This is a genomic window from Variovorax sp. CCNWLW186 (assembly GCF_037203865.1).
GTDB lineage: Bacteria > Pseudomonadota > Gammaproteobacteria > Burkholderiales > Burkholderiaceae_C > Variovorax.
In genome coordinates this window covers 57672-168215 of sequence record NZ_JBBCBO010000003.1, presented here as the reverse complement: position 1 = coordinate 168215, position 110544 = coordinate 57672, and the positions used below count along the sequence as shown (strand labels likewise).

The 110544-nt window shown below is 66.0% G+C and carries 109 protein-coding genes and 1 pseudogene (2 of these 110 running past the window's edge); 55 read left to right on the top strand and 55 right to left on the bottom strand.

Annotated features, from left to right (window positions below; all coding sequences use genetic code 11):
• A protein-coding gene (locus tag V9K97_RS05025) for a DUF72 domain-containing protein (protein ID WP_337316703.1) crosses the window boundary here: on the bottom strand, positions 1-192 show its 5' end (the start). Its footprint begins 606 nt before the window's first position; the window shows 192 of its 798 coding nt (coding positions 1-192); its start codon is at positions 190-192; its stop codon lies beyond the left edge, outside the window.
• 92 nt (positions 193-284) lie between these two features.
• On the opposite strand from V9K97_RS05025, the gene V9K97_RS05020 reads away from it, so the two are divergent.
• Positions 285-1796 carry a M20 family metallopeptidase gene (locus tag V9K97_RS05020; protein ID WP_337309634.1) on the top strand — a complete coding sequence of 504 codons (1512 nt, stop codon included), beginning with the start codon at positions 285-287 and terminating at the stop codon, positions 1794-1796.
• On the top strand, positions 1793-2641 hold the full coding sequence (locus tag V9K97_RS05015; RefSeq protein ID WP_337316701.1) for an alpha/beta hydrolase: 849 nt from the start codon (positions 1793-1795) through the stop codon (positions 2639-2641). Before V9K97_RS05020 ends, V9K97_RS05015 begins: the two co-directional genes overlap by 4 nt.
• A gap of 7 nt (positions 2642-2648) precedes the next feature.
• Here V9K97_RS05015 and V9K97_RS05010 read toward each other — a convergent pair whose 3' ends face one another.
• The 5 genes from V9K97_RS05010 to V9K97_RS04990 form a co-directional block, all read right to left on the bottom strand.
• Positions 2649-3824, bottom strand: a complete 1176-nt coding sequence (locus V9K97_RS05010) for an MFS transporter (RefSeq protein WP_337316699.1) — start codon at positions 3822-3824, stop codon at positions 2649-2651.
• A gap of 134 nt (positions 3825-3958) precedes the next feature.
• Positions 3959-4420 carry a YidB family protein gene (locus tag V9K97_RS05005; protein WP_337316697.1) on the bottom strand — a complete coding sequence of 154 codons (462 nt, stop codon included), beginning with the start codon at positions 4418-4420 and terminating at the stop codon, positions 3959-3961.
• Positions 4421-4521: 101 nt separating this feature from the next.
• Positions 4522-5886 (bottom strand): M20/M25/M40 family metallo-hydrolase, encoded by a 1365-nt coding sequence (locus V9K97_RS05000; RefSeq protein WP_337316695.1) that lies wholly within the window; start codon positions 5884-5886, stop codon positions 4522-4524.
• Between the two features lie 79 nt (positions 5887-5965).
• Positions 5966-6700, bottom strand: coding sequence for a 16S rRNA (uracil(1498)-N(3))-methyltransferase (locus V9K97_RS04995; protein WP_337316693.1), 735 nt, complete (start codon positions 6698-6700; stop codon positions 5966-5968).
• Complete coding sequence (locus V9K97_RS04990) at positions 6701-7795, bottom strand: aminoglycoside phosphotransferase family protein (protein ID WP_337316691.1); 1095 nt, start codon at positions 7793-7795, stop codon at positions 6701-6703. It lies immediately after the preceding gene.
• 234 nt (positions 7796-8029) lie between these two features.
• Here V9K97_RS04990 and V9K97_RS04985 point away from each other — a divergent pair, with 234 nt between their 5' ends.
• The 3 genes from V9K97_RS04985 to rsmA are packed head-to-tail and all read left to right on the top strand — an operon-like array spanning position 8030 to position 12806.
• The gene (locus V9K97_RS04985) at positions 8030-10612 is read left to right on the top strand and encodes an LPS-assembly protein LptD (RefSeq protein ID WP_337316689.1); all 2583 of its coding nucleotides are present in this window, start codon (positions 8030-8032) and stop codon (positions 10610-10612) included.
• A gap of 17 nt (positions 10613-10629) precedes the next feature.
• The gene (locus V9K97_RS04980) at positions 10630-12036 is read left to right on the top strand and encodes a peptidylprolyl isomerase (protein ID WP_337316687.1); all 1407 of its coding nucleotides are present in this window, start codon (positions 10630-10632) and stop codon (positions 12034-12036) included.
• Positions 12036-12806: a 16S rRNA (adenine(1518)-N(6)/adenine(1519)-N(6))-dimethyltransferase RsmA gene (gene rsmA, locus V9K97_RS04975; RefSeq protein WP_258503088.1), complete on the top strand. Its 771-nt coding sequence runs from the start codon at positions 12036-12038 to the stop codon at positions 12804-12806. Before V9K97_RS04980 ends, rsmA begins: the two co-directional genes overlap by 1 nt.
• A gap of 47 nt (positions 12807-12853) precedes the next feature.
• Here the strand turns inward: rsmA and V9K97_RS04970 are convergent, their stop codons facing one another.
• The 4 genes from V9K97_RS04970 to V9K97_RS04955 form a co-directional block, all read right to left on the bottom strand.
• The gene (locus V9K97_RS04970; protein WP_200934360.1) at positions 12854-13096 is read right to left on the bottom strand and encodes a hypothetical protein; all 243 of its coding nucleotides are present in this window, start codon (positions 13094-13096) and stop codon (positions 12854-12856) included.
• Entirely contained in the window at positions 13075-13500 is a 426-nt protein-coding gene (locus V9K97_RS04965) for a barstar family protein (RefSeq protein WP_086012221.1), read from the bottom strand. The genes V9K97_RS04970 and V9K97_RS04965 overlap by 22 nt, the downstream gene beginning before the upstream one ends.
• 50 nt (positions 13501-13550) lie before the next feature.
• Positions 13551-13964: a ribonuclease domain-containing protein gene (locus V9K97_RS04960; RefSeq protein WP_337297294.1), complete on the bottom strand. Its 414-nt coding sequence runs from the start codon at positions 13962-13964 to the stop codon at positions 13551-13553.
• A 183-nt stretch (positions 13965-14147) separates the two neighbouring features.
• On the bottom strand, positions 14148-16490 hold the full coding sequence (locus V9K97_RS04955; protein WP_337316683.1) for an NADP-dependent malic enzyme: 2343 nt from the start codon (positions 16488-16490) through the stop codon (positions 14148-14150).
• Positions 16491-16657: 167 nt separating this feature from the next.
• Here V9K97_RS04955 and V9K97_RS04950 point away from each other — a divergent pair, with 167 nt between their 5' ends.
• The 7 genes from V9K97_RS04950 to V9K97_RS04920 all read left to right on the top strand — a co-directional run bounded on the left by V9K97_RS04950 (position 16658) and on the right by V9K97_RS04920 (position 25174).
• On the top strand, positions 16658-17707 hold the full coding sequence (locus V9K97_RS04950; RefSeq protein WP_337316681.1) for an SPFH domain-containing protein: 1050 nt from the start codon (positions 16658-16660) through the stop codon (positions 17705-17707).
• A 9-nt stretch (positions 17708-17716) separates the two neighbouring features.
• The gene (locus tag V9K97_RS04945) at positions 17717-19216 is read left to right on the top strand and encodes a DUF4178 domain-containing protein (RefSeq protein WP_258503084.1); all 1500 of its coding nucleotides are present in this window, start codon (positions 17717-17719) and stop codon (positions 19214-19216) included.
• Between the two features lie 57 nt (positions 19217-19273).
• Positions 19274-19492, top strand: coding sequence for a DUF350 domain-containing protein (locus V9K97_RS04940; protein WP_015868006.1), 219 nt, complete (start codon positions 19274-19276; stop codon positions 19490-19492).
• A gap of 15 nt (positions 19493-19507) precedes the next feature.
• Positions 19508-21058 carry a polyamine aminopropyltransferase gene (locus V9K97_RS04935; protein ID WP_337316679.1) on the top strand — a complete coding sequence of 517 codons (1551 nt, stop codon included), beginning with the start codon at positions 19508-19510 and terminating at the stop codon, positions 21056-21058.
• A 7-nt stretch (positions 21059-21065) separates the two neighbouring features.
• Positions 21066-22676 carry an FAD-dependent oxidoreductase gene (locus V9K97_RS04930; protein WP_337316677.1) on the top strand — a complete coding sequence of 537 codons (1611 nt, stop codon included), beginning with the start codon at positions 21066-21068 and terminating at the stop codon, positions 22674-22676.
• A gap of 137 nt (positions 22677-22813) precedes the next feature.
• Positions 22814-24166, top strand: coding sequence for an esterase-like activity of phytase family protein (locus V9K97_RS04925; protein ID WP_337316675.1), 1353 nt, complete (start codon positions 22814-22816; stop codon positions 24164-24166).
• A gap of 33 nt (positions 24167-24199) precedes the next feature.
• Positions 24200-25174 carry a LysR family transcriptional regulator gene (locus tag V9K97_RS04920; protein ID WP_337316673.1) on the top strand — a complete coding sequence of 325 codons (975 nt, stop codon included), beginning with the start codon at positions 24200-24202 and terminating at the stop codon, positions 25172-25174.
• On the opposite strand, the gene V9K97_RS04915 is transcribed toward V9K97_RS04920, so the two are convergent.
• Genes V9K97_RS04915 through speD form a run of 3 tightly spaced genes read right to left on the bottom strand, consistent with a single transcriptional unit; the run spans position 25116 to position 27633 of the window.
• Positions 25116-26510 (bottom strand): aminopeptidase P N-terminal domain-containing protein, encoded by a 1395-nt coding sequence (locus V9K97_RS04915; protein WP_337316671.1) that lies wholly within the window; start codon positions 26508-26510, stop codon positions 25116-25118. The two genes, V9K97_RS04920 and V9K97_RS04915, sit on opposite strands and share 59 nt — an antisense overlap.
• A complete protein-coding gene (locus V9K97_RS04910; protein ID WP_337316669.1) occupies positions 26507-27217 on the bottom strand; it encodes a nucleotidyltransferase family protein in 711 nt (236 codons plus the stop codon). The genes V9K97_RS04915 and V9K97_RS04910 overlap by 4 nt, the downstream gene beginning before the upstream one ends.
• Before the next feature lie 26 nt (positions 27218-27243).
• Positions 27244-27633: an adenosylmethionine decarboxylase gene (gene speD / locus V9K97_RS04905; protein WP_337316667.1), complete on the bottom strand. Its 390-nt coding sequence runs from the start codon at positions 27631-27633 to the stop codon at positions 27244-27246.
• A 135-nt stretch (positions 27634-27768) separates the two neighbouring features.
• Here speD and V9K97_RS04900 point away from each other — a divergent pair, with 135 nt between their 5' ends.
• From V9K97_RS04900 to V9K97_RS04890, 3 genes are all read left to right on the top strand, one after another.
• The gene (locus V9K97_RS04900; protein ID WP_337316665.1) at positions 27769-29877 is read left to right on the top strand and encodes a transketolase family protein; all 2109 of its coding nucleotides are present in this window, start codon (positions 27769-27771) and stop codon (positions 29875-29877) included.
• Positions 29878-29942: 65 nt separating this feature from the next.
• Complete coding sequence (gene gap / locus V9K97_RS04895) at positions 29943-30944, top strand: type I glyceraldehyde-3-phosphate dehydrogenase (RefSeq protein WP_126749283.1); 1002 nt, start codon at positions 29943-29945, stop codon at positions 30942-30944.
• 81 nt (positions 30945-31025) lie between these two features.
• On the top strand, positions 31026-32171 hold the full coding sequence (locus V9K97_RS04890; protein WP_337316663.1) for a DUF4419 domain-containing protein: 1146 nt from the start codon (positions 31026-31028) through the stop codon (positions 32169-32171).
• A 10-nt stretch (positions 32172-32181) separates the two neighbouring features.
• Here V9K97_RS04890 and V9K97_RS04885 read toward each other — a convergent pair whose 3' ends face one another.
• From V9K97_RS04885 to V9K97_RS04875, 3 genes are all read right to left on the bottom strand, one after another.
• Positions 32182-32778, bottom strand: a complete 597-nt coding sequence (locus V9K97_RS04885; protein ID WP_337316661.1) for a hypothetical protein — start codon at positions 32776-32778, stop codon at positions 32182-32184.
• 19 nt (positions 32779-32797) lie between these two features.
• Positions 32798-33394 (bottom strand): hypothetical protein, encoded by a 597-nt coding sequence (locus V9K97_RS04880; RefSeq protein ID WP_337316659.1) that lies wholly within the window; start codon positions 33392-33394, stop codon positions 32798-32800.
• An 85-nt stretch (positions 33395-33479) separates the two neighbouring features.
• Positions 33480-33788: a putative quinol monooxygenase gene (locus tag V9K97_RS04875; RefSeq protein ID WP_337316657.1), complete on the bottom strand. Its 309-nt coding sequence runs from the start codon at positions 33786-33788 to the stop codon at positions 33480-33482.
• A 115-nt stretch (positions 33789-33903) separates the two neighbouring features.
• On the opposite strand from V9K97_RS04875, the gene V9K97_RS04870 reads away from it, so the two are divergent.
• Entirely contained in the window at positions 33904-35232 is a 1329-nt protein-coding gene (locus V9K97_RS04870; RefSeq protein WP_337316655.1) for an Nramp family divalent metal transporter, read from the top strand.
• A gap of 13 nt (positions 35233-35245) precedes the next feature.
• Here V9K97_RS04870 and V9K97_RS04865 read toward each other — a convergent pair whose 3' ends face one another.
• Together V9K97_RS04865 and V9K97_RS04860 are read right to left on the bottom strand one after the other, a co-directional pair.
• Positions 35246-35584, bottom strand: a complete 339-nt coding sequence (locus tag V9K97_RS04865; RefSeq protein WP_337316653.1) for a protealysin inhibitor emfourin — start codon at positions 35582-35584, stop codon at positions 35246-35248.
• On the bottom strand, positions 35581-36654 hold the full coding sequence (locus tag V9K97_RS04860) for a M4 family metallopeptidase (RefSeq protein WP_337316651.1): 1074 nt from the start codon (positions 36652-36654) through the stop codon (positions 35581-35583). Before V9K97_RS04860 ends, V9K97_RS04865 begins: the two co-directional genes overlap by 4 nt.
• Before the next feature lie 148 nt (positions 36655-36802).
• Here V9K97_RS04860 and V9K97_RS04855 point away from each other — a divergent pair, with 148 nt between their 5' ends.
• Positions 36803-37093, top strand: a complete 291-nt coding sequence (locus V9K97_RS04855; protein ID WP_157616473.1) for a YciI family protein — start codon at positions 36803-36805, stop codon at positions 37091-37093.
• Positions 37094-37123: 30 nt separating this feature from the next.
• Here the strand turns inward: V9K97_RS04855 and V9K97_RS04850 are convergent, their stop codons facing one another.
• On the bottom strand, positions 37124-38338 hold the full coding sequence (locus V9K97_RS04850) for a pirin family protein (protein WP_337316649.1): 1215 nt from the start codon (positions 38336-38338) through the stop codon (positions 37124-37126).
• Between the two features lie 25 nt (positions 38339-38363).
• Positions 38364-38780, bottom strand: coding sequence for a VOC family protein (locus V9K97_RS04845; RefSeq protein WP_157616471.1), 417 nt, complete (start codon positions 38778-38780; stop codon positions 38364-38366).
• A 176-nt stretch (positions 38781-38956) separates the two neighbouring features.
• Between V9K97_RS04845 and V9K97_RS04840 the strand changes: the two genes are divergently transcribed.
• Positions 38957-40558: a CYTH and CHAD domain-containing protein gene (locus V9K97_RS04840; protein ID WP_337316647.1), complete on the top strand. Its 1602-nt coding sequence runs from the start codon at positions 38957-38959 to the stop codon at positions 40556-40558.
• Positions 40559-40594: 36 nt separating this feature from the next.
• On the opposite strand, the gene V9K97_RS04835 is transcribed toward V9K97_RS04840, so the two are convergent.
• Together V9K97_RS04835 and V9K97_RS04830 are read right to left on the bottom strand one after the other, a co-directional pair.
• Positions 40595-41071 carry an FKBP-type peptidyl-prolyl cis-trans isomerase gene (locus V9K97_RS04835; protein WP_337297281.1) on the bottom strand — a complete coding sequence of 159 codons (477 nt, stop codon included), beginning with the start codon at positions 41069-41071 and terminating at the stop codon, positions 40595-40597.
• 37 nt (positions 41072-41108) lie between these two features.
• A complete protein-coding gene (locus V9K97_RS04830; RefSeq protein WP_337316645.1) occupies positions 41109-42041 on the bottom strand; it encodes a LysR family transcriptional regulator in 933 nt (310 codons plus the stop codon).
• Positions 42042-42123: 82 nt separating this feature from the next.
• Here V9K97_RS04830 and V9K97_RS04825 point away from each other — a divergent pair, with 82 nt between their 5' ends.
• The 12 genes from V9K97_RS04825 to V9K97_RS04770 all read left to right on the top strand — a co-directional run bounded on the left by V9K97_RS04825 (position 42124) and on the right by V9K97_RS04770 (position 53615).
• Entirely contained in the window at positions 42124-42714 is a 591-nt protein-coding gene (locus V9K97_RS04825; protein WP_337316643.1) for an NADPH-dependent FMN reductase, read from the top strand.
• The gene (locus tag V9K97_RS04820; RefSeq protein WP_337316641.1) at positions 42711-43577 is read left to right on the top strand and encodes a pirin family protein; all 867 of its coding nucleotides are present in this window, start codon (positions 42711-42713) and stop codon (positions 43575-43577) included. The genes V9K97_RS04825 and V9K97_RS04820 overlap by 4 nt, the downstream gene beginning before the upstream one ends.
• Before the next feature lie 113 nt (positions 43578-43690).
• Positions 43691-44896, top strand: a complete 1206-nt coding sequence (locus V9K97_RS04815) for a M20 aminoacylase family protein (RefSeq protein WP_337316639.1) — start codon at positions 43691-43693, stop codon at positions 44894-44896.
• Positions 44897-44933: 37 nt separating this feature from the next.
• Positions 44934-45908, top strand: coding sequence for a tripartite tricarboxylate transporter substrate-binding protein (locus V9K97_RS04810; protein WP_443302621.1), 975 nt, complete (start codon positions 44934-44936; stop codon positions 45906-45908).
• A gap of 203 nt (positions 45909-46111) precedes the next feature.
• A complete protein-coding gene (locus V9K97_RS04805; RefSeq protein WP_258503048.1) occupies positions 46112-47026 on the top strand; it encodes a dihydrodipicolinate synthase family protein in 915 nt (304 codons plus the stop codon).
• A gap of 40 nt (positions 47027-47066) precedes the next feature.
• Positions 47067-48209, top strand: coding sequence for a branched-chain amino acid ABC transporter substrate-binding protein (locus tag V9K97_RS04800; RefSeq protein ID WP_337316636.1), 1143 nt, complete (start codon positions 47067-47069; stop codon positions 48207-48209).
• Positions 48210-48222: 13 nt separating this feature from the next.
• The gene (locus tag V9K97_RS04795) at positions 48223-49158 is read left to right on the top strand and encodes a 4-hydroxyproline epimerase (protein ID WP_337316634.1); all 936 of its coding nucleotides are present in this window, start codon (positions 48223-48225) and stop codon (positions 49156-49158) included.
• Positions 49159-49271: 113 nt separating this feature from the next.
• Positions 49272-50375, top strand: coding sequence for an NAD(P)/FAD-dependent oxidoreductase (locus V9K97_RS04790; RefSeq protein ID WP_337316632.1), 1104 nt, complete (start codon positions 49272-49274; stop codon positions 50373-50375).
• The gene (locus V9K97_RS04785; RefSeq protein WP_337316630.1) at positions 50372-50620 is read left to right on the top strand and encodes a (2Fe-2S)-binding protein; all 249 of its coding nucleotides are present in this window, start codon (positions 50372-50374) and stop codon (positions 50618-50620) included. The genes V9K97_RS04790 and V9K97_RS04785 overlap by 4 nt, the downstream gene beginning before the upstream one ends.
• On the top strand, positions 50617-51912 hold the full coding sequence (locus tag V9K97_RS04780) for an FAD/NAD(P)-binding oxidoreductase (protein WP_337316627.1): 1296 nt from the start codon (positions 50617-50619) through the stop codon (positions 51910-51912). Before V9K97_RS04785 ends, V9K97_RS04780 begins: the two co-directional genes overlap by 4 nt.
• Positions 51913-51941: 29 nt before the next feature.
• The gene (locus V9K97_RS04775; RefSeq protein ID WP_337316625.1) at positions 51942-52610 is read left to right on the top strand and encodes a GntR family transcriptional regulator; all 669 of its coding nucleotides are present in this window, start codon (positions 51942-51944) and stop codon (positions 52608-52610) included.
• A gap of 72 nt (positions 52611-52682) precedes the next feature.
• Positions 52683-53615: a fatty acid desaturase family protein gene (locus tag V9K97_RS04770; protein WP_337316623.1), complete on the top strand. Its 933-nt coding sequence runs from the start codon at positions 52683-52685 to the stop codon at positions 53613-53615.
• On the opposite strand, the gene V9K97_RS04765 is transcribed toward V9K97_RS04770, so the two are convergent.
• The 7 genes from V9K97_RS04765 to V9K97_RS04735 all read right to left on the bottom strand — a co-directional run bounded on the left by V9K97_RS04765 (position 53612) and on the right by V9K97_RS04735 (position 58758).
• On the bottom strand, positions 53612-54496 hold the full coding sequence (locus tag V9K97_RS04765; protein WP_337316621.1) for an EamA family transporter: 885 nt from the start codon (positions 54494-54496) through the stop codon (positions 53612-53614). The two genes, V9K97_RS04770 and V9K97_RS04765, sit on opposite strands and share 4 nt — an antisense overlap.
• Positions 54497-54514: 18 nt before the next feature.
• Positions 54515-54835 (bottom strand): hypothetical protein, encoded by a 321-nt coding sequence (locus tag V9K97_RS04760; RefSeq protein ID WP_337316619.1) that lies wholly within the window; start codon positions 54833-54835, stop codon positions 54515-54517.
• A gap of 88 nt (positions 54836-54923) precedes the next feature.
• Entirely contained in the window at positions 54924-55094 is a 171-nt protein-coding gene (locus V9K97_RS04755) for a hypothetical protein (protein ID WP_165442121.1), read from the bottom strand.
• 100 nt (positions 55095-55194) lie between these two features.
• Positions 55195-56637 carry an ATP-dependent RNA helicase DbpA gene (gene dbpA / locus V9K97_RS04750; RefSeq protein ID WP_337316617.1) on the bottom strand — a complete coding sequence of 481 codons (1443 nt, stop codon included), beginning with the start codon at positions 56635-56637 and terminating at the stop codon, positions 55195-55197.
• 82 nt (positions 56638-56719) lie between these two features.
• On the bottom strand, positions 56720-56992 hold the full coding sequence (infA, locus tag V9K97_RS04745) for a translation initiation factor IF-1 (RefSeq protein ID WP_015867950.1): 273 nt from the start codon (positions 56990-56992) through the stop codon (positions 56720-56722).
• A gap of 58 nt (positions 56993-57050) precedes the next feature.
• Positions 57051-57317 carry a hypothetical protein gene (locus V9K97_RS04740; RefSeq protein WP_126749632.1) on the bottom strand — a complete coding sequence of 89 codons (267 nt, stop codon included), beginning with the start codon at positions 57315-57317 and terminating at the stop codon, positions 57051-57053.
• A gap of 385 nt (positions 57318-57702) precedes the next feature.
• Positions 57703-58758 carry a sugar phosphate isomerase/epimerase family protein gene (locus V9K97_RS04735; protein ID WP_337316616.1) on the bottom strand — a complete coding sequence of 352 codons (1056 nt, stop codon included), beginning with the start codon at positions 58756-58758 and terminating at the stop codon, positions 57703-57705.
• Between the two features lie 128 nt (positions 58759-58886).
• On the opposite strand from V9K97_RS04735, the gene V9K97_RS04730 reads away from it, so the two are divergent.
• Entirely contained in the window at positions 58887-59777 is an 891-nt protein-coding gene (locus V9K97_RS04730) for a gamma-glutamyl-gamma-aminobutyrate hydrolase family protein (protein WP_258503029.1), read from the top strand.
• Between the two features lie 35 nt (positions 59778-59812).
• Here the strand turns inward: V9K97_RS04730 and V9K97_RS04725 are convergent, their stop codons facing one another.
• From V9K97_RS04725 to V9K97_RS04715, 3 genes are all read right to left on the bottom strand, one after another.
• On the bottom strand, positions 59813-59995 hold the full coding sequence (locus V9K97_RS04725) for a hypothetical protein (protein ID WP_126749621.1): 183 nt from the start codon (positions 59993-59995) through the stop codon (positions 59813-59815).
• 112 nt (positions 59996-60107) lie between these two features.
• Positions 60108-60986, bottom strand: a complete 879-nt coding sequence (locus V9K97_RS04720; protein WP_337316614.1) for an N-formylglutamate amidohydrolase — start codon at positions 60984-60986, stop codon at positions 60108-60110.
• A gap of 13 nt (positions 60987-60999) precedes the next feature.
• Positions 61000-61965 carry a tripartite tricarboxylate transporter substrate binding protein BugE gene (locus tag V9K97_RS04715; RefSeq protein ID WP_337316612.1) on the bottom strand — a complete coding sequence of 322 codons (966 nt, stop codon included), beginning with the start codon at positions 61963-61965 and terminating at the stop codon, positions 61000-61002.
• Positions 61966-62078: 113 nt separating this feature from the next.
• Here V9K97_RS04715 and V9K97_RS04710 point away from each other — a divergent pair, with 113 nt between their 5' ends.
• Positions 62079-63002 carry a LysR substrate-binding domain-containing protein gene (locus V9K97_RS04710; protein WP_337316610.1) on the top strand — a complete coding sequence of 308 codons (924 nt, stop codon included), beginning with the start codon at positions 62079-62081 and terminating at the stop codon, positions 63000-63002.
• A 12-nt stretch (positions 63003-63014) separates the two neighbouring features.
• Here the strand turns inward: V9K97_RS04710 and V9K97_RS04705 are convergent, their stop codons facing one another.
• Both V9K97_RS04705 and V9K97_RS04700 read right to left on the bottom strand, forming a co-directional pair.
• Positions 63015-64010, bottom strand: coding sequence for a Bug family tripartite tricarboxylate transporter substrate binding protein (locus tag V9K97_RS04705; RefSeq protein WP_337316608.1), 996 nt, complete (start codon positions 64008-64010; stop codon positions 63015-63017).
• A complete protein-coding gene (locus tag V9K97_RS04700) occupies positions 64007-66949 on the bottom strand; it encodes a DNA topoisomerase III (protein WP_258503022.1) in 2943 nt (980 codons plus the stop codon). The genes V9K97_RS04705 and V9K97_RS04700 overlap by 4 nt, the downstream gene beginning before the upstream one ends.
• Positions 66950-67132: 183 nt before the next feature.
• On the opposite strand from V9K97_RS04700, the gene V9K97_RS04695 reads away from it, so the two are divergent.
• From V9K97_RS04695 to V9K97_RS04685, 3 genes are read left to right on the top strand one after another with little or no spacing between them, the layout of a single operon-like run.
• A complete protein-coding gene (locus tag V9K97_RS04695) occupies positions 67133-67762 on the top strand; it encodes an SET domain-containing protein (protein ID WP_337316606.1) in 630 nt (209 codons plus the stop codon).
• A 2-nt stretch (positions 67763-67764) separates the two neighbouring features.
• Positions 67765-68589: a biotin--[acetyl-CoA-carboxylase] ligase gene (locus tag V9K97_RS04690; protein ID WP_337316604.1), complete on the top strand. Its 825-nt coding sequence runs from the start codon at positions 67765-67767 to the stop codon at positions 68587-68589.
• Between the two features lie 8 nt (positions 68590-68597).
• Entirely contained in the window at positions 68598-68807 is a 210-nt protein-coding gene (locus V9K97_RS04685; protein ID WP_126749614.1) for a sporulation protein, read from the top strand.
• A 12-nt stretch (positions 68808-68819) separates the two neighbouring features.
• On the opposite strand, the gene V9K97_RS04680 is transcribed toward V9K97_RS04685, so the two are convergent.
• The 3 genes from V9K97_RS04680 to V9K97_RS04670 form a co-directional block, all read right to left on the bottom strand.
• Entirely contained in the window at positions 68820-70265 is a 1446-nt protein-coding gene (locus V9K97_RS04680; protein WP_337309767.1) for a sensor histidine kinase, read from the bottom strand.
• A gap of 38 nt (positions 70266-70303) precedes the next feature.
• Positions 70304-70978 carry a response regulator gene (locus tag V9K97_RS04675; RefSeq protein WP_157616436.1) on the bottom strand — a complete coding sequence of 225 codons (675 nt, stop codon included), beginning with the start codon at positions 70976-70978 and terminating at the stop codon, positions 70304-70306.
• Between the two features lie 67 nt (positions 70979-71045).
• Positions 71046-71531, bottom strand: coding sequence for a MarR family winged helix-turn-helix transcriptional regulator (locus tag V9K97_RS04670; RefSeq protein WP_258503016.1), 486 nt, complete (start codon positions 71529-71531; stop codon positions 71046-71048).
• A 146-nt stretch (positions 71532-71677) separates the two neighbouring features.
• Between V9K97_RS04670 and recA the strand changes: the two genes are divergently transcribed.
• The 3 genes from recA (at position 71678) to V9K97_RS04655 (ending at position 74149) form a co-directional block, all read left to right on the top strand.
• Entirely contained in the window at positions 71678-72787 is a 1110-nt protein-coding gene (recA, locus tag V9K97_RS04665) for a recombinase RecA (RefSeq protein WP_337316601.1), read from the top strand.
• Between the two features lie 48 nt (positions 72788-72835).
• Positions 72836-73294 (top strand): recombination regulator RecX, encoded by a 459-nt coding sequence (gene recX / locus V9K97_RS04660; protein WP_337316599.1) that lies wholly within the window; start codon positions 72836-72838, stop codon positions 73292-73294.
• Between the two features lie 123 nt (positions 73295-73417).
• Entirely contained in the window at positions 73418-74149 is a 732-nt protein-coding gene (locus tag V9K97_RS04655) for a hypothetical protein (RefSeq protein ID WP_337316597.1), read from the top strand.
• A 25-nt stretch (positions 74150-74174) separates the two neighbouring features.
• On the opposite strand, the gene argC is transcribed toward V9K97_RS04655, so the two are convergent.
• Positions 74175-75098, bottom strand: coding sequence for an N-acetyl-gamma-glutamyl-phosphate reductase (gene argC, locus V9K97_RS04650; RefSeq protein WP_337316595.1), 924 nt, complete (start codon positions 75096-75098; stop codon positions 74175-74177).
• Between the two features lie 206 nt (positions 75099-75304).
• Between argC and sucC the strand changes: the two genes are divergently transcribed.
• The 9 genes and pseudogenes from sucC to V9K97_RS04605 form a co-directional block, all read left to right on the top strand.
• Positions 75305-76471 (top strand): ADP-forming succinate--CoA ligase subunit beta, encoded by a 1167-nt coding sequence (gene sucC / locus V9K97_RS04645; protein WP_258503010.1) that lies wholly within the window; start codon positions 75305-75307, stop codon positions 76469-76471.
• Positions 76472-76481: 10 nt separating this feature from the next.
• The gene (gene sucD, locus V9K97_RS04640; protein WP_007828710.1) at positions 76482-77375 is read left to right on the top strand and encodes a succinate--CoA ligase subunit alpha; all 894 of its coding nucleotides are present in this window, start codon (positions 76482-76484) and stop codon (positions 77373-77375) included.
• A gap of 98 nt (positions 77376-77473) precedes the next feature.
• The gene (locus tag V9K97_RS04635; RefSeq protein WP_337309778.1) at positions 77474-78160 is read left to right on the top strand and encodes a TerC family protein; all 687 of its coding nucleotides are present in this window, start codon (positions 77474-77476) and stop codon (positions 78158-78160) included.
• Between the two features lie 26 nt (positions 78161-78186).
• Complete coding sequence (locus V9K97_RS04630) at positions 78187-78993, top strand: Stp1/IreP family PP2C-type Ser/Thr phosphatase (RefSeq protein WP_337316593.1); 807 nt, start codon at positions 78187-78189, stop codon at positions 78991-78993.
• A gap of 70 nt (positions 78994-79063) precedes the next feature.
• A complete protein-coding gene (locus V9K97_RS04625) occupies positions 79064-79714 on the top strand; it encodes an FHA domain-containing protein (RefSeq protein WP_337316592.1) in 651 nt (216 codons plus the stop codon).
• Between the two features lie 27 nt (positions 79715-79741).
• The gene (locus tag V9K97_RS04620) at positions 79742-82003 is read left to right on the top strand and encodes a CHASE2 domain-containing protein (protein WP_337316590.1); all 2262 of its coding nucleotides are present in this window, start codon (positions 79742-79744) and stop codon (positions 82001-82003) included.
• A gap of 29 nt (positions 82004-82032) precedes the next feature.
• Positions 82033-82836: a 3',5'-cyclic-nucleotide phosphodiesterase gene (locus V9K97_RS04615; protein ID WP_337316588.1), complete on the top strand. Its 804-nt coding sequence runs from the start codon at positions 82033-82035 to the stop codon at positions 82834-82836.
• A gap of 204 nt (positions 82837-83040) precedes the next feature.
• Positions 83041-83556 carry a pilin gene (locus V9K97_RS04610; protein ID WP_337316586.1) on the top strand — a complete coding sequence of 172 codons (516 nt, stop codon included), beginning with the start codon at positions 83041-83043 and terminating at the stop codon, positions 83554-83556.
• Between the two features lie 107 nt (positions 83557-83663).
• Positions 83664-83823, top strand: a pseudogene (locus V9K97_RS04605) (IS3 family transposase); the annotation flags it as partial.
• A 693-nt stretch (positions 83824-84516) separates the two neighbouring features.
• Here V9K97_RS04605 and V9K97_RS04600 read toward each other — a convergent pair.
• Genes V9K97_RS04600 through V9K97_RS04575 form a run of 6 tightly spaced genes read right to left on the bottom strand, consistent with a single transcriptional unit; the run spans position 84517 to position 92101 of the window.
• Entirely contained in the window at positions 84517-88710 is a 4194-nt protein-coding gene (locus V9K97_RS04600) for a PilC/PilY family type IV pilus protein (protein ID WP_337316584.1), read from the bottom strand.
• Between the two features lie 14 nt (positions 88711-88724).
• Positions 88725-89351, bottom strand: coding sequence for a pilus assembly PilX family protein (locus V9K97_RS04595; RefSeq protein ID WP_337316583.1), 627 nt, complete (start codon positions 89349-89351; stop codon positions 88725-88727).
• 14 nt (positions 89352-89365) lie between these two features.
• Positions 89366-90607, bottom strand: a complete 1242-nt coding sequence (locus tag V9K97_RS04590) for a PilW family protein (RefSeq protein ID WP_337316581.1) — start codon at positions 90605-90607, stop codon at positions 89366-89368.
• On the bottom strand, positions 90604-91029 hold the full coding sequence (pilV, locus tag V9K97_RS04585; protein ID WP_337316579.1) for a type IV pilus modification protein PilV: 426 nt from the start codon (positions 91027-91029) through the stop codon (positions 90604-90606). Before pilV ends, V9K97_RS04590 begins: the two co-directional genes overlap by 4 nt.
• Positions 91029-91682 (bottom strand): GspH/FimT family pseudopilin, encoded by a 654-nt coding sequence (locus V9K97_RS04580; protein ID WP_337316577.1) that lies wholly within the window; start codon positions 91680-91682, stop codon positions 91029-91031. Before V9K97_RS04580 ends, pilV begins: the two co-directional genes overlap by 1 nt.
• Complete coding sequence (locus tag V9K97_RS04575; RefSeq protein ID WP_337316575.1) at positions 91634-92101, bottom strand: type IV pilin protein; 468 nt, start codon at positions 92099-92101, stop codon at positions 91634-91636. The genes V9K97_RS04580 and V9K97_RS04575 overlap by 49 nt, the downstream gene beginning before the upstream one ends.
• Positions 92102-92258: 157 nt before the next feature.
• On the opposite strand from V9K97_RS04575, the gene V9K97_RS04570 reads away from it, so the two are divergent.
• Entirely contained in the window at positions 92259-93971 is a 1713-nt protein-coding gene (locus V9K97_RS04570) for a PglL family O-oligosaccharyltransferase (RefSeq protein ID WP_443302709.1), read from the top strand.
• 18 nt (positions 93972-93989) lie between these two features.
• Here the strand turns inward: V9K97_RS04570 and moaC are convergent, their stop codons facing one another.
• A complete protein-coding gene (gene moaC / locus V9K97_RS04565) occupies positions 93990-94472 on the bottom strand; it encodes a cyclic pyranopterin monophosphate synthase MoaC (protein ID WP_337316571.1) in 483 nt (160 codons plus the stop codon).
• Between the two features lie 53 nt (positions 94473-94525).
• Here moaC and V9K97_RS04560 point away from each other — a divergent pair, with 53 nt between their 5' ends.
• Entirely contained in the window at positions 94526-96091 is a 1566-nt protein-coding gene (locus V9K97_RS04560) for a M48 family metalloprotease (protein ID WP_337316569.1), read from the top strand.
• A gap of 33 nt (positions 96092-96124) precedes the next feature.
• Here V9K97_RS04560 and V9K97_RS04555 read toward each other — a convergent pair whose 3' ends face one another.
• The 3 genes from V9K97_RS04555 to V9K97_RS04545 form a co-directional block, all read right to left on the bottom strand.
• Positions 96125-96478: a phage holin family protein gene (locus tag V9K97_RS04555; protein WP_126749591.1), complete on the bottom strand. Its 354-nt coding sequence runs from the start codon at positions 96476-96478 to the stop codon at positions 96125-96127.
• 97 nt (positions 96479-96575) lie between these two features.
• Positions 96576-97040, bottom strand: a complete 465-nt coding sequence (locus V9K97_RS04550; RefSeq protein ID WP_126749590.1) for a hypothetical protein — start codon at positions 97038-97040, stop codon at positions 96576-96578.
• Between the two features lie 81 nt (positions 97041-97121).
• A complete protein-coding gene (locus V9K97_RS04545) occupies positions 97122-97865 on the bottom strand; it encodes a TerC family protein (RefSeq protein ID WP_258502989.1) in 744 nt (247 codons plus the stop codon).
• A 486-nt stretch (positions 97866-98351) separates the two neighbouring features.
• On the opposite strand from V9K97_RS04545, the gene V9K97_RS04540 reads away from it, so the two are divergent.
• Together V9K97_RS04540 and V9K97_RS04535 are read left to right on the top strand one after the other, a co-directional pair.
• Positions 98352-98819: a DUF3717 domain-containing protein gene (locus tag V9K97_RS04540; RefSeq protein WP_157616416.1), complete on the top strand. Its 468-nt coding sequence runs from the start codon at positions 98352-98354 to the stop codon at positions 98817-98819.
• 13 nt (positions 98820-98832) lie between these two features.
• Positions 98833-99138, top strand: coding sequence for a putative signal transducing protein (locus tag V9K97_RS04535; protein WP_337316567.1), 306 nt, complete (start codon positions 98833-98835; stop codon positions 99136-99138).
• 14 nt (positions 99139-99152) lie between these two features.
• On the opposite strand, the gene V9K97_RS04530 is transcribed toward V9K97_RS04535, so the two are convergent.
• From V9K97_RS04530 to purB, 4 genes are all read right to left on the bottom strand, one after another.
• Positions 99153-99713: a YaeQ family protein gene (locus tag V9K97_RS04530; RefSeq protein ID WP_337316565.1), complete on the bottom strand. Its 561-nt coding sequence runs from the start codon at positions 99711-99713 to the stop codon at positions 99153-99155.
• A 34-nt stretch (positions 99714-99747) separates the two neighbouring features.
• A complete protein-coding gene (locus V9K97_RS04525) occupies positions 99748-101886 on the bottom strand; it encodes a TonB-dependent receptor family protein (protein WP_337316965.1) in 2139 nt (712 codons plus the stop codon).
• Between the two features lie 80 nt (positions 101887-101966).
• A complete protein-coding gene (locus V9K97_RS04520) occupies positions 101967-103115 on the bottom strand; it encodes a PepSY-associated TM helix domain-containing protein (RefSeq protein WP_337316563.1) in 1149 nt (382 codons plus the stop codon).
• Positions 103116-103258: 143 nt separating this feature from the next.
• Positions 103259-104638, bottom strand: a complete 1380-nt coding sequence (gene purB / locus V9K97_RS04515) for an adenylosuccinate lyase (RefSeq protein WP_258502983.1) — start codon at positions 104636-104638, stop codon at positions 103259-103261.
• 119 nt (positions 104639-104757) lie between these two features.
• Here purB and V9K97_RS04510 point away from each other — a divergent pair, with 119 nt between their 5' ends.
• Positions 104758-105369: a glutathione S-transferase N-terminal domain-containing protein gene (locus V9K97_RS04510; RefSeq protein WP_126749582.1), complete on the top strand. Its 612-nt coding sequence runs from the start codon at positions 104758-104760 to the stop codon at positions 105367-105369.
• A 326-nt stretch (positions 105370-105695) separates the two neighbouring features.
• Here the strand turns inward: V9K97_RS04510 and V9K97_RS04505 are convergent, their stop codons facing one another.
• Entirely contained in the window at positions 105696-106325 is a 630-nt protein-coding gene (locus tag V9K97_RS04505; protein ID WP_443302599.1) for a glutathione peroxidase, read from the bottom strand.
• A 128-nt stretch (positions 106326-106453) separates the two neighbouring features.
• Between V9K97_RS04505 and V9K97_RS04500 the strand changes: the two genes are divergently transcribed.
• The 3 genes from V9K97_RS04500 (at position 106454) to V9K97_RS04490 (ending at position 108811) form a co-directional block, all read left to right on the top strand.
• Positions 106454-107311 (top strand): ferritin-like domain-containing protein, encoded by an 858-nt coding sequence (locus tag V9K97_RS04500; protein ID WP_258502981.1) that lies wholly within the window; start codon positions 106454-106456, stop codon positions 107309-107311.
• 67 nt (positions 107312-107378) lie between these two features.
• Positions 107379-108260 carry an RNA polymerase sigma-70 factor gene (locus V9K97_RS04495; protein ID WP_337316560.1) on the top strand — a complete coding sequence of 294 codons (882 nt, stop codon included), beginning with the start codon at positions 107379-107381 and terminating at the stop codon, positions 108258-108260.
• 89 nt (positions 108261-108349) lie between these two features.
• Positions 108350-108811, top strand: a complete 462-nt coding sequence (locus V9K97_RS04490) for a carboxymuconolactone decarboxylase family protein (RefSeq protein WP_337316558.1) — start codon at positions 108350-108352, stop codon at positions 108809-108811.
• Positions 108812-108822: 11 nt separating this feature from the next.
• Here the strand turns inward: V9K97_RS04490 and V9K97_RS04485 are convergent, their stop codons facing one another.
• Positions 108823-109974: a septal ring lytic transglycosylase RlpA family protein gene (locus V9K97_RS04485; protein ID WP_337316556.1), complete on the bottom strand. Its 1152-nt coding sequence runs from the start codon at positions 109972-109974 to the stop codon at positions 108823-108825.
• Positions 109967-110544 carry the 3' end of a bifunctional [glutamate--ammonia ligase]-adenylyl-L-tyrosine phosphorylase/[glutamate--ammonia-ligase] adenylyltransferase gene (gene glnE, locus V9K97_RS04480; protein WP_337316554.1) on the bottom strand. It continues 2221 nt past the right edge of the window, so the window shows 578 of its 2799 coding nt (coding positions 2222-2799); its start codon lies beyond the right edge, outside the window — the gene reads right to left on this strand; the stop codon is at positions 109967-109969. The genes V9K97_RS04485 and glnE overlap by 8 nt, the downstream gene beginning before the upstream one ends.

Genomic DNA, 110544 nt, shown 5'->3' with positions numbered 1-110544 from the left:
AGTTTCGGGCTTGAAGGTGCTGTAGTAGGTGCCGTTGATCTCGATGGCGCTGACCTTGCGGCTCGCATAGCGCAGCTCCTTTGCGTGCGCGAGCCCCTTGGGGTAGAAGTTGTCCCGCCAGGGCTCGTAGGTCCAGCCGCCGATGCCCACCTTGATATTCGCCTGCGTCCGAGTCGATGTTGCCTTGCTCACATTGCGCTCCGGGTTGAGATCGCCGCACTCTACGCGGGGTCGCGGCGAGGCGCAAAATGCGATTTTTCGTCACCCCCGCGGAGAACCCACCGATGAACGCCCCCCTGCACCGCGAAATGCCCGCCGGAACGCTCGACGCCGAGCGCGCCCTCTCCGATGTCACCGCCCAATGGGACGGCGATATCGTCAGGCAACTCACCGACTACATCGCCATTCCCGCCAAGTCGCCCGGCTTCGACAAGGACTGGTCGGCCAACGGCTACCTGGAAACGGTGCTGCGCAACGCGGCCGCCTGGGTCGAGGCGCAGAAGGTCGAAGGCCTGAAGCTGGAAATCGTGCGGCTCGAAGGCCGCACGCCGGTGCTGTTCTTCGAAGTGCCGGCCACCGGTACCGACATGAGCGAAACCGTGCTGATGTACGGCCACCTCGACAAGCAGCCCGAATTCACCGGCTGGCGCAACGACCTCGGGCCCTGGACGCCCAAGTACGAGAACGGCCTGCTCTACGGCCGCGGCGGCGCCGACGACGGCTATGCGGTCTACGCCAGCGTCGCCGCGCTGCAGGCATTGAAGAACCAAGGCGCGGCCCATCCGCGCATCGTGGGCATCATCGAGACCTGCGAGGAAAGCGGCTCCTACGACCTGCTGCCGTACGTCGATGCGCTGCGCCCGCGCCTGGGCAATGTGGAACTGGTGATCTGCCTCGATTCCGGCGCCGGCAACTACGACCAGCTGTGGCTCACCACGTCGCTGCGCGGCATGGCCAGCGGCACGCTCAAGGTCGAGGTGCTGACCGAGGGCATTCACTCCGGCGATGCGTCGGGCCTGGTGCCTTCGAGCTTTCGCATCATGCGGCAGGTGCTCGACCGGCTCGAAGACAGCGCCACCGGCCGCCTGCTGCCCGCGAGCTTTCATTGCGAAGTGCCGGCCGATCGCCTGGCGCAGGCCAAGGCCACCGCCGCCATCCTTGGCGAAGAGGTCTACAAGCGCTTTCCTTGGGCGCACTACGACTGCGGCGGCTCGACCATGTTCGCGTTGCCGACCACCACCGACCCGGTCGAGGCGCTGCTCAACCGCACCTGGAAGCCCACGCTGTCGGTCACCGGCGCCGAAGGCTTTCCGGCGCTGAAGGATGCGGGCAACGTGCTGCGCCCCTACACCGCGTTCAAGCTCTCGCTGCGCCTGCCGCCGCTGGTCGACGCGGCCGAGGCGGTGCAGAAGCTGAAAGCGCTGCTCGAGGACAACGCGCCCTACCAGGCGCGTGTCACCTTCGAAAGCGGCGGCGGCGCCACCGGCTGGAACGCGCCGACGATCACGCCGTGGTTCGAAGACGCGCTCAACAAGGCTTCGCAGGCGCACTTCGGCGCGTCTTGCGGCTACATCGGCCAGGGCGGCACCATTCCGCTGATGAACATGCTGAGCGCGGGTTTTCCCAAGGCGCAGATGATGGTCTGCGGTGTGCTCGGTCCGAAGAGCAACGCGCACGGACCCAACGAGTTCCTGCATGTGCCGTATGCCAAGAAGCTGACGGCCGCCGTGGCTGAAGTGATTGCGGCCTTGCCGGCTGCGCACCGCACCGCCGCCGCGGAGCCGGCCGCCGCTTGACCGGACCTGCGCCGCAGCACGTTTCACTGACCGCGCCTGACGGCGAGACGCTGGCGCTGCGCCGTCTTCCCGCGGCCGGCGCGCCGCGTGCGGTGGTGGTCCTGGCGCACGGGCTCGGCGAGCATGCGGGGCGCTATATGCAGCTTGCCGCGCGCCTGCGTGAATGGAATTTCGCGGTGTGGGCGTACGACCATCACGGCCACGGCGAATCGTCGGGCGCGCGCGGCGGTCTGCCAAGCGAGCTGCGGCTGGTCGAAGATCTTGCGCTGGTCATCGACGACGCTCGCCGCGAGAACGCCGGCCTACCATTGGTGCTGCTGGGCCACAGCCTGGGCGGGCTGGTCGCGGCCAGCCTGGTGTCGCGCAGCGTGCGGCCGGTCGATGGGCTGGTGCTGTCGTCCCCGGGGTTCGATCCCGGCCTGAGCGCTCTACAAAAGGCGCTGCTCGCAGTGTTGCCGCGCATTGCGCCGAACCTGCGCGTTGGCAATGGGCTCGACGACAACTTTCTTTCGCACGACCCGGCCATCGTGCGGGCCTACCGTGCCGATCCGCTCACGCACGACCGCATCGGCAGCCGGCTGGCGCGTTTTCTCGCGCACGAAGGGGCGGCCATCCAGCAGGCCGCGCCGCATTGGCCCGTGCCCACGCTGTTGATGTATGCGGGCGACGATCATCTCGTGAGGCCGGCCGCCAGCCGTGCCTTTGCCGCGGCGGCCGCGCCCGGTGGCATGGTCGAGGCGCATTGCTTCGAGGCCCTGTACCACGAGATATTCAACGAGTTGGATGCCGGGCCCGTGTTCGCCGCGCTGCGGCGGTGGCTCGATACGCGCTTTCCGCCCAACTGAGCGGTGTTCAGGCGTTTGCGGCCGCCTCGCGCCGGCGAGACTTTGCGAGCCACAGCAGCCCCGCGCCCGTGAGCACCACCGGCACCAGCGAACCGTAGTTCAACAGTTGCCAGCCCTGCGTCGTGACCAGCACGCCCGAGGCGAACGAGGTCAGTGCCACCGTCGCGAACACGCAGAAGTTGAGTGCGCCCTGCGCCCGGTCTCGTTCTTCCGCGGTGTAGGCCGTGAGCGAAAGGGTCGTGCTGCCGGTGAACAGGAAGTTCCAGCCAACGCCCAGCAGACACAGCGCCACCAGAAAATGCTGAAGCTCCACACCCGACAGCGCGATGGCAATGCAGCCGAAATTGAGCGCAACTCCCACGCCCATCACCGGCAGCGCACCGAAGCGGCGGATCAGGTGGCCGGTGAAGAAGCCGGGCGCGAACATGCCGATCACGTGCCATTCGAGCACCAGTGCGGCATCGGAGAAAGGCAGGCTGCAGATCTGCATCGCAATGGGTGTGGCCGCCATCAGCAGGTTCATCACGCCAAAGCCCAACGCACCCGCCGCGGCCGCCACGATGAACACCGGCTGGCGGATGAGCTGCGACAACGTCCTTCCACCCATGGCCTGCTGGCGTGTGAGGGGGGGCGGAAATTCAATGAAGCGCATGACCGCCATCGACAGCAACGCCACCGCCGCCAGCGCAATGTAGGCCCCCGCGAAGGGCACGGCGAACACTTCGCGCGTGGCCGTGGCGAGGTTGGGCCCCGCCACGGCGCCGATCAGTCCGCCGGCCATCACGAGCGACACGGCCTTCTCGCGCCACGCCGGTGCCGCGAGCTCGGCGGCTGCAAAGCGGTAGAGGCCGGCGTTGGCGTTGTAGTAGCCGGCCACCACCGTGGCAAAGCACAGCAGCCAGAAGTTCTTCGAAATCACCGCGAATGCGCACAGCAGGGCCGACCCGAGCCCGACGGCCAGGCCGATCTGGAACGACCCGCGCCGGCCGAAGCGTTGCTGCGTGCGCGCCACCAGTCCGGTGGTCAGCGCACCACCCACCACGTAGCCCATGATCGGCAGCGTGGCCATCCAGCCGCGGGGCGCAATGCTCAGGCCCACCAAGCCGTTGATGGCAATGAACGTGACGTTGTTGGTCAGGAACAAGCCCTGGCAGATGGCAAGCAGCCAGAGGTTGCGGTTCATCGGAAGAAGGTGGAAGCAGGTTGCGGCATGAAGGCTTGAGGTTCTACGTGATTCGCCGCGGATGCGCCAGTCGAAATGCGGCAGCCAAAAAAAAGCGCCCTCGCGGGCGCCGGAACTTCTATGAGCAAATTGGCTTACAGCTGCTTGTTCTGCAGCAGGCTGCCGAGCGAACCCAGGAGATCGTTCGGCGTGTCCAGGCCTTGCTCCGGCACCTTGCCTTGCGGCGTGAGCTGGTCGATGAGGGTGGGCAACATGGCAGCCAGCATGGGCAGCAGCGTTTGCGCATTGATGCCGAGCTTGGAAGCGATGCTGGCGATGGTGTCGCTGCCCAACGCGTCTTGCAGCTGCCCGCCGGAAACCGGCTGGTTTTCTCCCTTGCCGATCCACGAGCCGATGACGTCGCCCATGCCGGCCTGCTCGAATTTCGAGACCAGCCCTCCCAGGCCACCCTGGCCGCCATTGTTGGCGAGCAGGCCGCCCAGCGCGCCGGCCAGGCCGCCGAGATCTCCCGAGCCGCCGATGCCGCCGCCTTGCGGCTGCTGCTGTTGGGCAGCGCCTCCCAGCACTTGGCCGAGTACCGAATCGAGCATTCCCATGGACGTTTCCTTGGTGTGTGACAGAACTGCCGGCATTGTCGCCAGCGCGATGGGCTGCGCGCGAAAGGGGTTGCCCACTTTCGAGCGCGCAGTGTGACAAATTACTTGGTGCGCGCCGCGCGCTTCGGCAGCAATGCGGGGCTGACCCCTTGCACGCCGACCAGGCCGAGCACAGTCACGAGCGAATTCTGCGCGCCTTTCCATGCGTCTGTCACGTCGATCGATTCGCTCAAGGCATGAAAGCCGCTGGACTTGCCGCCGCCGCCGATGATGATGGCCGGAATGCCGTACGACATCGGCACGTTGGCATCGGTGCTGCCGCCGCGCAGCAGCGTCTTGTGGCCGAAGGCGGTGTTCGAGCGGATGGCCGCCTCCACGATCACCGAGTCGGACGGCGTGCGGCCGCCGGGGCGGTCGCCGATCAGCTTGTTGCTGGCGCTCAGCGTGGACACGTTCCAGCGCTTGTTTTCCTCGGCCACGGCCTCGTCGATGGCCGCAAGAATCTTCTTCTCGGTTTCGAGCAGCGACGCCATGTCGTCCGAGCGAATGTCGATTGCCATGCGAGCGTCGGGTGCAATGGTGTTCACCGACGTGCCGCCGCCCACGGTGCCGACCGTGAAGGTGGTCTTCGGAAAGCTGGGCGTGCGCACTTCCGCGATCTTGGCAATGGCGCGGCCCATGCCGTGGATGGCGCTGGGCACCTGGCCGAAGGCGGCAAAGCTGTGGCCGCCCGGTCCCTTGAACGTGACTTCATAGCGGTGGCTCGCGGTGCCGAGAATCAGCACGTTGCCATCGGGCGAAGGCTCGAGCCCCACCATGCCGTCGATGTCGAGGTTGTCGCGGAAGATCGCCTTCATGCCGCGCAGGTTGCCGAGTTCTTCCTCGCCGACATTGGCGACGAACAGGAGGTCGCCGACCGTCTGCACCTTGTTGTCGTTGAGCACCTTGAGCCACGACAGCAGCACCGAGAGACCGCGCGTGTCGTCGGCGATGCCTGGCGCGTGCAGCTTGCCGTCGCGCTCCTTCACTTTCACATCGGTGCCGGCGGGAAACACGGTGTCGAGATGGGCCGAAACGAGCAGCTTGGGGCCGTTGCCGGTGCCCTTGCGCAGGCCGATCACGTTGCCTTCGGCATCGATCTTCGCGTCGGTGAGGCCAAGAGCCTTCATGCGCGCCAGAAAAGCTTCGGCGCGCTTCTGTTCCTTGAACGGAGGCGCCTCGATCTCGGTCAGCATCTTCAGGTCTTCGATCGAGCGGTCATGGTCGGCCTTGACTGCGTCGAGCAGCTTCTGGATCGAAGGTGCCGCCGTCAGCTGGGTAAAGACCTTGTCCACCTCGGGAGCGACTTGCGCGGGCGTGGGCGCCACGGCGGTGTTCTGAGCCTGCGCACCCTGGGTGGCGAAGAGCATGGCCAGCACAAGGGGAGCGAGGGGCGCAAATCGGAGCGCGCGTGGCGAGCGAAGCATGACGTGAAGATCCTTCTCTGGTTGTGATGAATGGGTGAAGCAAGCATTGTTCCGCAACTTGCACCCCGGGCGGGCTGGCCTAGTGACCGGCCAGCGATACCAGCGCGGCGAGTGCCGCGGTTTCGGCGCGCAGCACGCGGGGTCCGAGCGTGACCGGCGCAAAGCCGCACGCGAGTGCTTCTTGTTCCTCAGCGGCGCTCAGGCCGCCTTCGGGACCGCTCAGCACCAGCACGCTTCGATCGGCCGGAGCCGACTCAATGGCGTCGGCCAGGCGGCGCGTGCCTTCGGCCAGGCTCAGGACGAGGCGCAGCGCCTCTTTGCCTGCCGCTGCGTCGATCCACGCCGAGGGGCTCGAGAAAGACCGCACCGGATGAATCACCGGCACGCGGTTGCGGCCGCACTGCTCGCAGGCCGCAATGGCAATCGCTTCCCAATGCGCCCTCTTCTTCTCGGCACGCTCGCCCGAAAGGCGCAGCACGCCGTGGGCGGTCGCCAGGGGCTGGATGCTCGCGACGCCCAGTTCGGTGGCCTTTTCGACCAGCCAGTCCATGCGTTCGTTGGCCGGCATGCCGACCGCGAGATGCACCGCGCGCGCGGCTTCGCGCTCCGTCGGCGTGTGGACGCCGACCGTGACGGAAACGTCGCTGCGCCCCATGCGCTCGACCGTGGCCGCGTATTCGCCGCCGGAACCGTTGAACAGCGTGAGTTCATCGCCGGGTTGCATCCGCAGCACCTGCACGTGGCGCGCGGCGCCGGGCGGCAGCGCCAGGGTGACGCCGGCGGCCAGCGGCACCGGGCAGTGAAAGCGGGGCATCTAGACCCTGCCGTAGGCAAAGCCGGTGATGGCCGAGCTGCCTTCGATTTCGTCAATCACGCGCAGCAGCGGGGTCAGCTCCATGTAGCGGCTGGCCGTGGAGCGGATGTAGGCGATGAAGCGCGGCGTGTCGGCCAGGTAGCGCGGCTTGCCATCGCGCAGCGTCAGGCGGGCGAAGATGCCGGCCACCTTGAGATGGCGTTGCAGCCCCATCCATTCGACCGAGCGATAGAAGGCGCCGAAATCCGCATCGACCGGCAGCTTGGCCCTGCGGGCGGCCTCCCAGTAGCGGATGGTGATGTCGAGCACGAATTCTTCATCCCAGCTCAGGAAGGCGTCGCGCATCAGGCTGGCGATGTCGTAGGTGATGGGGCCGTAGACCGCATCTTGGAAGTCGAGCACGCCGAGGTCTGCATCATTGCGGACCATCAGGTTGCGCGGCATGAAGTCGCGGTGGACGTAGACACTGGGCGAGGCCAGGTTGCTTTCGACGATGAGCTTGAAGCTCCGATCCAGCCGCTCCTTGAGCTGGCCTTCCACGGCAATGCCGCGGTGGCGGCCGATGTACCACTCGGGAAAAAGCGCCAGTTCCCGTTCGAGCAACGCCCTGTCGTACGGCGGCAGCACGCCCGGCCTGGACGCCAGTTGCCAGCGGATCAGCGCGTCGATCGCCTGGTCGTAGAGCGGCCGGCTCGCATCGGGCTTGGCCGGGTCGATCACGTCGAGCATGGTCTGGTGGCCGAGATCGTCGAGCAATAGAAAACCGTTCGGCCGGTCCCATTCGAGCACCCGCGGCGCCGTGACGCCGGCTTCGGCCATCAGGCGGGCGACCTGCACGAACGGCTCGCTGTTCTCCTTGTCGGGCGGCGCATCCATCACGATGCGGGTGCCGGCGGCCTCCGCGGCGTCGACGCGGAAGTAGCGCCGAAAGCTCGCATCGGCCGAAGCGAGGCGAACGGTGCCGGGCAGCAGGCGGTGCGCGGCGGCAATGCCGGCCAGCCAGCCTTCGAACACCGCGGCGCGCTGCGGATCGGCCCACAGAATGGGGTTGGCAGGGGGTGCGGGCTCGGTGGCCGGGGACGGGGGTGCTGTCATGGATAATCGATTCTACAAATCCGCCTGGCGCGGCAACTCCTGCGGTCCTCCCTGGTCGAACAGAGTTGCCGCCGGCCCCTGCAACCTGCCGGCCTGCCGCGCCGTCCTCCCGACGATCCTTCGTTCCTGACCGATGCCTACGATCCAAAGCTCCCACGTTTGGCACCTTGTGCACTCGCAGCCCTCCTTGGGGAGACTGCGGTCCTTCTCCGGAACGATGCGGCGGGAGGCTTGATGAGCCGACGTGCTGCTGCCTTGCGGCGTTCCGGCCCGCCGCTGCCATTGGCGTTGCTGTCGCTGGCGCTGCTGCACGCGCACGGCGCCTCCGCGCAGCCGGCGGGCGGCCTCGACGGCCCGCTGGTGCTCAAGCGCACGCCGCAACTGACTGAAACACTGCCCCCCGCGGAGCGCAGCCAGCTGCCGAGCCTGATCACCGGGGATCGCCTGTCGGGCCGCCAGGACCTGGAAACCGTGGTCGAGGGCAACGCCACCTTGCGGCGCGGCGAAGTCGCCATCACCGCCGACCGGCTCGAGTACTACCAGCCCGACGACCGCGCCAAGGCGCGCGGCAACGTGCGGGTGAACCAGGCCGGCAACGTGTACGAAGGGCCCGAGCTCGAACTCAAGCTCGAGACCTTCGAGGGCTTCTTCAACAACGTGCGCTACAGCTTTCTTGCCACCGGCGGGCACGGCGAGGCGCAGCGCATCGATTTCGTCGACAGCAGCGTGTCGGTGGCCCGCAGCGCCACCTACACCACCTGCCGCCGCGAAGACTACCCGGGCTGGATGCCGGCCTGGCTGCTGACCGCAGCCACCATGACCACCGACACCGAGGAAAACATCGGCGTGGCCACCAATGCGCGGCTGAGCTTCATGGGCATCAGCACGCCGCCGCTGCCGAGCGTGAGCTTTCCGCTGTCCAGCGAGCGCAAGAGCGGCCTCCTGCCGCCGACGATCGGCATCGACAACACCAACGGCATCGAGATTTCGCAGCCGTACTACTGGAACATCGCACCCAACCGGGATGCCACGTTCACGCCCACGCTGATGAGCAAGCGGGGGCTCAACCTGGGCTCGGAATTCCGCTATCTCGAGAAGGGGTACAACGGCACCATCCGCCTCGACTTCATGGGCAGCGACCGCCTGGTGGGCCAGCGCTACAACGAGCTGCGCGCCAGCCAACTCCAGCAGCTGGCCAACGGAGAAATCCAGGCCAAGGACCTGACCGCGGCGCCCAACAGCAGCAAGCGCTGGGGCATCTGGGGCACCCATCACCAGGAGTTCAATGCCAAGGCGCTGGGCCTGGATTCGCTGTCGGCCAACATCAACATCAACCGGGTCAGCGACGACGACTACTGGCGCGACTTCACGCGCACGCCCACGCTGGCGCAGCGCCAGCTGCCGAACGAAGCGTCGCTCAACTGGGCCAAGGACGACTGGAGCGGCATTCTGCGCACCACGCGCTACCAGACGCTGCAATACAACCTCTCGCCGATCGTGCCGTCGTACGACCGGATGCCGCAGATCACCGCGAACTATGCCAAGTACGACTGGCACGGCTTCGACGTGGGGCTCAACCTCGACTACACGCGCTTCCGGGTCAACAGCATCCTGAGCGGCCAGCCCGGCTTCGACGTCAACCAGCAGTCGCAGCCCGACGGGGACCGCGCCTTCGCGCAGGCAACCATCAGCCGCCCGTTCATCACGCCGAGCTCTTTCATCATTCCGAAGCTGCAGCTCCATGCGACTTCGTACAACTACTACCTGCCGCAGGCGGACGTTCCGAAGCTCACTGTCAACGGAATCACGTACGTCAATGGCGTGCCCTACAACCCGAACTCGCTGTACTTCTTCCCGACGTCGAGCAACCGGACGGTGCCAACCTTCAGCCTCGACAGCGGCCTGATCTTCGAGCGCGACGCCAACTACTTCGGCCGTGCCTTCCGCCAGACGCTGGAGCCGCGCGCCTATTACGTCTACACGCCGTACCGCAACCAGAGCATGCTGCCGAACTACGATTCGGCGGCCAACGATTTCAGCTTTGCGACCATCTATACCGAGAACGCGTTCTCGGGCAACGACCGCATCTCCGACACCAACACGCTCACGCTCGGCGTGACGTCCCGCCTGATCGACCCCGCCACCGGCGTCGAGGCGGCGCGCTTCGGCATTGCGCAGCGGCTGCGCTTCAGCGACCAGAAGGTCACGCTGCCGGGCGGCGTGCCTGTCACCGACCGCGCGAGCGACCTGCTGGTGGGCGCCCAGATCAACTGGACGCCCAAGTGGGCCCTGGACACCGTCGTGCAGTACAACCCCGACACGCAAAGGTCCACGCGCTCGGCCATCAGCGCGCGCTACAACCCCGAGCCGTATCACAACCTCAGCGCCGCATTCCGCTACCAGGCGCCCAGTACCCCGACCGCCACCGACGGCAACAAGTCGATCGACGTGGGCTGGCAATGGCCGCTCAACGACCTGTGGGGCGACAAGGGCAAGGACCTCGGTCCGGGCAAGGGCCAGGGTGGCGGCCGCTGGTATGCGGTGGGCCGGCTCAACTACAGCCTGCAGGATAAGAAACTCACGGACGGCGTGCTCGGTTTCGAGTACGACGGCTGCTGCTGGATCGGCCGCGTGGTGCTGCAGCGCGTGACCACCGGACAGGTCACGGCGAACACCCGCATCATGTTCCAGCTTGAATTCGTCGGATTTTCCAGCATCGGATCGAGTCCCATGCAGGCCCTGCGGCAAAACATCCAGCGCTACCAGCCCCTTCGCGAGCCCACCGAGGCGCCGAGCCGCTTCACCAATTACGACTGAGACGATTGAGCAACGCCATGAAACACATCCGTTCCATCCTTACCCTGAGCTGCCTTGCGGCGCTGGCCGCAACGTCGGGCGCGCAGGGCCTGCGTTCCGGCGGCGGCATCACGGACATCATGCGCGCGGGGCCACGCCTTGCACCGCCGGTGCAGCGCAGTGCTGCTCCTCCCGCTGCGGCGCCCGTGCAGCGATCGGCCGAGTACATCGTTGCGTTGGTCAATTCCGAGCCCATCACCAACACCGAGGTGCAGACGCGCGTCACGCGCCTGGTCCGCGAAAACCCGGAGGCCGAGCGCGTGCCCCGCGCTGAACTCACACGCCTTGTGCTCGAGCGCCTGATCTCCGAGCGCGCGCAGCTCCAGTTGGCGAAGGAAAACGGCATCAAGGTGGACGACGTGGCGATCGACCAGGCCGAGCAGACCGTGGCGCGCCAGAACGAGCTCAGCCTCGAAGAACTGCGCCGCCGTGTCGCGGCCGAAGGCATCACGGCACGCCAGTTCCGCAACGACCTGCGCGACCAGCTGCTGCTCACGCGCCTGCGCGACCGCGAAGTCGAATCGAAGGTCAAGGTCAGCGATTCCGAAGCCGACGAATACCTGCGCGACCAGCGCAACTCGCCCACCAAGGCCGCGGCCCTGCAGAACATCAATCTCGCGCAGCTGCTCGTCGCAGTGCCCGAGAACGCCACCGATGCGCAGGTGGCCACGCTGCAGCAGAAGGCCCAGGGCCTCGCGCAGCGCGCCCGCTCTGGTGAAGACTTCGCCAAGCTGGTGCAGGAAAACTCCGATTCGCCCGATCGCGCCAACGGCGGCGCCATCGGCATGCGCACCGCCGACCGCTATCCGACGCTTTTCGTCGAAGCGACCCAGTCGGTGCCCGTCAACGGCATTGCGGGCCCCATCCGCTCGGGCGCGGGCTTTCATGTGCTGAAGGTGCTGGCCAAGGCCCAATTGGGCGCCACAGACGCCACCGTTACGCAAACCCAGGTGCGCCATATCCTGCTGCTCAACGATCCCAAGCGCACCACCGCGCAGGCCGTTGCGCAGCTGGCCGAGTTCAAGCGCCGCGTGCAAGCCGGCTCGGCCGACTTTGCCGGCCTGGCGCGCGACAACTCGCAAGACGCCAGCGCCAAGGAAGGCGGCGACCTCGGCTGGTCGCGTCCGGGCCAGTTCGTGCCCGAGTTCGAAGAAGCCATGGACCGGCTCGCACCGGGCCAGATCAGCGACCCCGTGGTGTCGCGCTTCGGCGTCCACCTGATCCAGGTGGTCGGCCGCCGTGAATCCAAGCTCACGCAGGCCGAGCAGCGTGAAGCCGCACGCGCGGTGCTGCGCGAGCAGCGGGTCGAGGAAGCCTTCACCACCTGGGTGCAGGAAGTGCGCGCGCGCGCCTACGTCGAATACCGCGAGACGCCCCAGTCCTGATGGCACATATCGCCAGGAAGCGGTTCGGGCAGCATTTCCTGTCCGATGGCGGCATCATCGATGCGATCGTGCACGAGATCGCACCGCAGCCCGGCGATGCCATGGTCGAGATCGGTCCGGGGCTGGCGGCGCTCACGCAGCCGCTGGTCGAACGGCTCGGGCGCCTGACGGTGGTCGAGCTCGACCGCGACCTGGCCAAGCGCTTGCGGGACCATCCGCAGCTCGATGTGATCGAGTCGGACGTGCTCAAGGTCGATTTCGCCGAACTCGCCGCCCGGTTTCCGACGCCGCTGCGCGTGGTCGGCAACCTGCCCTACAACATCTCGACGCCCATCCTGTTTCATCTGCTGGGCTTCGCCCACCTGATTGCCGACCAGCATTTCATGCTGCAGAAGGAAGTGATCGACCGCATGGTCGCCAAGCCCGCCACTTCCGACTACAGCCGCCTGAGCGTGATGCTGCAGTGGCGCTACGAGATGGAAAACGTGCTGTTCGTGCCGCCGGAGAGCTTCGATCCGCCGCCGCGGGTCGACAGCGCCGTGGTGCGAATGGTGCCGCTGGCGCAGCCGCCGGCCGTCGATGCCGCGCGGCTCGGTGAAATCGTGCAGGTCGCCTTCAGCCAGCGCCGCAAGATCATGCGGCATACCCTGGGCAGGTGGCTCGAAGAGCATGGCTTTGCGGGCGAATTCGACGCCCAGCGCCGGGCCGAGGAAGTGCCAGTGGCCGAATACGTGGCCTTGGCGCAGGCCGTCCCCCCCGAGCCCAAATAAAAAAAGCCTGTCGAAACGGGCTTTTTTTGCGACGGGGGCGAGGGCTTTTAAGCCGCCGCCAGCCAGTAACCCGCATTGAACGGGCTGCTCATGCGCAATGCGAGCGGAGAAACGTCGACCAGTTTGTCGGTCGGCATTTTTTCGCCTTCCGGCTCCGTGCCGGTTGCCGCGGCAGCTGTGCCGCCGTTGATTTCGATGCCATCGAGTGCTGCGCCGTTCGGCTGAGCCTCGTTCGCCCGTTCTGCTTGGCTGGTGTGTGCAGAACGGGCTACAGAAAAGAATAGAAGCACCGGAACGGGACCTTCCGGTCGCCCCAGTAGTCCGAGGCGTCGCGGAAGATGTCGAGCAGCTGCTCGCGCGCTTCCTTGTCGAACTTGGCGTTGGCCGGAATCTGTTCGAGCACGATGACAAAACCGGGCTGCGGGCCCGATTTATGCAACGGGTCGGTCATGCAGTCGTACAGCGCGTCGAAATTCTTGCCGAAGTGCGCCGGAAAGGTGAACTGCTGCGCGATGAGGTCGAGAACGTCCTGCTTGGTCTGGGCATTGCCCAGGTTGGCATACAGGAAGTGCTGGCCCGCTGCATTGGCGGCTTCCTGCAGGTCGTTCACGCGGAACGCACGAATCGATTGCACGATGTTCGGGCGTACGGCACGAAGGGATAAGGTCATCTCCGCTGGTCTTTCCATAGTCATCATCATTTCTTCGGGGCGCTTCGGGGCGCCGCTCAAGTCGTTGTCATCGCTCATGGTGCAATCCGTCTGAAACTCGCGTAGTGGTCTGCCGTATACCAGCAGGCCTCGGGTGTCGTGCGCTGTTCACCGCCGCAGACAATGCGCCGCGCACCGCGATCGCGCGAGCCGGGTGTTGCCACCGTGTACTCGCGGTAATGACCGCGCCGCGCCGGCGGCAAAAGACGCTCGCGATTGCCAAATACAGTGCCGTCCTTTTCGTATCGGAAGGGGCCGCCACTCAGGATGGCTTCGTAGGTTCGCTGGCCCTGAACCGGCAATTCGGACAGTGCGATCGATTCCTGGGCGGGCTTTCCGGTGCCGAACCACTCGCGGCGGGCCTCGGCCCCCGTCGCCAACGCCGCCAGCACAAAGCCGGTGAGCGCAAACTTAGTGACAGAGGACGTGATCGAGGCGTAAGCCGCCATGGGGCACCACAAGAAAAGAGCGGGGGTTCCGAATTGGCGGGCAAACCTTGGGGTTAACCCGCAAATTCAAGCCCGCGAGTGTGCACCACGCTGGCGAAAATAGCAAGCGACTGCCCAAAGTTTGAGCAGTGCGAAGGGGCGGGGAGCGGCTGTTTAAGTGGGCAGCCACTCTCGCCAGAGAGCCTATCGCTCCGCGTTTGCGTCAGCGACAGTCAAAGCTGTCATGTTCACGATGCGCCGAACAGTTGCGCTGGCCGTGAGAATATGCACAGGTTTGGCAGCCCCGAGCAGCACCGGGCCGATGGCGATATTTCCGCCTGCCGCGGTCTTGAGCAGGTTGTAAGAAATATTGGCTGCATCGATGTTCGGAAAAACCAACAGATTGGCGTCGCCCGCGAGCGCGCTGTGCGGCATGACGACCGCGCGCTGCTTGCTGTCGAGCGCCACGTCGCCGTGCATTTCGCCGTCCACTTCGAGCCAGGGCGCCTGTACGCGCAGCAGGTCGAGCGTCTTGCGCATCTTGACCGCGCTGGGCTCGTTGCTGGTGCCGAAGTTGGAATGCGACAACAGCGCGGCCTTGGGCTTGAGGCCGAAGCGCATCATTTCCTCGGCCGCCATGGTCGTGATTTCGGCCAGCTCCTCGGGCGAGGGGTCGTAGTTGACGTGGGTGTCGACCAGGAACACCTGGCGGTCGGGCAGCAGCAGGCCGTTCATGCAGGCGTACACCGGCACGTCCTGCGGGGTGCTTTCGCAGCCGCCGGGGCGCTTGCCGATCACCTGGTCGATGTAGTGCAGGTGGATCAGCGTGGTGCCCCAGGTGCCGCAGATCATGCCGTCGACCTCGTCCTTGTGCAGCAGCATGGCGCCGATCAGCGTCAGGCGGCGGCGCATCTCGATCTTGGCGGTTTGCACCGTCTGGCCCTTGCGCTCCGTCATGCGGTGGTAGGTCTGCCAGAAGTCGCGGTAGCGGTGGTCCTGCTCGACGTTGACGATGTCGTAGTCCAGCTCTTCCTTCAGGCGCAGGCCGAACTTCTCGATGCGCTGCGCAATGATGGCCGGGCGGCCGATCAGCGTGGGGCGCGCAATGCCTTCGTCCACCACGATCTGCGCGGCGCGCAGGACGCGCTCTTCCTCGCCCTCGCAGTACGCCACGCGCTTCTTCTGCGCCCGCTTGGCGGCGTCGAAGATCGGCTTCATGGTGGTGCCCGAGGCATAGACGAAGCTCTGCAGGCGGTCGCGGTAGGCGTCCATGTCCTTGATGGGGCGCGTGGCCACGCCGCTCTCCGCCGCGGCCTTGGCCACCGCCGGAGCGATCTTCATCATCAAGCGCGGATCGAACGGCTTCGGAATGAGGTATTCAGGGCCGAAAGACAGCTTTTCGCCGACGTAGGCGGCGGCCACCCGTTCGCTCTGCTCGGCCTGCGCCAGGTCGGCAATGGCGTGCACCGCGGCAATTTCCATCTCGTCGGTGATGGTGGTGGCGCCCGAGTCGAGCGCACCGCGGAAGATGTACGGGAAGCACAGGACGTTGTTGACCTGGTTCGGGTAATCGGTGCGGCCGGTGGCCATGATCACGTCGGGGCGCACCGCGTGGGCGTCTTCAGGCGAGATCTCGGGGTTCGGGTTGGCCAGCGCAAAGATCACCGGGCGGGGCGCCATCTTGGCCACCATGGCGGGCTTGAGCACGCCGCCGGCCGACAGGCCCAGGAACACGTCGGCGCCTTCGATCACCTCCGCGAGCGAGCGCGCCGTGGTCTTCTGCATGTACTGGCGCTTGTCGTCGTCCATGAGCTCTTCGCGGCCTTCGTAGACCACGCCGGCCAGGTCGGTCACGAACACGTTCTCGCGCTTCAGGCCCACCTTGAGCAGCAGGTTCAGGCAGGCCAGCGCCGCGGCGCCCGCGCCGGAGGTGACCAGCTTGACCTGGGTGATGTCCTTGCCCGCCACTTTCAGGCCGTTGAGCATGGCCGCAGCCACCGTAATGGCCGTGCCGTGCTGGTCGTCGTGGAACACCGGGATCTTCATGCGCTTGCGCAGCTCGCGCTCGACGTAGAAGCAGTCGGGGGCCTTGATGTCTTCAAGGTTGATGGCGCCGAAGGTCGGCTCCAGCGCCGCGATCACCTCGACCAGCTTGGCGGGGTCCTTTTCGTCGATTTCGATGTCGAACACGTCCACGCCGGCGAACTTCTTGAAAAGCACGCCCTTGCCTTCCATCACCGGCTTGGCCGCCAGCGGGCCGATGTCGCCCAGGCCCAGCACGGCGGTGCCGTTGGTGATCACCGCCACCAGGTTGCCGCGCGCCGTGTACTTGAAGGCGTTGGCCGGGTCCTTGACGATTTCCTCGCAGGGCGCGGCCACGCCGGGCGAATAGGCCAGCGACAGGTCGCGCTGGTTCACCATCTGCTTGGTCGCGGCGATGGCAATCTTGCCCGGCACCGGAAGCTCGTGGTACTCGAGGGCGGCGCGCCGCAACTCGGCGCGCTTGTCTTCGGGCGTAGGGGTCGATGAGTTCGTCGAATCGGACATGTGCCGTTGCTCCTGGTGGCGCTTCTTCTGGGGGCGCCGATTGTAGACCTCGGCCCATGACGCCATAGGCCGTATGGCGGGGGATGGGCCTTGCCGAAAGCACGCCGGCCTGTCAAGGCGATGTGGCAATATGCGCAGTCTGTAAAAAAATTCGACGAGGAGCGGCCATGGCCCTGATGGATTTCATCAAGAAACAGTTCATCGACATCATCCAGTGGACCGAGACTGGCGATGGCACGTTGGCCTGGCGTTTCCCCATGGCCGAGATGGAAATCCAGAACGGCGCCTCCCTCACCGTGCGCGAGTCGCAGGTGGCCGTGTTCGTCAACGAAGGCCAGGTGGCCGACGTGTTCGGCCCCGGCATGTACAAGCTCACGACGCAGACGCTGCCCGTGCTCACGTACCTCAAGAACTGGGACAAGCTCTTCGAATCCCCCTTCAAGAGCGACGTGTACTTCTTCAGCACGCGCCAGCAGGTCGACCAGAAGTGGGGCACGCCGCAGCCCATCACCATCCGCGACAAGGACTTCGGCGCCGTGCGCCTGCGCGCCTTCGGCAACTACTCGTTCCGCATTGGCGACGCCAAGCTGTTCCACACCGAGATTTCCGGCACGCGCGACATCTACGGCGTGGCGGACCTCGACGGCCAGCTGCGCGGCCTGGTGCTGCAGAACATCAGCAACGCCATTGCCTCCAGCGGCGTGCCCTTTCTCGACCTTGCGGCCAACCAAATCCAGTTTGCGCAGGCGCTGGCCGCGCAGCTGGTGCCCGAGTTCGAGAAGATCGGCATCAAGCTCGAGAACATCACGGTCCAGAACGTCTCGCTGCCCGAAGAGCTGCAGAAGATCCTCGACCAGAAGATCGGCATGGGCATGGTCGGCAACGACATGGGCAAGTTCATGCAATACCAAACCGCGCAAGCCATTCCCAAGTTTGCCGAGGGCGCTGCCAACGGCGGCGGCATTGCGGGCGACGCCATGGGCCTGGGTGCCGGGGTGGCGCTCGGCCAGGTGCTGGCGCAAAACCTCGCCCAGGGCCTGAGCCCCAATGCAGCGGCGCAGGCTGCGGCAACCCAGCAGCAGCCTGCTGTTGCCGTGGTGAGCCCGAACGACGTCATGACCACGCTCGAAAAGCTCGGCGAGCTCAAGACCAAGGGCATCCTCACGCAGGAAGAGTTCGACGCCAAGAAGGCGGAGCTGCTCAAGAAGCTGGTCTAAGCACCGGCAATGGCTGAGCAACCAGGCGCCCAGCGCGCCTACCGTGCGCCCTGCCCTGGCTGCGGCGCACCGGTCGAATTCCGTTCCGCGCAATCGACGCATGCGGTGTGCCCGTATTGCCAGAGCACCGTCGTGCGCCAAGGCGACACGCTCGCGCGCATCGGCAAGATGGCCGAGCTGTTCGACGACTTCAGTCCGCTGCAGCTGCTTGCAGCCGGCCGGATCCAGGACCAGCCGTTCACCATCGTCGGGCGCCTGCAATACAGCCACCCGGGCGGGCGCTGGACCGAATGGATTGCCGCTCTCGACGACGGCCGAGCCGGCGTCCTGAGCGAGGACAACGGCGCCTATGTCTTTGCGCTGCCGTTCGAACTGCAGCGCGTCGCGCCGCCGCCCACCGACCTGCGCGTGGGCGCCACCAGCGCGTTCAACGGCCAGAGCTACACCGTTTCGTCGAACGAACAGGTGGCGCTGCTTTCCGCCCAGGGCGAGCTCTCGCATCTGCCGGAACTGGGCCGCTCGTTCCCCATGGTCGAGCTGCGCAGCGGCAACGGGCTGGTGCTCAGTCTCGACTACAGCACGCAGCCTCCGGGCGCGTACCTGGGCCGCTCGGTACAGCTCGAAGACCTGCAGCTCAGCGGCCTGCGCGACGAATCCGCCAAGGACGAAAAAGGCCGCGCCTTCAACTGCCCCAATTGCGGCGCGCCCGTTACCGTCAACCTGGCCGACAGCAAGAGCATTACCTGCGGCTCGTGCGACAGCATCATCGACCTGTCGCAAGGCATTGGCGGCGAGCTGAAGCACGCGGAGCAGAACGAACCCGTTCGCCCGCTCATCGCCATCGGCAGCGTGGGCCAGCTGCAGGGCGCACAGTGGCAGGTGGTGGGCTTCCAGCACCGCATGGGCACCGAGCCGGGCGACGATGAGCACTTCGGCTGGAGCGAGTACCTGCTGTACAACAAGAAGCGCGGCTTCAGCTTCCTGGTCGACGCCGAAGACGGCTGGAGCATGGTCAAGCCGACCACCGGCGCGCCCGTCATGGCCGAGAACGGCAGCAGCGCCAGCTACCTTGGCAAGCGCTACACCCAGCAATACGCCTACAACGCCGAAACCACCTACGTGGCGGGCGAGTTCTACTGGCAGGTGGAGCGCGGACAGAAAACCTTCAACCGCGACTTCGCCAGCGGCAACGCGCTGCTGTCGATGGAGCGCTCGGCCAACGAGCTGACGTGGTCATCGGGCAGCAAGCTCGACAGCGGCGCGGTGTCCGCCGCGTTCAAGCTCGACGACAAGAAGGACATGTTCGTGCGCGGCGACGCACTGCCCGTCAGCGCTGCGTCGGGCATGGGCTGCGGCACGATCATCTTCATCGTGATCATCGTCATCGTTCTGCTCATCATCCTGAGCACCTGCTCGTCGCGCTGCGACCCGAGCGTGCAAAACTGTTCGAGCTCGCGCAGCACGGGCGGCTCGTACGGCGGCTATTCGAGCGGCGGCGGCCACAAATGACGGCGGAGTTTCTCGCGATGTCTTCTCTCACTACTGCTACTACGACTGGAGGTCCCCATGGGATTTGAATGGCTGAAACCGGGCGTGGTCCTCGGATCGCTCGTGTATGCGCTGCTTGGCGTGCTGATCTTCTGGCTGTGCTTCCTGATCATCGACAAGCTCACGCCCTACGATTTGTGGGGCGAGATCGTCGAGAAGCAGAACGTCGCGCTGGGGCTGGTGGTCGCGGCAATGAGCCTGGGCATCTGCGTCATCGTGGCCGCGGCAATCCATTAGCGCTTGCTTGCTTCCGTGGACGCTCCTGTCAGTCCGGCGCCGCCGGCCAAGGGGCCGCAGCCCGTTGAAATTGCGCTGCTCGCCAGCGTGTTCGTGGTGGCCGCCTGCGGCCTGGTCTATGAACTGACCGCGGCCGCGCTGAGCTCCTACCTGCTCGGCGACTCGGTGCTGCAGTTCAGCACCATCATCGGCACCTACCTGTTTGCCATGGGTGTCGGCTCGTGGCTCTCGCGCTATTTCGAGCGCCAGCTGCCCGCGCATTTCCTTCGCATCGAACTGCTGGTTGCGCTCATCGGCGGCGCGCTGCCGGCCATTCTTTTCCTGGCCAACGCGTACGTGCCCGGCGCCTTCCGCCTGCTGCTCTACGGCCTGGTGATGGTGGTGGGCACGCTGGTGGGGCTCGAGATACCGCTCGTGATGCGCATCCTCAAGCGCAACATCCAGCTCAAGAACCTGGTATCGCAGGTGCTCACCTTCGACTACCTCGGTGCGCTGGCCGTGTCGGTGGCTTTTCCGCTCATCCTGGTGCCGCAGCTCGGCATGATCCGCACGGGGCTCCTGTTCGGCTTCATGAACGCGGCCGTGGCCGTGTGGGCGTTGTGGCTGTTTCGCCATGAACTGCGCCGCATGGGTGCCCACGCGGTGGCTTGCTTTCTTGCGCTCGCGGCGCTGCTTGGCGCCTTTGTGTGGGCCGACCACATCACCACGCTGGCCGAAGACAAGTTCTACCAGGACCACATCGTGTTCAGCGCCAGTTCGCCCTATCAGCGCATCGTGGTCACGCGCGGGCAACTCGGGCACCGCCTGTTCCTGAACGGCAACCTGCAGTTCGCCGAGCGCGACGAATACCGCTACCACGAGGCGCTCGTTCACCCGGCAATGGCCGCGCACGGCGCACCGAAGAAAGTGGCGGTGCTCGGCGGCGGAGACGGCATGGCGGTGCGCGAGATTCTCAAGTACCCCTCGGTCGAATCGGTCACGCTGGTGGAGCTCGACCCGAACATGACCCAGCTTTTTGCCGGGCATGAAACGCTGGCTGCGCTCAACGGCCATGCGCTCTCGTCGCCCAAGGTGAAGGTCGTCAACACCGACGCCTTCCAGTGGCTGCAGCAACCCGGAGACATGTTCGACGTCATCGTGGTGGACTTTCCCGACCCGACCAACTTTGCCATCGGCAAGCTCTACACCAACAGCTTCTATTCGTTGCTCGAAAAGCGTCTTTCCGCGAGCGGCTATGCGGTGATCCAGACCACATCGCCGCTGGTGGCGCGCAAGAGCTACTGGACCGTGGCAACCACCATCGAGTCGGTCGGTCTGAAGGCCACGCCGTATCACGCCCATGTACCGAGCTTCGGCGAGTGGGGCTACATCATCGCCAGCCGCCGCCCGTACCGCATGCCGGATGCGCTGCCCTCCGGACTGCGTTTCCTGGCACCTTCGACATTGCCGTTGATGTTCGACTTTCCACTCGACATGGCGCGTGTGCCGGCCGAGGTCAACCGCCTGTCGAACCAGACCCTCGTCACCACTTACGAACAAGAGTGGGGCAAGGTCATGACGCACTAGCCCCGGCATGCAGCGGCGCGATTTTCTCGGTGCAGTGGGTGCGGCGGGCGCCTTTGCCCTCGCGGGCTGCGAGGCGCCGCAGCCAATCATCGAAGGCGGCTTCACCGGCATCGACATGGCGCGAGGCCACGCCATGCGCGACGGCGCGCTCAAGAGCCAGGCCCCTGCAACCGCGAAGCGCACGCGCGTGGTCATCGCCGGAGGCGGCGTTGCAGGCCTTGCCGCGGCGCGCGCCTTGCGGCTTTCGGGCATCGAAGACTTCGCCCTGCTCGAACTCGAAGACACGGCCGGCGGCAACTCCCGTGCCGGCATGGTCAACGGCATTGCCTGCCCGCTGGGCGCGCATTACCTGCCGGTGCCCGACGACAACGCCCGCGAGGTGCAAGACCTGCTGGAGGAACTGGGCCTGCGCCGCCGCGTGGCCGGTCGCTGGGAATACGACGAACGCAACCTTTGCCACAGCCCGCAGGAGCGCCTGTTCTTTCGCGGCGAGTGGCAAGACGGCCTCCTGCCCGTGCACGACGTCGGCGAGAGCACCCATGCGCAGTACCGCAAGTTCGCGCAACGGATCGATGCGCTGCAGCACGCGGCGCATTTCGCCATTCCCACGCTCAAGGTGGCGGCAACCCCCGAGCTGCTCGCGCTCGACGCCGTTCCGTTCGAGCGCTGGCTCGACAGCGAAGGCTTCAGCGATCCGCAACTGCGCTGGTACCTCGACTACTGCTGCCGCGACGACTATGGCGCCGGCATCGCCCATGTTTCGGCCTGGGCCGGCATCCACTATTTCGCAAGCCGGCACGGGTTTCATGCGCCGGGTTCGTCGGGCGTTGGTGCGGATTCGAACCCCGAACGCGACGGCGTGCTCACCTGGCCCGAGGGCAACGGCTGGCTCACCAAGCGGCTCGCCGAGCCCCTGGGTGACCGGTTGCATACGGGGCAGGTCGTCACGCGCATCGCCGATCTGCGCGGGGGCGTGGAGGTCGACGCATGGGACGCCGAAACAAAATCGCTGGTGCGCTGGCAGGCCGAGCGCTGCATCGTCGCGCTGCCGGTGTTCATCGCCGCCCGCATCGTCGAGAACGCGCCGGAGGTGCTGCGCAATGCCGTCGCGCACGTGCGCCATGCGCCCTGGCTGGTCGCCAACGTGCACCTGAGTGGCCCGTTTGCCGACCGCCCCGGCGCGGCGCCGAGCTGGGACAACGTCGTGTACGGCACACGCGGCCTGGGGTACGTCGATGCGCGCCACCAGACGCTCGACCCTACGCCGCGCGGCACCGTCATCAGCTGGTACCGCCCCCTCGGGCCGAGCAGCTACGACTCGGTGGACGGACGCCGCCTGTTGCAGGACCGCCCCTGGACCGGATGGCGCGACGACCTGCTTGCCGAGCTCTCGGTGCCGCATCCGGACCTGCCGGAGCTGGCCACGCGCGTCGAGATCACCCGCTACGGCCACGCCATGGCCATTCCAACGCCGGGCCTGTTGGCACGCATGGGTACTGCGCACCGCGGCCACGTTGCCGCCGGGCGTCTCTCGTTCGCGCATGCGGACTGGTCGGGCTACTCCATCTTTGAAGAAGCGTTTACGCGTGGGCACGTTGCGGGCACGGTCGCCGCATGAAGATCTCCGCCGCGGGGTGATGCCCCGGCTGATGGTGAACAAGTCCTCGCTCCGGCTCTAAACGTTGCATGTCATGGCCGCGTCACGCGCAATCGGCATGGTCTCGCGCTTCGACTGAAACCTTTCTTCTTGCTCTCATGACGCGCATCGCTTCTCTCTCCTTCATCGCCCTTGCCGGCGCATTTGCTTGCGGCAACGCCGCCGCACAGACCGTTTTTCCGGTCGCGCTCGCCGGCCATGCCGTGCTGCCCGCGCAGAGCTTCGTTGCGGCGCCCAAGGACGCGCCGGCCGATCTGCAAGTGAGCGGCAAGTTCACCTCGGGCAAGCGCGTGGAGGCGCTGGGCACTGTGGAAGGTCTCTCGGGCGGGCGCGGCACGGGCGTTTCGGTGCCCTTCAAGGGCCAGCCGCTGCAGGGCCATTCGGGCATCAAGAAGATGGACGACGGCTCGTTCTGGATTCTTACCGACAACGGTGCGGGCGCCAAGGCCAATTCGCCCGACTTCATGCTCTACCTGAACCACTACAAGGTGGACTTCAAGAGCGGCAAGTTCAACCGCCTCGACACCGTTTTCCTGCATGACCCCGACAAGAAGGTGCCCTTCCGCATCGTTCATGAAGGCACGAAGCAGCGCTACCTCACGGGGTCCGACTTCGATCCCGAGAGCCTGCAGTTTGCCGGCGGTGCGATGTGGATCGGCGATGAGTTCGGTCCCTTCCTGATCAAGGCCGACCTGAAGGGCAAGGTGCTCGCGGTGTTCGACACGCTGGTGGGCGGCAAGGCCGTACGCTCGCCTGACCATCCGTCGGTCACCACGCCGGGGGCACCGGGTGGCGCGGTCGATTTCCAGGTCAAGCGCTCCAAGGGCTTCGAAGGTATGGCCGCGTCGAAAGACGGCAGCAAGCTCTATGCGCTGCTCGAAGGCCCGGTGTGGAACGCGGAGACCAAGGACTACGAGAAACAGGACGGCAAGGAAGCATTGCGCGTGCTGGAGTTCGACGTGGCCTCCGAAAAGTGGACGGGCCGCCACTGGCACTACGTGCTCGAGGCCAACGGCCATGCCATCGGCGACTTCAACATGATCGATGGCACCACGGGCCTCATCATCGAGCGCGACAACGGCGAAGGCACCAGCGACAAGGCCTGCCCCGAAGGCCAGAAGCGCACCGACTGCTTCCACGACATCGCCAAGTTCAAGCGCGTCTACAAGGTCGAGCTGAACGACGCCAACGTGGGCGGCGCGGTGCGCAAGATCGGCTACATCGATCTGCTGAACATCGCCGACCCGGCCAAGCTCGCGCGCAAGCCGCTGAACGACGGCGTGCTCAAGTTCCCGTTCTTCACCATCGAGAACGTCGACGTGGTGGACGCCACGCACATCGTGGTCGGCAACGACAACAACCTGCCGTTCTCCAGCAGCCGCGAGCCGAACAAGGCCGACGACAACGAGCTGGTGCTGCTTGAAGCGGGGGCGTTGCTGCAGGCCAAGTAGCCTGAGTCTGCCGCGGTCTCGATAATCGGGCGCATGTCGCCCGAACTGCTTCCCGCCATTGCCGCCTTCGCACGCGTTGCGCACCACGCCAGCTTCACGCGGGCGGCGGAAGAACTGGGCGTCTCGCCTTCGGCGCTGTCGCAGACCTTGCGCACGCTCGAGCGGCGGCTGGGCGTGCGCCTGCTCGACCGCACCACACGCCGCGTGGGCGTGACCGAACTGGGCCAGCAACTGCTGAAGGGCGCGCAGCCGGCGCTTGCCGCGCTCGCGCAAACGGTGGAAGGCATCAATGAGGCGCGCGACAAGCCGGCGGGGCTGCTGCGGCTGAACGTTGCGCGCGCGTCGGCCGAGCTCCTGCTGTATCCGCACTTGGGGGACTTTGCCGAGGCGTTTCCGGACATCACGCTGGAGCTGGTTTGCGATAACCGCATGGTCGACCTGGTCGAAGGCGGTTTCGATGCGGGCATCCGGCTTGGCGAAAGCCTGGCGCAAGACGTGGTGGCATTGCCGATGGGCGGGCCGCAACGCATGGTGACTGTTGCGTCGCCGCGCTACCTTGCAAAACGCAAATTGCCGAAGACGCCCGAAGACCTGCGCGAGCACCAGTGCATGAACTACCGCCTGACCACGGGCGGCCTTTATCGGTGGGAGTATGCGCAGGACGGCCGCGTGCTCGACATTGAAGTGGCCGGCCCGCTGGTCAGCAACGACGGCGACGTGCTGCTGGCCGCTGCGCGCGACGGCGCGGGCATTGCCGTGGCTTTCGAAGGCTCGGTGCGCGGCGATCTCGACAGCGGCCGGCTGTTGCCGCTGCTCGAGCCCTGGTGGCCGACCTTTCCGGGCTTCTACCTCTATCACCCGAGCTCCGCGCAGATACCGCGCAAGCTTCGGGTGTTCATCGACTTTTTGCAGGCGCGGCATGTGCCGCCGCCGGTGTCTCAGCGGGCGGTCAAGCTCGCATCAGTGCCTCGATCTCGTCCGCCTTCACCGGCACGCCGCGCGAAATAAGCTCGCAGCCGGTGGCCGTGACGATGGCGTCGTCCTCGATGCGGATGCCGATGTTGTGGAACTGCTCGGGCACGCCGTCGGCGGGCCGCACATAGATGCCGGGTTCCAGCGTCAGCACCATGCCCGGATGCAGGATGCGGCTCGGCCGGTTCTTGATGATCTCGTTCGACAGCGGATCTTTTCGCTCGCTCACCTCGCCCACTTGCGTAGGCTCGACGTAGCTGCCGCAGTCGTGCACGTCCATGCCCAGCCAGTGGCCGGTTCGGTGCATGTAGAACTGGAAGTAGGCGCGGCTGTCGATCACGTCGCCGACGCCGCCGACCTTGTTTGCGTCGAGCAGGCCCAGGTCGAGCATGCCCTGCGCAAGCACGCGCACGGCCGCATCGTGCGGGTCGTTGAAGCGGTTGCCGGCCTTGGTGGCCGCGGCCGATGCGTCCTGGCTGGCAAGCACCAGGTCGTACAGCGCGCGCTGCGGGCCACTGAACTTGCCGTTGGCGGGAAAGGTGCGCGTGATGTCGCTCGCGTAGCCATCGAGCTCGCAACCGGCGTCGATGAGCACCAGCTCGCCGCTTCGCACCGGCGCCGCGTCGGCGCGGTAGTGCAGCACGCAGGCATTGGCGCCCGCCGCCACGATGGAGCCGTAGGCCGGGTACTGCGAGCCGCCCAGGCGGAACTCGTGCAGCAGCTCGGCATCAAGGTGGTATTCGCGCACGTCCTTGCCCTCGCGCAGCATGCGGGCCGAAAGCTGCATTGCGCGAATGTGCGCCCTGGCGCTGATCTGCGCGGCACGCCGCATGATGTCTTGTTCGTGCGCGTCCTTGATCAGCCGCATTTCGTCGAGTGGGCCGCACAGGTCGTGCTGCTCCTGCGGGCACAGCGCGCCATAGCGTACGCGCGCGCGCACCGATTGAAGCCAGCCGTCGACGCGGGTTTCCAGCCCCTTGTGGGTGGCGAACGGAAACCACACGGTCGACCTGTTCTCGAGCAGCTTGGGCAGCTTGGCGTCGAGGTCGTTGACCGAGAAGGCCTCTGTCACGCCAAGCGCCTCGGGCGCCGCGTCGGGGCCCAGGCGGTAGCCGTCCCAGATCTCGCGCTCCAGGTCCTTGGGGGCGCAGAACAGCGTGCTGCGGCCATCGCCCGCCAGCACCAGCCAGGCGTTCGGTTCGGTGAAGCCGGTCAGGTAGTAGAAGTAGCTGTCGTGCCGAAACAGAAAGTCGCTGTCGCGGTTGCGCTGCCGCTCGGGCGCGGTCGGCACAATGGCGATGCCGTCCTTGCCCAGTTGCGAGGCGAGGCGCGCGCGGCGCTCGGCGTAGATCTTGTGGTCTTCTGAGGTCATCTTGGCGTGTTCAGTTGAAGAAGCCGTTCGGGCGTTCCCACATCGGTCCATTGCCCGGTGTAGAGCTCGGCGCTCACGAGTTCATTGTCCATCGCGGCGCGCAAGATGGGTGCCAGCGGGGCTTTGAGGCCCGCCGGGTTGCCGGCGGGAATGCCGCAGTAAGGCGGCGAAAAGAGCGCGGCGCGGTACAGGCCGATGGTCGAGAAGGTGTATTTCTCGGCCGCCGAATTGAGCGCTAGGCCTTCGGCCGAAAGCCCGAAATCGCCCTTCGGGTTGTGCGGCGGGTTGGGCACCAGCCACAGGTGCGCGAGCTTGCCACTTGCCGCAAAGCGCTCCACCGAGGCTTGCGTGAAGGCGAAATCCGGCGCGAACACATCGCCGGCCGCCACCCAGAAAATATCGCCCAGCCGCGGCAGCGCGCGCACGATGCCGCCCGCCGTTTCCAGCGCGCCGCCAAAGTCGCGGCCTTCGTCGGAATATGAAATTGATAGCGCGCGCTGCTCGCCAAGCTGCGATTCGGGGCCGAAGCGGCCGGAAATCTGCTCGCCCAGCCAGTCGGTGTTGACTACCAGTTGGGTGAATCCGCCGGCCGCCAGGGCTTCCATGGGCCATTGCATCAGCGGCTTGCCGCGCACTTCGAGCAGCGGCTTGGGCGTGGTGTCGGTCAGCGGGCGCATGCGCTCACCGCGGCCGGCCGCGAGGATCATGGCTCGCACCGAGGAGGGCGCCGGCTTCAAGCGGCCACCTGGCCGACCTGGCCGCGTACGAGCTCGTTGCGTTCGCTGCGGCCGGGTTGGAACAGCGCCACCAGGCATTCCATCAGCGCATGCGCCTTGGCCGAATGGTCGGCGCCGAAGTTGCACACATACACATCGAGCGTGGCCCCGCGCTGCTCGGGCCAAGTGTGGATGCACAGGTGCGATTCGGCCAGCAGCACCGTGGCCGTGACGCCGCCCGGCCCCTGCGGAGTGGCCGGAAACCCGTGCACCAGTTTGCCCACCGGCTGCAGCCCGGCGGCCGTTACGGCCTTCAGGCAAACGGCGCCGAGCGCCTCCTTGTCGGTGAGCCATTGCATTGCGCATCGGCAGTCGTGGAGATCGGCGGTGAGGTGCAGCCCGTGCATGGGTGGCAACTCTAGCAGTCCGGGTGTCGCCAAAGAACATCAGTCGGGTGTTCAGGCCGTATTGGAGCGGGTTGGAGCGAGCCCGGTAAAATCGCGGGTTCCCCCCAATCCACATTCCCCGAAAGTCCACCGCCCATGGCAAACCAAGCCCTGATGGCCAACGCGATTCGCGCGCTGGCCATGGATGCCGTCCAACAAGCTAACTCCGGACATCCGGGCGCACCGATGGGCATGGCCGACATGGCCGTCGCACTCTGGGGCGAACACCTGCGCTACAACCCGGCCAACCCGCACTGGTTCGACCGCGACCGCTTCGTGCTCTCGAACGGCCACGCCTCGATGCTGCTGTATGCGGTGCTGCACCTCACGGGTTACGACCTGCCCATCGGCGAGCTCAAGAACTTCCGCCAGCTGCACAGCAAGACCGCCGGCCATCCCGAGGTCGACGTGACCCCCGGCGTGGAAACCACCACCGGCCCGCTGGGCCAGGGCATTACCAACGCCGTGGGCTTTGCATTGGCCGAGAAGCTGCTCGCGGCCGAATTCAACCGCAAGAACCACGACATCGTCGACCACCACACCTACGCCTTCCTGGGCGACGGTTGCATGATGGAAGGCATCAGCCACGAAGCCTGCGCGCTGGCCGGCGCCTGGCACCTGAACAAGCTGATTGCGCTGTACGACGACAACGGCATCAGCATCGACGGCCAGGTCAGGCCCTGGTTCATCGACAACACCGAAGAACGCTTCAAGGCCTACGGCTGGAACGTCATCGGCCCGATCGACGGCAACGACGCCAAGGACGTGTCCAAGGCCATCGCCAAGGCCAAGAAGGAAGATTCGAAGCCCACCCTCATCATCTGCAAGACGCAGATCGGCAAGGGCAGCCCGAACCGCGCCAACACCGCCAAGGCCCACGGCGAACCGCTGGGCGCCGATGAAATCACCCTCACCCGCGCCGCGCTGGAGTGGCCGTACCCTGCCTTCGAAGTGCCGCAGGAAGCCTACGCCGACTGGGACCACAAGGCCGAGGGCGCCAGGGCCGAAGCCGCCTGGAACGACAAGTTCGCCGCCTACGCTGAAGCCTTCCCGGGCTTGGCCGCCGAGTTCACCCGCCGCATGAAGGGCGAGCTGCCCAAGAACTTCCACCAGGTGGCGTTCGACACCGTGGTGGCCGCCCACACCAAGGGCGAAACCGTGGCCAGCCGCAAGGCCAGCCAGCTGGCGCTGGAGGCCTTCACTGCAGCCCTGCCCGAAATGCTCGGCGGCAGCGCCGACCTCACCGGCTCCAACCTCACCAACACCAAGAGCACCGCGGCCCTGCGCTTCGATGCGAAGACCGGTGCCGTGGTCATGGGCCAGCCGCAGCAGCCCGCCCAGGGCGCCGAAGACGAGCCCAAGCCCGACAGCACCGCCGACAAGGCCGAGCCGCCCCACGGCGTGATCGGCCGCCACATCAACTACGGTGTGCGCGAGTTCGGCATGGCGGCCATCATGAACGGCGTGGCGCTGCATGGCGGCTTCATTCCCTACGGCGGCACCTTCCTCACCTTCAGCGACTACAGCCGCAACGCCATCCGCATGGCCGCGCTCATGAAGCGCCGCGTGGTGCACGTGTTCACGCACGACTCCATCGGCCTGGGCGAAGACGGCCCCACGCACCAGTCGATCGAGCACGCCGCCTCGCTGCGTCTGATTCCCAACCTCGACGTCTGGCGTCCGGGCGACACGGCCGAAACCGCCGTGGCCTGGGCCGTGGCGCTGCAGAACCAGTCGCGCCCCACGGCGCTGCTGCTCAGCCGCCAGAACATTGCCTATGCGCCAAAGGGCGACCTCGGCGACATCAGCCGCGGTGCGTATGTGCTGTCGGAGCCCGAGGCCGTCGGCCTCAAGAGCAAGAAGACCGCCGCGGTCATCATTGCCACCGGCTCCGAAGTGCAATTGGCCCTTGCCGCGCAGAAATTGCTGGCCGAGAAGAAAATTGCCGTGCGCGTGGTGTCGATGCCCTCGACCACCACCTTCGATCGCCAGGACGTGGCCTACAAGAAGAGCGTGCTGCCCAAGAAGCTGCCGCGCATCGCCGTCGAAATGGGCTGCACCGGCGGCTGGTGGAAATACGGCTGCGCGGCCGTCGTGGGCATCGACAGCTACGGCGAGTCGGCACCCGCACCGGCGCTGTTCAAGCATTTCGGTTTCACGGCAGAGAACGTTGCCGCCACCGTCGAAGCCGCCCTGCGCGACTGAGCCGGCAGCCAGGCGTTTCTTCTTTCCGTCAGATCACAAGTTTTTCAACCTTAGGAGCAAATCAGATGGCTATCAAACTCGGTATCAACGGCTTCGGCCGCATCGGCCGCAACGTGCTGCGCGCCGCGGTACAGAACTTCAAGAACGACATCGAGATCGTCGCCATCAACGACCTGCTCGAGCCCGACTACCTGGCCTACATGCTCCAGTACGACTCGGTGCATGGCCGCTTCAAGGGCGAAGTCACGGTTGAAGGCAACATGCTGATCGTCAACGGCAAGAAGATCCGCCTCACGCAAGAGCGCGATCCCTCGCAGCTGAAGTGGAACGAAGTCGGCGCCGACATCGTGCTCGAGTCGACCGGCCTCTTCCTCACCAAGGAAACCTGCCAGAAGCACCTCGACGCGGGCGCCAAGAAGGTGATCATGTCGGCCCCTTCGAAGGACGACACCCCCATGTTCGTCTACGGCGTGAACGACAAGAAGTACGCCGGTGAGGCCATCGTCAGCAACGCCAGCTGCACCACCAATTGCCTGGCCCCGCTCGCCAAGGTGCTGAACGACAAGTGGGGCATCAAGCGCGGCCTGATGACCACCGTGCACGCCGCCACCGCCACGCAGAAGACCGTTGACGGCCCGAGCAACAAGGACTGGCGCGGCGGCCGCGGCATCCTGGAAAACATCATTCCTTCGAGCACCGGCGCTGCCAAGGCCGTGGGCGTGGTGATCCCCGAGCTCAACAAGAAGCTCACCGGCATGAGCTTCCGCGTGCCGACCTCCGACGTGTCGGTGGTCGACCTCACGGTCGAGCTCGAGAAGGAAGCCACGTACAAGGAAATCTGCGCCGAAATGAAGTCGCAGAGCGAAGGCGCACTCAAGGGCGTGCTGGGCTACACCGAAGACAAGGTGGTGGCCACCGACTTCCGCGGCGACCCGCGCACCTCGATTTTCGACGCCGAAGCCGGCATTGCGCTCGATGGCACCTTCGTCAAGCTCGTGAGCTGGTACGACAACGAATGGGGCTACTCGAACAAGTGCCTCGAAATGGTGAAGGTCGTCTCTAAGTAAGACGCCGCAGCAGAACAAGAACGCGCCTGAGGGCGCGTTTTTTGTTGGAGTTCACAGTGTCCTTGAACAAGGGAGTAATTGATGAAGACTGTCACGGTTTCGGCCGTTCCCCGCGGCGAGCCTTACCAAAAGCTCGATGCCAGGGAGCGCATTCACAGTCTGCTCGCCCGACCCGTCGAAGGAATGGCATGCGCTACGCCGCAACTGGTTTCCTGCACGACGGAGCATGCATTCGTGAAGGCGGCGCACGATGCCTTTTTCGATCATCACCCACTCACCATCCGGCCGGATGACATCTGGTTCTGCATTGCCCAGGGGTTTGCCGCGCACATAGGGCAGAACACCGAGACGTTGCGGCCAAGATTCGTGGCGCACGAAGGCAAAAAGACATTGGTCGTTGAGCGAACAGACTTCATTCTTGGACAAGAGAACCCATGGCACGAAATCTTCGAGGCGTTTTCGAAGCAGATCGGAGAGCATGTCGGCGAGCCCAGAGATTTGATCAGCGCATGCTTCTCGACCACGACGCCAGTTGAAACGGCGGCCTTCGAGATCTGCTTGATGGACGCGTTCCAGGGCTATTTTGACTATGAGATGCGAGTGGGATGCGGCATTCCGGCGATTCATCTTCTCGGCACAGAAGAGGATTGGACCTCGATGATTTCGCGCGTGAAGCGCCTGGCGACATACGGTCTCGAGCGGTGGGCCGCAGCACTTGTTCCGGTCTTGGAAAAAATAGCGCAAACTGCCGCCGGCGATGTCGATCCTGCGTTCTGGCGGTCCTTCTTTCGATACCAGAGCGGATCGGGGCCGTCGGAGTTGACTGGCTGGATCCTCACGCTCTTTCCCTATCTGATCGTGGACTGGGAAAGCAAGGCGCTCGGCCCCAACGAGTATCTCGACACATGGCAAGGCCGCTTCGATGTGGCGAACCAGCGAACCGGGTGGCTAGATTTCAAGGGTGTCCAAGGGCCCGGCATGGGAGCGGTGCCGGGGAGCCTTGCGAGTGCACCTGTACGTTGCATAGACGTGCGTGACGGCAAGGAGCGTGAGCTCCGTTTCGTGGCAGGCATGTTTGGCGTTGCGCAGGATGCGGACACCGGTGCTCTCGCGGCATCTTTCGGATGGGCGGTCGTTCATGATCAGGATCCGAAGATCGAGCCGAAAAAGCACGACTACATAGTGATCGATCCGGAATTGCTGCGCGCGATCAGCGAGAAGCCCTGACGTCGAACCGTTAACGCAGCTTCTCGTTTCTGCGAATCTCACTGCTGAGCTGCGAAGTCATCTGCTTGGCCGCGCGCCGGGCGGCGAGCCCATAGTCGCCGTTGAACTCGCCGAAATCCGCCGAGCCGTTGCCCACCGCGCGCACGCGCGTGACCTCGGCGCCCGCGGTGTCGCTCACCACGCAGTTCACCTCGGCGGTGAACGAAGTGGGCGGCCAGGTCACCCATGAAGACGAGCTCGAATCGGTCTTGATCTGCGGTGTGAACACCAGCGACACGCCCGCCGCTTCATTGGCCTTGGCGTCGCCCGCGGTGCGCAGCACGACCACGTCGCGGTACACCGCGCGCAGTGCATCGCGAATCGATTTTTCCAGATCGCGGTAAGGGTAGTAGCTCACGCGGTCGCCGCTGCCGCCGGGGCTCGTCACCTGCTGGTCGCGCTGGGCGTCGGTCATCACATAGGCCACCTTCTTCGGGATGAGGTGGGCCATCGACCGCGGCGGCGCGGTCTCGGTGATCATGGTGATCGGATGGGAGCAGGCGGCCAGCAAGGCCGCGAGCGCAGCGGCGGCGCACAGGCGTGCGGCCGAAGAAAAGGCGAACGACATGGTGCGGCTCATTCCGGTTCTACGGCGCAATGGCCGCGATGAATTGCGGGTCGGCATACACCTGCCGCAAAAGCGCGCGCACCAGCCTCGGGTAGGCGGCCTGTCCGGCGGGCACGGCGACGATGTTCGCGTAGCTCGAATCGAAGGCGATTTCGCCGCGGTAGGTCTTGCGCAGCCGCTGCGCGTTGGCGCGCGTCACCACCACCTCCACGTCCATGCGGCCCGTGCCGTTGATCACGCCAAGGTCGAGCTCGTTGACCAGTATTCGCGCCGCGATGCGGGTGGGCGCCTTGGGGTCGTAGGCCGATATTTCGCCCAGGTCGCGCATCAGCGCGTCTTCCAGGTATTGCGCGAAGGTGCCGCTGGGCGAAAGCAGCCTCGCGCGGCGCAGGCTCAGGGTGTTGATCTTGTCGCCTGGATCGGTGGGCTGCACCTTGGCCACGGCCACCATGCCGGGGCGGGTGGCCTCGAGCCGGTCGAGCGCTTCGTAGTCGGCCGCGTAGGGCGGCGCAGCGAGTTGCGCGCAACCGGCCGACAGCACGGCCGCGGCCATTGCGCCCAGGCTCAAGGTGAAAGCGCGCACGCGCCAGCCGCGCGGTCTGCAGAAGATCGCCATGCCGTGATTCCCTCCTCGGGATGCCTGATCCCGGCGCGAGGGTAGCAGGCATTGCGCCGCGCGCGAAGGCCCGTTGCCCGATCTCTTAGACGGGTTCGAGCACGTGGATCAGCTTGCTCTCGACCAGCGCCTTGGTCTTCTCGCCATGAGCCTTCATGTGCGGTGCGACACCATGCGCCTGCAGGTGGGCCAGCGTTTCCCACTTCTCGATCACCACGAAAGTGTCGGGCCCGAAGCTCGCTTTCGACGTCGGAACGCCCTGCGCGTCGACCGTGGCGGCGTACTCGATGCAGCCCTCTTCGGCCAGCACGGCCGCGCGGTTGGCGGCAAAGGCTTCGAGCAACTGGGCGCGCTGGCCGGGCTTGGCGGTAATAACGGCGACGACGTGGATCATTGCAATGGACTCCGGTGTTGTGACGGTAATGGATGGCGAGCGTCGAATCTAAAAGATCCGGCGCTTTGGTATCGGTCCCGCGCGAGACCCGATGTGCCACCCTATCATCGCCCGCATGTTCTTTCCCCTGCCCCGCACCGCCACCGCGCCCTTCTGCCCTTCCGAAGTCAAAGGCAGCGTGGCGGTCCCGCAGGACCTGCCCTTCGGCAAGAAGCTGCTGCGCTATGCGGGACCCGGGCTGCTGGTGTCGGTCGGCTACATGGACCCGGGCAACTGGGCGACCGACATCGAGGCCGGCTCGCGCTTCGGCTACGGCCTGCTCTTCGTGGTGCTGCTTGCGAGCCTGGCGGCCATGCTGCTGCAAACGCTGTGCGTGCGGCTCGGCCTCGTGGCGCAGAAAGATCTTGCCCGCGCTTGCCGCGAGCACTATTCGCCGCGCGTCAGCCGCTTTCTGTGGCTGGGCGCGGAACTCGCCATCGTGGCCTGCGACCTGGCGGAGGTGCTGGGCAGCGCGCTCGCCTTGCACCTGCTGTTCGGCGTGTCGATTCCGGTCGGCATTGCGATCACGGCGTTCGACACGCTGCTCGTGCTCGGGCTGCAAGGCGCTGGCTTCCGGCGCGTCGAAGCGATCGTGCTCGGGCTGGTGGGCACCATAGCGGGCTGTTTCGTGGTGGAGCTTGCAATGTCGCAGCCCAACTGGTTTGGCGTGGCCATGGGCTTTGCGCCGAGCTTCGAGCGGCTGCAGCAGCCCGGCGCGCTGTACCTTGCCATCGGCGTGGTCGGCGCCACGGTGATGCCGCACAACCTGTACCTGCATTCATCCATCGTGCAGACCCGGCTGGTGGCCGACAGCGATGCGGCGCGGCGCGAGGCGGTGCGTTTCTGCACCTTCGATGCGGTCATCTCCCTTTCGCTCGCGCTGCTGGTCAACGCGGCCATCATGGTGCTGGCGGCCAGTGCCTTCCACAGCACAGGCCATGTGGAAGTGACGGAGATCGATGATGCCTACCGACTCATCGAACCCATCGTGGGCAGTGCGGTGGCGGCCACGCTGTTCGGCATTGCGCTGCTGGCATCGGGCCAGAGCTCGACCTTCACCGGCACCATTGCAGGCCAGATCATCATGGAAGGCTTTCTTGACCTGAAGATTCCGTGCTGGCAGCGCCGCCTCATCACGCGGGCGCTGGCACTCGGGCCGGCCTTTCTGGGCGTGTGGTGGTTCGGCGACGGCGGCGTGGGCAAGATGCTGGTGCTGAGCCAGGTGGTGCTGAGTTTTCAGCTGCCGTTTGCGATGTGGCCGCTGATCCGCTTCACGAGCAGCCGCGCAATGATGGGCGGCTTTGCCAACGGCCCCGTGGTCAAGCTGCTGGCGTGGGGGCTGTTCGGCGTGATCAGCTTGGCCAACGTGTGGCTCGTGGTGTCGACGATTCGCGGCGGGCTCTGAACCGAGGCCGCGCTCAGCGGTCGGCCGCGTCTTTCCAGAGATGCACCAACGCTTCCGGCGCTTCGTTCTCTGGCACTTCGAAGCTGACCGAACCCGAATGCGTGGTGGCGCTTTCCACCACCACTTCCACGCGGTAGAAGCGCTGGTCGCCGCCCGGCGAGGCGGGTCCGTCGCGCTGCTCTGCATGCGGTGCGGCGCTTTGCAAAGCCTCGCCGATCTGCTGGCGCAGTTCTTCGCTGCAATTGCCCAACTGGTAGCTGCGCGGCCGCGAAAGGCCCGGCAGGTAGGCAACGCCGCCTTCGCGCGTCACTCGCACGACCGTAGCCTGGTCCAAAGGCGGAAGCTGAATCATGATGGTGTGACCCCCACGGTGTTCCATGCGGCGCCGATGGCCTTGTGCGCCGCGCTGTCGGCGCCGAAGCGCCTGGCCGCATTCTCTACCGTCAGTTGCGCGAAGGCCAGGAAGTCAGAGTCCTGGCGCAGCCGCCTGTCGCACACGGTGTCGTACCAGACGCGGCCCGCAGTCTCCCAGGCCGGGCCCTGGATGGCGGTGGCCGCAAGATAAAAAGCGCGGTTCGGAATGCCGGAATTGATGTGCACGCCACCATTGTCCTGCCGCGTGACGACCAGGTCTTTCATGTGGGCGGGCTGCGGGTCTTTGCCGAGCACCGGATCGTCGTAAGCCGTGCCGGGCTCGGCCATCGAACGCAGAGCGCGTGCCTCTACCTTGGCGGTGAAAAGCCCCGCACCTACGAGCCAGTCGGCCTGCTGCGCCGTCTGCTTGAGCAAGTGCTGCTTGACCAGAACACCGAACACGTCGCAGACCGATTCATTGAGCGCGCCCGACTGCCCCTGGTAGATCAAGCCCGACTCGTGGTCGATGACGCCGTGCGTCAGCTCGTGGCCGATGATGTCCACCGCGATGGTGAAGCGGTTCATGACTTCGCCGTCGCCATCGCCGAACACCATCTGCTTGCCGTTCCAGAACGCGTTGTCGTAGTCGTTGCCGTAGTGCACGCTGCCCGTGAGCGGCATGCCGGCGTTGTCGATGGAGTCGCGCTCGTAGATGTCGCGGTATAGCCGGTAGGTGGCGCCCAGGTAGTCGTAGGCCTCGTCGGCTGCAATGTCGCGTGTGGGTGCCTGCCCTTCGGCGCGCACCAGCCGGCCGGGCAGGCTCATGGTGTGCTCCGCGTCGTGAACGGCGCGCTGGGGAGCGTCGCGCCGCACATAAGCCGGTGGCCGGCCCGACGAGACGCCTTGCGTCGTGGCTACCGCTTCGCGAAGGCCGCGGTGCTCGCGATCGATCATCAGCGTTTGCGCCGCCCGCGCGCTTGCATGCGCGCTCGCACGCTCGGCCAGCCGGTCCAGCAGATACGGCGGTACGAAACCAGGCGGCAAAAAACGCGACGACTGAAGCGGCATTGAACGACTCCCCTGGGCAGTTGAAGCAATGAAAAAGAAGTTAGCAGAAGCTGCAAAACATAGATCACTCCGTTACTTCTCGTGTCACGGAATGCCCACGCTTCAGGCCATAGGATTGCAAGTTCCAGATCTACTTGCCGCCTCGTCCATGTTCATCGTCACTCTCACCTACATCCGTCCGCTTGAAGAGCTCGATGCGCTGATGGATGGGCACATGACATGGCTACGAAAGCACTACGCAAGCGGCCTCTTCGTGGCTTCGGGCCGGCAGGTGCCGCGCAAGGGCGGCGTGATCCTCGCGCGCTCGGGCGACCGGGCCGCGCTCGACGCGGTGCTGGCACGCGACCCGTTCGTGCAGAGCGGCGTGGCAAGCACGCACGTGATCGAGTTCGTGCCCAGCATGACCGCGCCCGCTGTCGAGCTGCTTAAAACTTTCTGATTCGCCGCAGGCTGGCCTGCGTCTTCTTCCTCAAGCCTTCGGCTTCTCTTCGCGCCCACCCGGGTGCCGCGCAAATCGCGCCTCATCGCGGCCATGCACCGGCGCCGGGTCGCTCCACGGCCAGCCGCCAAATTGTGTGCGGCGGTAATCGGCCAGCGTCTGGCTGATCTCCGCCTGCGTGTTCATCACGAAGGGCCCGTATTGCACCACCGGCTCTGCGATCGGGCGGCCTTGCAGCAGCAGGAATTCGCTGGCCTCGTCGTTGCCGTTGATCAACTCCACCGCCGTATCGGCACGCAGCTCGATGGCGGCCGGGCCTTCTATGCGCTGCCCTGCAATGTGTGCGGCGGCGCCCTTGAAGAAGTACAGCATGCGCCGCGTGCCCTCCCCGGTTGCGGCGGGCAGCGTCCACTGCGCGCCGGGCGTCATCTTCAGCGTCCAGATCGCCACGTCGGCATCGGCCTGCGCAGCCCATGAATCGGGCGGCGGCGCAAGCGGGGCGATCGGCTCTGGTGCGTTGCCGTTGCCCGCTGCATCTCCGAAGCGGCCCGCGATGATCGCGACCTCGGTGCGGCCGCCGTTCGCGTCGTCGGACGCAAAGCGCGGAATCGCTTCCGACCAGAACATCGTGAAATGCGGATCGGCCATCTTGCTCCTGGCGGGCAGGTTGAGCCAGATCTGGAACAGCTCCAACGGGTTGGGCGCGTTCGCATCGAGCAGCGGAAACATCTCCGAATGCACGATGCCTTTGCCGGCGGTGAGCCACTGCACGTCGCCGCCGCCAAAGCGTGCGGTAGCGCCGAGCGAATCGGAATGATCGACCAGCCCCTTGCGCACGATGGTCACGGTTTCGAAGCCGCGATGCGGATGCGAGGGAAACCCCGGCACCGTTTCGCCGTGGTACATGCTCCAGCCGTCCTTGCGGCTGAAGTCCTGACCGATCTGCCGGCCCGCCAGCGCAGCCTCGGGCCCCATCTGCGCATTGGCCTTGGGATAAGCGTCGTCGTGATAGACGCAGAACAGGAACGGATCGATCGTCTGCCACGGAAAGCCGAGCGCGCTCACCTGCAGCACGGGGCTGCGGCCTTCTTCATTGCTGTTGTTGCTGGACACCTCGATATTCCTTTCCGTTGATCGCGCCGCGGAACGCGCGGCAGCATTGTTCTTCGGAATATCGGGGCGAACGTGCTTTAAGGAAGGTGCCTTCCGTGCAACAGTGAAGAGCGCATATGGAACGATGGGCATCGTTCTCGTTCTCTTCGGCCGAACCTTACTGCGGGGGCATCTCGGCGTTCGGGTCCATGAAGCTCAGCTCCCACAGGTGGCCGTCGATGTCCTGGAAGCCGTGTCCGTACATGAAGCCGTAGTCCTGCGGCGCGCGCGGCACCGTGCCGCCAGCGGCCACCGCCTTGGCCACCATCTCGTCGACTTCGGCGCGGCTCTCGCAAGACAGGCACAGCAGCACCTCGGTGCTCTTGCTGGTGTCGGTGAGGCTCTTGTCCGTAAAGGTCTTGAAGAAGTCTTCGACCAGCAGCATGGCGTGGATGCTGCCTTCGTTGATCACCATGCACGCGGCGTTGGCGTCGGTGAATTGCTCGTTGAAGGTGTAGCCCAGCGCGGCAAAGAACGCCTTGGACTTTTCCAGGTTCTTGACGGGGAGGTTCACGAAGATTTGCTTGTTGGCCATGGTTGTCTTCCTGTGTCGATGAAGAGTGGATCGGGTGGTTCGCCGGTGTGTTGTGTACACCGTCCACAAAAGATATCAAAGAAAATGGACGGCGTCCACATATTTTTTCAAGCTCGGAATCGAGGGGCATCCCTGGCCCGCCCGGAAGTGGCGCCGGGTGGAAAAGAGCGGGCATCATGGCCCTCATGGAAATCGAGTTCAAGTTTCATATTCCCGCCGAGCGCCTGAAGGCCGTCGAGGCGGCCATGCGGCGCGGCACCGTGGTGCGCACCCGGCTGCAGGCGCGCTATTTCGACACCGCCGACCAGGCGCTGGCCGCGCAAGGCATCGTCCTGCGCCTGCGCAAGGAAGGGCGGCGCAGGGTGCAGACCGTCAAGGCCACCGGCGACAACGCCTTGCACCGGCTCGAACACAACGTGGATCTTGGCGCTGCGGCGGGCGGCGCATCGCCCACGATCGACCCGCAACGCCACCAGGGCACGCCGGTCGGCGAGCGGCTCGGCAAGGTGCTGGCCGAGAGCGGCGCGGCCCTGATCGAGCGCCAATCGACGGACATCGTGCGGCTCACGCGCGACGTGCGCACCACGGGCGCCAATGCCGCCGTGGTGGAGCTGGCACTCGACGTCGGCAAGGTCGTCGCCCACGCGGGCACGCCCGAGCAGCGCGAATCGCCGGTGTGCGAACTGGAGCTCGAACTCAAGCGGGGCGATGTGCAGGGCTTGGTGGCGCTCGCGCGCCGCTGGTCGCAGCAGCATGGCCTGTGGTTCAGCACCGTTTCCAAGGCCGAACGCGGCGCCCGCCTGCTGGCGAAGCTCGAGGTGGTGCCGGCCATCAAGGCCGAGCCGCCCCGCTTCGCCGATGAAAAAGACAACAAGCTCGACGGCCACACCATCCAGCAAGCCGTGGTCGCGTCTTGCCTCGCCCAGATGCTGCCCAACGCCAGCGAGATTGCGGCCGGCAGCACCGACGAAGAACAGATCCACCAGTTGCGCATCGGCATCCGCCGGCTGCGCACCGCATTGCGCGAACTCGCGGGACTCGACGCGACCGCGGGTCTTCTCGACGCGGCCGCATGGGAGCCGCCCCTGGTCGAAGCCTTTCGCGCCCTTGGCGCGCTGCGCGATCGCGAGCAGGTCGTGAAGCTGGCGCAGCCGCAACTGCGCAACGCCGGCGCACCGGAGTTCGATCCGCTCGCGGGAGACCAGGCCGCGGCTGGCGCGCAGTCAGCCGGCGACATCGTGCGCGCGCCGGCATTCCAGTCGGTGCTGGTTTCGCTCATCGGCTTTACCGCCACCACGACGCACGCTGAAGCGGCGAAAGCCGGAGAAGCTGTGCAGCAGGAACAACCGGCTCCGCTGGATGCCGGCGATGCCCGCCGCTTCTTGCGCAAGCGCCTGCAGCGCCTGCACAAGCAGGTCGTCCGAGACGGCCAGCGCTTCGAGTCCTTGCCCACCGAAGACCAGCATCGCACCCGCAAGCGGCTCAAGCGCCTGCGCTACTTGGCCGAATTCGTGGCGCCGCTGTTCGCCGATGCGGACGACGGAAAAAACTCAGCCGCCGAGCGTTACCTGAAGCGGCTGCGCCCGGCGCAAGACGCGCTGGGCGAGTTCAACGACGAAGCCGTGGCGATGGCGCTCTACCGCGAAGCCGCCGCACGCGATGCGCGCGCATGGTTCGCGGTCGGCTGGTTCAGTGCGCGCCATGCGGCCGGCGCAAAGGCGTGCCGCAAGGCGCTGGGCAAGATCGAGAAGGCGCGGCGCTTCTGGGCAAAGAAGTAGGCCGCACGCCTGAAGGCCGAAGGATCGAAGCTTCGATCAGTGATGGTGCCCGTGCGCCCCATGCACGTGACGATGCTCGATCTCCACCGGCAGCGCGGCGCGCACGTCCGTCACCTGGAGGCTGAACTTCAGCGCCTTGCCCGCCCACGGATGGTTGCCGTCGAGCAGCACCACCGGGCCCTTGATCTTCATCACCGTGAAAACGTGCTCGGTGCCGTCGTCGAGCCGCCCCTGCAGCTGTCCGCCCACCTTCACACCCGGCGGAAACTCGGACTTGGGAATGCTGCGCACCAGCGATTCGTCGCGCAGGCCGAAGGCGTCTTCAGGCGCAAGGTTGAGCGTGGTCTGGTAGCCCTTTTCCTTGCCATCGAGCGCTTCCTCGATCTTGGGCAGCGTGTTCTCGTACCCGCCATGCAGGTAGGCCATCGGCTCGGGGCTGGCTTCGATGAGCTTGCCCTGGGCATCGGCGACCTTGTACTTGAGGGTGACGACGGTGTCTTTTTCGATTTTCATGAAGGCATTTTCTGTGCAAATCGATCGGCCGGTGAGGCTAGGTCTTCGCCACCCGCAGCATCTCCGGCAACGCCTCCTCCGCGCTCAGCTTCTCCGTCACCATGCCGATGAACGCCGACACCGCCAGCGGCAGGTGCTTGCGGCTTGGATACAGCACGCTCAGCCCCTGCCCCGTGCGCTGGTATTGCGGCAGCACCGGCACGAGCCGGCCGGCCCGAACGTCGATCCGGGCCATGGTGGGCGGCAGCAGCGCGACGCCCAGTCCGGCGATTGCGGCCTTGCGCAGCGCCTGGGCGGTGTTGCCGCTGAAGCGGCCCGCGACCTGCACTTCTTCCTGCACGCCGTCAGGGCCCGCCATGCGCCAGATGGTGCGGCCGCTGGGATGGGGCGAGGTCACGCAGTCGTGGTTCGCCGCCAAGTCTTGCAAGTTGGCGGGCGCACCGCGCGCGGCAAGGTAGGCGGGGCTGGCGACCATGCCGTCGGACAGGGCGTTCAGGAGCTTGCGGGCGATATAGCCTGAATCGGGCAGTTCGCCGCCGCGGAACGCGATGTCGATCTGTTCGGCGATCAGGTCGGCCTTGGCGTCGCTGAGCACGAAATCGATGCGCACCAGCGGATGCGCGGCCAGAAAGTCGGCCACCCACTCCATGGGAAAGAAGTCGAAGAAATCGGCCGTTGCCGCCACGCGGATCAAGCCGCTCGGCTCGCGGCTGCCGGTCATCAGCTCTTGGCCAGCCTCCACCAGCCCGTCGACCGCGCCGGCGCAGCGCTCGTGAAAAGCCTGGCCCGCGCTGGTGAGGGTGAGCTTGCGGGTGGAGCGCTGCATCAGCCGCGTGCCCAGCTGGGCCTCCAGTTGCTGGATGCGCCGACTCACCGTGTTGGGCGGTAGGCCCAGCCGGCGCGCCGCCCCGGCAAAGCTGCCGTGGCGCACCACCTGCACGAACATGGCGATGTCGTTGAGGTCGAGCATGGCGATTCCTTCCAGCAATGGACGAGTGAAATCCGATTCTGCCGTCTAGTCGATCAATGGGTGCCGCCCTAACCTTGTACCCATGACCTCGCAACAACAACCACCCCGCATCGGAATCATCATCGGCTCGACCCGCGAAGGCCGCTTCGGCGAAAAGCCCGCGCATTGGATTTACGAGCTTGCCAAGCAGCGCACCGATCTGTCGTTCGAACTGATCGACCTGCGCGACCATCCGCTGCCCTTTTTCAACGAAGCAGGCGCGCCGGCCTGGGGCCCGGTAAAGAACGAAGCCGCGCAACGGTGGGCCGCCAAGCTCGACACATTCGACGGGCTCATCGTCGTCACGCCCGAATACAACCACGGCCCGAGCGCGGTGCTGAAGAACGCCATCGACTGGGCCTACAAGGAGTTCATCCGGAAGCCGATCGCCTTTGTGGGCTACGGCGGCGTGGGGGCTGCGCGTGCAGTGGAGCAGCTGCGGCTCGTCGCCGTCGAGATGCAGATGGCGCCGGTGCGCAACGCGGTGCACATCGGCATGGTCGAATTTCTCGGCATCTGGCAGCAGGGCAAGACCTTCGACGACTTTCCGCACCTGGCGCAGGCCGCCAGCGGCATGCTCGACGACCTCGCGTGGTGGACCAAGGCGCTGAAAACCGCCAGGGAGGCCGCATGACCGCCGCAACCGCCATTACCCCTGCCGCCACCGCGGCCCGCGCCATCGTCTACCGCACGTTCGGCTCGCAGCACGGGCCGATCGTCCGGCTCATGAGCCCGGGCGACCTGGGCGAGTTTCTGAAGCCGTTCGTTTTCCTGGACCTCTTCGGTTTCGACACCACGGGCGACCACAAGGGCTTCGGCATGCACCCGCACTCGGGCATTGCAACGCTCACCTGGCTGATCGAAGGCGACACGCTGTACGAAGACACGACCGGCGAGCAGGGCGTGCTGCGGGCCGGTGGGGTCGAGTGGATGCGCGCCGGCAACGGCGTATGGCACGACGGCGCGCCCGCGCCCGGCACCAAGCGCGTGCAAGGCTTCCAGCTCTGGGTGGCCTTGCCGGCTGCGGAAGAAAACGCGCCGGCCCAGAGCATTTATCTGGCGCCATCGCAGGTGCCGACGGAAGGCCCGGCGCGCGTGCTGCTCGGCCGCTACGGCGCAGCGCAAAGCCCCATTCCGGCACCGGCGCCGATGAACTACCTGGCCGTTCAGCTGAAGGACGGCGAGCATTGGCGCTACACGCCGCCCGCCGGCCACACCGTAGGCTGGGTGGCGGTGAGCGCGGGCCGCCTCGGCACGGGTACCGGCGGCGAACCCATCGGCACGGGCGAGCTGGCGGTGTTCGAAGAGTCCGGCGCGACCATCGACTTCGTGGCGCGCGGCGACACGTCTTTCGTGTTGGGCTCGGCCGTGAAGCATCCGCATGAACTGGTGATGGGCCACTACTCGGTGCATACGAGCAAGGCCGCACTGGACCAGGGCGAGGCCGAGATCCGCCGCATCGGGGCGCGATTGCGGCAGGAAGGCCGGCTCGCCTGAGCCTGTGTTCGCGCCCGCTGGTTGTGCTTGTGTAGCGCAAACCAGCGTGCGCTCGATGGGCAGCTGCGCCAGAATCGTTCGCTTCGAACGACTCCGCTGCAGCTCCCATCCTCATGAACATCGTCGATTCCTTCGCCGCCAACGTCTCCCGCTTCGTCGACATCCGACGCGACATTCACGCCCACCCTGAACTCGGTTTCGAAGAGCACCGCACCTCCGAAAAGGTCGCGGGCCTGCTCGCCGAATGGGGCATCGAGGTGCACCGCGGCATTGCCGGCACCGGCCTTGTGGGCGTGCTGCGCAAGGGCACCAGCTCGCGCACCATCGGCCTGCGCGCCGACATGGATGCGCTGCCTCTGAACGAGGCCAACGAGTTTGCCCACAAGTCCACGCATGCCGGCCGCATGCACGCCTGCGGCCATGACGGCCACACCACCATGTTGCTGGCCGCGGCCTGGCACCTGTCGCAGCAGGAGCCAAATGATTTCGATGGCACGGTGCATTTCATCTTCCAGCCGGCCGAGGAGATGGGCAAGGCCGGCGCCAAGAAGATGATCCAGGACGGCCTGTTCGACCGCTTTCCGTGCGACGCCGTCTTTGCGCTGCACAACTTTCCGGTGGGCGACGTCGGCCGCTTCGCGCTCAACGAAGGCGCGCTGATGGCGTCGAGCAATACCTACAAGATCACCGTGCGCGGGCGCGGCACGCACGCCTCGATGCCGCACACCGGCATCGACCCGGTGGCCGCGGTGGTCACGCTGGCGCAGCAGCTGCAGACCATCGTGCCGCGCACCATTCCGAGCACCGAGCGTGCCCTGCTCGCGGTCACGCAGCTGCAGGGTTCGGATGCGCCCAACGTGATTCCCGACGTGGCCACGGTCGGCGGCACCATCCGCACCTTTTCGATCGAAGCCATCGACAAGATCGAGGCGCGGCTGCGCGAGGTGGCGGCCGGCGTGGCGGCGGCGCACGGCTGCACGGCGGAGGTTTTCTTCAACCGTTCTTCGCCGCCGGTGGTCAACCACGCGGCCGAGGCACGCTTTGCCGCCGGCGTGATGCGCGAGGTGGTGGGCGACGACATGGTGACCGACAACTTTCCTGCCGTGATGGGCGCCGAAGACTTTGCGCACATGCTGCTTGCGCGGCCCGGCTGCTACGCCTTCCTGGGCAATGGCGACGGCGACCATCGGCTCGACGGCCACGGGCCCGGCCCTTGCATCATCCACAACACCTCGTTCGACTTCAACGACGAGATCATTCCGATCGGCGCCAGCTACTTCGTGAAGCTGGTACAGCGCTGGCTGCCGTCGGGCGCCTGATTTTTTACTGCCAACGATGATGAAAGCGGCCACCCTAATGACCCCGACCCTGTTCACCCGACGTTCGCTCGCTGCCCTTGCAGCTGCCATGGCCGTGGGTGCCCTCGCACCCGTTCACGCGCAACAGCGCGTGATCCACATCGTCGTGCCCTTCGGCACCGGTGCGGTGCAAGACACCGTGGCGCGCGCCTTCAATGCCGAGCTCGGCGCGGCGCTCAATGCCAGCGCCGTTGTCGAGAACCGCGCGGGCGCGGGCGGCACCGTGGGCGCGGCGGCCGTGGCCAAGGCGCCGGCGGACGGCAACACGCTGGTGCTCGCCGCCGCGAGCCACAACATCGCCGGCTTTCTGTACAGCAAGCTCTCGTACGACCCGCTGAAGGATTTCGTGGGCGTGGCCAACATCGGCAACGCGGGCTATGTGCTGGCGGTGGCGAGCGGGCTCAACGTGTCGAACACGGCCGACTTCATCAAGGAGGTGAAGGCCAACCCGGGCAAGTACAACTACGCCTCGGCCGGCAACGGCAGCGCCACGCATCTTGCAATGGCGTCTTTCCTCGCCAAGGCGGGGCTGGAGATGACGCACATCCCGACCAAGTCCACGGGCGAGGCGGTGAACGAAGTGCTCGCGGGGCGCGTGCAGGCGGTCATCTCCTCAAGCATCGGCGTGATGGGTTTCCAGGCGGACCCGCGCATGAAGCTGCTCGCGTCCACCGGCAAGGCACGCAGCCCGTTCCTGCCCAGCCTGCCGACCGTGGCCGAGAGCGGGCTGCCTGGCTACGCCTTCGATTCATGGATCGGCCTGCTCGCACCTGCCGGCACGCCCAAGGCCGAGGTCGAGCGCCTGAACGCGGCCACCAACAAGGTGCTGGCCGATCCGGTGATCCAGGAGCGCTTCAAGCGCTTGGGCGTGGAGCCCCGCACGCAGAGCGCCGAGGATTTTCAGAAGCTGCTGCGCGCGGACTGGGACGCGATGGGGGCGGTGGTGAAGGCTTCTGGAGCGAAGATCGACTGAGGCCTGCTGTCGTTTGGAGCGCTGCTTGTTCAGGGCGGGTGCAAAGGCCACCGGGTGCTCCCCTCCGCGAATGTTCCCCGTCGGCGCGTACGCACGCCGAACCCCGCCAAAAAGAGCGCTTGCTCTACGCATATCCTGAAGATATATTATTAATATATTTAAGCGGCGACCGTTTGCCGTCGCACAACCCAGGAGCGATTCACGTGACCAATCCCCGCTGGCAAGGCATCTTCCCCGCCATCACCACCAAGTTCCACGCCGACGAGAGCATCGATGCCGAAGGCACCGCCCGCCACATCGATTTCCAGATCCGCAACGGCATCCATGGCCTGGTCACCTGCGGTTCGCTGGGCGAGGCAAGCACGCTCACGCTGGAAGAAAAGCTGCAGGTCGCCAAGATTGCGCTCGAAGCCGCGGACGGCCGCATTCCGGTGCTGGCGAATGTGTCTGAAACCAGCACGCGCGAAGCGCTGCGCTATGTGGACGGAGCCAACAAGCTGGGCGTGGCGGGCTTCATGGTGATGCCGTCGGTGATCTACGTGGCCGATGCGCGCGAGGCAATGCTGAACGTGCGCACCATCGCCAATGCGGCGCAAAAACCCATCATGGTCTACAACAACCCGGTGGCCTACCGCGTAGACCTGAAGCCAGAGCACATGGTGGAGCTGGCGGACTGCGAATGGATCGCGGCCATCAAGGAGAGCACGGACAACATCCGCCGCATCACGGACCTGCGCAACACGGTGGGCGACCGCTACCAGCTGTTCCTGGGCGTGGACGACCTGGCCTACGAAGGGCTGGCGTTGGGCTGCGACGGCCTGCTGGCCGGCGTTGGTTGCGCTTTTCCGCGCGAGACGGTGGCGCTGTACGACCTGATGAAGGCCGGCAAGTTTGCCGAGGCGCTGAAGCTCTATCAGTGGATGACGCCGATGCTGCACCTGGACGTGTCGACCAAGCTGGTGCAGAACCTGAAGCTGATCGACGCACTGGTGGGCGTGGGCAGCGAACACATGCGCCGCCCGCGGCTGCCGCTCATCGGCGAGGAGCGCGCGGCGGTCGAGGCAATCGTGAAGAAGGCGCTGGCAACGCGGCCTGTGCAGTACCAGTCGGTTATGTAATAACCGGTCTTTTCGTTCGTTCCCCAACCTAGGAAGAAGCATGAAGACAAAAGTAGGCATGGTTCCGTTCATCGGCCTCGTGGGCTGCGCCGCCCTCACCCTCGCAGGCCACGCCGGTGCGCAAGAGCAGGTCGTCAAGATCGGCCACAGCGGTCCTCTCTCCGGTCCCAATGCGTTCGCGGGCAAGGACAACGAAAACGGCGTGCGCCTTGCGATCGAAGAACTCAACGCGAAGAAGATCACCGCCGGGGGCAAGACGCTGAAGTTCGAGTTGGTGTCCGAAGACGACCAGTGCGACGCCAAGACCGGCGTGAGCGTTGCGCAGAAGTTCGTGGACGATGGCGTCAAGTACGTCATGGGCCCGTACTGCTCGGGCGTGGCCATTCCGGCTTCGCGCATCTACGCCAGCGGCGGCACCATGGTCTCCACCGTGGGCACCAACCCGAAGGTCACGCAGGGCGGCTACAAGAACCTGTACCGCATCATCGCGAGCGACAACCAGATCGGTTCCAGCATGGCGGTGTACGCGGCCAAGGTGCTCAAGGTCACCAAGGTGGGCGTGATCGACGACCGCACCGCCTTCGGCCAGGGCCTTGCGGAAGAGTTCACCAAGGAGGCCAAGAAGCAGGGCCTCACCATCGTCGGCCAGGAGTTCACCACCGACAAGGCCGTGGACTTCACCGCCATCCTCACCAACATGAAGTCCAAGGCGCCCGAAGCCATCTTCTTCGGCGGCTATGCACCGCAGGCCGCACCCATGGCGCGCCAGATGAAGCAGCTTGCAGTGCCCGGCAAGCTGCTGGGTGGCGATACGGTGTGCAGCCCGGCCACCGGCAAGCTGGGCGGCGACGCGGTCAACGACTTGGTGTTCTGCGCACAGGGCGGCTCCATCCTTGAAAAGGCGCAGAGCGGCCCGGCGTTCAAGGCCAAGTTCAAGAAGCGCTTCAACGTCGACGCGGACGCCTATGCGGCCTCGTACTACGACCAGGTGATGTTCATCGGCGAATCGATGCAGAAGGCCAACTCCATCGACCCCGACAAGGTGGGCGCCGAGCTCTACAAGACCACCTACAAGGGCGTGGCCGCAACCTACGCCTACGACGAGCAGGGCAACATGAAGCAGGCGCCGATCACGGTGTACACCTTCAAGAACGCAGCGCCCGTTCCCCTGGCCAGCTACTGAGCCGAAGGAAGACATGCAGCGCATCCAGATCGTCGATTCGCACACGGGCGGCGAGCCCACGCGCCTGGTAACCGGCGGGTTTCCCGACCTGGGTGGCGGCAGCATGGCCGAGCGCCGCGCGCTGCTGGCCGAGCGGCACGACAAGTGGCGCGCCGCCACGGTGCTCGAGCCGCGCGGCAGCGACGTGGTGGTGGGTGCGCTGCTGTGCGAACCCGTGTCCGGGGATGCAGCGGCCGGCGTGATCTTCTTCAACAACACCGGCTACCTCGGCATGTGCGGCCACGGCACCATCGGCTTGGTGGCCAGCCTCGCGCACATGGGGCGCATCGACGTGGGCGAGCACCGCATCGAAACGCCCGTGGGCACCGTCACGACCACGCTGCATGCCGATGGTTCGGTGAGTGTGCGCAACGTGCCTGCCTACCGGCATCTTCACCAGGTGGCCGTCGAGCTTCCGGGGCACGGCACTGTGCATGGCGATGTGGCGTGGGGCGGCAACTGGTTCTTCCTGGTGAGCGATCACCGCCAGCGCGTGGCCAGCGACAACCTCGCCGCGCTGACCGGCTACACCGAGTCACTTCGCAAAGCGCTCGCTGCGCAGGGCATCACGGGGGCGGAAGGCGCGGAGATCGACCACATCGAACTCTTTGCCGATGACGATGCAGGCGCGGACAGCCGCAACTTCGTGCTCTGCCCCGGCAACGCCTACGACCGCTCGCCATGCGGCACCGGCACCAGCGCCAAGATTGCCTGCCTCGCGGCCGACGGCAAGCTCGCGCCGGGCGAGGTGTGGACGCAGGCCAGCGTGATCGGCAGCCGCTTCGAAGCCAGCTACACGGTGGAAGACGGCAAGGTCATTCCAACCCTGCGCGGCCGGGCGCACATCAGTGCCGAAGCCACGCTGCTGATCGACGACAACGATCCTTTCGGATGGGGCATCCGGATATGAAGCTCGCCCCCAGTCTTCGCGCACTTCGTGTCGCTACGCCAACCCCCTACCGAGGGCAACACCAGCGGCCCGGCAAAGCCGGTTCCGCGGTGTTCCGCGAAGTGCAATAGGCCGTGCACGCCGAGGTCATCGTCATAGGTGCCGGCATCGTCGGTGCCGCTTGCGCGCATGCGCTGGCACAAACCGGCCGCCGCGTGCTGGTGCTCGACGCGCGCATCGGCGGGGCCACAGGCGCAGGCATGGGGCACCTGGTGGTGATGGACGACAACCCGGCCGAACTCGCACTGAGCAGCCATTCGACGGCGCAATGGCGCGCACTGGCGCCGCGCATGAGCGAAGACTGCGCATACAGCGCCTGCGGCACTCTGTGGATTGCCGCGAACGAAGAAGAAATGGCGGAGGCCGAACGCAAGCAGCAACGGCTTCGGACGCACGGCATCGAAAGCCGGTTGCTCGATGGGGCCGCACTGGCGCGCGCCGAGCCAGCGCTTCGCAACGGTCTTGCAGGCGCGCTGGAAGTGCCTGGCGACGGCATCCTCTATGCGCCCAATGCAGCGCGCTGGCTGCTCGCGCAGGCCGGAGATTCGGTCCGCGTCGAACATGCGAAGGTCGATGAGATTGAAGGCGACGGCACGCTGCGGCTGGTTGGCGGCAGCCGCCGCACCGCGCCGCAGATCGTGCTGGCCAACGGCATCGAGGCCACCACGCTGTGCCCCGAACTGCCGATCCGCCCCAAGAAAGGCCACCTGCTGATTACCGACCGCCATCCGGGCACCGTGCATCACCAGCTTGTCGAGCTCGGCTACGTGACCAGCGCGCACCACAGCGACGGCGACTCGGTTGCCTTCAACGTGCAGCCGCGCCCGACGGGGCAACTGCTGATCGGTTCCTCGCGCCAGTTCGACACTACCGACCCGGCCGTCGAGGCGCCGATGCTCGCGCGCATGCTGCAACGAACGCTCGAGTACCTGCCCGGCCTTGCGGACCTCACCGCCGTGCGCTCGTGGACCGGCATGCGCGCCGCCACGCCCGACGGGCTGCCCCTGCTGGGCAAGCATCCGTGGCGCGAGAAGCTCTGGCTCGCGGTCGGCCACGAAGGCCTGGGCGTGACGACCGCGCCGGGCAGCGCACATCTGCTCGCGGCGTTGATGAACGGCGCCAATCCCGAATTCGACGCGGCGCCTTATGCGCCGCGCGGCCTGCTGGAACCAGCATGAGCGGCACCACCCAGCTGCATATCGATGGCCGTCCAGTCCGCGTGAAGGCGGGCAGCTCAGTGGCTGCGGCATTGCGCGTCGCCGGCGGCACGGGCACTGCGCGCACCTCCGTTACCGGCCAGCCGCGCGCGCCGTTCTGCGGCATGGGCGTGTGCCAGGAATGCCGCGTGCGGGTCGACGGGCGCCGCATGCTGGCCTGCCAGACGGTCTGCGCCGAAGGCATGCAGGTGGAGACCACGGCATGACCATCTTGGCCTTGGAGCATTGCGATCTGTTGATCGTCGGCGCGGGCCCTGCCGGCATGGCCGCGGCGGTGGCGGCGGCGCCCAGCGGCGCATCCATCGTCGTGATCGACGACAACCCCGCGCCTGGCGGCCAGATCTGGCGCGACGGTCCCGGCGCCGCACTGCCACCCGCCGCGCGCAAGTGGCGCGAGGCGCTCGAGCGCCATGCCAACATCCGCGTGTGCGGCGGTACGCGCGTGATCGCTGCACCCGCGCACGACGAGCTGCTGCTCGAAGACGCCGTGCGCGGCTGGCGCATGCAATGGAAGAAGCTGATTCTCTGCACCGGCGCGCGCGAGTTGCTGCTGCCCTTTCCGGGCTGGACGCTGCCGGGCGTCACGGGCGCGGGCGGCTTGCAGGCGCTCATCAAGGCGGGCTTGCCCGTCGAGGGCGAGCGCATCGTCGTTGCGGGCAGCGGACCTTTGCTGCTCGCAGCCGCAGCCACCGCGCGCGCCGCGGGCGCAAAGGTCGTGCGCATCGCCGAGCAGGCCTCCCTGGCAGCGGTGGCGGGCTTTGCCGTCAATCTGCTGCGCTGGCCGGGCAAGGCAGTTCAGGCCTTGACGCTGGGCGATTCGCAATACCGCACCTCGTCGCGCATCGTCTCCGTCCAGGGCAATGGCCAGGTCGAATCCGCAAGGCTCCGCCAGGGCGGGCGCGAAGTTCAGATCGAATGCGATCGCGTGGCGTGCGGCTTCGGCCTCACGCCCAACACGCAACTCGGCCAGATGCTCGGCTGTGCTCTCACGCCTGAAGGCGGCGGTGCGCGGGCACTGGCGGTCGATGCCTTGCAGCGCACCAGCCTGCCAGGCGTCTTTGCGGCCGGCGAATGCACCGGCTTCGGCGGCAGCGAGCGCGCCCTTGCGCAGGGCAGCATCGCCGGGCTCGCAGCGGTCGGCAACGAACGCGCCGCAGAGCAGCATGAACACGAACGCGCCCGATGGAATGCCTTTGCCTCGCAGCTGAACCGCAGCTTTGCGTTGTCCGCCGAGATCCGCCAGATACCGCAGCCCGACACCCTCGTGTGCCGCTGCGAAGACGTGCCGCTTTCCGCGCTCGCCGGCTGCAACGGCTGGACCGACGCCAAGCTGCATCGCCGCTGCGGCATGGGCGCCTGCCAGGGCCGCGTGTGCGGCGATGCGGCGCAGTTCCTGTTCGGCTGGACGCCGCCCTCGCCACGGCCGCCGCTTTCGCCGGCGCGCATCGCAACTCTTGCAGGCCTTGCGGCCCACGGAAACGATGTGGACCGACAATGAAACCGAAGCAGCTCCAGAAGAAAAAAACCATGGCCCCTCCGAAGACCGTCTCCCGCCCCCAGCCCAAGCGACGGGCCGCCGACCTCGCCTACGACGCGATCGAGACGCTGCTTTCCACCATGCAGCTGGAGCCCGGCAGCCAGGTGGTCGAAGCCGACTTGGCCGAGCGCACCGGCCTCGGCCGCACGCCCGTGCGAGAGGCGCTGATGCGCATGGTGTCGATCGGCCTCATCGTGCAGCAGCCGCGCCGCGGCTTGCTGGTGTCAACCATCGACCTGGCCGACCACCTCGACGTGATCCAGACCCGGCGCGTGCTCGAACTGCTGATTGCGGCGTGCTCGGCGCGCCGCGCCACGGCGTTGCAGCGCAAGGAGATCGTGCGCTGCGCCGAGGTGATGGTCGAGGCCGCCCATCGCGGCGACCTGAACGACTACATGCAGGCCGACCGGGCGCTCGACCTCGTCAATCACCAGGCGAGCCACAACGATTCGGCGGTGAAGGCGGTGGTTCCGCTCATCGTGCAGTGCCGGCGCTTCTGGTACGCCTACCAGCATGAAGGCGAGATCGTCGAAGGCGCCAATGCGCACCTCGAACTGGCGCAGGGCATTGCCACCGGCAACGAGGCCGCGGCCGTGGCGGGCGCCAACCGGCTCATGGATTACCTCGAGCTTTTTGCCCGGAAGATCATCGACAAGTAGGCCGAAGGGCCTCGCGCCCGACACCGGGGAACTACGCGTGATCTGCCGCGGCCTCCGGCGCATACTGGCCCGATGGCCGTCGCACCCCGCGCCCAACCCGAAGATTTCTTCACTGCTGAAGAGTGGCAATCGCTCACCAGCCGTTCCTCATGGAAGGGGCTGTGGCTGGTTGCGCATTGCTGGGGTGTCATCGGCGCCGCGATGCTCGTGGGCATCGCGTGGCCCTGGACTGTACCGTTCATGGTGCCGATCGTTGGCGCGCGGCAGCTGGGGCTCTTCATCCTCATGCACGACGCCGCGCACGCGGGATTGCACCGCAACCGCAAGGTCAACGACTGGGTGGCCTACTGGCTGTGCTCGTCCACGCTGCGCGACTACCGGCCGTATCACCTGCAGCACCACCGCTTCGTGCAGCAGACCGAAGACCCGGACCTGGTGCTGTCGGCGCCCTTCCCCATCACGCGTGCGTCGATGTGGCGCAAGGTCGTGCGCGACCTGAGCGGCCAGACCTTCTACAAGCAGCGCTTCAGCCATATCGCCGAAGGCATCCGGAATCGCGCGCCGGGTGAATCGGCGCTCACGGCCTTGGCGCGCGAGCTCGCGAAGGACCGGCGCTTTCTGGTGGGCAACGGCCTCGGCTTCCTGGCATTTGCACTGGCGGGCTTCTGGTGGGCCTGGCTGCTGATGTGGCTGCTGCCCATGGCCACCTGGCTGCCGCTCGTGAGCCGCGTGCGCAACATCGCCGAGCATGCGCTGGTGGCGCAGAACGAGGCCGATCCGCTGCGCCAGGCGCGCACCACGCATGCCGGCTGGCCCGAGCGCGCGCTGGTCGCGCCCTACTGGGTCAACTACCACTGCGAACACCACATGTTCACGAATCTGCCCTGCTGGAGCCTGCCGAAGGCGCACCGGCTGCTGCAGCGACGCGGCGCAACTGCGCGCATGGAAGTGCAGCCCGGCTACCTGAGCCTGCTGAAGCGCGCAGCCTTGGCCCAGCCGGCCTAGCGCGCTGCGGGCCTTGCCAGTACCTGCGGCGCACCGCGCTGCGCATGCTGGCTGAGCCAGATGCTCGCGATCACGACGACGATGCCCACGATCTGCGGTACAGACAGGCTCTGCCCGAGCAGCGCCCAGCCCAGGATCACGGCGGTGACGGGGCTCAGGAAAGTCAGCGGCGCGATCGCCGACGATTCCAGCCGGGCCACGCCGCGGAACCAGACGATGTAGGTCAGCGCGGCACCCACCAGGCCGAGCCAGGCAAAGCCGATCCAGTTTGCCGCGCTGAGCGCCGGCAGCGGCGGCTCCAGCCACAGCGCCACCGGCAGCAGGAGCAGCCCGCCCGCGGTCAGCTGCCAGGCCGTGAAGGTCAGTGCTGAAACCGGCGGCTGCCAGCGGCGGCTCAGCACCGTGCCGAAGGCCATCGACACGGCGGCGGCAAAGGCCGCGGCAATGCCGAGCGCATCCAGCGCGGCATTGGGCGTGAGCACCAGCAGCGCCACCCCGCCGATGCCGACGACCGCCGCAGCCACCGAAAGTGCGCGCACCGCCGACCCGAGGAAGAAGCTCGCAAGAAACACCACGAAGAGCGGCTGTACCGACGTGATCGTTGCCGCCACCCCACCCGGCAGGCGATAAGCCGCGACGAACAGCATCGCCCAGAGGATCGAGAAGTTCAGCGCCCCCAGCACGAAGATGCGGCCCCACCAGGCGCGTTCAGGCAGCCGGCGGACGATCAGTAGCAGCAGCAGCCCCGCCGGCAATGCGCGCAGCAGCGCCACCGTCAGCGGGTAGTTGGCCGGCAGGAGCTCGGTGGTGACGATGTAGGTGCTGCCCCAGATCGCGGGCGCGGTCGCGGTGAGGAGAACGTCGGTGGTTCGGCTGGTCATTCGGTTCGATGCGGTGCGCTAGCTGCCGGCCTGTTCAGGCTCCGGCCCGGGCCAGCCCAGCAGTTCGGCCAGCCGCTGCACGATCCATCCCGCCTCGGCGGGCGACACGCCGGATTCGGGCGTGGCCAGCCCGGCGTGGATGCGCCGCAGGATCTCGTTTTCGACCGGCACCTCGGTGTGGTGCTGGATCTGCGCGTGGCCCATGAGATGGTTGGCCAGGTCTTCGCAGATCTCGTAGCGCTCGCGCACCACGCCGATGGGCTCCAGCAGGCGCTGGCGCGCATCGCTGTACATCGCGAAGAACGAGGGCGGAATGAAGATCTGGTTGTCGTCGGACATCGCGCGTGCACCTGTGGCTGCCCCAATGACAAAACGCGCCCGGGGGCGCGTTCGTCGTGGCCCTTGCGAGCCGGCGGGGGCTGCTGGATCAGCCGCCCTTCTTGGCGCGCTTGCCGGGGTTCTTCTTGCTGCGCGTGGCGGTGCCGCGTTCCAGGCTGACCTTCTGGCCGCCACCGGACCTGGGCACGGCGTAGCCGGGCAGGGGCGTCGGCTTCGGGGTGGCAACGCGGTCGGCTTCGGTACGAATTTTCTTGGGCATGAAAAGCTCGGGTAAAAAAAGTGATGTTCGAGGCTCAATTAGGCCACAGCGGGGATTTTGCCTGCCAGAAGCCGAAGCAACGGGCATGACAGGGTTTCTTTCAGAGTTCCAGCAAGCGCACTTTCACGCTCTTGCCCTTCACGCGTCCGCTCGAGAGCTTGCGCGCCGCTTCGGCGGCAATGCTGCGCTCCACGGCCACGTACGTCGAGAACTCGTTGACGTTGATCTTGCCGACCTGCTCCTTGGTGTAGCCGCAGTCGCCGGTGAGCGCGCCCAGCACGTCGCCGGCGCGGATCTTTTCTTTTCGGCCGCCCACGATCTGCAGCGTGGCCATGGGCGGGCGCATCGGCTCGCCCTTGCCGGGCGTGAGCTCGGCCAGGTCGTGCCATTCGGATTCGCGGCCCTGCAGCTGCTCGATCTTGCCGACGCTGCCCATCTCGTCCATGCTGGCCAGGTTCAACGCAAGGCCTTCGGCGCCGCCCTGCTGGCCCACGCGGCCGGTGCGGCCGACGCGGTGGATGTGAATTTCGGAGTCGGGCGTCACGTCGACGTTGATCACCGCTTCGAGTTGAGCAATGTCCAGTCCGCGCGCGGCCACGTCGGTGGCCACCAGCACCGAGCAGCTGCGGTTGGCAAACTGCACCAGCACCTGGTCGCGCTCGCGCTGCTCCAGTTCGCCGAACAGCGCCAGCGCGCTGAAGCCCTGGGCCTGCAGCACCTCGACCAGGTCGCGGCACTGCTGCTTGGTGTTGCAGAAGGCCAGCGTGCTCACGGGGCGGAAATGATCGAGCAGCAGGCTCACGGCGTGCAGCCGTTCGCTCTCCTTCACCTGGTACCAGCGCTGGCGGATCTTGCTGCCTTCATGCTGCGCCTGCACCGTGATCTGCTCGGGGCTCTTCATGAACTGCTGAGCGAGCTTGGCGATACCTTCGGGGTAGGTGGCCGAGAACAGCAGCGTCTGGCGCTCTTTCGGGCACTGGCGCGCCACCTTCACGATGTCCTCGAAAAAGCCCATGTCGAGCATGCGGTCGGCTTCGTCGAGCACCAGGGTGTTGAGCGCCTCGAGGTTCAGGTTCTCGCGCTCCAGGTGGTCCATGATGCGGCCCGGCGTGCCCACCACGATGTGCGCGCCGTGCTCCAGGCTGGCAATTTGCCCGCGCAGCGCAACGCCGCCACAAAGCGTGACCACCTTGATGTTTTCTTCGGCGCGGGCGAGGCGGCGGATTTCGGTCGTGACCTGGTCGGCCAGCTCGCGCGTGGGGCACAGCACCATCGCCTGGATGGCAAAGCGGCGCGGGTTCAGGTTGGAGAGCAGCGCCAGGGCAAAGGCGGCGGTCTTGCCGCTGCCGGTTTTTGCCTGGGCGATCAGGTCCTTGCCGAGCAGTGCCGGCGGCAGCGCGGCGGCCTGGATGGCCGTCATCTGCGTGTAGCCGAGCTGCGTGAGGTTGGCCAGCATCTGGGGCGAGAGCGCCAGGGTGGCAAAGCCGTGGTCGGCCTGGGCCTGGGCTGGGGAGCCGCCGGCTGTGGAATTGGTCGTGGTCATCGTTCAGCAGCCGGACCCGGAAAAACAAAGGCCTTGCCGGCACCCTTCGCGGGGTGCCGCAAGGCCCTTCGTCCGTCGCGGATCAGCGGCGAGGTGCGTTGTTGTTGCCGGAGTTCGTCGGCGGCGGGCCGCGGCGCTCCAGGTGGCGGAAGGTGATACGGCCCTTGGTCAGGTCGTAGGGCGAGAGCTCGAGCGACACCTTGTCACCCGCCAGGATGCGGATGTGGTGCTTGCGCATCTTGCCGCCGCTGTAAGCGATCAGCTGATGGCCGTTGTCGAGCGTTACGCGGTAGCGCGAGTCGGGCAGGACTTCGGTCACTGCGCCGTTCATTTCGATCAGTTCTTCCTTGGGCATGTGTGATTACCTCTGACTCGTTCGATGTGTGTTGGATATGAAGATGGGCGTAATTGTTTCAGCCTGCGCACGAAAGCGCGAGCGGGGCAACGCTGCGGGGGCTGCTGCTTTCGCGCACCCAGCAGAGGCCCTCGTCGACGGCATAGCGCACCGCGGCGGCGTGGCTGGCAAAGCGCGGCGTGAAACGCATCACGCGGTCGTGCATGCCGCTGCCCCGGCCGGAGCGGATCGAGACGGATGCGGCGTACTTGCCGTCGTCCTGGTGGCGAATGAGCGGGGAAACAAGGTACTTGCCCACCGCGATACTGTGTTGAATGATGTCCATGAAGCCTTGGCACGCTGCGCGGAAAGTGTGCGCAAAATGCCGAAAAAATAATTGAAAACGGGCGTGGGCCGGCCAGAACGGCGCGGCGGACGCGCTATTCGCTTCAACAAGAACGAAGGCAGTGGTGGCAATCATGGGCGCCCGGTCTGGCGCTCCAACACACTGTGAAGCCGGCTTGAAAGAAAGAGGCCTGAAAAATCCAAGGGACGGTGCAGGTCAGCCGGCGGAGTGACGAAAAGTGCTTCGTCGTGGTATCGAAACGAACCCGACATTATAGCCCGCGGGGCATGACAGTTGCTTGTCTTAAAAACAACGATTGCATGAATTAACTGTCGGTGCCCGCCGCCGGTACGTCTGACGCTATCAAAAATGTAGCTAAAGAGCTTCAGGCGATACCGAGCATCCGCTTGTTGGCGGCCACATCCACGCCGCCGGCCGCAAAGTCGTCGAACGCCCGCGCGGCCACGCGGATGATGTGATCGGCGATGAAGGTTGCGCCCTCGCGTGCGCCGTCTTCGGGATGCTTGATGCAGCACTCCCACTCGAGCACCGCCCAGCCCGGAAAGTCGTACTGCGCCATCTTCGAGAAGATGGCGCCGAAGTCGACCTGCCCGTCGCCCAGCGAACGGAAGCGGCCCGCGCGGTTGATCCAGCTCTGGAAGCCGCCGTACACGCCTTGCTTGCCGGTCGGGTTGAACTCCGCGTCCTTCACGTGAAAGATCTTGATCCGCTCGTGATAGTGGTCGATGTAGGCCAGGTAATCGAGCTGCTGCAGCATGAAGTGGCTCGGGTCGTACAGCAGGCACGCGCGCGGATGGTTGTTCACGCGCTCCAAGAACATCTCGTAGCTCACCCCGTCGTGCAGGTCTTCGCCGGGATGGATTTCATAGCCCACGTCCACGCCCGCCGCATCGAAGGCATCGAGGATCGGCCTCCAGCGGCGCGCGAGTTCGTCGAAGGCCTCCTCGATGAGCCCTGGCGGGCGCGGCGGCCACGAATAGAGATACGGCCAGGCCAGGGCGCCCGAGAAGGTGGCGTGCGCCGTGAGGCCCAGGTTGGCCGAGGCCTTGGCCGCGAAGTGCAGTTGCTCCACGGCCCACTGCTGGCGCCGCACCGGGTCGCCGCGCACCTCGAGCGCCGCAAAGCCGTCGAAGCCCGCGTCGTAGGCCGGATGCACCGCGACCAGCTGGCCTTGCAGGTGGGTCGACAGTTCGGTGATCTCGATGCCGTGCGCGGCGAGCGTGCCCTTGACCTCGTCGCAGTAGGTCTTGCTCTCGGCGGCTTTCTTCAGATCGAACAGGCGCGCATCCCAGCTGGGGATCTGCACGCCCTTGTAGCCCAGGCCGGCGGCCCATCCGGCAATGGCATCGAGCGAATTGAACGGGGCTTCGTCTCCCGCGAACTGGGCCAGAAAAATGGCCGGGCCCTTGATCGTCTTCATGGCTTTGTCTTCCTTCTTGGTCGTGGCGGCGTTGAAAGCATACTTGGCGTGTCGTCCGACCCCGTGCGAGAGGCCAAAGCGCCAAAATGGACTTTCCTTTTCGCACTGCACCCGCTGCCAGCACCGCGATGCCACAACCCGTTTCCGCCCGGCTGAAGATCGGCCTGTCCGCCTGCTTTTCCCACGCGGACCCGGCGCGCTCGCTGTTCACCAACAAGACGCTGCAGTACGTCGAGCAATCGATCGCGCATTGGCTCATGTCGGCCGGCGCCATGGTGGTGATGGTGCCTTGCCCCACGGGCGAAACCGCGCGCGGCGACACCAAGCTCTCGCACTACGCCGAATGGCTCGACGGCGTGGTGATGCACGGCGGCGCCGACGTGTGGCCCGGCAGCTACGGCGAGGTGCCGCTCAAGGACGCGTGGGTGGGCGACCGCATTCGCGACCTGTACGACCTGGCGCTGGTCGAAGCCTTCGAGCAGGCCGGCAAGCCCATCTTCGGCGTGTGCCGCGGGCTGCAGCTGATCAACGTCGCCTTCGGCGGCACGCTGTACCAGGACATCGAGGCGCAGCACCATCATCCCGAGGCCGTGCGGCACCGCGACCCGGTGACCTACGACCAGAACTTCCACGACATCGAAATCGTGGACGGCACGCGCCTGTCCAAGCTCTACCCCGAGGTGAAGAAGGCGCGGGTCAACAGCATTCACCACCAGGGGGTGAAAGACCTCGCACCGGGTTTCGAGATCGAGGCCTGGAGCCTGCCCGACCGCGTGCCCGAAGCCATCCGGCGGCGGCCCGAGCGCGGCCGCAGCTATATCGCGGCCACGCAGTGGCACCCCGAGTTCCATAAGTACGGCAGCACCGAGACGGTCGACGACACGCCCATCCTGCATGACTTCCTGTGGGCCTGTGCCACCGCAAAGGTGGCGCCTCGCACCACCACGCCGAACGCGGGGCAGGGCCGCATCCGCGACCGTGCCGCGCGCGTGCTGCGCCAGGCGCTGCTGAGGCGCTGACCGAACGCCGGCCGAGCGTCGACCGAAAAGGCCGGCTAGCGCCGTTCGGAACGGTTGGTGCTGCCGCTGACGCCGGCGTCGATAGTGCCGAACACCGTGACGCCGCTGCCCGATGATGACGCGGCGCGATCACTGCTGCCGGCCGACCCCGTGCCGGCGCAGCCCGCTACCAGGGCGCCCATCGCAATGGCAAGAACAGCTGCAATGAATGGCTTCACAGAATCTCCAGGAGGTTTGACTTGGCCCACTATAGGCGTGGGGCTCGTCAAGTCGCTGTAACAACACGCACCCCGCATGGGATGCACGCGGGGGCCGCACGCGCAGGGGTGTTCAGCCCTTGCGCGGATCGGTGGCCAGCAGCATCTCGACCAGCGACTTCAGGTGCTCCTGCAGCCGCGCCGCGCCCGCTTCGTCGAGCGCCAGTGTGGCCTCGTCCATGTAGAGCTTGCGATTGATCTCAACCTGGATGCTGTGCCGGTTTTCCGCCGGCCGGCCATGCCGGCGCACCAGTTCCACGCCTTTGTAAGGGTGGTTGTAGTCCACGCTGTAGCCTCGCTCGCGCAGGTGCTCGCAGATCTTGTGCGACAGCGCCGGATCGGCGGTGCTGCCGTCGCGGTCGCCGATCACGAAGTCCGCATGCGCAAGGCCCGGAAAGTCCGTGGCATGGCTGCCCGCGATGGCCGGCATCGAATGGCAGTTGATGTGAATGCTGTAGCCGTGCCGCGCATGCGCGTCGTCGATGGCTTGGGCCACCGCAGCGTGGTATGGCCGCCAGCAGTTGTCGATGCGCCCGCGCACCTCGTCCACGCTGAGCAGCCGGTCGTAGATCGGCAGGCCTTCGTCGGTGAGCTTCCAGATCAATCCCTTGCCGAGCCGCACCTTGGAAAGCACGCGCGGGTCGTCCGACAGCGGCTCGGTCCAGGGGCCATCGAGCAAGGTGGTGTCCAGCTCGGTGGTGTCGCGGTTGGCGTCCAGGTAGCTGCGCGGAAAGTGCGCCTCGATCCACGCCGCGCCCATGGCGGGCGCAAAGGCATAGAGCTTCTCGACGTGCGTGTCCTCGGCCCGGCGCAGTGTGGTGATGTCGCACACGGGCCGGAAGTCCTCGGGGTACACAGTGCCGCTGTGCGGCGAATCGAGCACCAGCGGCGTATGCCCGGCAACGCTGGTCACCTGGGCGCGGGTTTGGATCAGTTTCAGGACAGGATGCATAGGCGGCCAGGGGTCAGTCCAATCGGATTCGAGCAAAGGCCGCGACCTTCTTCATCTTCTCGATCTCGCTGTCGATCTGCTTCGCGAACTCGGCCGGCGTGGTGCCCGACGCATAGAGCCCCTGCAGCGCCAGCCGCTCGCGCACCGAGGCGTCCTTCAGCGCGGTGGCCACGGCCTGCTGCATGCGTAGCGCAACGTCGGCCGGCGTGCCGGCGGGTGCCACAAGACCGAACCACGAGGGATCGTTGTTGGCCGGGTAGCCGAGTTCGCGATACGTCGGCACCTCGGGCAGCACGTCGAGCCGGCTGCTCCACGACACGGCCAGCGCCTTCAGCTTGCCCGCCTTCACGTGCGGCAGCGAGGAGGCCACCTGGTCGAAATACACAGGCACTTCGCCTGCGAGCACGTCGTTGATGGCCGGGCCCGCACCGCGATAGGGGATGTGCACCATCGAGGTTCCGGTGCTGCTCTTGAACAGCTCGCCCCACATGTGGCCGATGGTGCCGTTGCCCGGCGAGGCGTACGACACCTTGCCCGGGTTGGCCTTCAGGTACTTCACCAGCTCGGCGAAGCTCTTCACCGGCAGCACCTGAGGGTTGATGACCACCACGCCCGGCGCCTTCACCAGCTCGGTCACCGCGACGAAGCCCTTGATCGGGTCGTAGGGCAGCTTCTGGTACACGGCCGGGTTCACGCCGTGGGTCGAGAGCGTGGCCACGCCGAAGGCCAGGCCGTCCGGCGCCGCGCGCGCCACTTCGGCCATGCCGATGGAGCCGCCGGCCCCGGCGCGGTTGTCGATGACCACGGGCTGCTGCAGGATCTTGGCCAGCGGCTCCGAGAGCACGCGCGCGGTGATGTCGGTGGCGCCGCCGGGCGGGAAGGGCACGATCATGCGGATCGGCTTGCCTTGTTGGGCAAAAGATATTCCTGGAGCGACAGAAACGGCGGCCAGGGCGGAGAGAAGATGACGACGTTGCATGGGGACTGTTCCAATGAGGCAGAGGGTAATGAAGCAAAAGTTGCTGCATCACTTCAAGCAAAGGATAGACCAGCTAACATTCTGATCTGGAATGTTTTAATGGGCTTCCAGCCATGTCGCTCCGCCGCCTCAATCCGCCCCTGAACCTGCTGCGCGCTTTCTCGACCGTGGTGCGCTTCGGCGGCGTGTCGCGCGCCGCCGAGGCACTGCACCTCACCCAGGGTGCGGTCAGCAAGCAGGTGCAGGAGCTGGAGCGCTGGATCGGCGTGCCGCTGTTCGAGCGCAGCCGCAAGCGGCTGGCGCTCACGCCCGCGGGTGAGCGCTACGAGAAGTCGGTGCGCGCGGTGCTCGCGCAGTTGGAGGCCGCCACGCTGGAGCTCATTACCAGCGGCGACGGCGGCGGCGCGTTGCACCTGTCCACCTTGCCGACCTTCGGTGCCAAATGGCTCATTCCGCGCCTGCCCGATTTCCAGCGGCGCCATCCGCAGATCACCCTGCATTTCGTGCCCTATACGCACGGCTACGACTTCGAGCGGCCCGAGCTCGACTGCGCCATCCTCTTCGGCGACGGCCACTGGCCCGGGGCCCGTTCGCACTACCTGGCGGGGCAGGACGTGGCGCTGATCGCGCCGCGTGCCGGCCACGCAGAGGTGGCCATTCGCACCCCGCAAGACGTGGCGCGCTGCACGCTGCTGCGCCACGTGACGGTGCCGCAGTCATGGCTGCAATGGAGCGAGGCGCACGGCGTGCGCGGGCTTGATCCGCTCGCCGGCCCGCAGTTCGACCAGTTCCAGACCATGATTCGCGCGGTGATGGTGGGCATGGGCGTGGCGCTGGTACCGCGCTGCCTCGTGCAGGATGAAATCGCTTCGGGGCTGGTGGACGAGCCGCTGCCGGGCGGCGGCTACCGCGGCAACGAGGGCTACTGGTTCTGCTACCCCGAGGGCCGCGGCCAGCTGGCCACGCTCGATCATTTCCGCCGCTGGCTGCTGGCGGAGGTCGATCGCAACGCCGGAACGCCGACGGTCGCCGCCTGACCGGCGCGGCGCTTATTCGGGCTTGGCGCCCGATGCCTTCACCGCACCGCCCCAGCGCTGGATCTCGCTCGCCACGAAGCGGTCGAACTCGGCGCCCGTGGTGGGCGTGGGCTCCGAGCCCCGCTCGCGTATGAAGCGCGCCATCTGTTCGCTCTTCAGGATGTCGGTCACTTCCTGGTTCAGACGCGCCGTGATCTCGGGCGGCGTGCCGCGCGGCGCCATCAGCCCGAGCCAGCCGACGGCTTCGAAGTCCTTCGTTCCCGAGACGCCGCTTTCGCGTACCGTCGGCACGTCAGGCAGCTGCGAAGTGCGCCTGGCCGAGGTCACCGCCAGCGCAATCGCGCGGCCCGACTTGATGTGCGGCAGCGCGGCCGTCACCGAATCGACCATCAGCGGCACTTGGCTGCCAAGAAAATCCGCCTGCGCCGGCCCACTGCCGCGGTACGGAATGTGGGTGATGAAGACGCGAGCCGCCGACTTGAACATCTCGCCCGACAGGTGCTGCGTGCCGCCGATGCCGGCGCTGGCGTAGCTCAGCTTGCCGGGCTCGGCCTTGGCGCGCGCCGCCAGGTCGGTCATGCTGCGAATGCCGCTTTCGGGCGTGGCCAGGAACACCAGCGGCACCGTGGCGATGAGCGAAATGCCCACGAGGTCCTTGCGCGGATCGAAGCCCGGCTTGGCGTAGAGCGTCTGGTTCACCGCCATGGCGCTTCCGGCCACCACCAGCGTGTAGCCGTCGGCCGGCGAGCGCACCACAAACTCGGTGCCGATGTTGCTGCCGGCTCCGGCCTTGTTGTCGACGATGACCGGCTGGCCCAGCCGCTTGCCGAGTTGTTCGGCCAGGGCGCGCGCGAAGATGTCGGTGGCCTGCCCGGGCGGGAAGGGCACCACCAGCTTCACGGGCCGGTCGGGCCACGCAGCGGCCTGCGCGAGGCCGGCAGTGCCGCCAAACAATACCGCCGCACCGGCCGCCAAGGCAGCGGCGAAACGCCTGCGCTGCACCCTCATGGCGCCGACAGATGCTTGCCCACGATGCCCGCCAGTTCGAACATCGTCACCTGGTCCTTGCCGAACACCGGCTTGAGCTTGGCGTCGGCATTGATCGCGCGCTTGTTGGTCGCGTCCTGCAGGCCGTTGGCCTTGATGTAGTCCCACAGCTTCTTGATGACCTCGGTGCGCGCCACCGGCTCGGCGCCGATGACCGCAGCCAAAGAGTCGCTCGGCTTCAAGCCCGCGCCGGGCTTGCGCGGCGCGGCGGCCTTCTTCGCAGCCGGTGCCTTTTTAGCGGCCGGTGTCTTCTTTGCCGCCACCTTCTTGGCCGCGGCCGTCTTGCCCGCAGGCGCCGCCTTGCCGAAGGTCTTGCGCGGCGGGAACTTGCTGCCGCCTTCGCGTGGCGCGAATTCGAAGGTCACCTTGCCTTCTTCGGCATTCCAGGTCAGGAAGGCCTTGAAGGCGCGGCGGGTGCGCATGCTCACGAACTTGTCGAGCAGGTCGGTCTTGCCGGTGGCCAGCAGCTTTTCCATCTGCGCGCGCTCCACCGGCTGCTGCAGGATGATCTTGCCGGTCTTGAAGGTGCAGCTCGGCGTCGGCTGCGCGTTGGTGGGCACCGACTTTTCGCAGACGTAGTTGCTGCCGTGCTCGAACACCGGCGCGCCGCAGATGGGGCAGGGGCCCACGGTGTCCTGCTCGCTGAAATCGACGATCTCGCCGGTGTCGGCGTTCTTGTCGTCGCCAAAGTCGAACTCCAGCTTCCAGTTCTTCGCTTCGTCATCGAACTTCAGCACGATCTCCGACGTGAAGGGCCAGCCGGCCTTGGAGCGGAACCCTTCCAGCGGCCCGATGTGCTTGTCGCGCAGCAGCGCCTCGGCCTCGGCCACCTCGAAGGTGCGGCCCGCCGGCGACTTGCCGAACGAGAAGCCGCAGGGCTCTTGCCCGGCCTTGCCGGTGCAGCTGTAGCGGCGGTAGTTTTCCTTCACCACGCCGCCGCAGTTGGGGCAGGGCGTGGCAAGCGTGGCGTAGTCGCCCGGCACGGTGTCGCGGTCGTATTCCTTGGCCTTCTTGACGATGTGCTGCGTCATCTCGGCAATTTCGCGCATGAAGGCGTCGCGGCTGAGCGCGCCCTTTTCCATCTGCGCGAGCTTGTATTCCCACTCGCCCGTGAGCTCGGCCTTGGAGAGTTCTTCCACGCCCAGGCCGCGCAGCAGCGTCATGAGCTGGAAGGCCTTGGCCGTCGGAATCAGCTCTCGGCCTTCGCGCAGCATGTATTTCTCGTTGATCAGGCCTTCGATGATGGCCGCGCGCGTGGCTGGCGTGCCGAGGCCCTTTTCCTGCATGGCCTCGCGCAGTTCGTCGTCGTCGATGGTCTTGCCGGCGCCTTCCATGGCGCCCAGCAGCGTGGCTTCCGAATAGCGCGCCGGCGGCCGGGTCTTCAGCGCCTTCAGGTCGGCCGATTCGGTCTTCACCGTCTCGCCGGGCTTCACCACCACCAGGTTCTTGCCGTCCTTCTCGTCATCGTCATTGATGGCTTCCTTGCCCCAGATGGCGAGCCAGCCCGGCTTGACCAGCACCTTGCCGTCGCTGCGGAAGGGGTACTTCTTGCCGCCGGCTTCCACCGTGCTGATGCGGGTGGTTACCTGGAATTCGGCGCTCGGGAAGAACACCGACATGAAGCGGCGCACCACGAAGTCGTAGAGCTTCTGCTCGGCGTCGGAGAGGCCGCTCGGCGCCTGCAGCGTCGGAATGATGGCGAAGTGATCCGACACCTTGGCGTTGTCGAAGATGCGCTTGTTCGGCTTCACGTAGCTGCCGTCGACCGCCTGCTGCGCAAAGGGCGCCAGATGCTTCATGCCGCTGGTGGCGAGCATCTTCATCGTGTCCTTCACCACCGGCAGGTAGTCCTCGGGCAGCGCGCGCGAGTCGGTACGCGGATAGGTCAGGGCCTTGTGGCGTTCGTACAGGCTCTGCGCCAGCGCCAGCGTGGTCTTTGCCGAGAAGCCGAAGCGGCCGTTGGCCTCGCGCTGCAGCGAGGTCAGGTCGAACAGCATCGGCGAAGCCTGGGTGGTCGGCTTGCTTTCCTCGGTGACGGTGGCGGGCTTGCCGCGCGCCGCATCGGCGATCTCGCGGGCTTCGCGCTCGCTCCACACGCGGTCGGCGCGAATCTCGGCGTCGGTTGCGCCGTCCGGGCCCGCGGGCGGCTTCTTGAAGTTCGCGTCGAACCACTTGCCGGGGTACTGGCCGGCCTCGGCCTGGAACACGCCGTGGATCTCCCAGTAGTCGCGGCTCACGAACTTGCGGATCTTTTCCTCGCGCTCGACCACCACCGAGAGCGTGGGCGTCTGCACGCGGCCCACGGTCGTCAAGAAGAAGCCGCCGTCGCGCGAATTGAAGGCCGTCATGGCCCGCGTGCCGTTGATGCCCACCAGCCAGTCGGCCTCGGAGCGCGAGCGCGCGGCGTCGGCCAGGCCCTGCATCTGCTTTTCGGTGCGCAGCGCATCGAAGCCGTCGCGAATGGCCTGCGGCGTCATCGACTGCAGCCACAGGCGCTTCACCGGCTTGTTCAGGCCGGTCTTGCCGCCCGCGTACTGCTCGATGAGGCGAAAGATCAGCTCACCCTCGCGGCCCGCGTCGCAGGCGTTGATGAGTTGCGTCACGTCCTTGCGCTTGGCCTGCTTGACCACGGCGTTCAGGCGCGTCTTGGTCTTGTCGACCGGCTTCAGGTCGAAGTGCGGCGGAATGACCGGCAGGTTCGCGAAGCTCCACTTGCCCCGCTTGACGTCGAACTCCTCGGGCGCCTGGATTTCGACCAGGTGGCCGACAGCGCTGGTCACAACGTAGCTTTCGTTCTCGAAATGCTCGTCATGTTTGTCGAACTTGCCGGCCACCGGCGTGAGGGCGCGGACGATGTCCTGTGCCACCGACGGCTTTTCTGCAATTACCAAAGTCTTCATCAACATTCCTAAAAGAGTTCCCAGGCCGGCGCCGAGCCGCCTCAAGGCGGCCTGCGGCCCCCTTCGGGGGGCAGCGACGACACGCAGTGCGAGAGCGTGGGGGCCACATACAATCTGCGGCTTCCCGCGTGTGCGCACGCGCACACGCGCATGTGTGCATATTCAACCTAACAGACTTCGGCGATGCCTTCCAAATCCCCACAATTCGCCGGCCGCCGCATTCAGATGCGGCGTTCGGATGTCCACGGCAACGGCGTGTTCGCGGTGGACGACCTGGCCGAAGGCGAGACGCTGATCGAATACAAGGGCGAAGTCATCAGTTGGAAAGAGGCGCTGCGCCGCCATCCGCACGACCCAACCCAACCCAACCACACCTTCTACTTCCACATCGACGACGGCCGGGTGATCGACGGCAACGTGAACGGCAATGCCGCGCGCTGGATCAATCACTCGTGCGAGCCGAACTGCGAGGCGGACGAGGTCAACGGCCGCGTTTATATCAAGGCACTGCGCAACATCGCTGCAGGAGAAGAGCTCAACTACGACTACGGCCTGATCATCGACGAGCCCTACACGCCCAAGCTGCTGGCCGAGTTTCCGTGCTGGTGCGGCTCCGAGAATTGTCGCGGCACGCTGCTGACGCCCAAGGACGAAGACGCAGAAAAGAAAAAGAAGAAAAAAGCCAGGAAGAAGGCCGAGAAAAAAAAGGCCGAGAAAAAAGAAGCGAAAAAGGCAGACAAGAAAGCCGAAAAAAAGGCTGAAAAGAAGTCCGAGAAAAAGAAGTCTAAAAAGGACGAGGCCGACAAGGGCTGAGCATGAGCACCACGGCCGACAGGTTCGAAGACCGGGTTGCCGCGGCAGTGGCGCCGCTCTTGCCCGGCTTCGCGGTCGAGGCCGTGGCCGAGATCGACTCGACCAACACCGAGCTCATGCGCCGAGCGCGCGCCGGCCGCGCCGAGCCGGTGCTGCTGGTGGCCGAGCGCCAGACCGCCGGACGCGGCCGCCTTGGCCGGCCCTGGCAAAGCGCGCAGCAAGGCGAGCAGCAAAACGCCGCCTCGCTCACCTTTTCGCTGGGCCTGCCGCTCGCGCCGCGCGACTGGTCGGGGCTCTCGCTGGCCGTGGGTGTCAGCGTGGCGGAAAGCCTCGACCCGTCCGGCGATGCGAAGGTGGCGCTCAAGTGGCCCAACGACCTGTGGGTGAACGACCGCAAGCTGGCCGGCATCCTGATCGAAACCGCCATGCCGCATGCGGGCCGTGCTGATGCGGCGGCCGCGCCGCGCTACCTGGTGATCGGCATCGGCATCAACATCGGCCCGCGCGAAGCCGAGGGCATGCGCACGCCGCCCGCGTGGCTGCGCCAATGGCGCCCTGACGCCACAGGGCCCGAAGTGCTTGCCGAACTTGCCGCGCCGCTGGTGCGCAGCGTGCAGGCCTTCGAGGCGCAGGGCTTCGCGCCCTTTGCCGAGCGTTTTGCCGCGCGCGACGCATTGCGGGGGCGCGAGGTCCAGCTCAGCGACGGCAGCTTTGGCACATGCGAAGGCGTGGCCTGGGGCGGCGAACTGCAGGTGCGCACGGCCGCGGGCTTGCAGATGGTCTCGAGCGACGAGGTCAGCGTGCGTCCTCGCGGCATGGCTTTTTGAGATTCACCATGAAGTTGCGCCTTGCACTGATCGTTCTCGTCCTGGCCAATGTCGGCTACTGGCTGTGGGCCCGCGGCGACCTTGCCGGCTTCGGATTGATGCCGGCCGGCATCACCGAGCGCGAGCCGCAGCGCCTCTCGCGCCAGGTTCATCCCGAGTGGCTGCAGATCCGCAAGGACGGCAAGACCGGCAACGGCAACACCACCGCCGCGCCCTGAACGCGCCGCAGCTCAAGGCGCCAGTTCTTCGCCCTCGAAGCGCACCGTGAAGCGTGCGCCCGGCGGTTGCCGGCCCGGATGCGCGTCTTCGAGCTTGACCTGCGCGTGGTGCTGGTTGGCAATCTCCCGCACGATCGGCAAACCCAGCCCGGAGCCGTCGGCCTCGTTGCCGAGCACGCGGTAGAAGGGCTCGAACACCAGTTCGCGATCGGATTCCGCAATGCCCGGGCCGTTGTCTTCCACCTGCAGCAGCACCACATGCCCGAAGGGATCGGCCAGCACGCGCGCGGTGATCACGCCCGGCCGCTCAGGAGTCGACGGCGTGTAGTTGATGGCGTTGTCGACCAGGTTGCGCACCAGTTCCTTCAGCAGAGTCGGGTTGCCTTCGAGCACCACGCCGGGCGCCCCCGCTTCGGCGCCGTCGTAGCCCAGGTCGATGCGCTTTTCGATGGCGCGCGGCACGGCTTCGCGCACCACTTCAATGGTGAGCCGGGCCAGATCGCAGGGCTGGCGGCCCGTGCCGGCACCGGTGCTTTCGGCGCGCGCGAGCGAGAGCAGCTGGTTCACCGTATGCGTGGCGCGCACGCTGGCGCGGCCGATCTGCTTGAGCGACTGCTTCAGCTCGTCGGCGTTGGCGCCTTCACGCTGCGCCAGGTCGGCCTGCATGCGCAGGCCCGCGAGCGGCGTCTTGAGCTGGTGCGCGGCGTCGGCGAGAAAGCGCTTTTGCGTGTGGATCGAGTCGTTGAGCTTGTCGAGCAGCTCATTGACCGAAGACACCAGCGGCACCACTTCGAGCGGCACCGACGATTCGTCGAGCGGGCTCAAATCGCCCGGGCGCCGCTCGCGGATGCGCGCCTCCACCACCGACAGCGGCTTGATGCCGCGCACCAGCGCCAGCCAGATCAGCAGCACCGCGAGCGGCAGGATCGCGAATTGCGGCAGCAGCACACCCTTGATGATTTCGGTGGCCAGCACCGACTGCTTCTCGCGCGTCTCGGCCACCTGCAGCAGCGCGGGCGCCGAGTCGTCGTCGTCATTGGCCAGCCAGAGCGAGGCCACGCGAACCGGTTTGCCGCGCATTTCGCCGTTGCGCAACGTGACCACGCCCGGCACCGGGGGCTCGTCGGTGTTGGGATGCGGCACGTCGGACTCGCCGCTCAGCAGCTTGCCGTGGCTGTCGAGCAGCTGGTAGTACACGCGGTCGGCGTCGTCGGCCCGCAAGATTTCGCGCGCCGGCTGCGGCAGCACGAACTGCGTCTGGCCCTGCTGTACCGTGACGAGCCGCGCCAGCGTCTGCACGTTGTATTCGAGCGCGCGGTCGAAGGGCGCATTGGCAATGCCCTGTGCCACCAGCCACGTGACGCCGATGCTCACCGGCACCAGCAGCAGCAGCGGCGTGAGCATCCAGTCGAGGATCTCGCCGAACAGGGAGCGCTGCGCGCGCTGGAACAGTTTCAAGGCTTACGGCCTCCGAAGCCGTGGGGCAAGCCCGCATGTCATTGCTGGATTTTTTCGAGGCAGTAGCCGAGGCCGCGAACCGTGGCAATGCGCACCGGCCCCTTCTCGATCTTCTTGCGGAGGCGGTGGATGTAGACCTCGATCGCGTTCAGGCTAACTTCCTCGCCCCATTCGCACAGGCGCTCCACCAGCTGGTCCTTGCTGACCAGGCGGCCGGCGCGCTGCAGCAGCACCTCGAGCAGGCCGAGTTCGCGCGCCGAGAGCTCGACCATCTTGCCGTCGATGGTCGCCACGCGGCCGGCCTGGTCGTACACCAGCGGACCGTGCCGGATGGTGTTGCTGGTGGCACCCATGCCGCGCCGCGTGAGCGCCCGCACGCGCGCTTCGAGCTCTTGCAGGCTGAAGGGCTTGGCCATGTAGTCGTCGGCGCCGTGGTCCAGGCCCTTGACGCGTTCTTCCACGCTGTCGGCCGCGGTGAGCACCAGCACGGGCAACTGCGAACCACGCGCACGCAGGCGCTTGAGGATCTCGATGCCGTGCAGGTTGGGCAGCCCGAGGTCGAGGATCAGCAGGTCGAACTCGCTGTGCGTCATGAGCGCGGTGTCGGCCTGCGAACCGTTCGCCACGTGGTCGACCGCCGCGCCCGAGGTGCGCAGGCTGCGCAGCAGGGCATCGGCCAGCACCTGGTCGTCTTCGGCAATCAGAATCCGCATGAGCCACCTCCGGCCGGTTCGGGCGCCGCGCCGGCGCCGTTCACATTTGTCTCTCTCCCAGCCGAGTCTAGCCCGCTGTGTACGCTTCCAGACCGATGGTTACCACCGTGGCGACGTCGTTGCCGACGCTGGCGCGGAATTCGCGCTCGGCCTGCGTGACTGCGCCGCGAAAGGCGTCAAGCCATGCCAATCCGTCGGCGGTGAAAAGCACGCGCCGCGCCCGCGCATCGAGCGGGTCGGGCCCGCGCGTGACCAGGCCCCAGGCTTCGCACTGGTCCACCAGCGCGCCCATCGCCTGCTTGGTCATGCCGGCGCGCTCGGCCAGCTCGGTCAGGCGCGAACCTTCGCGCGCCAGGTGCCGCGTGATGTGGATGTGCGCGGCGCTCACCTGGGCGCGGGCGGCCAGGTTCGACAGCGCCAGCGGCACTTCGACGTCATGCGCCATGAGTTCGAGCACGCGCTCATCGAAACGGCGCATCGCATGGCCCAGCAGGCGGCCCAGGTGGGTTTGCCGCCAAGCATCGGGATCGGTCGGAAAAGCATTGTCAGCCATTCGCCAAATGGTAAAGCAAACTGACTAAAAAATGAGTTTACCGAAACCAATGAGCCCCTACACTACTGTTCAAGCATCCAGCCTGTAATTAAAAGCAGATGGATGGCAGTCACACACAAACCGTTGATTTTCAAGGAGATTTCCACATGGACGCAGTCGTCAAGGGCGCAAGCATCTCGGTCGCCAACAGTGAAAAGGCCAAGGCCCTGCAAGCCGCGCTGGCGCAAATCGAAAAGCAGTTCGGCAAGGGCACGATCATGCGGCTCGGCGAAGGCGAGGCGCTTGAAGACATCCAGGTGGTCTCCACCGGTTCGCTCGGCCTGGACATCGCGCTGGGCGTCGGCGGCCTGCCGCGCGGCCGCGTCATCGAAATCTACGGTCCTGAATCGTCGGGCAAGACCACGCTCACGCTGCAGGTCATTGCCGCCATGCAAAAGCAGGCCGGCACCTGCGCCTTCGTCGACGCCGAGCATGCGCTCGACGTGCAATACGCCCAGAAGCTCGGCGTGAACCTGTCCGACCTGCTGATCAGCCAGCCCGACACCGGCGAGCAGGCGCTCGAAATCGTCGATTCGCTGGTGCGCTCGGGCGCCGTCGACCTGATCGTGGTCGACTCGGTCGCCGCGCTCACCCCCAAGGCCGAAATCGAAGGCGAAATGGGCGACTCGCTGCCCGGCCTGCAGGCCCGCCTGATGAGCCAGGCGCTGCGCAAGCTCACCGCCACCATCAAGAAGACCAATTGCATGGTCATCTTCATCAACCAGATCCGCATGAAGATCGGCGTGATGTTCGGCTCGCCCGAAACCACCACCGGCGGCAATGCGCTGAAGTTCTACGCCTCGGTGCGCCTGGACATCCGCCGCATCGGCACCATCAAGAAGGGCGACGAGGCCATCGGCAACGAAACCAAGGTGAAGGTGGTGAAGAACAAGGTGTCGCCTCCGTTCAAGACGGCCGAGTTCGACATCCTGTTCGGCGAAGGCATCAGCCGCGAAGGCGAAATCATCGACATGGGCGTGAATGCCAAGATCCTCGACAAATCGGGCGCCTGGTACGCCTACAACGGCGAAAAGATCGGCCAGGGCCGCGACAACGCACGCGAATTCCTGCGCGAGAACCCCGAGCTGTCGCGCGAAATCGAGAACAAGGTGCGCGAATCGCTGGGCATTCCGCTGCTGGCGGCCGATGCCGACACCCCGGGCGCCGAAAAGGCCGAGAAGCCTGCGAAGGCAGCCAAGGCCGACAAGGGCGAGTAAGCAAGGTACGGCGCGGCCTCTCGCGGGCCGCGCAAGCGACCACCAGGCATGGCATTCGGTGCCCCCTCACTCAAAGGCCGGGCGTTGCGGCTCCTGAGCCAGCGCGAGCATTCGCGCGCGGAGCTGGAGCGCAAGCTGGCCAGGCATGAAGAAGAGCCCGGCACGCTGGCTCGCGCGCTCGACGAACTGGCCGCTAAGGACTTCATCAGCGAGCCGCGGGTGGTGGCCTCGGTGCTGAACCAGCGCGCCGCCCGCTCGGGCGCATTGCGTGTGCGCCAGGAGCTGCAGGCCAAGGGCATCGCGCCCGAAGCCATCGCAGAAGCCGTGGCCAGCCTGCAAGACACCGAAGTAGAGCGCGCCACCGCCTTGTGGCGCCGCCGTTTCGACGCACCGCCCGCGGATGTGAAGGAGCGCGCCAAGCAAACGCGCTTTCTGATGGCGCGCGGCTTTTCTGGCGCGGTGGTGGCCAAGGTGCTCCGGAGCGATTTCGACAGCGGCGGCGAATGAAGCAAGGGCCGCTGGCCGCATCGCCGTGCGGGCGATGCTGAAGATGCCGCCAGTGGCATGATCGGCGCGGGCCGGTCCCGCACGAGGACCGCCTTCATATAAAACTTCGGAGGAGGAACTCTCATGTCTTCAGGACCTGCAGGCCAGCCGTCGCTCATGCGCACAGGTGCCAAGGCCGGCGCCGCTTTCATCGGATCGGTGGTCAAGGGCGGCTTGCTCTCGCTCATCCTCGGTGGCGGCGCCTTCTTCTATTACCTGAGCCAACTCCAGGGGCCAGGCAATGCGGGGGCGCGTGCGGGCGGCGCCGGTGCCGCGCTCGCGCTGCTCACTTCGCCGCCCCTGCTGGTCGCGGTGCTGCTGTTTCTCTTCGTGGTCGTCTACGTGATGCTGGGTGTGCAGCAGGGCCGGGCCAAGGCCATGCAGCACCTGGTGGCCGCGCGGGGCGAGGCCGTGTCTGAGCGGCTGGGCGGCGCCATCGCAGGCCGCATCGAAGCCATGCCGCGCACGCACGGCACGCTGCAGCGTGCGGCCGACTGGCTGTCCGTCGACGCGCTGAGCAAGCAGCTTGCGCCGTTGCTGGGTGAGGGCAAGGCGGTACGCGCGGTGGTCGGCTTTGTGCTCAGCCGTTTACCGCTCGGCGACATGCTTGCCGAATGGCAGCAAGGCCGTGCGGAGCACGGCCTGCCGGCGGCAGCAGAAGAGGGCGCGGCGCAAGACCCCGCGCTGCGCGCATTGCTCACGCGCCGCATCAACGAAACGCTGCAGGAGATGGCGGAGCCCTCAAGCAAGCCGCTTTACATTGCGCTGGGCGCGCACGCGGTGCTGCTGGGCGTCGGCCTCTGGCTCGTCAGGTGAACTGAGTGGGAACGATGGCTGGCGCTCAGAGCGCCAGCATCAGCTTCAGGTTCTGCACCGCGGCGCCGCTGGCGCCCTTGCCCAGGTTGTCCAGCCGCGCAATCACCACCGCATGGCGGTGGTCTTCGTTCGGGAACACGCGAATCTCGAGCTCGTTGGTGTCGTTGAGCGCCAGCGCGTCGAGCTTGCCGTTGTCGGTAGGCGGCAGCACCTTCACGAACTGCTCGGGTGTGTTGCTCCTGGCGTAGTGCGCGGCAATGGCGTCGTGCAGGTCGCCGGCCTTCGGCTTGCCGGGCAGCAGGTCGAGGTGCAGCGGCAGCTGCACGAGCATGCCCTGCTTGAAATTGCCCACCGAAGGAATGAAGACGGGCCGGCGGGTGAGGCCGGTGTACTTCATGATTTCAGGAATGTGCTTGTGCTTGAGGCCGAGCGCGTAGGTTTCGAAGAGCGGCGCCTTGCCGCCCTCGTATTCTTCGATCATGGCCCGTCCGCCGCCCGAATAGCCGCTGACCGAGGGCAGCGAAACCGGGAAGTCGGCCGGCAGCAGGCCCGCATCGACCAGCGGGCGCACGATGGCGATGGCGCCCGTGGCATAGCAGCCCGGGTTGCCGACGCGGTCGGCCGCGGCCACGGCCTGCCAGTGGCCTTCCACCAGTTCAGGGAAGCCGAACACCCAGCCCGGCGCCACGCGGTGCGCGGTGGAGGCGTCGATGATCTTGGGCTTCTTGCCTGGCAGCTGGTCGATCAGCGCGACCGACTCGCGGGCCGCGTCGTCGTGCAGGCACAGCACCACCAGGTCGACGCCGGCCATCAGCTCGCGCTTGGCGTTCACGTCTTTTCGCAGCTCGGGCGCAATGCTCACGAGCTCGATCTGCGGCATCGTCTGGAGCCGCTCGCGAATTTGCAAGCCGGTGGTACCGGCTTCGCCGTCGATGAAAACCTTGGCCATATCGGAGTATCCGTGGGGTCGCTAGAAGAAAGTACGTATTGACCGCAAGGTCACGTCGAGTATTGGTGCGCCGCACCATGATACAGTCCGCGGTTGTTCGCCGCCCCCAACCGTCAGGTTGCCGTCGCCCGCGAACAACAGAGCCAAAGACGCCTCAGACCCCAGATCTCCCGTTCTCAACTTCCTCCTTCCGAGAGACAACCCTCATGAAGATTCACGAGTACCAAGGCAAGGAAATTCTTGCCAAGTTCGGCGTGCCGGTGCCGCGCGGCATTCCGGCCTATACGGTTCAGGAGGCGGTCGAGGCCGCCCAGAAACTTGGAGGCCCGGTCTGGGTCGTCAAGGCCCAGATTCACGCGGGTGGCCGCGGCAAGGGCGGCGGCGTCAAGGTCGCCAAGTCCATCGAGGACGTCAAGAAGCTCGCCGGCGAAATCCTCGGCATGCAGCTCAAGACCCACCAGACCGGCCCCGAAGGCCAGAAGGTGCGCCGCCTCTACATCGAAGATGGCGCCGACATCAACAAGGAATACTACGTCTCGGCCGTGACCGACCGCGCCACGCAAAAGATTGCGTTCATCGCATCGAGCGAAGGCGGCATGGACATCGAGGAAGTGGCCCACTCCACGCCCGAGAAGATCATCACGGTCTACGCCGACCCCAAGGAAGGCCTGACCGACGCGCAAGCCAAGGAAATTGCCGACGGCATCGGCATGCCGGCCGACTCAACCGCGCAAACGGTCGACATCCTGAAGAAGCTCTACACCTGCTACATGGAGACGGACGCCTCGCTGGTCGAGATCAACCCGCTCAACCGTGACAGCAAGGGCAACGTCATGGCGCTGGATGCCAAGTTCAACTTCGACAGCAACGCGCTGTTCCGCCACCCTGAAATCGTGGCCCTGCGCGACCTCGACGAAGAAGACGCAGCCGAAGTCGAAGCCTCCAAGTTCGACCTGGCCTACATCTCGCTGGACGGCAACATCGGCTGCCTGGTGAACGGTGCCGGCCTGGCCATGGCCACCATGGACACCATCAAGCTGTTCGGCGGCGAGCCGGCCAACTTCCTGGACGTGGGCGGCGGCGCCACCCCCGAGAAGGTCACCGAAGCCTTCAAGATCATGCTGAAGAACAAGAATGTCGAGGCCATCCTCGTCAACATCTTCGGCGGCATCATGAAGTGCGACACCATCGCCACCGGCGTGATCGCAGCCTGCAAGGCCGTGAACCTGCAAGTGCCGCTGGTCGTGCGCATGAAGGGCACCAACGAAGTCGAAGGCAAGAAGCTGCTGGCCGAATCGGGCCTGCCGATCATCAGCGCCGACACCATGGCGGAAGCGGCCCAGAAGGTCGTGGCAGCAGTCAAGAAGGCCTAAGGAACAAGTCATGTCGATCTACATCAACAAAGACACCAAAGTCATCACGCAAGGCATTACCGGCAAGACCGGTCAGTTCCACACTGAAAAGTGCCAGGAATACGCGAACGGCAAGAACGCCTTCGTGGCGGGCGTGAACCCCAAGAAGGCCGGCGAGTCGATCTTCAACATCCCGATCTTCGGTTCGGTGAAGGAAGCTGCTTCGCAAACCGGCGCCACCGTGTCGGTGATCTACGTGCCGCCGGCAGGCGCGGCCGCCGCCATCTGGGAAGCCGTCGAGGCCGACCTGGACCTGGCGATCTGCATCACCGAAGGCATTCCGGTTCGCGACATGCTCGAAGTGCGCAACAAGATGAAGGCCAAGGAAGCGGCCGGCGGCAAGAAGACCTTGCTGCTGGGCCCGAACTGCCCCGGCCTGATCACGCCCGACGAAATCAAGATCGGCATCATGCCCGGCCACATTCACCGCAAGGGCCGCATCGGCGTGGTCTCGCGCTCGGGCACGCTCACGTATGAAGCCGTGGCGCAGCTCACCGAGATCGGCCTCGGCCAATCGTCGGCAGTGGGCATCGGCGGCGACCCGATCAACGGCCTGAAGCACATCGACGTGATGAAGGCTTTCAACGACGATCCGGACACCGACGCGGTCATCATGATCGGCGAAATCGGCGGCCCCGACGAGGCTGATGCGGCTCGCTGGTGCAAGGAACACATGAAGAAGCCGGTGGTCGGCTTCATCGCCGGTGTTACCGCTCCTCCCGGCAAGCGCATGGGCCACGCCGGCGCGCTGATCTCGGGCGGCGCCGACACGGCCGATGCCAAGCTCGCCATCATGGAAGAGTGCGGCTTCACCGTCACGCGCAACTTCTCGGAGCTGGCAAAGCTGCTCAAGGCACAGCTCTAAACCGCAGCAGACCTTCTCTCTGCGCACCACGCAAAAAGAAAAAAGCGCCCGCAAACCCTGCGGGCGCTTTTTTCACTACAACACAGTGGAAAAGAGACATGGAACTCCTTCAAAGCACCGATTTCTGGATCGGCCTGGTCAAGATTGTCTGGATCAACATCATTCTTTCGGGTGACAACGCCGTGGTGATTGCCATGGCTGCCCGTTCCCTGCCGCCCGCGCAGCAGCAAAAAGCCGTGCTGTTCGGCTCGGGCGCGGCCGTGGTGCTGCGCATCGTGCTGACCATCGTCGCGGCCAGGCTGCTGGCGCTGCCGTACCTGCAGATCGTCGGCGGCCTGCTGCTGCTGTGGATCGGCCTGCAGCTCCTGGGCGAAGAAGAAGAGGATGACGGCGAGGCCAAGGAATACGGCAGCATGCTCGCTGCCGTGCGCACCATCCTGCTGGCCGACCTGGTCATGAGCCTGGACAACGTCATTGCCGTGGCGGCGGCCGCCCAAGGCAGCATGGTGCTGCTGGTGCTCGGCCTCGCAATCAGCATTCCGCTGGTGATTTTTGGCAGTACGCTCATGATCAAGCTCATGGAACGTTTTCCGATCATCGTCATGCTGGGTGCCGCCCTGATCGGCTGGGTCGGCGGGGAGACGATTGCAAGCGACGTCTCGCTGCATGGCGTGCTCGCGGCCAACCCCTGGCTGCACTATGCGGCCGCGGCTGCCGGTGCGTTCTTTGTCGTGGCCGCCGGCCGCTTGCTGCAGCAGCGCGCACGCGCTGCGGCCGGGCACTGAATGCCGCGCGCCCACGCTTGTACACAATGGTGAGCGTCGGCGCGTCCCTCTTTTCCAATCGGCCCCCGCTGTCCTGGGAGTTCGCCGCGCTGACCGACGTGGGGCGGGCGCGCGCCCACAATGAGGACGACCTCCATGTCGATCCGGCGCTGGGCCTTGCCGTGCTGGCCGACGGCATGGGTGGCTACAAGGGCGGCGAAGTGGCCAGTGCCATGGCCGTGTCGCTGGTGCATGCCAGCTTTGCCCGGTGGTTCGCGCAAGCCGGGCCCCAGGCGCCCGCGCGGGTGATCCGGCGTGCCTTGCAGGCCGCCACCGACGAGGCGAATTCGGCCATTCTGGAAGCCGGCATTGCCAACGAGGAGCTGCAGGGCATGGGAACGACCCTGGTGCTGGCGGCTTTCCGGCCCCAGCGCGTGCTGGTCGGCCACATCGGCGATTCGCGCTGCTACAGGCTTCGCAACAACAAGCTCGAGCAGCTCACGCGCGACCATTCGCTGCGCCAGCAGCAGCTCGACGCGGGCGCAATCACCGCCGAGGAGGCGCTGCACTCGCCGCACCGCAACCTCGTGACCCGGGCCGTGGGTGTAGAGGCGCAGGTCGTGCTCGAAATGCATGAGCACACCGCAAGGCCCGACGACCTGTATATGCTGTGCTCCGACGGACTCAGCGAGATGATTTCCGATGCGCAGCTTTTCACGCTTTTGAACCACGATGTCGGACTTCAGCAGAAAGCATCACTTTTGGTTGCAATTGCAAACGACAATGGCGGACGGGATAACATTTCCGTTGTCCTGGCAAAAGCGCGCGTCGGCGATGCGCCTGCTGCCGCCTAGCCCCAGGCCCGAGCGACCGCCCGTTGTTCCGCCTGCCACCAACCAATTTCTGTAAATCGGGGAGTCGGCAATGCCGAAAATGATCATTTCGATCGATGGCGTTGTCATCGAACAAGTGGCGCTCGCCAAGGACCGCACCACGCTGGGACGGCGCGCCTACAACGACATCGTCATCGACAACCTGGCGGTGAGCGGCGAGCATGCCGTGCTGCACATGCGCGGCGGTGAAGTCGAAATTGAAGACCTCAACAGCACCAACGGCACCTACGTCAATGCGCTCGTCGTCCAGAAGCAGGTGCTCAAGGACAACGACGTCATCGAACTCGGCGGCTGCCGCATTCACTTTCGCGCCCGCAACAACCTGGAGCCCGGCGCGGGCGCGGTGCACAACGTGTCGGACGATTTTTCATCCCCCATTCCGCTCTCGTCCGCACCGACCGAGGCCGGTGCGCTGGTCGAACTGGGCGTTCCGGTGCTGCGTGAACTCTCGGACACCGGCGGCGGCCAGGACCTGCCGCTGCAGAAGGTCGTCACCACCATCGGCAAGCCCGGCGTGGCCGTGGCAGTTGTCACGCGCCGGCGCCAAGGCTATGTGGCGGCCAGCGTCATGGGCGAGGTCAGGCTCAACGGCAATCCCCTCGGTACCGACGCCGTCGGCTTGCAGGAACGCGACGTGCTGGAACTTGGCGGCGCCACGCGCATGCAGTTCGTGCGGGTCTGAGCTCAGGGCCCGCGTAGCGCCGACGCCATGAATGCGCTCCGGCGGCATTGGCCACGCATCGTCATTACCCTGCTGCCGGTTTTGCTGGCCTTGGCGCATGCCACCGGCGCCTGGCGCCTGAGCGTGCTCGACCACCTCGACCACCTGATCTACGACACCCGCCTGCGCGCCACCATGCCGGGCACGCTCGACCCCCGCATCGTGATCGTGGACGTCGACGACCCCAGCCTGGCGCGGCAAGGGCAATGGCCCTGGGCGCGCGACAAGCTGGCCCGGCTGACCAGGGAACTCACGGGGCGCCAGCAAGTGGCGGTGCTGGGCTTCGACGTGATGTTCGTCGAGCCGGACCGAAGCTCCGGCCTCGACAAGCTGCGGCAGATTGCGCGCGGCCCGCTTCGCGACATGCCGGGGCTTGCCGGTGAAATCGAACGCGTGGCGCCATCGCTCGACAACGACGCCATCTTTGCCAGGGCACTGGACGGCCAGCGCGTGGCCCTGGGCTATTACTTCACGCGAACTGAGAAGCCCGGCGCCAAGGGGCAGCTGCCGGCAACGCCGCTGTTGCTGCCCGAAGCCTTTCCGGCGGGCCATGGTTACGCCACCGAGTGGAACGGCTTCGGCGCCAACCTTCCGGTGCTGGCGGCCGCCGCGCCCGCATCGGGTTTTCTCAACACGCTGGTTACCTCGAGCGACGAGGGCATCATTCGCACCGTGCCGCTCATTGCCCGCTATGAGGGCGACAGCGGCCGGCCGGGGTATTACGAATCGCTGGGCCTGGCCGTCTACCGGCTCGCCAATGGCATGCCCCCCGTGTTGCCCGCCTTTGCATCGGGCGGCGCCGCGCCCCGGCTGCAATCGCTCATCGTGGGCGGCTTGCGCGTGCCGGTCGACGCAACAGCCAGCATGCAGGTGCCGTTTCGCGGTCCGGGCGGGGCGAGTGGCGGCTCGTTCCGCTACGTGCCGGCCAGCGACGTGCTCGAGGGCCGCCTCGCGCCGGGCGAGCTGAAAGGCCGCATCGTGCTTGTGGGTGCCACAGCGCCGGGCCTGCAAGACCTGCGCGCCACGCCCGTGGGCGCGGCGTTTCCCGGTGTCGAGGTGCATGCCAACGTGGTGTCGGCCATGCTCGACCGCCGCCTGCTCGCAGTGCCCGACTACGCGCCCGGCTACGAGGTGCTGAACGTGCTGGCCGCGGGCCTCGTGCTGGCGCTGGGCCTCACGCTGCTGCCGGCGCCGCGGGCCGTCGTGCTGGGCATCGTCACAGTTGCCGTGCTGGTCGGCGTGAACGCCTGGCTCTACCAGAACCACAGCCTCGTGCTTCCACTGGCGTCGGCGCTGGCCATGGCGGCGCTGGCCTTCATCTTCAACATGGGATGGGGCTACTTCATCGAGGCCCGCGCGCGCCGCGGGCTGGCGCGGCTTTTCGGCACCTACGTGCCGCCCGAACTCGTCGACGAAATGCTCGTGACACCCGGCCGCTACAGCATGCGCGCCGAGAGCAAGAACATGACAGTCATGTTCTGCGACATGCGCGAGTTCACCCGCCTGTCGGAACAGATGACGCCGGCCGAGCTGCAGGCTTTTCTCAACACCCTGTTCAACCGGCTCACCGGCGTGATCAGCGCGCACCGCGGCACCGTCGACAAATACATGGGCGACTGCGTCATGGCCTTCTGGGGTGCGCCCATCGACACCCCCGACCACGCCACCCTTGCCGTGCGCGCCGCGCTCGAAATGGCCGAAGCCGTGCGCGACATCAACAAGCTTCACGTTGCCGACGGGCGCCCCCAGATCAGCGTGGGCATTGGCATCAACAGCGGCGTAATGAGCGTCGGCGACATGGGTTCGGCGGCGCGGCGCAGCTACACCGTCGTGGGCGATGCGGTCAACCTCGCGTCCCGGCTCGAGGGCCTCAGCGCGCACTACGGCGCGGAGATCGTCGCCAGCGGCGCCACCCGCGAACTCGCGCCCGGCTTTCTTTGGCAGGAGCTCGACAGCGTGCTCGTCAAAGGCAAGGCCCAGGCCATTACCGTGTTCACTCCTCTCGCACCCGACGCCGCGCCCCAAACCGCCGCTGCGCAGCAGCAGGCCGAGCAACTGCACCGCTGGGCCGGCGTTCTGGACGCCTATCGCCGACAGGACTGGGCCGCCGGCCGAAACTTGCTGGACCCGCTGCTCGCAGCGGATGCCAAAAAAGTCCTTTACCAGCTCTACGCCCAGCGATTAGCCTCCATGGCATTGCGGCCTTACGACCCTGAATGGGACGGCGCAACCCGGTTCGAAACCAAATGACGACAGGCACAAGCAGGGGGTCTTTCACAATGCAGGTTCGCGTGCTGGGTTGCTCGGGCGCCATCGCCAAGGACTGCCGGACCACATCGTTCCTGGTCGACACCGACCTGCTCGTCGATGCCGGCACCGGCGTGGGCGACCTCACGCTCGACGAAATGGCCGGCATCGACGACGTAGTGCTTACTCACTGCCACCTCGACCACATAGCGGCGCTCCCCCTCATGCTCGACGCCGTCGGCGCGCGCCGGACCCGCCCCGTGCGCGTACACGCTTTGCGATCAACCATCGAGGCCCTGCGCGCCCATGTGTTCAACAACGTCATCTGGCCTGACTTCGAGACCATTCCAAGCCCGCAGGCGCCGTTCGTGAGCTTTCACGACATAACAGTCGGCCAAGTCCTGCAGCTTGGCAGCGCGAGCCCCAAGCGCATCGAGGTTCTCCCTGCCGTTCACACCGTGCCCGCCTGCGGCTTTGCCGTGTGCCGCGCCGAGGGCGGCGCCAACTGGGTTTTTACCGGCGACACCGAACGCAACGCCCCCTTCTGGGACCGCGTCAACGCGCTCGACGTGGCCATGCTCGTCATCGAAACCGCCTTCAGCAATCGCGAGCAGGCCTTGGCCGAACGCAGCCTGCACCTGTCGCCCCGCGTGCTGGCCGACGAGCTGGCGCTTATCGATCCGGGCAAGCACTACCCGATCTACATCACCCATACCAAGCCGGCTGAAACTGAAGAAATCATGAGCCAGATCCAGCTGCTGGCCGGGCATCAGGTGGCGGGGTTGGCGCAGCGGGATATCCGGTGGTTGAAGGCGAATGGGGTGCTGACTTTTTGAGCCGCCGGAAGGGCTGGCATGACAAATTTGTCACGCTTTGGAGCCTTTACAAACGGTTTGTGTCACTCGATGTAACTTGTGTACGCATGAAGTGACGGGTTTCGTCGGCCAAACGCTCGAAACGGGATGGCACGGATGCTGCGGTAGGTACTGCGCTCCGGGCTTGGTTCCCGGGCTCAAACCAACCAACCTGGAGTTTTTCAAATGAACCGTCGTTCTATCGCACGCAACGTGCAAAAGGGTTTCACCCTTATCGAACTGATGATCGTTGTGGCGATCATTGGTATCTTGGCTGCTGTGGCTCTGCCGGCATACCAGGACTACACGATCCGCGCACGCGTGACCGAAGGCCTGTCGCTGGCCAGCGGCCTGAAGACCAACATCGCCGAAGCATTCAACAGCCAAGGCCCGCGCTCGATGCAGTGCGGCACGACGACCAACACTGACTGCGATGCCATCAACTCTACGCCTCCTGGCGCGACCAAGAACGTCGCAAGCGTGCAATCCGACGCCACCGGCATCATCACCATCACCTACGCTGCCTCGGTCGATAACGGTGGCACCATCGTTCTGACTCCCGCAACTGCTGCTACGGCTACTGCTGCAGCACCGACCGCTCTGGCGCTGAATGCAGCTGCCAGTGGTGGACAGCCTTACACCTATGTGTGCCGCGCCGGCACAATGCAAGCCAAGTACGTTCCTGCTGCTTGCAAGCCGTAATCTCGGCCGCTCAAACAGAAGCCGCCTTCGGGCGGCTTTTTTGCGCCTACGTGACCCGTACTGCCCCAGGTTGACTCCTCTCCCTCAAGAAAAGGCAAGTCAATGGAATCAGGCATCAGCGCTCCAGGGACTACACGCTGACTTTTAAGCTGTCGGTAGTCGGATCAGGTAGAAAAGGCGAACTCACGTACCGGCAGGTGCAAGGGCGCTACGGCACCCAGGGTCTCTCGATGGTGCTGGTGTGGCTGCGCCAGAATAGCCGCCAGAACTGTGGGCGGCGTCATGGCCACCCATGCCAGTGGCGCCCAAAAGTCCTCCCTTGCCTCCATACCGCTGACCTCGAACAACGATCAAGGCCCTCGAAATCCAGCTTCGCGACGTCAGCGAGAAAGCCCAACTATTCGAGGTGGTGATCGATCTCCTGAAGAAGGGCGACGGGTTGCGCACCGTAAAAATGCCTTCGGGTCAGTCCTCGCGCAAAGGCTCCTACCTGGATCGAGCGTGGCGAGGGCTTGCCGCCATCGGGACGTCAGCCGCCGAGTCTGCCACCAGCAGTTGCGGCATCAGCGGCAGCGCTATACGCGCGCCGAGACTATGCTCAAGCTCGTTCGAGAGGTGCGCCTGCGCCAGCCTCGCCTGGGAGCACGCAAGCTGCACCAGGTGCTCGGGCAACTCGGCAACAGGCTATCGAGAGCCTCGGATGCGAGTGTGCTGTAGTAGCGGCCACCGCCAGCTACATTCGAACTGCCGAAACCTGCAAGTGCAGGCCACGTGCCACCTAACGCCCGCTAATGAGCGGGATCGTCAGTTCACAGTTGATTCCTACGGCTCGCATGCAGATGGAGGTCTTCGTCAGCCTGCGACCCAAAGCTCATAAAAAAGCGCTGCACAGAAGGTATCCTGCAGCGCTTTTTCAGAAGTGCGAAGAATACGTGGCGCGCGTCCCACCTATCCAATCAATCAATCCGCCGTAGGCACTTCCCGCCAGTTCACCAGCCGCAGCCCGCTACCGGGCGGAGGGTTGAACCCGATCTTGTCCAGGTTGCCGCGCACATCTCCCGAGATCAGGCGCACCTTGCCATCCACGCCCACAAACTTGAGGTCGGTAATCGCGGTGGTCGACTGCACGAACGCAGCGCCGCTGGCCAGGGCCGTGCGGCCGCTGTTGTAGTCGATGGCGTAGATCCGGCTCTGGCCCGACGGGCTGCAGGCATCGCCGCTGGTCAGCAGCGACGAGAACGCCACGATGCCGTTGAAGGCGACCGGGCTCGCCACCATGCGCAGGCCAATGCTGCCTTCCGTGCCCAGGTCGAGGTACCAGCCGCGCGAATCGGCGGGAACGACGGTGCCGCTCACGAGATTGGTGACAGCGGTGAGTTCGCTGCGCGTCACCGGCATGGTGCTGTCGGCCGGCTTGAAGGCGGTATCGGTTCCGTCGATCACGGCATAGAAGCTCTGCGTTGCGGCGGAGTTGATGTCGCTCGCATCGAGCAACTGGCCGGTACCGACCATCACGTAGCGCTTGCGCGTGGTGGGGTGAATCTGCACCAGGGGACGCGAGGTGATGGGCTGGGCCACCGGGGTGGTTGCTCCATCGGTGAAGAGAGCGATCTTGGCCGGTGCCGGGTAGGCCGTGGTGGTGCCCGCGGGCGCGGTCACGTCGAAGCGCCACAGTTGTCCGTTGAGATCGCCGACGTAAATTGCGTCAGCCGTGCCGTCGGTCAGGTCGGTGATGAAGGCGGTGGCATGGGTCAAGCCGTTGGCCGTCGCACCGGTGCTTACCTTCTGCAACAGCGCGCCGGTTTCCGGATGCACGAAGTAGAGGTAGCCGTTGCGATTGGTGTTGTCGTTGTGATAGCCAGAGGTCAGCACCACCACCCAGCCGTAGCGCTTGGTCTTGAGAACCAACGGTGCGCCGTAGCTGAAGCCCATGTCCGTATCGGTGAACTCCCACAGCACTTTGCTTGCGAGGATGGTTTCGTCGGTGATGGTGCCGGGGTCGGTCACGTCGAGGGCGTAGAAGCCCTTGCCGCCCTTGCCCAGGCCGCCGACCAGCAGCGAGCGCCAGTCGGAGCCGGTGGCCGCGAAGGTGCCGCCAGCGCGGTCGAAGTCGACGTCGACCACCTCGGGCGTTGCATCGACGTAGTACTTGTGCAGGTAGTTCGGGTTGCCCAGTTGGGCCAGGCCGTCTGCGGCGGGCGTGGCCGGGGTGCTCGGGCCGTTGAAAAGGGCGCTCGGCACGTAGGCGAACTGTTCGCGGCCGGCATTGGTGCCGCTGAGTTCGCCGCGGAATGCATGCAGCATGCCGTCGTTCGCGGCGGCGTAGACCATGGTCGGGCGCGTAGCCTTGGCCGTCTTGAAGGCAGCGTAGCCGCGGTTCACCGCGTCGGAGTAGGTCGACGCGGGCGGGCCAACCGGCTTCACCTTCGAGTTGACGATGTCTCCCAGCAGCTTGCTGCGAAGCCGGTAGGGCTTGGTTCCGTCGCTTGCCGTCTTCTCCTGGCTGCGGTCGCCGCGCAGGTAGTTCAGGTAGTTGGCGCTGTCGTCGCCGGTTACGTAAGGTGTGTCGAGCGCAGTGGCCTGGCTGCCGGTTCCGGTGGTGAGATTGCCGATTCGGAAGGCCACGCCCGTCGTGCCATTCCATGTGGCAATGCGCCGGTCGGTGTTCCAGCCGGTGCCCCCGAACTGCGTCGCGAGCGTGGTGGTGCTGTTCCATGCCGCCGTGAGCGAAGGCGTACCGTCGGTCGCAAAGCTGATGCTGCTTGCGCTCACCACTCCGGTCCAGTCCTGCGCGTCGTACTGCGAGGCATATGAAGCCGAACCGGTGGCCGAGACCTCCAGGGCCGAGAGCGAGAACGAGGTGGTGTACGCCTGAATGGCGTTCACGATCCGCTCGAAGGCTTGCGTCAGGCCCCTCACCAGCGTGTCGGGCTGGCCCGCCGCAAAGTAGTTGTCGGGCCGCGGCTGTGTCAGGTTGGCGGCACGCGCGTCGGTCAGCGTCTCGCCACTGGTCGACCACCAGTCCAGCGGAATGGTGCCGGCGAAGGTGTAGGGGTCGAAGTCGGCGGGCAGCTTCTTGGTGTCCAGCCCGCCGAATTTGGCAGCGAGATAGAACTGGTTGTTGAACTGGAAGGGCTGCTCCAGCACGTCCACCCAGTAGGTGCTGACCGTCTGCTTGCCGATGGTGTTGGCTCGCCCTGCCACATCAGGACGGATGTCCTTGGTGTTGGAGTCGAACGCAAGGCCGGCAATGTAGGCGGAATTGTTCCGGCCGCTGTAGTCATTGGAGTTGCCCAGGTTGCCCAGGCCCTGCAACGCGCCGACGCGGTTGGTGGCCGTGACTGCATTGACCGTGTTGTCGTCCGCCACCTCGGTCTGCATGGTGGGCTCGCGGGTACGGTAGGTGGTGTTGCCGGCCACGTTCTTGTCGACGTGGGTGTAGATGTCGCCAATGCCCAGCACGAAGTTGCGCTGGCACGAGTACTGGATCGGGTCGCCCCAGTTGGTGATCACGGGGAAGCCGTCGACCCAGCTGGTCTTCGTTGCCGCGTCCGCACCGCCCATCGAACTCCAGGCCGCGACGTTGTCGAGGTTCTTGTAGTACCGGATGACCGCGTAGTACAGCTCACTGACCGGGTCGTAGTTCTTGTAGTCGCCCGGAAGGATCTGGCCGAACTTGTTCAGGTAGTTCATCACGCCGCTGTCCGCGATGCTCACGCCGGTGGCGGTCGCGGTCGCGGTCGCGTCGGCAGCATCGGGATTGCGGATGAAGGTGCCGTCGGTCTCGCTCCACTCCTTGTTCGCGTTGGCCGCGGGCGCTTGGCCGGGAGTCGGCGCGGTGGGCCCGACAAATTTCTGCCGGGCGCGCAGCACGCCGCCATCGCGCTGGTCGCTGCTGTCGTTCAGGTAGCCGAAAGCGCTGAAGCGCATTTTGTCGGCGTATTTCTGGATCAGGCCTTCAGGCTTGTAGTTGGAGCCATAGGCCTTGCAATTGGCTTCGAGTCCGCCGGCCGCAGCCGAGGGGTCGCACACCTTCACGCGCATCGTGAAGTCGCCATCGGCTGGCCCCGCCTCGGTAAACGGCTTGAAGGTGGTCGATGACGGAATGCGCCACTGGAACTGCATCACCGCACCGCCGCCCTTTTCGTAGTACTCGATCTGCACGCGGAACTGCTGGCCAGCGGTGAGGGCAATGGTGGCCGAGTCGTCGGTGGCCGGGCCGTGATCGGTCCAGTTGTCGATGCGGAGGTCGCTGTTCTCGAATTTGCCGTTGCCGGTCTTGACCCAGACTCGCACGCCATCGTCGCTGATGGTGCGGAAGGTGTAGTTGCCTGTTTCGGGCGCTGTGTAGGTTCCGCTGAAGCGCGCCGAGAAGTTGTCGGCGTTGATGCCGGCCACCGGATTCCCGTTCCCCCAGTCGTGGTCGGCCGTGTCGTTGGTGACGGTAGAGGCCACCGGGTTCTTGAGAGTGATGTTGTTGAAGTACTCGGCCGACATCGTGCGGCTGCTGCCGCCGCCTGTGGCGGTCATGCGCATCTTGAAGCCGCGATTGGTAATGCTCACGCCCAATGCGGTGGCATTGTTGAAGGGCGTCGCACCGGCAATCGCGGATGCCGTGAGGTTACGATCCGGAAAGAGGCTGCGGTTGCCGTGCCAGGCTTTCTCGAGAATCGTGGTGGTGGCCGTGTCGACCACACGCCGGCCGCCGGTCATGGCCCAGCGGAACGGATCGATGGTGGCGGTGGACGCCCAGTTCAGGAAGTTGCCGCTCCACTTGTCGTCGTTGGCGCCCGTGCAGGTGCGGTTGGTTGCGGCGCCGGCGGGGTAGAAGTAGCTGGAATCACCTTTGTCTGTGGTGCTTACGCCATTGGCCGTTTCGTCGACCTGGTACAGGTAGCACTTGGCCGGATCGAAGTAGCCCAGGTAGTTGGTGCCGCTGGAGTAATTGCCGACGTGGGCCGTGCGCGATGCCGTGGGCCATTCCACCGAAAGCGCCAGTGCCAGGTTGCCAGGAACCTCCGATGTGGAGAACACAGGCTGGTTGGCAAGCGGAATCGCGGAAGCGACCATCGCGCTGCCGAGCGCCAGGCCGAGGCCGGTGGCGATGGTCGCGCGGCATACCGCGCGAACGGACGAACGAATTCTTTTTTTCATGATTCGCCTGTGCCCTATTCGGGCTTGGTGAAGGAGGCTTGCAGAAACACCTGCGTGTCGCGCGGACCGTCGACGCGAACCGACACGCGGTAGATGGGCGGGCTGGGAACGGACGGGCCGGGCGTGGCCAGTTGGCTCTGGTCGCCACCCGGCGTCTCGGTTTTCGACGGCGTGTACACGCAGCCGCTTTTGCCGATGCTCGCGAAGGTGCCGGTGGCATTGCACATGCGGTCGATCACGTACCGCACGGTGACGCCGCCGTTGCCCGTGATGGGGGTGCCTGTTGGTGTGAAGGCATTGCCCACCACATCGGGCCCGGTCAGATTGGTTTTCTGCAGCAGCACCTGCGGAATGCCCTTGGCATTGGTGGCAAGCTGGATCGCGCTGTAGTTTGCTGCGGGCAAATTGGTGGAGGTCGCTCCCGACGCAGCGAGCGCGCCACTGGTCTGGAAGTCCCGCATGGCCTTTGCGATGGCGAGTTCGCCCTGGTTGACCAAGTCGCGCTTGAAGGCGAGATTGCCTGCCCCGAACAGCGTGGTGTCCATCGATCGCATGACGGCCACGCCGCCTGCGAGCAGCACCACCAGGATGATCAGGCAGAACAGCAGAACCACGCCGCGCTCGCGGGCGGGCGCGTGCATATTGAAAAGTGTCTTCATGGGAAGGGCAGCAACAGCATGTTGCGAAGCGGGATGGTGGTGTCGATGACGCGGTAACGGAAGTTCCGGTCCTCGGCCGCGATAGTCAGCGTGCGCTTGCGATCACTGGGAAGGTCGCTGAAAACTTCTAAGCTGGCCGGTGTCACGGGTTCCTTCTCGTACAGGCTGCCTCGCATGACCAGCGCTACGCGCGCCGCCACGATGTGGCGCATGCGATCGGGCGCGAGCATGAGGGCGCCGATGGCGTAGTCCGCAGCGCCAGGATCGATCCATGAGTCGACGACGCCGTTGCTGTCGGTATCGACGCCGTACACCGCGTACAGCGCCACGACACCGTCGGCCAGCGCCTGCATGGCCGAGGCGTCGGTGCCCTCGTCGCTGCCGGTGCCGGCTGCCCGCAGAAGGTCGTAGGCGACCAGCGTGCGATCGGCGTTCACGCCGATCAACTGGAACTGCAGGTTGTTGGCTGCCACATTCCCAAGCGGAGAGAAAAGCGCCGTACCTCCCGCAGCGAGCGTGGCAAGCGAGGTGGTGGTGCCGGACGAGGTGAAGTAGCGTCCGCCGATGGGCAGGACTTCATTGCCCGCCGCGGCGAACGCGGTCGCGTCCGTCACGTCCACTTGCTCGATCAGGCAGTCGGAGTCGAACGTTCCGTTGTCCAGGCTCACCAGCCCGATGTCGCCGTTGGCCATGCCGATGGTGTTGTCCAACCGCAGGTTGTTGTTGTCCGGAAAGCCGGAGCGGATACGGCGCGGCACGTCGCCCGCCGCTGCGTTGCCGCCCATGACCACGAGGGTGTCCGAAGCGCCGGCGGTGGCGCCCTTGGCGATGAGAAACGGCGCAACCCGCAAATTGCCCGCGTTGGCGGCTCCGGCACCGCCGAGCAGCGTGTCGAACGGCGCCGGAAACGCGGATGCGGTGCGGGGCAGGATGGTGGTGGCGGCGGAGCCGATCCTGCGCGCGGCGCTCAACCGGCAGCCGAATACCCCGCGCATGCCGGTCTGCGCGAAGCCGGATCCGGCGCTCCGTAGCAGACGGTCAATCGCGTAGGCGGCATAGGAGCCGCTCTGGTTCATGTCGTTGGTCGAGGTGGTACTGCGCTTGTGTGCCTCGCCGAGCGTGACCGCGCTGGTTACTGCCAGCACGACGACCAGGCCGATGACCATGGCCACCAGCAGTTCGATCAGCGTCAGGCCTCGCTGAGTGGCGCGACCGTCAAGTTTGGATGGGGCATTCATGGTGGGGGCAGCGCAACGCGCGTAGTCAGACGGCTATCTTGTTGGCCGCTTGGGCGCTGGGGCGGACGCCATGTGATGAGGATGTCGACCGTGTTGGTTGCGACGTTCGAGATCTGGACGCTGCCACCAGGCAGACCGCCGGCTTGCGGGTTGCTGGCGCGGTCGTTCCACGAAGGCTCTCCGACGTCGGGGTCGATTGCCACCGTGCGAGTGGTCCACATCGTCGCCGCGATGTCGTTGGCGAGCAGGGCGGCGCGGTTGCGGTCTTCCGCATCGAGCGACAGGCCGATCGCGCGCGTCTGCAGACCGATCAGGCCCAGGATGCCCAGCGAAAACAGCAGGACCGAGACCAGGACTTCGATCAGCGCGACACCAGCTTGCGAGGCACGCACGGAGGAGGGTGAGGGGCGTTGGTGCTTCATCACGCGGGGCATCCATCGGGATGGGTGTTGGAAAGCGTCTTGGCCGGATCGCAAAGGCGGACCTGCCCGCCCAGTGCGACCAGCACCCGCATCGCGCGCACGGATTCGACGTCGGGAATCGTGATGTTGTAGGCCGCAGCTGCGGCGCTGCATGCCACGCCGGTACCAGGGGTGGGGTTGTCGACAACGCGCCCCAGGGAGTTGAAGCACAGCGTCGCAGGGCCGGTGATCCGGACATCTGGGGCCAAACCGATAAGGGTGCCGCCTTCGATGAACGTGGGGTCGGTTGACTCGCCTGTGAGGAGCGGCACGAAATTGACGGACCAGTTGGCGCCATCTTCCACCGCCGCGAGACCGTCTGCCGGGTTCGTGTCGGCTGTCAGCGAAAAGACGGTCTGGCGGCTGCGTCGAAGAGACTCGGTCTGGGCAAGGCGGAGGCCGTTTTGCAGCGCATCGGCGACAGTACGGATGCGGCTGTTGCGCATCCATTCACTCATGGCCGGGAACGCCAACATCATCAGGATGCTCAGTAGCGCCACAGTCACCATCAATTCGATGAGCGTGAAGCCGCGTGCGGCGCGCGGCTGACGGATTGGCGCCTTCATCAGCAACCCGACTTCTTTGTCGTCCAGCCGGTGGGGCAGGCCGTCCAAGTCGAGCCCGCCCTGATCGCGGTGGTGCGGGTGTTCTGCTGGTTCACGGTGAACGTGAAATCACCGGTGGAACCGGTGCCCGCAGCCTGCGCCGTGAACGTCGTGGCCGTTAGCGTCGGACAGGAGATGGTGAAACTACCCGCCGCAGCCGGCGCGGTGCACGGCGAGGTGAACCCATTCACGGTCTGGTAGGTTCGGTTGTCCTGGAAGTGACGCTCCATGTTGGCGCGCAACGCCGAAAGGGCGTTATGGGCTTCGACGAGCTGCCCGCGAAGCACGTAGTCGCGGTAGCTTGGAATTGCGATGGCGGCCAGAATCCCGATGATCGCAACGGTGATCATCACTTCGATCAGCGTGAAGCCGGATGAGCCGCGTCGCGATTGAGAAGCGTGACACAAAAAGCTTGCTTGTTTCTTCAAGAGACACCTTTCAGACCCGATTTCGGGCCTTCCGCCAGAGGGGCGGCAACAGTTGCAGACAGTTGTCAAAGAATGTCTCCAATTGTGTTTTTTTGCAAAACCGCTCGTCCGCGCTCCGCAGCCATTCGTCGGCTTGACCGTCGGCACAATCGGCGGAATGACTTCCAGCGCAGCGCCAGCCCTTGAGGCGACCGCCCTTCCATCCAAAGCCGCCGCCACCGTTCGCGCAGGCTTGGTGGCGTTTCCGTTTCTCTGCCCGCTCGTGGCCGGTCCCTCGGTTCAGGCTTGGCAGCTATTTGCAACTTGGACCTGCCTCGCAGCGCTGCTTCTTGCAATACCTCCCAGCGCGCCGGCGCGGGGCATCTGGGCTTGGCTGGCGACCGGAATGGCGGTTGTCGTGCTTTCCTCCCACGGCTCGCCTGCCCTTTGGCTGCCCGCAGTCGTGGTGCTGGGCGCAATTGCCGCCGCAGCCTGCGTGGGCGCTGGCATCGCTCGGGCCGGCCCCTCCGCCGCCGCGGTTCTGGCCACGGGCATCCTCGCGGCCGGCCTCGTCAGCGCCGTCCTCGGCCTGCTCCAGTACTACGGGCTGGCCGAACCGCTGGTGCCCTGGACCACTACGCCCGCGCTCGGCCAGGCATACGGCAACCTGCGACAGCGCAACCAGTTCGCCACGCTGATCAGCATGGCGCTGGTGGCGGCGCTCTGGATTTACGCCGCGCAGCCGTCGCTGCAGATCAGGCGTTGGCTGGCGGCGGCTGCTTTGCTGCTGTTGGTGGCCGCGGCGGCCTCAACGTCGCGCACCGGCCTGCTTCAGCTGCTATCGATCGTGGGCGTCGCAACGTTGATCGCGTGGCGCGAACGCCGTAGCGCGCCTGAAAGCGACAGGAAGCATTTCAGCCTGCCGCCGCCGCTCGTGCTGCTGGCGATGATCCCGATCTATTTCGCCATCGCGTGGGTGCTGCCCCAACTCACCGCCAGCGAAGTCGAAGGCATGATGCGCCGCCTGCAAGAAGGCGCCCCAGGCGACCACACGCGAGTGATTCTCTGGCGCAATGTGCTCACGCTGATTTCCGAGCATCCGTGGACGGGGTGGGGCTGGGGCGAGCTGGCCTTCGCGCACTACAGCACGCTGTATTCAGGGCCACGGTTCCCGGAGATCCTGGACAACGCGCACAACCTTCCGCTGCACCTGGCCGTGGAGCTGGGCATACCGGCATCGGTGCTGATCTGCGGTGGTTTCATCTGGATGGTGCTGGCAGCGCAGCCCTGGCGCGAGCGCGATCCGGCGCGGCTGATGGCGTGGGGCATGCTGGGTGCGATCGTGCTGCACAGCCTGCTGGAATATCCGCTCTGGTATGGGCCGTTCCAGCTGGTGTTCGGGCTGTGCCTGGGAATGCTGTGGCCGGCGCGAGTTGCTTCGTCGCGGCAACGGCTCAAAGCCAGGTGGCTTGACACGCCGGTGTTGCCCGCCGTGGCGGCCACTGCGCTGGCGATTGTGGTCGGCTATGCCACCTGGGACTACATCCGCATCAGCCAGATCTACCTGCCGCGCGACGAGCGGCTGCCGGCCTATGAAGACGACACACTGGCCAAGGCGAAGAAGTCCTGGCTGTTCGCAAGGCAGGTGGGTTTTGCCGAACTGACGCTCACGCGGGTGACAGCTGCCAATGCCGCCGAAATGCATTCCCTGGCCGCGCGCACCCTGCATTTCTCGCCCGAGCCGCGCGTGATCGTCAAGCTGATCGAAAGCGCCGAACTGACGGGGCGGGACCAAGAGGCCTGGGAACAGGCGGAGCGCTTCCGAATCGCCTTTCCGGTGGAATACGAGCGGTGGCTGAGGGGCCAGCCAGTCGACGCGCGGTCGCCCTAGATTTACCTGGCTGGCAGGCTAACCAGCGACGTAGCTCCCCGACTTTCCGCCGTGCTTTTCCAGCACATGCACGTCGGTGATCCGCATGCCGCGGTCCACCGCCTTGCACATGTCGTAGATCGTGAGCAGCGCCACCTGCACGGCGGTCAGCGCTTCCATTTCGACGCCTGTCGGCCCCACGGTTTCAACCGTTGCCGTGCACACCACCTGCGGCGCGTTGCCTTTTTCGGCCAGCGCAAACGCCAGCGCCACGCGTGTGAGCGCCAGCGGGTGGCACAGCGGAATGAGGTCGCTGGTTTTCTTGGCGGCCTGGATGCCGGCGATGCGGGCGATGCCGAGCACGTCACCCTTCTTTGCCGTGCCCGACTCGATCAGCTTCAGCGTCGCGGGCTGCATCTCGATGCGGCCGGTGGCCACGGCTACGCGGTGGGTGGCGGGCTTGGCCGCGACGTCGACCATGTGGGCTTGGCCTTGGGCATCGAAATGTGTGAGGGAGCTCATGTTGAACGTTCGGTGTGGAGGTGCATCATACGAGCCCGAGCCATGGACGAGGAATGCCGCGCTTGACTCCTTTTGCCAAGAAAAAAAGTTCTGCCGCACCCGCTTTGCGGTCGTTGTGCGCTACCGTTTTAATAGCGTGCCAGGTTGTGCTGCCGGTGCCTGCCCGCGCGCAGCTGCAGGTGCTGCCGGGCCTGGGCGACGGCGGCGAAATGACGGCCAGCGCCGAGCGCCAGCTGGGCGACCAGATTGCGCGCGAGCTTTATCGCGACACCGACTACATCGACGACCCGGTGGTCGGCGCCTATGTGCAGGAAATCTGGCAGCGGTTGATGACCGCCGCGCGCGAGCGCGGCGAGCTCACGCCCGAGCTCGATGAGCGTTTTGCCTGGGTCGTTCTGCTGGGCCGCGACCGCAACATCAATGCCTTTGCGCTGCCGGGCGGCTACCTAGGGCTGAACATGGGCCTGATTGCCACCGTGGGCAGCCGCGACGAGCTGGCAACGGTGCTCGGGCATGAGCTCTCGCACGTCACGCAACGCCACATCTCGCGCATCATGAGCAGGCAGGGCAAGCAGATGCCGCTGATGCTGGCGGGGCTGATCCTCGGCATGATCGCGGCCAGCAAGAGCCGCAACGCCGATGCGGGCCAGGCCGTGATCATGGGCAGCCAGGCGCTCTTCATGCAGAATCAGCTGAGCTTCTCGCGCGACATGGAGCGCGAGGCCGACCGTGTCGGTTTTGGCGTGATGACCCAGGCGGGCTTTGCACCGCAGGGCGCGGCGACCATGTTCGAGAAGCTGCAGTACGCCGCGCGCCTCAACGACAACGGTTCGTACCCCTATCTGCGCAGCCACCCGCTCACGTCGGAGCGCATCTCCGACATGCAGGGGCGCTTCCAGTTCCGCATGGACACGGCCCCGGCCATGCCTTTGGTGATGGACCACGCGATGATTGCGGCGCGCGCGCGGGTGCTCACGCGGCCGGGTGTCGATGTGCTGCGGCTTTGGGTCGACGCCGCCTCGAGCGGCGAGTTCGCCAGGAGCAGCCCGGCCCAGCAGGCCGGCACGCTCTACGCGGCAGCGCTGTCGGCCAAGGAGCTGCGCGATTTCAGATCGGCGCGTGCACTGGCCGAGCGATTGACTGCGCGCACCGCCGAAGAAGCATCCGCCGCCAAGCTGGCGCGATGGCTCAACGCTGAAATCGAGCTCGCCGGCGGCGGTGCTCCCAAGGCCGTCACCCTGCTCGACGTGAAATCCAGGGAGCGGCCAGAGATGCTGCTCGCGGCCGAGGCCGCCGTGGCCACCCGCCAGCCCGCGCCCATGGTGCCCGTGCTGCGCGACTGGGTGGCCACGCATCCGCGCGACGCCACCGCTTGGCGGGCGCTGGCCAATCTTTACGGTGCGCAGAACGACACCCTGCGCGCCGTGCGGGCCGATGCGGAAGCGAACGTGGCCATCCTCGACTACCCGGCCGCACGCGACCGCTTCAAGGCTGCGCAGGAGCTGGTGCGCAAGCCCGGTGCGCCCATCGACCACTACGAGGCGTCGATCATCGACACCCGTGCGCGGGCGGTGGAAGCGATGGTGAAACGGCAGGCTGAAGAGCCGCCGCTGCGCTGAGCCGGGTCGGGTGACGCGAGCGGGAGCTCTCGCTTAGCGCTTCGAAAGAAGCCCGCCCAGCGCGGCTTCGATGACCAGCCCCAGCAGCGAATAGATCAGCGAGCCGATCAGCGCCGCGACGAAGCCGCTGACCTGAAAGCCGCCCAGCAGGCCCGATGCGGCCCAGAACAGCAGCGCATTGATCACGAACAAAAACAGCCCCAGCGTGACGATGGTGACCGGCAGCGTCAGCACCACCAGCACTGGCCGGACGATCATGTTGAGCAGGCCGATGACCGCGGCGGCAATCAATGCGGAGCCGAAGCTGTTGACCTGGACGCCGCTGTAGAGATAGGCCACAGCCAGCAGCGCGACGGCGCTGAGCAGCCATTTGATGATGATTCGCATGCGCCGCAGGATACCCCAGCGGCTCCAAAACAACGAGCCCCGGGCGTTGCCGCACCGGGGCTCGTCAGGGGACGTTTCGCAGCGTTGAACCGGCGGCTTATTCGGCCAGTTCGTTCGCAAGCACCAGCAGCGCGCCCATGCCCATCACGGCACCGGGAAACGCCCAGCCCGACTGGCGCGGCGGCGTCTGCTCGTGCGTGACCGGCTCCAGGTCGACACCGATCTTGGGGCGGCGCGCATCGACCACGTGCGTGGCCGCATGTTCGCGCTTGAGCTGCTGCGTCAGTTCGGTCAGCGGGCCCTTGGCAAGCACCGCCGTCACCTGCCCGCCATTGCGCTCCAGCATGGGCAGCAGCTGCGCCTGCACCTTGCTGAACCACTTGGCGCGCCAGTTTTCGCGCGCGCTGTGGCTCACCCACTTGCTGATGCGGTGCGTCATGCGCGGAGCGCAGGCCACCAGTACCCAATGGCGCGCCACGACGCTGCCGGCGTCCGGTGCGAGTTCTGCGAACTGCTCGGCGGCATAGCCAGCGTCGTCGACATAGAGAATGATCTTTTCCATGAGGCGCTCCTTCAAGTAGTTAGAGTGGCAGAGACTGTTCCATAGAGGAAGAGCATTTTCTCCGATGGCGGCTGCGGGCGATCAGCTCGTGGTCGCGGCTTCTTCGGCGTGCTTCGGGCGGCGCATGGCCACCAGCTTGCCGATGACCAGCACCAGCAGCGCGCCGGCAATACCGGCGGCGTACCTGACGGTGTCGCTCTGAGGCACCTTCGGCACCCAGGTCCAGGCCGCGGTGTTCGACAGCGCGGGATCGGACACCGCCATGGTGCCCGCAATCCAGCCCAGCAGCATGCCGCCGATCGTGATGATGATCGGGAAGCGGTCCATCAGCTTGATGACCAGCTGGCTGCCCCAGACGATGATCGGAATGCTCACGAGCAGGCCGAAGATCACGAGCGGCATCTGGTGGCCCTGGCCGGCACCTTGAGCGGCGCCGGCAATGGCGATCACGTTGTCCACGCTCATGACCAGGTCGGCCACGATCACGGTCTTGACGGCGGCCCACAGCTTGTCGCTGCCCTGGATGTTGCCGTGCGCATCGTCATGGTCGGGGGCCAGCAGCTTGACGCCGATCCACACCAGCAGCGCGGCGCCGACCAGCTTGAGGAACGGAATCGCCAGCAGCGTGAGCGCGAAGAAGATCAATATCACGCGCAGCACGATGGCACCGGCGGTGCCCCAGAGAATGCCCTTGGTGCGTTGCGCAGGCGGAAGCTTGCGGCAAGCCAGGGCGATGACGACGGCGTTGTCGCCACCGAGAAGAATGTCGATCATGATGATCTGACCGACCGCGACCCAGAATTCCGGGGCCATGAACTGTTCCATAGGTTCCTCTTGTCTTCGCGCGCCATTCGGCCATCCATCCTAAGAGGAATGGCGGCAGTTTGGCGCATTCGTTCGTTTCGATTCATCCCGTGCGGGCTGTTCGAAGCATGACGAAGACCGGTGGTGGAACCGGGAATTCAGGAACGCTTCGATCAAACCTGCACAGGTTCAAATCGAAGGTCTTGCTCGACAGCGCATACCGGCAGGCACGCGTTGCCCGACAGGCCGGAAGTGTTGTGCTTCGTATTGACGACCTGGCGTTTTCCGCCGTCGTGGACGGCAGTCGGGAGCTACTCCCCTTCGTGGGGGGATTAGATCATCGAGCCCCCCGCCCTGGCAACCAAAAGTTTTCTGCGCGTTGGGGATGACGCGCCAAAACGCGCGCGAACAGGGGCGCCGGTGCTCCATTTTTGGTAGCGTACATAACCTTCGGCGGCTGCGGGGCATTGCCGGACTATGATCGCCGCTCGCTGTTTTTTCTCTCCCATGGCCGCCATTCACATCACAGACATCGAGGCCGCCATCAACCATTGGCGCGAGAAGAGTCCCTCGCCCGACGGCATCACGCTGGCGCCCGAATTGCGCGCGCTCGCGGAGGTTTATGCGCTCATGGTGTTCCACCATGAAGACGAGGTCGACGAGCAGGGCTTCCCTGAAAAAGCCTGGGCCGCCTGGCTCGACTGGTACCACAGCACGCCCGACACGCCGTGCATTGCCATCTGCTCCACGAGCCAGGGCGACGACCAATGCAAGGGCTGCGGCCGCAGCTTCGACGAGGTGCAGCACTGGCCGGCCATGTCGCCGGCCGAAAAGCGCGTCACGTGGCGCCGCATCACCATGGAAGACACGGCCTGGCGCTTCAACAAATACGCCGAGCGGGCGCGCGAAGCCGAGCCGCCGCAATGGCCGGACGAAGATCCCGCCGAGCCCCTCGGCCCCGACGACACGCCCTGAGAGAGGCCACCGCATGCGCCGCCTCGCCCAAGCGCCCAACCTTGCGATTGCGACCTTGTGGGTGCATGCCTTGCGCGAGGAGGGCGTCGAGGCGACGGTCCAGCGCGAATTCCTGGGCGCCGTGATGGGCCAGCTGCCGCCCGACCAGTGCCTGCCCGAAATCTGGATCGACGATGAAGCCCAGTTCGAGCGCGCCCGGCAAGTGCTGCATGCGGCGCAGCATCGGCCGCAGCGCAACTGGCAGTGCGCCTGCGGCGAGCGGATCGAAGGCGGCTTCGAGCAGTGCTGGCACTGCGGCGCAATGATGCCGGCGGCCTAGCGCCTGTTGAATGCTTACTTCCAGCGCAGCAGTTCGACGTCGATGCTGTGGGTGCCGTCGCCCAGCGCCAGCGTGTTTTCCTGGATGGTCGCCTGCAGCTGCATGCTGCGTTGCGCCAGCGCGGCCAACGCTTGCGAGGCCTCCGTCGGCACGCGATAGACAGACAGGTTCTGCGGCCGCGTGAGTTTGTTCTCGATGCCGCGCCACCAGATCTCGGCGGCATGGTTGAAGCAGTAGACGATCACTTCGTCCGACTTGCCGCAGGCCTTGATGATGGGCTTGTCCTCGGGCTGGCCGACCTCGACCCACAGCTTGGTCTCGCCCGTGAAATCGCGCAGCCACACATCGGGCTCGTCCACGTTCGACAGACCCGCGCCGAAGGCCAGCGTGCCGTCGCCCTGGCACACGTCCTGCAGCTTGTAGGCATTGAGCGCGAGCGCGACGAGCCGGATCATCATCCGCTCGTCGGTCTCGCTCGGGTGGCGCGCCAGGGTCAGCGCATGGTCGGCGTAGTAGCCGTGGTCGATGTCGGCCACCGCGAGGGCGGCCTTGAAGATGGTGGATTTGAGGGCCATGGGTGCGCGAGTGTATGCGCCCCCACGGGCGCCGTCAGAACGCCACCGAGGCCTGCAGGTACAGCGTGCGCGGCTGGCCCACGTACTTGCCGCCGTTGTTGTCGACCGAGCGGTTGTAGTAGCGGCGGTCGAACAGGTTCTTGACGCCCACGGCCAGCTTCAGGTTGCTCATCGAGGGGCCGAAGTCGTAGCCCGCGCGCAGGTTCATGGTGGCGTAGCCTGGAATGTTGCCGAGCCGGCCTGTCGAATCTTCCACCGTGATGTACCGCGCACCGTCGTCGGGCGAGCCCGGCGAACGCTGCTTCGATTGCGCGTACACGTCGGCGTTGAAGGTCCACGGCCCGCGCTCGTAGCGCGCGCCGAGCGTTGCCACCTGGCGCGAGTAGAACGGCAGGTCGCGGCCGGCAAAGGCGCCCGCCTTGGAGGTGGCCTGCGTGTACGTGTAGGTGGCCGATAGCGACAGGCCCTTGAGCGAATTGCTCAGGCTGCCCATGTCGTAGCGCAGCGCCGACTCCAGGCCGCGGTGCCGAGTGGCGCCCAGGTCGGTCCACTGCCCGACGTCGCCGGTGATGGAGCGGGCCAGCTGCAGTTCCTTGTCGAAATTGATGTTGAACAGCGTCAGCTCGCCGCTCCAGGTCTCGCCCTTGTAGTGCGTGCCGATTTCGTAGGTCTTCGCCTTCTCGGGATGCAAGCCGGTGGTGGACTGCGCAAGCTGGGCGTACTGCTGCGGGCCGAACGACACGCCGGCGTTCGCAAACACCGACCAGCGCTCGCTCATGCGGTAGAGCACCGACAGCGTCGGCAGCACTTCGTTCGAATCGATCTTCGGATAGATCGCGCCGGTCACGCGGTTGTTTGCCACGGTGAAGACATCGTTGTGCGAGCGTATCGACTCGTAGCGCACGCCGGGCGTGATCGTCCAGTTGCCGAAGTCGATGCGGTCGTCGATGTAGAAGGCATGCGCGGTCGTGCCGCCCTTGCTCGTCTGGTATGCCGGCTGGGCGCGCGTGTAGGCGTTGTAGCCGGGCGTGGGCGTGTAGTAGCTGCTGCGCGTTGCCACCTCTGAGGCTTCTTCCTTGAGGTAGCGCACGCCCACGCTCACTTCCTGCACCACGCTGCCCGAATCGATCAGGCGCGAGTAGCGGGGCTCGATGGCAAAGGTCTTGTAGTCGCGCGGAGCCGTGGTGAGCCGGCGCTTGCCGGTGTTGGCGCCGGTGCCTTCCTGCTCGAGGTAGCTGCTGCGGTACGAGTCCGTGTAGTAGGTCAGCATCTCGAACTTGTTCACGCCGTCGTTGTGCGTGTACTTGATCGAGCCGTCGGTGCGGCGCCCGGAAAATTCGTCGAAAGGGCGGTCCGACTGGAACGGATTGACCGCGAACTGCGCCGTCGTCAGGCCGCCGGGCATGCGGCCCTTGCCTTCGAAATGGTGCAGCGACACGGCAATGTCGTCGGTCTTCGAGATGCGATACGCGCCCTTCAGCATCAGGTCGTTGATGCTGGTGTGGTCGTTGCTCTGGCGAAAACCGTCGCCGTGCGTGCCCGAGTACAGCAGCGCAAGCCCCAGGCCGTTCTCGTTGGTGCCGCCCATGAACAGCGTGGGCGTGGTCTTGACGCCGCCGCCATGGCTGGCGCTTTCGACACCCACGCCGATTTCGCCCGCAAACTGCTTGGGAATCGCCCGCGTCACGAAGTTGATGATGCCGCCCACGTTCTGGGGACCGTAGCGCACGGAACCCGCTCCCCGCACCACGTCGACCGCTTCCAGGCTGCCGAGCGACAGGGGTGCCAGCGACAGCTGCGGCTGGCCGTAGGGCGCATAGGCCAGGGGCACGCCGTCCAGCAGGATGGTCGAGCGGGGCGACAGCCGCGAGGTGAGCCCGCGCACGCCCACGTTGAGCGAGATGTCGCTGCCGCCCGTGCCGTTGCTCTCCTGCACCTGCACGCCGGGCACCTGGCGCAGCACGTCGCGCACGCTGCTCGAGCCGCTTTCCTGGATCTGCTTGCGCTCGATGATGCTGCGCGCGCCCGGATGCTCGAGCACCTTGGTCTCGCTGGGCGAGCCGAGCCAGTCGCCGGTAACGGTCACGGCTTCCAGAGATTTCGCGCCCGATGCGGCATCGGCAGGCTCAGCCTCGGCTGCAAAGCTCTGGAAGCTGATGGGGAACAGCGCCATCACCAACGCGGCGCATTTTTTTCGCTTGAACAAGGTTTCTCCTCGGATATCGATAAAAACGGAAGCTGCGGCTATCGCGCTCAGGATGTGGTGCGGGTGCTGCCGGAAAGTGCCCGGTCGCGGGCCGCCGCCGCGGCGACGGCGCGGCGCCGCCACCAGAGCCAGACGCCGCTCACGCCCAGGCCGCAAAGGGCAAAGCCGAGCAGCACGGTGGCGGCCTGGTGCACCAGCCCGCCCAACTCGCCGGTGTGCAGCGGATAAATCACCACCACCGCGCCGTTGCCCACGTCCAGGTCCTGCCAGCGGCGCACCGCCAGCACCTCGCCCGTCAGCGGATGCAGCCAGGCCGAGCCGATGCCGTTCGGATGCGGGTCGTCGGGCAGCCGGAAGCGCACGCGCAGCGGCCGGTCGGGTTTGGCCGGCACCTGCACGTAGCCGATCGGCTGGCCCGGAAACACCTGCTGGGCGCGTGCGATGAGCTCGTCGAGCGAAAGCCGGGGGCCTGACGCGGGGCCCTTGGGCACCACGGGCGGCTTGACCTGCTGCTGCCCGACCGCGGCTGAAATGAAGTTGCCGAGCGGACGCCAGGCCATGTAGGCGCCCGTGAAGACCGATACCGCGATCAGCAGCCCGAGCACCGCGCCGCCGGTGCGATGCAAATCGAACAAGCCGCGCAACAGCCCGCGGTTCAGCACGATGCGCAGCGAAGGCGGCCAGCGCGTGGGCCACCAGAGCACCACGCCCGTGACCAGCAGGAAGAGGTAGGCCAGTGCCACGAAGGCCAGGATGCCCTTGCCCGTGTCTTCCAGCAGCAGGCTGCTGTGAAGTTCGAACAGCAGGTTGTAGGCGCCTTCGTGAGACCCGCGCCGGCCTTGCTCAGCCCCGGTTGCCGGGTCAAGGTAAAGCGTGCCTTCCCACGGCCCGCGCACGTACACCCAGAGCGTTTCGCCGGGCTTGCGCGGCGGCCGCAGCGTGAAGTTGGTGGTGGGGCCGAACTCGGCCAGGATGCGCTGGCGCAGCGGCTCGAGCGGCAGTGCGGCCCGGGCCGTTGCTGTTCCCGCATCGGCCGCGCTTCGCGCGACGAAAAAGGCGGGATGCGCGTAGCGATCGATCGGCAAGGCCACCACCAGCACGGCGCCGAGCAGCGCCGTGAGGGCGAGTACCGGTCCGAGCGAAAGGCCGATCCAGCGGTGAATCTTGAGCCAGAGGCGTCTCAGGGGGGCGCGCATGAACAACGGGGACTTCGAGGCGTCCCGTCACGGTTGTTGGCTGGCGCGCCGGTCACGGCGCGTTGGCTGGAAATTTCGGCAAAAGGCGAAAGCGCCAAGCGAACAGCCGCCCTCGGGCGGCTGGTGCATCGGTGCGGAGAGCCTCAAATTCTACTGGCGAGCTCCGCGGCCTTGCCCACGTAGCTCGCAGGCGTCATGGCCAGGAGCCGCTCTTTTTCGGATTCCGGAATCTCGAGCGAGCGGATCAGGCCGTGCAGCGCCTCGGCGGTGACCGTCTTGCCGCGCGTCACTTCCTTCAGCTGCTCGTAGGCGCCCTGCACGCCGTAGCGGCGCATCACCGTCTGGATGGGCTCGGCCAGCACTTCCCAGGAGGCGTCGAGGTCTTCGGCCAGCGCTTCTTCGTTGAGCTCCAGCTTGCCGAGCCCGGTGGCCAGGCTCGCATACGCCAGCGTGGCGTAGCCGAAGGCCACGCCGATGTTGCGCAGCACCGTGCTGTCGGTCAGGTCGCGCTGCCAGCGGCTGATCGGCAGCTTCTCGCTCAGGTGGCGCAGCACCGCATTGGCCAGGCCCAGGTTGCCCTCGGCGTTTTCAAAGTCGATCGGGTTGACCTTGTGCGGCATCGTCGAAGAGCCGATTTCTCCCTTCTTGAGCCGCTGCTTGAAGTAGCCCAGGCTCACATAGCCCCAGATGTCGCGCGAGAAGTCGATCAGGATGGTGTTGGCGCGCGCCACGGCGTCGAACAGTTCGGCCATGTAGTCGTGCGGCTCGATCTGGATGCTGTACGGCTGGAAGCTCAGACCCAGGCCCAGCGGCGCTGGCGTTTCGATCACCTTGCGGCTGAACGCCTCCCAGTCGAAGTCTGGCCAGGCCGCAAGGTGGGCGTTGTAGTTGCCCACGGCACCGTTCATCTTGCCGAGCAGCTGCACCGCGGCAATCTGGGCGCGGGCCTTCGACAGGCGCACCGCCACGTTCGCGATTTCCTTGCCCACGGTGGTGGGGCTCGCGGTCTGGCCGTGCGTGCGCGACAGCATCGACACGCCGGCAAACTGGTGCGCCATTTCGCGCAGCTTGGCAATCAGCCCGTCGATGGCCGGCAGCACCACTTTTTCGCGGGCGGCCTGGATCTGCAGCGCATGGCTGGTGTTGTTGATGTCTTCGCTGGTGCAGGCAAAGTGCACGAACTCGGCGGCGGCCAGAAGCTCCGGCCGGGCTTCGAACTTGGACTTGATCCAGTACTCGACCGCCTTCACGTCGTGGTTGGTGGTCTTTTCGATTTCCTTGATGGCCAGTGCGTCGGCCTCCGAGAAATGGGCGACCAGGCCCAGCAGGTACTTGCGGGCGCCGCCCGTGAGTGGCTTGAATTCAGCGAAGCCGCAGTCGGACAGCGCAATGAACCACGCCACCTCGACCTGCACGCGCCGGTGCATGTAGCCCTGTTCGCTCATCAGCGGGCGCAATGCCGCGAGTTTGGCCGCATAGCGGCCGTCCAGTGGGGAGAGGGCGGAAACGGTGGAGAAGCTCATGCCCGAATTTTAGGCGGCCCGCGCCGAGGCCCGTTTGCGACAGTTCGAAGCTGCCTTTTTCAGCGTTCCCCTAAAATAGCCACGAACAATCGTTATCAAAGCAAAGGGAGAGAGCCTTCATGAAACTGATCGGATCGGCCGCCAGCCCTTATGTGCGCAAGGTGCGCGTGGTGCTGGCCGAGAAACGGCTCGACTACCAGTTCGTGATCGAAGATGTCTGGTCCGCCGACACCACCATCGCCCACTCGAACCCGCTCGGGAAGGTGCCTTGCCTCATCATGGAAGGCGGCGAGGCGATGTTCGACTCGCGCGTGATCGTCGAATACCTGGACACGCTGTCCCCCGTGGGCAAGCTCATTCCGCAGCAGGGCCGCGAGCGTGCCGAGGTCAAGACCTGGGAAGCGCTGGCCGATGGCGTCATGGACGCCGGCGTGCTCTGGCGCCTGGAAGCCACCTGGAGCGGCCGCGGCGACGGCGAGCGCAGCGCCACCTGGATCGAGCGCCAGCGCGCCAAGGTCGAGGGCGGCATTGCCGCCATGGCCAAGGGCCTGGGCGACAAGCCTTTTTGCAGCGGCATTCACCTGAGCCTGTCGGACATCGCGGTCGGCTGCGCGCTGGGCTGGGTGGGGTTTCGCTTTCCCGAGATCGACTGGCGCGGCGAGCACCCGAACCTCGGAAAGTTGTACGACAAGCTGATGCTGCGGCCCAGCTTCATCGACACGCAACCATGAAATGAAAAAGGCGCCCCGGGCGCCTTTTTCAATTCCGGGGCACCGTGTGCGGCGCCCCCTTTCGTGGGGAATACAAAAATGCTGCGAGGCGCCCCGACGCGAAGGAGGGAGGGAGGGAGGAGGAGAAGAATCACCTCGGGATTTCGACCAGACGAGAAACGCCTGGAAGACCTCGCAACATGAAAACCGGAGGACATTTGCTGTCCACGTCTTTTATGAGGACAGTGTGCCAGCGCGGTTCCCGGTTCAGTGGTAAACGTTTGTGACGATCAGTTCACGCGTACTACAAGACTCCGATGCGAGAAGGAGCAGCTCGGGGCTCTCGGTCAATTGGCGGCGAGCTGGCTCTCCACCACCTTCACGAAAGCGGCCTCGTCGGGCGCGGTCATGCTCGACCAGGCCTGAACCACCTTGCCGTCGCGCCCGATCAGGTATTTGTAGAAATTCCACTTCGGCGTGGTGCCGGAGGCCAGCGCCAGCTGCTTGAACAGCGGGTTGGCGTTGGGGCCGCGCACCGAGGATTTCGCAAACATCGGAAACTTCACGCCGAAGGTGCTTTCACAAAAATCGGCAATCTCCTTGTTGGAGCCCGACTCCTGGGAGAAATCGTTCGACGGAAAGCCCAGCACCACCAGACCGCGCGAGCGATATTTGCTGTCCAGCGCCTCCAACCCCTTGTATTGCGGAGTAAAGCCGCAGAAGCTCGCGGTGTTGACCACCAGCACCACTTTGCCGGAGTACTGGCACAAAGACTGGGGTTTTTCGTCCTGCAGCCGCGGAAAGGTGTGTTGCAGAGTGGCCGGGCAGGCCGCGTCGGCGGGTGCGGTGGCCGGAGCCGCAGATGGGCCGGCAGAGGGGGCCTGGGCACCCGCCGTACCAGCGGCAAGCAGGCAAGCCGCAAGCGCGGCGGCCTGTGCAAGGCGCATCGGCACGGGCGATCGGGTGGGGGTTGGCATAGGGGCTCCTGGTACAAAAATGGGGGTATGTATCCGTGCCGTCAGGGGGCGCATGGCCGCATCATCGCGCGTCTGTCACGAGCGCGCCAAGCAGGCCGACTAAAATCGGCGGCCTTAGAAAGATTTTGATGCTTTATCCGGAACTCTTCAGACAACTCGAATCTGTCCGCTGGGACATGGACAAGGACATTCCCTGGCAGTCGTTCGATGCTTCGCTGCTGTCCGAAGAACAGGCGCAAACCATCAAGATGAACGCCATTACCGAGTGGGCGGCGCTGCCGGCCACCGAAATGTTCTTGCGCGACAACCGCCACGATAGCGATTTTTCCGCTTTCATGTCGATCTGGTTCTTCGAGGAGCAGAAGCACTCGCTGGTGCTCATGGAGTACCTCAAGCGCTTCAGCCCCCAGCATGCGCCCACCGAGCAGGAGCTGCACGAAGTGCGCTTCGACTTCGACCCAGCGCCTCCGCTCGAGACCCTCATGCTGCACTTCTGCGGCGAGATCCGCCTCAACCACTGGTACCGCCGCGCGGCCCAGTGGCACACCGAGCCGGTCATCAAGCACATCTACACCACGCTGAGCCAGGACGAAGCCCGCCACGGCGGCGCCTACCTGCGCTACATGAAGCGCGCTCTGGAAAAGTTCGGCGACGAAGCCCGCGCCGCCTTCACCAAGGTTGGCGTGCTGATGGCCAGCGCGCGCCGCACCGCGCAGGCGCTGCACCCCACCAACCTGCACGTCAACAAGGCGCTGTTCCCCAACGACACCATCCAGAGCCGCATGCCCGACCCGGATTGGCTCGAGCACTGGCTGGACAAGCAGATCAAGTTCGATGCCGTCTGGGAGGGCAAGGTCGGCGAGCGCATCCTGCACAACCTGAGCCTGCTCATGAACCGCAGCTTCAAGACCGTGCAGGAGCTCAACCGCTACCGCAAGGAAGTCTCCGCCAACCTCGGGCCGAAGGCCGAGTACCAGGGCGCTTGAAGGAATAAAGGGGCGCGTCCCGCGAAATGGCCTGTCACAAACCAGGCCGCTCGCCCGTCTTGTGACCATGGACGACGCCACCCTTACCTTCGACAGCCACCGCCGCCGCCTTCAGGGCATTGCCTACCGCATGCTCGGCACCGTCGCCGAGGCCGAAGAGGTGGTGCAAGACGCCTGGCTGCGCTGGCACGAGGCCGACAAGACCGGTTTCGACAGCGCCGAAGCCTGGCTGGTCACAGTCGTCACACGGCTTTCCATCGACCGGCTGCGCGCCGCCAAGGTCCAGCGCGAGCATTACATCGGCGCCTGGATGCCCGAGCCCACGCTCACCGATGCCCCCGCCACGCCGGAGCAGCTGCTCGAGCGCGCCGACAACGTGTCGGTGGCTTTCCTTGCCGTGCTGGAGCGCCTGGCGCCCGAGGCGCGCGCCGCCTTCCTGCTGCGCGAAGTGTTCGACGCCGACTACGAAGAAGTTGCCCGCACCCTCGGCAAGAGCGAGGCCGCCTGCCGCCAGCTGGTGCACCGCGCCAAGGCGCAGGTGCAGGAGGCGCGACCACGCTTCCAGGTCTCGCGCGAAACCCACCAGCGCCTGCTTCAGGCCTTTGCCGATGCGGCGGCACGCGGCAGCCTGCAGGACCTGAAGGCGTTGATGGCCGAAGACGTCGAGCTCATCGGCGACGGCGGCGGCAAGGTGCAGACCTTCAGCAAGGGTCTGCGCGGAAGCCAGCGGCTGGCACAGCTTTACTTTGCGCTCTGGCGCCGCATGGGGCCCGCGGTGCGCATGGAACTGGTGGACATCAACGGCGAGCCGGGGCTGCTGCGCTTTCTCGACGGCCAGCTCGAATCGGCGCAGACCTTCGAGATCGAGGGCGAGCGCATCGTGCGCATCCGCGCCCAGCGCAATCCCGACAAGCTGGCGCGTATCGCGCAGCTTTTTTCTTCGAAATAGTCCGCGCGGCGTGTCACAGGGCCGGGTGATGGCCCGTCTTCAGTGGGTAGGAAGCAGATCTTTCAAACCCAAGCCACTGGAGCATTCTCATGAACACGACCCCGCGCCTGAACTGGTTCAAGACCATCCCCAAGACCTTCGAAGCCATCCTGGCCGTCAGCGCCAGCATCGACTCGAGCACCGTCGGCAAGACGGTGCTCGATCTGGTGTTCGCGCGCGTCTCGCAGATCAATGGCTGCGCCTACTGCCTCGACATGCACGTGCGCGACCTGCGCAAGCAGGGCGAAGGATGGCAGCGCATCAACAGCCTGGCGACCTGGCGCGAAGTGAGCTTTTTCAACGAGCGTGAACGCGCGGCGTTGGCGTGGGCCGAATCGCTCACGCGGCTGGCCGATCATCACGACGAGCGCGAAGCCGAGTTCGCAGCCTTGAAGGCGCAGTTCAGCGATGTCGAGATTGCCGAGCTCACCGTGGCTGTCGCGCAGATCAACACCTGGAACCGCATCAACGTCGGCATGCGCGTGCCTGTCGCTGCCAAGGCGCTGGACTGAGCGTCTCTTTTTCAGCGGCGCTCGACGACCATCGGCGCAATGCGCAGGCTGTCGCGCAGCTGCGTGACAGCCTCGCCGGCTTCATTGCGCGAGGCAAAGGGTCCGGCCTGCAGCCGATGCGTGCCGGCCTCGCTGAAAACGCGCAGTTGCGGCGCCAGTGAAGGCAGGCCGCGCGCCGCCTGGCTGCGCAGGCTTTCTGCACCATCGCGCTCGCGGAAGGCGCCGAGCTGCACCCAGAAGCCCGCGAACGCGGCGGATGATGGTGCGGCTGCCGGCGCGGCCGGTGCCGTCGGTGCGGACAGGGGGGCCATTGGCGCAAGGTCAGTGACTACCATCGGCTGGCGCGGCGGCGGCGCGGCATCGGCCTCGAGCATTGGCGGCGCGGCTTGCGCCACGGCTTCTGTCGGCGTCATCGGCGCCATTGGCGTTTGCGGCACGACCGGCATCGTCGAGGCCTCCGGCGCATTCATCGCCACCGGCGCCACCCAGGCCGAAGGCACGGCCACCGATGCAGCCGCCGCACGCCGGGGCGGCGGTGATGCCGCAGGCGCCGCGGCATACGCGATTCCCGAGTCCCGCCGCCAGGCGCCCGTGCGGATGTCTTCGTTCGTGATGCGCTCGATCTCCACCGGCGCCACGCCGCGCAGCAGGTCGAGCTTGAGCGCCGCCGTGTAGCTCAGGTCGATGATCCGGCCGTCGACGAAGGGGCCGCGGTCGTTCACCCGCACGATCACCTCGCGCCCGTTGGCCGGGTTGCGCACCCGCACGTAGCTCGGCAGCGGCAGGGTCTTGTGCGCGGCCGTCATGGCGTACATGTCGTAGGGCTCGCCGCTGGCGGTCGACGCGCTGTGGAACTTGCGGCCGTACCACGAGGCGATGCCCGATTCGCGGAACGGCCGGTCGTCGGTGATCGGCTGGTACGCCCGGCCCAGCACCGTGTAGGGCTTGCTGGTGCCGCCGCTGCTGCGGATGGCTTCGATGCGGGGCTCGGCATCGGGCACGCGGTCGAGGTCCGACGGAATGTTGGTGCCCGGGCCGTCGCGGCCGCTCAGCGCGCCGCCGCCGCTGCGGGTGCCGCTCGCGCAGCCCGCAAGAAGAACGGCGACGGCCACCGCGCACCCAGCCAGCGCGGTGGTGGCGGAGGAAACAGCTCGCTCAGCCAAATACAGCCTTCCACAAGGCCAGCATGGCATCGCGCTCGGCGGCCAATGCAGGCGGGGTGACCTGGGTCGGTTCTTCATTGAGGCGTGCGCGATGCTGCACACGGCGCAGTTCGCGGTACGCCGCCGCGGCCTTGCGGCCGACACCGGCGGGCAGCAGGCCGGCCTCTTCGGCGCGCACCAGCAGCGCGATGTTGCCGACATTGGGAATCAGCTCCGGGTGCTCGCCCGAGGCCGAGAGCACCAGAAACTGCACCGCAAACTCGGCGTCCACCATGCCGCCCGGACTGTGCTTCACGTCGAAGCGGTCGGCCTTCACCGGCCGTGCGCCGCGCACCTTGTCGCGCATGGCAATGATCTCGGCCTTCAGCGCCTCGCGGTTGCGCGGCGACACGATCACGGCCTGGCGCACGTCGTCGAAGCGCGCGCCCAGTTCGGCGCTGCCCAGCACAAAACGCGCGCGGGTCATGGCTTGGTGCTCCCAGGTCCATGCCGTGTTGCTGCCGCGGCCAAGCTGGTACTTTTCGTAGGCTTCGAAGCTGGTCGTCAGCAGGCCCGAATTGCCGTTCGGCC

Bases quoted from the DNA above. Each gene is read 5' to 3' on its own strand.
- V9K97_RS05020 (WP_337309634.1), top strand. From the start codon at position 285: ATGAACGCCCCCCTGCACCGCGAAATGCCCGCCGGAACGCTCGACGCC.
- V9K97_RS05010 (WP_337316699.1), bottom strand. From the start codon at position 3,824: ATGAACCGCAACCTCTGGCTGCTTGCCATCTGCCAGGGCTTGTTCCTG.
- V9K97_RS05005 (WP_337316697.1), bottom strand. From the start codon at position 4,420: ATGGGAATGCTCGATTCGGTACTCGGCCAAGTGCTGGGAGGCGCTGCC.
- V9K97_RS05000 (WP_337316695.1), bottom strand. From the start codon at position 5,886: ATGCTTCGCTCGCCACGCGCGCTCCGATTTGCGCCCCTCGCTCCCCTT.
- V9K97_RS04995 (WP_337316693.1), bottom strand. From the start codon at position 6,700: ATGCCCCGCTTTCACTGCCCGGTGCCGCTGGCCGCCGGCGTCACCCTG.
- V9K97_RS04990 (WP_337316691.1), bottom strand. From the start codon at position 7,795: ATGACAGCACCCCCGTCCCCGGCCACCGAGCCCGCACCCCCTGCCAAC.
- V9K97_RS04985 (WP_337316689.1), top strand. From the start codon at position 8,030: ATGAGCCGACGTGCTGCTGCCTTGCGGCGTTCCGGCCCGCCGCTGCCA.
- V9K97_RS04980 (WP_337316687.1), top strand. From the start codon at position 10,630: ATGAAACACATCCGTTCCATCCTTACCCTGAGCTGCCTTGCGGCGCTG.
- rsmA (WP_258503088.1), top strand. From the start codon at position 12,036: ATGGCACATATCGCCAGGAAGCGGTTCGGGCAGCATTTCCTGTCCGAT.
- V9K97_RS04965 (WP_086012221.1), bottom strand. From the start codon at position 13,500: ATGACTATGGAAAGACCAGCGGAGATGACCTTATCCCTTCGTGCCGTA.
- V9K97_RS04960 (WP_337297294.1), bottom strand. From the start codon at position 13,964: ATGGCGGCTTACGCCTCGATCACGTCCTCTGTCACTAAGTTTGCGCTC.
- V9K97_RS04955 (WP_337316683.1), bottom strand. From the start codon at position 16,490: ATGTCCGATTCGACGAACTCATCGACCCCTACGCCCGAAGACAAGCGC.
- V9K97_RS04950 (WP_337316681.1), top strand. From the start codon at position 16,658: ATGGCCCTGATGGATTTCATCAAGAAACAGTTCATCGACATCATCCAG.
- V9K97_RS04945 (WP_258503084.1), top strand. From the start codon at position 17,717: ATGGCTGAGCAACCAGGCGCCCAGCGCGCCTACCGTGCGCCCTGCCCT.
- V9K97_RS04940 (WP_015868006.1), top strand. From the start codon at position 19,274: ATGGGATTTGAATGGCTGAAACCGGGCGTGGTCCTCGGATCGCTCGTG.
- V9K97_RS04930 (WP_337316677.1), top strand. From the start codon at position 21,066: ATGCAGCGGCGCGATTTTCTCGGTGCAGTGGGTGCGGCGGGCGCCTTT.
- V9K97_RS04925 (WP_337316675.1), top strand. From the start codon at position 22,814: ATGACGCGCATCGCTTCTCTCTCCTTCATCGCCCTTGCCGGCGCATTT.
- V9K97_RS04920 (WP_337316673.1), top strand. From the start codon at position 24,200: ATGTCGCCCGAACTGCTTCCCGCCATTGCCGCCTTCGCACGCGTTGCG.
- V9K97_RS04915 (WP_337316671.1), bottom strand. From the start codon at position 26,510: ATGACCTCAGAAGACCACAAGATCTACGCCGAGCGCCGCGCGCGCCTC.
- V9K97_RS04910 (WP_337316669.1), bottom strand. From the start codon at position 27,217: ATGATCCTCGCGGCCGGCCGCGGTGAGCGCATGCGCCCGCTGACCGAC.
- speD (WP_337316667.1), bottom strand. From the start codon at position 27,633: ATGCACGGGCTGCACCTCACCGCCGATCTCCACGACTGCCGATGCGCA.
- V9K97_RS04900 (WP_337316665.1), top strand. From the start codon at position 27,769: ATGGCAAACCAAGCCCTGATGGCCAACGCGATTCGCGCGCTGGCCATG.
- gap (WP_126749283.1), top strand. From the start codon at position 29,943: ATGGCTATCAAACTCGGTATCAACGGCTTCGGCCGCATCGGCCGCAAC.
- V9K97_RS04890 (WP_337316663.1), top strand. From the start codon at position 31,026: ATGAAGACTGTCACGGTTTCGGCCGTTCCCCGCGGCGAGCCTTACCAA.
- V9K97_RS04885 (WP_337316661.1), bottom strand. From the start codon at position 32,778: ATGTCGTTCGCCTTTTCTTCGGCCGCACGCCTGTGCGCCGCCGCTGCG.
- V9K97_RS04880 (WP_337316659.1), bottom strand. From the start codon at position 33,394: ATGGCGATCTTCTGCAGACCGCGCGGCTGGCGCGTGCGCGCTTTCACC.
- V9K97_RS04875 (WP_337316657.1), bottom strand. From the start codon at position 33,788: ATGATCCACGTCGTCGCCGTTATTACCGCCAAGCCCGGCCAGCGCGCC.
- V9K97_RS04870 (WP_337316655.1), top strand. From the start codon at position 33,904: ATGTTCTTTCCCCTGCCCCGCACCGCCACCGCGCCCTTCTGCCCTTCC.
- V9K97_RS04865 (WP_337316653.1), bottom strand. From the start codon at position 35,584: ATGATTCAGCTTCCGCCTTTGGACCAGGCTACGGTCGTGCGAGTGACG.
- V9K97_RS04860 (WP_337316651.1), bottom strand. From the start codon at position 36,654: ATGCCGCTTCAGTCGTCGCGTTTTTTGCCGCCTGGTTTCGTACCGCCG.
- V9K97_RS04855 (WP_157616473.1), top strand. From the start codon at position 36,803: ATGTTCATCGTCACTCTCACCTACATCCGTCCGCTTGAAGAGCTCGAT.
- V9K97_RS04850 (WP_337316649.1), bottom strand. From the start codon at position 38,338: ATGCCCATCGTTCCATATGCGCTCTTCACTGTTGCACGGAAGGCACCT.
- V9K97_RS04845 (WP_157616471.1), bottom strand. From the start codon at position 38,780: ATGGCCAACAAGCAAATCTTCGTGAACCTCCCCGTCAAGAACCTGGAA.
- V9K97_RS04840 (WP_337316647.1), top strand. From the start codon at position 38,957: ATGGCCCTCATGGAAATCGAGTTCAAGTTTCATATTCCCGCCGAGCGC.
- V9K97_RS04835 (WP_337297281.1), bottom strand. From the start codon at position 41,071: ATGAAAATCGAAAAAGACACCGTCGTCACCCTCAAGTACAAGGTCGCC.
- V9K97_RS04830 (WP_337316645.1), bottom strand. From the start codon at position 42,041: ATGCTCGACCTCAACGACATCGCCATGTTCGTGCAGGTGGTGCGCCAC.
- V9K97_RS04825 (WP_337316643.1), top strand. From the start codon at position 42,124: ATGACCTCGCAACAACAACCACCCCGCATCGGAATCATCATCGGCTCG.
- V9K97_RS04820 (WP_337316641.1), top strand. From the start codon at position 42,711: ATGACCGCCGCAACCGCCATTACCCCTGCCGCCACCGCGGCCCGCGCC.
- V9K97_RS04815 (WP_337316639.1), top strand. From the start codon at position 43,691: ATGAACATCGTCGATTCCTTCGCCGCCAACGTCTCCCGCTTCGTCGAC.
- V9K97_RS04810 (WP_443302621.1), top strand. From the start codon at position 44,934: ATGACCCCGACCCTGTTCACCCGACGTTCGCTCGCTGCCCTTGCAGCT.
- V9K97_RS04800 (WP_337316636.1), top strand. From the start codon at position 47,067: ATGAAGACAAAAGTAGGCATGGTTCCGTTCATCGGCCTCGTGGGCTGC.
- V9K97_RS04795 (WP_337316634.1), top strand. From the start codon at position 48,223: ATGCAGCGCATCCAGATCGTCGATTCGCACACGGGCGGCGAGCCCACG.
- V9K97_RS04785 (WP_337316630.1), top strand. From the start codon at position 50,372: ATGAGCGGCACCACCCAGCTGCATATCGATGGCCGTCCAGTCCGCGTG.
- V9K97_RS04780 (WP_337316627.1), top strand. From the start codon at position 50,617: ATGACCATCTTGGCCTTGGAGCATTGCGATCTGTTGATCGTCGGCGCG.
- V9K97_RS04775 (WP_337316625.1), top strand. From the start codon at position 51,942: ATGGCCCCTCCGAAGACCGTCTCCCGCCCCCAGCCCAAGCGACGGGCC.
- V9K97_RS04770 (WP_337316623.1), top strand. From the start codon at position 52,683: ATGGCCGTCGCACCCCGCGCCCAACCCGAAGATTTCTTCACTGCTGAA.
- V9K97_RS04765 (WP_337316621.1), bottom strand. From the start codon at position 54,496: ATGACCAGCCGAACCACCGACGTTCTCCTCACCGCGACCGCGCCCGCG.
- V9K97_RS04760 (WP_337316619.1), bottom strand. From the start codon at position 54,835: ATGTCCGACGACAACCAGATCTTCATTCCGCCCTCGTTCTTCGCGATG.
- V9K97_RS04755 (WP_165442121.1), bottom strand. From the start codon at position 55,094: ATGCCCAAGAAAATTCGTACCGAAGCCGACCGCGTTGCCACCCCGAAG.
- dbpA (WP_337316617.1), bottom strand. From the start codon at position 56,637: ATGACCACGACCAATTCCACAGCCGGCGGCTCCCCAGCCCAGGCCCAG.
- infA (WP_015867950.1), bottom strand. From the start codon at position 56,992: ATGCCCAAGGAAGAACTGATCGAAATGAACGGCGCAGTGACCGAAGTC.
- V9K97_RS04740 (WP_126749632.1), bottom strand. From the start codon at position 57,317: ATGGACATCATTCAACACAGTATCGCGGTGGGCAAGTACCTTGTTTCC.
- V9K97_RS04735 (WP_337316616.1), bottom strand. From the start codon at position 58,758: ATGAAGACGATCAAGGGCCCGGCCATTTTTCTGGCCCAGTTCGCGGGA.
- V9K97_RS04730 (WP_258503029.1), top strand. From the start codon at position 58,887: ATGCCACAACCCGTTTCCGCCCGGCTGAAGATCGGCCTGTCCGCCTGC.
- V9K97_RS04720 (WP_337316614.1), bottom strand. From the start codon at position 60,986: ATGCATCCTGTCCTGAAACTGATCCAAACCCGCGCCCAGGTGACCAGC.
- V9K97_RS04715 (WP_337316612.1), bottom strand. From the start codon at position 61,965: ATGCAACGTCGTCATCTTCTCTCCGCCCTGGCCGCCGTTTCTGTCGCT.
- V9K97_RS04710 (WP_337316610.1), top strand. From the start codon at position 62,079: ATGTCGCTCCGCCGCCTCAATCCGCCCCTGAACCTGCTGCGCGCTTTC.
- V9K97_RS04705 (WP_337316608.1), bottom strand. From the start codon at position 64,010: ATGAGGGTGCAGCGCAGGCGTTTCGCCGCTGCCTTGGCGGCCGGTGCG.
- V9K97_RS04700 (WP_258503022.1), bottom strand. From the start codon at position 66,949: ATGAAGACTTTGGTAATTGCAGAAAAGCCGTCGGTGGCACAGGACATC.
- V9K97_RS04695 (WP_337316606.1), top strand. From the start codon at position 67,133: ATGCCTTCCAAATCCCCACAATTCGCCGGCCGCCGCATTCAGATGCGG.
- V9K97_RS04690 (WP_337316604.1), top strand. From the start codon at position 67,765: ATGAGCACCACGGCCGACAGGTTCGAAGACCGGGTTGCCGCGGCAGTG.
- V9K97_RS04685 (WP_126749614.1), top strand. From the start codon at position 68,598: ATGAAGTTGCGCCTTGCACTGATCGTTCTCGTCCTGGCCAATGTCGGC.
- V9K97_RS04675 (WP_157616436.1), bottom strand. From the start codon at position 70,978: ATGCGGATTCTGATTGCCGAAGACGACCAGGTGCTGGCCGATGCCCTG.
- V9K97_RS04670 (WP_258503016.1), bottom strand. From the start codon at position 71,531: ATGGCTGACAATGCTTTTCCGACCGATCCCGATGCTTGGCGGCAAACC.
- recA (WP_337316601.1), top strand. From the start codon at position 71,678: ATGGACGCAGTCGTCAAGGGCGCAAGCATCTCGGTCGCCAACAGTGAA.
- recX (WP_337316599.1), top strand. From the start codon at position 72,836: ATGGCATTCGGTGCCCCCTCACTCAAAGGCCGGGCGTTGCGGCTCCTG.
- V9K97_RS04655 (WP_337316597.1), top strand. From the start codon at position 73,418: ATGTCTTCAGGACCTGCAGGCCAGCCGTCGCTCATGCGCACAGGTGCC.
- argC (WP_337316595.1), bottom strand. From the start codon at position 75,098: ATGGCCAAGGTTTTCATCGACGGCGAAGCCGGTACCACCGGCTTGCAA.
- sucC (WP_258503010.1), top strand. From the start codon at position 75,305: ATGAAGATTCACGAGTACCAAGGCAAGGAAATTCTTGCCAAGTTCGGC.
- sucD (WP_007828710.1), top strand. From the start codon at position 76,482: ATGTCGATCTACATCAACAAAGACACCAAAGTCATCACGCAAGGCATT.
- V9K97_RS04635 (WP_337309778.1), top strand. From the start codon at position 77,474: ATGGAACTCCTTCAAAGCACCGATTTCTGGATCGGCCTGGTCAAGATT.
- V9K97_RS04630 (WP_337316593.1), top strand. From the start codon at position 78,187: ATGGTGAGCGTCGGCGCGTCCCTCTTTTCCAATCGGCCCCCGCTGTCC.
- V9K97_RS04625 (WP_337316592.1), top strand. From the start codon at position 79,064: ATGCCGAAAATGATCATTTCGATCGATGGCGTTGTCATCGAACAAGTG.
- V9K97_RS04620 (WP_337316590.1), top strand. From the start codon at position 79,742: ATGAATGCGCTCCGGCGGCATTGGCCACGCATCGTCATTACCCTGCTG.
- V9K97_RS04615 (WP_337316588.1), top strand. From the start codon at position 82,033: ATGCAGGTTCGCGTGCTGGGTTGCTCGGGCGCCATCGCCAAGGACTGC.
- V9K97_RS04610 (WP_337316586.1), top strand. From the start codon at position 83,041: ATGAACCGTCGTTCTATCGCACGCAACGTGCAAAAGGGTTTCACCCTT.
- V9K97_RS04600 (WP_337316584.1), bottom strand. From the start codon at position 88,710: ATGAAAAAAAGAATTCGTTCGTCCGTTCGCGCGGTATGCCGCGCGACC.
- V9K97_RS04595 (WP_337316583.1), bottom strand. From the start codon at position 89,351: ATGCACGCGCCCGCCCGCGAGCGCGGCGTGGTTCTGCTGTTCTGCCTG.
- V9K97_RS04590 (WP_337316581.1), bottom strand. From the start codon at position 90,607: ATGAATGCCCCATCCAAACTTGACGGTCGCGCCACTCAGCGAGGCCTG.
- pilV (WP_337316579.1), bottom strand. From the start codon at position 91,029: ATGAAGCACCAACGCCCCTCACCCTCCTCCGTGCGTGCCTCGCAAGCT.
- V9K97_RS04570 (WP_443302709.1), top strand. From the start codon at position 92,259: ATGACTTCCAGCGCAGCGCCAGCCCTTGAGGCGACCGCCCTTCCATCC.
- moaC (WP_337316571.1), bottom strand. From the start codon at position 94,472: ATGAGCTCCCTCACACATTTCGATGCCCAAGGCCAAGCCCACATGGTC.
- V9K97_RS04560 (WP_337316569.1), top strand. From the start codon at position 94,526: ATGCCGCGCTTGACTCCTTTTGCCAAGAAAAAAAGTTCTGCCGCACCC.
- V9K97_RS04555 (WP_126749591.1), bottom strand. From the start codon at position 96,478: ATGCGAATCATCATCAAATGGCTGCTCAGCGCCGTCGCGCTGCTGGCT.
- V9K97_RS04550 (WP_126749590.1), bottom strand. From the start codon at position 97,040: ATGGAAAAGATCATTCTCTATGTCGACGACGCTGGCTATGCCGCCGAG.
- V9K97_RS04545 (WP_258502989.1), bottom strand. From the start codon at position 97,865: ATGGAACAGTTCATGGCCCCGGAATTCTGGGTCGCGGTCGGTCAGATC.
- V9K97_RS04540 (WP_157616416.1), top strand. From the start codon at position 98,352: ATGGCCGCCATTCACATCACAGACATCGAGGCCGCCATCAACCATTGG.
- V9K97_RS04535 (WP_337316567.1), top strand. From the start codon at position 98,833: ATGCGCCGCCTCGCCCAAGCGCCCAACCTTGCGATTGCGACCTTGTGG.
- V9K97_RS04530 (WP_337316565.1), bottom strand. From the start codon at position 99,713: ATGGCCCTCAAATCCACCATCTTCAAGGCCGCCCTCGCGGTGGCCGAC.
- V9K97_RS04525 (WP_337316965.1), bottom strand. From the start codon at position 101,886: ATGGCGCTGTTCCCCATCAGCTTCCAGAGCTTTGCAGCCGAGGCTGAG.
- V9K97_RS04520 (WP_337316563.1), bottom strand. From the start codon at position 103,115: ATGCGCGCCCCCCTGAGACGCCTCTGGCTCAAGATTCACCGCTGGATC.
- purB (WP_258502983.1), bottom strand. From the start codon at position 104,638: ATGAGCTTCTCCACCGTTTCCGCCCTCTCCCCACTGGACGGCCGCTAT.
- V9K97_RS04510 (WP_126749582.1), top strand. From the start codon at position 104,758: ATGAAACTGATCGGATCGGCCGCCAGCCCTTATGTGCGCAAGGTGCGC.
- V9K97_RS04505 (WP_443302599.1), bottom strand. From the start codon at position 106,325: ATGCCAACCCCCACCCGATCGCCCGTGCCGATGCGCCTTGCACAGGCC.
- V9K97_RS04500 (WP_258502981.1), top strand. From the start codon at position 106,454: ATGCTTTATCCGGAACTCTTCAGACAACTCGAATCTGTCCGCTGGGAC.
- V9K97_RS04495 (WP_337316560.1), top strand. From the start codon at position 107,379: ATGGACGACGCCACCCTTACCTTCGACAGCCACCGCCGCCGCCTTCAG.
- V9K97_RS04490 (WP_337316558.1), top strand. From the start codon at position 108,350: ATGAACACGACCCCGCGCCTGAACTGGTTCAAGACCATCCCCAAGACC.